Source organism: Plantactinospora sp. CNZ320, from assembly GCF_002846275.1.
Genome location: NZ_PJMP01000001.1, coordinates 6,494,465 through 6,609,807, shown reverse-complemented (window position 1 = coordinate 6,609,807; position 115,343 = coordinate 6,494,465). Strand labels below are relative to the sequence as shown.

Genomic DNA, 115,343 nt, shown 5'->3' with positions numbered 1-115,343 from the left:
ACGCGGCGGTGCGTTGGGTGGGGATGAGCCGCTGCGTCCACTTGTACGCCCAGGTGCTCTCGACTTCCTCGATGTGCTGCGGGTTGCTGTAGGGCAGGTCGGCGCCGGCGTCCCAGCGGGTGACTTCGCGGACGCAGCGGTGGGCGAGGTCGTCGGTGTGGGCGAGCAGGTCGAGCCAGCCGGCGCGGCGTTGGGTCGGGTCGATGTCGTCGGCGTCGGGTACCGCCAGAGGGCGGGCCGCGATGTGCAGCACCCCGTCCGGCAGGTTGGTCTTCTCGATGATCTCGATGTCCTGCTCGGCTGCGGCGGCGGCTTGGGCGTGTGCGAGACGTGCGAGGTTGACCAGCACCCGGGTCGCCGGGTGGTCTTCCGGGTAGGTGGAGGCCATCGTGAGTAGGGCGCTGGTGTCCAGCGCGGGAACGGCCATCGCGGTGACGGTGTCCGTCGACGGCTTCCAGTCCAGCAGCAACTGCTTGTCCCGCAGGGTCCGCGGCCACCACGGCACCGGTTGGCCCAGCACTGCGGCCAGGTCGAGCCAGGTCGGTTCGTAGGTGCGCTCCGGTAGGCCGGGCAGCAGGGCCTTGAGTTCGGGGCCGTGTCGCAGGGAGAACCCGCCCGACACCACGACTACCGCACCGTCACCGCGCGGGGCGAGTCGCTCGGCCCACTCCCGGTGTGGTGCCCGCCGGCCGGTGGTCAGCGGCCACACCAGGTGGACCGGCCCCTGCCGGGTGCGCCAGCGCAACGCGACCGCCCCGGGCAGCTCCACCGCAGTGTCGAAGACGGTGTTGTACGGCATCGGTGACCAGGCCCCGACCGGCACCCGCCCGGACCACCGGCCACCCCGCTGGTTGAACGCCCACTCGTAGACGTCAGCCTCGGACCACCACATCTGGCCGTCGTCGACGCCGGTCGCGGTCAGCTTTCCGGTCTTGACCCACCACCACACGGTCAGCCGGGGTACGGCCAGCAGCTGCCCCACCGCGCCCATCCCGAGTCGCCGTTGGCGGCCTTCCGGTTTTCCCACGCCCATGATCCTCCGTCACGAAGAGATTGCCCTGTGTCACTGTCGTGTCAGAGTGCCAGAGCGGTGCCACACCGGCCACCCCCCGGACACGAAGAGCTCACCCCCGGCCGCCCACCCCCGGGACCACGACACGTCCGCACGATCGCGGGCGACGGCGGCTGGCCCGAGGTCGCACAGCCCGGTGCCGGACCGCTACACGCGGGGCCACATAGGACCGTTCAGGGGAGCACCCCCCTCTGAAGGGAGAGTGCCGCATCCTCACCCGGACCGCTACCGTCAGTGGGGTGGCGGCTGCGGTGTGCAAGCGATGCTCCAGACGCATGCCGCTGCTCAAGCGAAGGGACGCTCAGTTCTGTTCGCCGGCATGCCGCAAGGCCGCAGCACGAGAAGCCAAACGGGCGGCCCAGCCGCCGGCGGTACAAGAACCATGGATGATCTCGTGCCCGATATGCGGCAAAACCTGGAACTACGACGAGTGCCATCCGAGCAAGAAGTACTGCTCAGGCCGATGCCGGCAGAAGGCATGGCAGCGCCGAGCTCTCAACAAACTGGCACTGATGCGTCCTAGGCGACCCTCTGATCCGAAGCGGTAACGGTCGGATGAGACGGATCGACGACAGCTCAGCTGGAAAAATGGATGACCGCAGATGTTTGCCTCGGGAATACCCGAGGTGGGTCCATAGTCTGGATTACCGGCCCCAACGTGGAGGTACCGCGCGTGAGGCAGACCAGACGTTGGGGCTCGATCACGTCGCAGTTATCGACCCTAACCGCTAGCGGCAAGTGGCGCGACCGTTTCAGGTTGTGAAGTTCCCGTCAGCGGCGACCCATGACGTCGGGTCTGCATCACGGTCAGGCCAGAGGAGAACACCAGGTTGACCAACCCGACGTCCAGTTTCGACCTCAGCATGACCCGGTTCGTCAAGTACATCGTCAGCCAGGGGACCGAGCGCTTCACGCTCGTCCGTAGCTTCGACGACCCGTACTCCCCTGCGAAGGACGTGTACCGCTCGGCACGGCGGGCAGTCCAGGTCGGGCGCCGCACCGGTCAGGACGAGGCGGCGATGAACAGCGCCATCCAGAACTGCCGGGCGCAGATGCGCGACCACTACATTGAGATCGCCCGCGGGTGGCTGTCCTTCATCAAGCCGCGCGCGGACACCGTGCTCGTCTCCCCCGGCACCGCCCGCTGGCACACCACCGACTTGACCATCCGCGTAACGCCGGATCTTGTGCTCGTGCACCCGGACGGGACCACCGACGCCCTGAAGCTGCACTTCTACAGTGATCAGATCACCACGCAGGCCGCCGAGGTCACGCTGTGGTTGATGCGTCAGACCCTTGACCAGACCCACCCCGCCGCGCGGCCGATGGTGCTGGACGTACGACGCGAGCAGGAGTACACCCGGGTGAAGCCCAGGCCGGGGTACGCAAGCTGGCTTGAGTCCGAGGCCGCCAGCCTCGCGTTCCTGTACCGACGCCACCGGGCGGCCTGACCGCGCAATCACCCGGAGGTCCCGGCCTCGACCAGGGCCGGGACCTCCGCCCTTGTCCCTCCGGCAGGCGGACAGGTTGAAGCCGTGGACCCGGTCCGAGGAACTCGCCGACCTGCGTGCCGACGCGCTCGGCGAGCGGGCTGGACCCGCACGTCAGGCAGCGCCCTACCAGCCGCGCCGAATCTGGTAGGGCGGCATCTGGTCCCGCAGCACCCCCGCGAACTCCGTCCGCAGGGCCGCCAAGTCGACAGGCCGTCCGCCCATCCGCTGGCCCAACCCGGCGAGGGGCCACGCGGCGAGGTAGCCGAATCGCGCCGCGTAGACCCCGACGGTGTGCAGACCGTACCGGTCCGAGTAGTCCATCAACGCGAACTCCAGCGCCGGCTCGGACACCAGCACCCCCTCTTCCCCGCCCGCAAGCACAGGCGGGAAAGAGCGCTGGCGGCCGCGCGCATATCCGGGGGCGATTCCGGGCTTTACGTCGGCGCTGCTGGCACCGTCGGGGAGTCGTCCGCGGAGCGGGAGGGCTGGTGGACCGCGAGGCCGCTGCCGACCGCCGGGGCCGGTACGGGAGGTCCGCTGGCGACGACGGCCTGGAATCCGCTTCGGGTCGCGGGCGGACCGCTACCCGATCCCGATCCAGTCCCGAAGTATCGCAACGGCGACCTGGACGAGGACCGTCTGGAGGACGGCGTCCACGGCCAGTTCGTTTCGTCTGTTGCAGCCGCAGAGGTGCTGGTACTTTGCGGCTTGGTGCTTTCTGCCCATTACGCCCCTTTCATCGGATCCATTCCGCTTTCTGGCGGTGGGAGGCGGATCCGCCTCTGGAACCAGTTCAGCAACAAGGGGAGAGGTTCCTGTAATGCTGGGTGTCACAAGATCAGGTACGGTCACTCATCGTCGAGCCAGGCGAGAGGGGCACCGGCGCGTACGCCGGGCTGGAAGAAGCCGTCCTTCCACGCCTCGTTCATCAGCCCGCCCAGAATTCGGCGGCGGGCCCGGAAGGCGTGTTGGGCGAGCACCGTCACGGTTCCAGGCGGCATAGCCGCCGTGGCCCTGCCGGCGAGGGGCCTGCCGGGCCACGTCCAGACCGGCCGTGCGGTCTGGGGTGGATCGATCCCATAGCGACGGCATGCCCGGGCGAACATCCGGGCGTTGTCCAGCACCGCGTCCAAGGCAGCCCGGGCGCCCTGCTCATCGGCGGTGAGCTGGCCGATCACTGCCATCCTCTGCTGCTGGGAGATGGCGTACGCCTCCGCGGCCAGCTCGCGATACTGCACCACGTCGATCAGCCCGAGCTCGTACGCCGCTGCGGCGGGCAGCCGCAGGGCCATCGGGACCGAGGAGTCGTCGAAGGCCTCCGCGCCGTGTTCCCAGTCCAGCAGCACGGCCTCGATGAAGCCGCTGATGTGCCGGTCGGCGATCCCGCGAGCGCCGGCGATCAGCGGCGCGATCTCCGGCACCGGCGCGGTGCCGTCGACGAGCGGCCACACCACCCGCCGGCTGCCGACCGGGAAGGCCAGCAGCTGCCCGGCGTCGAGCCACTCCCGATACGGCTCGGGGACCGGGCACTCCCAGCGTCCGGCGTGCACAGCCCGCCAGCCCGCGGGCATCCGGACCCGCCAGCCGGGGGAGCGGACATCGTGCCGGGTGGAGCGCTGGTCGGCCACCAGCCAATCCTCGAAATCCTGCATCGCCACCGCGCGCCGGGCTCGCCACACCGCGGCCGCGCCCCGGCCCGCCCAGGTGTAGGAGCTGGACCTTCCTAGGTAGTGCGCCCGCACGAACTCGTCGGCGTGCCGCAGGTCCTGCAGCCGCTCGTGCCAGCCGTCCGCGCTCTGCGCGTGCAGCATCCGCTCATTGTCATCGGCGGCCGGGCCCGTCAGCAGTTCCCGCGCCAGCGTGGCGGCCGCGTCGAACCGGGCCGGGGAGTGCCACGGCCGGTCTTCCAGAATTTCGTCGACCAGCAGCGCCTCCCGGTGCCGCGCGTAGTCCTCGGCCTCGCGGGCGCGGTCGGCCTGCGCGTGGACCGCCAACTCCGGTGTAGTGGTGGTCGCGGCCGCCGCCAGCCGCCACAGCCCGACCGCCGCATCATGCCGCAGCAGCGGCCGCAAACCGCGTAGGAACTCGTCCTCGAACGGCTCCACAACCGCAATCGCGGTCATCACCGCGTCGGTGAGCCGCCGGGCCTGATAGTCCCGGTGCGCCCGCGGGGACTGGCCGGGCAACTGCAACGACACCGCCCGCAGTCGGTCCAGCGTGCCCGCCGGCACCCGCAGCCGCAGCCTCTTCGGTCTCGGCCACTCCCGCCGCGCGTCGCCGTTCCACCGGGCCACGCCCGGATATCGCAGCACCGTCGAGATGTGCGTCAGCCGCTCCGCGACCGGCAGGTCTTCCTGCCGCACGACGTGCGCCAGCAGCATCCGCCGTACCGTCTCGTCCCGAGACCGCCCCTCACGCGCAGCAACCGTCATCAGCGCGGCCAGCGCGCACGGGGGCACCAGCACATTACTTTCCTCGCGATCCGGCACCTCCCCAGCAGAGCACGCCGGGATCGACCGGTTGTCTCTGGGCGGGTGATGTCCTGGCCACCGAGGGCGTGGGTGATCTGTCAGCAGCGCACCGCGTCTGTCAGGGGTGCTCGGGGAACCTCTTCGCATTGTGTGGGCGTCGGGCGCGGCGAGAGGGGGACCCTTCCCTGTGGGGAGGGTCCCCCTGGCGTACGGGCTACGCCGAGGCGGCCGCGATCGCGGCCGCTGTGGCAAGCAGCATCGTGACCGCCAGGACCACGAGCAGGATGGCGACTTGTCGGCGGGTGGGGTGCACCGCCGCCAGCCTGCGCCGGATGGAGCGGACGTACAGGGACCAGGCGGAGGGGCCGGGTTCTCCTGTGGATTGCCATTCCCCGTCGATCAGGACGCAGTCGCGGATCTCGTGGACCGGCGTGTAGGGCAGGGTTTGCACGGGCGGTGGTGCGTCGGGGGCGGGCTCGGGTCGGCGGGCGAGAGCCTGTTGGGCTCCGGTCCCCCATCGCCGCCAGGTGGGAGTGCGCCGTACCGGGTGCCCGTTGCTCAGGTCGTCCCAGACGTCCAGCCACATGGTCTGTTCCGCTTCGGTGAGGCCGACCGCCCGTACGAAGCTGACCACCAGGTCCTGTGCGGGGAGGGTGCCGCGCTGGAACGCGTTGCACAACGTGGACGCTGGAGTTCGTCGGGGATAGTCCTTGGTCAGCTCCTCGATCTTGCGGAATGTGTGCCCTGACCACTCGCGCAGCCTTTTGAGCGCGTCGTTGTACTCGGCCGGGGTGGTGGCCTCGGTCGGGTCGGGGGCCGGCAGGCCCAGCTCCCGGGGGGTGAATTTCTTGGTGCCCTTGTTGTTGGCCCAGAACTCCTGCGCGATCGCGGCACGGCGCTCCACCCATGTTCGGGGTTCTTCGCCGCACGCCCGCACGAACGCGCTGAGCAGTCCTTCGCTGGGTAGCTGGTGGCCCTGGTCGACCCCGTGCACCGCGCTCTTGGAGTAGAACGTGGTTCCGGCGATGGCGGCGTAGGTCTTTCCAGCCTTCTGACGTAGCTCGCGCAGTTGGTAACCGAACTGCGCGACCGGACCGGTGAACGGGTCCGAGGCTTCCTGATCTGCTTCGGCATCGGTCTCCACCCTCCACGGGTGTGCTGCTCGGCGTTGAGCAGCACACCCGCGAGGACCTCAGATCCCGCGGATCCGAGGGCTGAGCCGAGCCGCGACGGTGCCGGCCGTGCCCGCCAGTGCGGCGGCCAGCAGCGGGTCGACTCCGACAGCGACCAGGATGGTGATGAAGACCAAGACCACGATCAGCACCGCGATCGTGACCGGGTAACGCCCCGACCTAGCCGGGACGACGATGGACGCGCCACCGGCCGGCACAGGTGTCGGGGCGATCGGGAGAGGGGTAGTCCCGGGCAGCATGAACCCCGGTGACGATGACAGCACGGACTTTCCTTTCGACAGTGGATCTACCAGAAGGGGTGGATGAGCAGAGCCCTGCCACGCCCCGGCGCACCGTCAGGGGATGGTCCGTCCCCCGAGCGGCTGACGTGGCATGGGCCCGACATCAGAAGTACCAAGCCAAGAGCACGAAGCCTAGAAATTCTCGTTTAGGAAATTTGTACCACCATCGATTTTCCTGTTTGTCCTGTTAGGGCGGTTGATACCGGAACAGGTAACCGCAAACATGGGCAAACACGTCATCTGAACGCGGCTTGATTCAGTTCTGCCGGTTCGAACATGCGCTCCGAACGCCTGCCCCACTTCCGTGGTGATGGGGAAGCGCTCACAATGTCGGGTACCGCGATCAACCCAACGATCGAACCGTCAGCCGGACGGAATCAATCGACAAGGGCCTATCAGCGGGAGTTGGATGAGCACCACAGGCCAGGCTGCTTGGTCCCAGCCTGCCCCTCCTGGGACCGGAACGGCAGTACCGGGGGACAGCCGTTCGGAACGCTCTGACGTCCCACCCGTCACCCCCTCCCCCGCACCGCCGCGCACGTGCCTGCACCCAGCAGCGCGGCGCGGCGGTGCCGGGCAGAGCACCAGTCCTTATCCAGGTGGATTCCGCCGAACCCGAGGGCCCACCAGGTGTGGCTCTCGTCGACACTCAGGCGAACAGCCCGCGTGACGAGTGTGCAGTCAGCCGAGCCGCCTCCCGGACGACGGGGGGCTGCAGCAGTGCCGATGCACCTGCGATCCGGGGCTCTCAATAGCCGGACGGCCCCCCGACCTAGCCGTCGGAGGGCCGTCCACACAGATGCCCCAAGCACCCACTACACGATCTCGACGATGCGTTCCTTGCCCGTCTTTGGGTCTCGAAACACCAGCTCATTGCCGTTGCGGGTGTTTTCCTCAACCATCGCGTAGACGGAGATTGCCCGGTTCACCACGTCGGTGCGGTTGAACCGCGTCCATGTGATCAACTTTTGCAAGTCGCCCCATACCTTCGGGACGATCCCGACCGTGATCCTGTTGATCACGTACTCCTCGGCTTCGTCCTGCCCCTCACCACGCGGCCCGTTCGCGCCCGCCCGATGCTGAAGCTGCGTCCGGCTGCCCATGTTCGCCTCCTTTCGCCGTCAGCCGTAGCGGGAACGCCGGCCCCCCAAAGATCTTCCTCGGCGCCCCGTACATCTACTCTGCCACACCTTGCTGACTGAAGCTATCTAATCTGATGCACCTCCGCATCGTTTTCGCGACTACAACGGGTAGAGTGGTCGTAACCCCCCACACGAGGGGCTCCGCTCCACAACAGGAGGAACGCATGTTCGAACGGACACCCCGGGCGCCCAGACCGGCACAACCCGGGGGTGGCAGGACACCCGGTGATCTACTCGCGGTCTTCGCGAGCCTCATGGGTGAGGTCCGAAGCATCATCGCCTCGGCAACCACCCCGAGCCTCGCAAGGTCGGAGCGGTACCACCGAGCACCTGCTATCCGCCTTGGCGGATCGGCCAATGGCGTTCTGAGGCGGACACGCCGCAGTCGCCACACGGCGGACGTGTGCCTTCTTGTCCTCGCACGGCAGCTAGCTGCCTGCGAGGGCTGACTCCTTCGGTGTCCAAGGGACACAAGGGTGACCCGCATCGAAGGGGAGGAGCGAGAGGTGACTTAACAAGTGGAAGCAACGCGTGTGGAGGGTACGAACGCCCTGTACGTGACGCAGCGCACGACGGGACGGGACGACTACATTCCGCCTACGGAGAACGCTCAGGTCCAGTTCATCTGGAGGACTCGGCACCCGGAGCAGGATCTGGGTGACGCGGAGCCGACGAGTGGAGCCGGCGTGGGGATCTCATACCGCGACATCGACCGGGAGATCGAGGGCAGCGTCAGGATGCCGAGCAACCTCACCAACAAGCTACTCGACACCCTGACCATGACCATCGGCGTCGTCGGCACGGTAATCGCACCGGTCACGATCTTGCACTTCGCGGGCAACTCGCTCTCCGACGAACTCCTGTTCGCGCTCTGCCTCGCCGCGGTCGCCGCCGTCGGCGGCCTGGCTCGGACGATCACCAAGCGACGGCGGTAGGAGGGGCACCGGCTAGCACGGGGGGCGCGTGTGCGCCCCCCGGCTCGAAACGACCACCAACGACCCGGTTCAGAGAATGTGCAGTCTCTACAAACTCGGCGCCGTGACTTCAGAGAACGCGGCGATCACGCGTAGCCGAACCGGCCAGAACAGTTTCAGAGGATACGGAACACGTCGGCGAGGCCGGCCTGCGCCGGTCCTACCAGCGGCGCCGACGCCCCGTCACGTCACGTTCGAGGCCCGTCGAAGAGCCGAGGTCGCTGACGCTCGGCGGGCACTCAGCTCAGTCTTCCTCGTCGTCACCTCGGCGGCGGAGCGCTCGCTCGGCGATCCGGCTGGATAGCTTGCCTGTCGCCGGTTTGGGCCGGTCGAGGGTCTCGTGGCCGAGGCGCCTGGCAGCGCCGATTACGAGCGCTGCAACCGATTCACACCCTCGGTGAAACGGGTCCGCCGGAAGTACCCGACCGAAGCCACGGTCAGCCCCAGCCCCCAGAGCAGGTACGCCGGCATCGAGACCCAGAAGAACCAGAGCGGGTACGTCCCGTCGCCCGGATCCCAGTCCCCGGCGACCGTCTCCACCGCCAACTGCCCGGTGCCGACGCCGAAGTAGACGACCATCAGCAGGCCCAGCCCGAAGCCCGGGCCGAGCAGCAGCCAGCGGGGCACCCGCCGCCCCGCCCACAGTGGCACCCACCGCGGGAACATCCGCCCCCAGGAGTGCACCAGTGCCAGCGGCAGCAGTACTCCGGCGAGCAGGAAGCCGACCTCGAAGGCGAGTACGGCCGGCCCGTCGGCGAACGGGATCTCCGCCGTCCCGACCGCGTACTGCACGCCGAGCCGGGCCAGGCAACCGGCCACCGCCAGATAGGCCGCGATGAACGCCCACCGGGGCGTACCGCCGAGGTGGCCGCCGAGGAGTGGGCGATGACCCCGGACCCGGCGCCGGTACCCCTGCGTAGTGACCGCCAGCAGCACCCCGCCGGCCAGGCAGCCGAGCCGGCCGGCGATCCCGGCCGGGTCGACGGTGAGCCCCAGCCCGGGGATGAGCACGGCGACGAGGTCCAGCAACAGCAGCGGGCAGAGCATCACGAGTGCCGCGCTCACCGCCCAGCCCGCACCGGCCAACGGCCACCGCCAGCGGTTCGCCCGATCGAGCGCGACCGCCAGCGGTGCCGCCGTGCCGACCAGGGCGACCGCGCCCCAGCCGGCGACCGGGACGAGATCGGTACCCAGTGGCGGAAACTCCGGGGCGTTCCCCGACGCCCAGTGCACCCGCAACCCCCCGTACCCGATCGTCCAGAGCAGCACGGCGCGCATTGCCCAGACCGACGCGGTCCGGCCCGGCCACCCCTGCGGTGGCCCGGTCGGTACGTCGATGTCGTGCCGCCTCCCGGTCATGTCCCCAGCCTCGCCGCCGCCGGCCGAGGCCGGATCCCCCGCGCGACGGGCCGGCCTCCCCCGCCGGAGGGACACCGGGGGACACCACTGCAACTCGACACCCACCGCCCCCGGACGGCCGATTGGCGTCCACTACGACCAGGGCGACGCCACGCCAGCCGGCCAGCGCGAAGAGATCGGTATCCAGGGGCGAAACTCCGGGGCGTTCCCGACGCCCAGGTTTCCCGGAGGCCGCATGACTGGCATGATCGTGTATATGATCGAAAGAATCGAGTCCCTTGTCCGCCGGTGAGTGAGACCCCCGGGCCCCGACCGCCCAAACTCATGATGAGCCTCTTCGGTCACGCGCAGCGGCTGCACCACCGATATCCGGACGAGCCCCTGCCGCGGTACGGCGAACCCCTTCCGGATGAGGCCCGCCACCCGCCCCAGCGCTGGATCCAGGATCCCGAAGACCGGCGGCTCATCGGTGCCGACGTGGCCACCGTCCTCGATGCGTATTTCGCGGATCCGGTGTCGACGCCCGACGAACTCGTTGACGCGTTCCACGACCTCTACCCGCCATCCGGCCGCAACGAGCACATCGCCGCCGCCGCGCTGCGGGCCGACCGGCAACGCGTCCAAAAGACCGGCCGATGGCTGGTGGAACACAGCACGGACCGGTGCTCAGTCACCATCGGGCTGCAACTGCTCGCTACCGACTGGGCAAAGGAGGACATCCCACTGATCCAGACCATCGGGCTGCTGTCGAGAGAGTTCGGGTCGCTGGCCGCATACGCCCTGCGACGGCGGCTGGCGGCGGACGCCCTGCGCTGGTTGGCGCAGCGCAGCATGGACTGGGGCAGGGTTCACGCGGTGGAGGAACTGCTCGACATGGACGCGACCGGCACCCGCCCGTGGCTGCTGCGCCACGCATGCGGGGGCAGCCCGCTCGACGGCTACTTCGCTGGCAAGGTCGCCACCCGCGCACACCTGCACGAGGCGATCATCAGCCCAGAGGTCGACGACGACCTGGTCGACCACACCGGACAGTTACTGCGGGTCATGACCCACTGCCGCGGAATGGGCACAACGATCGACCGCTACCCGCCGGCCCGAGCCGTACTCGCGGCCCACGCCGGACACCTCAGCCGCCAGGCGCCGAACCTGGACCGGTACCTCGACGCCGCCGTCATCGCCGATTACCTCACCGAACTGCCACCCGACGCCAGGGAGTGGATCGGCACCGACCGGGAACCGATCCTGGCCCGATACCTCGCGGTACTCCAAAGCGACGACTGGTCGATGACGCTACGTTCCATGCTGGATCCCGCCGATGAGTTCCACGCCTGGTTCGCCGGAACCGTTGCCGCGCGGCTGCGACTGCGGGCATTCGAGGGGTTCAAGGCATCTGCAGACGCCGAGCCCGACCGGTGAGGACGTGCCGGTCGCGGCGGCGATCGACCACCACCTGACCATCCGGCAGCATCCGCTTCTCGCATGATCGGTTTCACCCTGGCGCCGGTTGGGTCCGATGGTGCGCGGCAAGCAGCGACGCCCATGCCAGGGCGAGGGCGATCGCGAGGGCGAAGGCGAAGGCGACGTTGGCCGGGCGTGATCCCTGCAGCGCGAAGATCAAGCTCCAGCTGGCGAGGAAGTCGCGCCGGTCACGCCGCTGAAGGCCGCCCAGGCGCGACGGCCGGTCGCGCCGAACCGCCGGGCGAAAACGAAGCACGCGGCGACGAGCGCGAGAAAGGCGATTCCGGCAACCAGGAAGTGCACCGCTGCGGGCCAGCTCATCGTGGTGGGAGGGCCGGTCGGCGTGCCCGGTGGGAAGCCGTCGGCGGGGTCGGCGGAGAAGATGGCCGCGCTGCCGGGCATCACGGCCAGGGCCGTGTGCGGAAACCAGTGGTACGCCTGGGACACCAGCGACCCAATGAGACGCCCGAGAACGGGCATTCCGGACCGCAGCCGTTACCACGATCTCTAGCCTGGAGGTGCGGATTCGTCACGAAAGGGGACCGAGCCGAGAACCATCGGTGACCGAGATGCCTCATCGAGCAAGAAGAACGTCGCACGGTATCCAGCGGTCCGAGCAGTGGGAGCAGCCAACGCCCCGGCGGATCGGCAGAGAATCCCGGGCCGCGCCGGCCGCGCTGCCGATGCCCCGGCCCGGGCGGGCCCTCGGTTGGCAGCTTCTCAGCACCGCAGCCCTGCTCGCCGCGCTGGTCTGGTTCGGCCGGTCGGGACTGCGGGCCGGCCGCCCCGACACCTGGCTGCTCAGCCCGCTCGACGGTCTCGCGATCACCCTCGGCGGCGACGGGTCACACCCGATGCGGCACCGGCTCGGGCTGCTCGTGCTGGCCGTGGTCTGCTTCGCCGCCTGGCGGCACCGGCGCCGGGTCCGGCTCGCGTACCGGCCCGGGCCGGTCGACGTGCACGAGTTCACCGACGCCACCCCGGACCGCAGCGCCCCGGTCGACGACCTGAAGAGCCAGTTCTGCCAGCGGCTCTCGGAGACGCACATCTATCCGCCGTACGCCGGACCCGCCGACCCGCCGCCGGAGACCTTCCTCGACGTGGCCAGCGGGGTCGACCCGCGCAGCGGCAACCCGCTGGCCATGCTGCTCCAGATGCTGCCCCGGCTCTGGCCGAAGATCGGCTACCGGGTGACCGGGGTGTTGCAGGTACGCGCCCAGGAGCCCTGCTACGGGGTCTCCGCCACCGTCACCTCGTTCCTCGGCGGCGGCCGCAGCGCGATGACCACCCAGTGGGGCAGCACCTGGGAGGAGGCGACCCGGCGGACGGCGTACTGGGTGCTGGCCACGATCCTGCCGGTGACCCGGCTCGCCCGGGCCGCCCCGTGGCGCAACTGGTGCGGCCGGGAACTGCCGGCGGCACTCTTCGCCGCCTACAACAAGGGCAAGGAGTCGCAGGACCGGCGGCAGTTCGACGAGGCGCTCCGCTACTACGGCGTGGCGCTCGGGCTCGACCCGTTCAACGCCGACCTTCGGGTGATGGTGGCCAGCGTGCAGGAGGAGATGGGACTCTTCCTGGACGCGCTTGACACGTACCAGTCGGCGTTGGTGCTGCGCGAGCAGGGCGGCTGGTACGACGACCACATCTGGACCACCCGTACCGACCGGCTCCGCCACGTGCCCCGGCACCTGCTCGGTACGCTGCGCCACCTGCGCCGCCGACCCGACTCGATCAAACTGCGCTACCAGTACGCCTGCACGCTGGCCTACACCGAGCGGACCGTGCACCAGTGGTTCAAACAGGACGGTGTCGGCGACCGGGAGAAGGTACGCCGGCAGATGCGGCAACGGCTGGAGAAGGCGTTCGTCGACAGGTACTGGCCGGTGGTGGTGACCTTCGCCGACGCGCCCGGTGAGCCGGCCGCCAAGGAGTGGCTGCGCCGGGTGCTGCGGGAGTGTCCGGAGGCGACCCGGGTGGTGTTCCAGATCGCCGCCGCCCAGGAGTTGTACCGGCTGCGCGAGGACACCGTACTCGCCTGGTTCGTCCGGGCCAGCCGCTCCGAGGTGACCCACTCGGCGCTGCTGCTGCTCCGGGACGTCTGGGCACCGCTGCGGCTGGCCCGGGCATGGCACGACTGGGCCGCCGCCGGCTGGCAACCACTGCATCCGCCCACCACGCCCGGCATCGGCGGGCCACCGTATCCGCCCACCACGCCCGGGGGCGACGGGTGGGTGCGCCAGCCCGGTAGGCCCGGTACACCCGGCATGACCGGCGGCGCCGGGCTGTCCGCCGACGGCGGGGCGCCCGCCGAACCGGTCGGCCCCTTCGACGACGGCGGCTGTCTCGCCGGCTGGTGGCGGCGCGGCCCGCGTGCCCGGGCCCGGGCGCTGAGCCGGGAGTGGCCGTGCGGCGGGGTGCTGCTGGACCGGGCGATCCGGCGGGCCCAACGCCGACGGTGGCCGAGGCGCCCGCTGCGGTCGTTCGACTTCTACAACGCGGCCTGCACCTACGCCTTCGCCCTCAAGGGGTACTTCCCGGAGTTGGAGCGGTCCACTCCGGCGCACCTCTCGGCCACCGGGCGGGCGCTGTGGCGGGGCCGGCGGTTGATCACCGACGCGCTGCCGCTGGCGTATCCGCCCCGCTGGCACCGGCGACCGGCCCCGCCACCGTTCACCTTGGATGGTCAGGTGGCCCGGGAGCCGACCCCGCACCCGTTGCCGCCGCCGGTGGCGCCGCTGGTGGCGAAGGCGGTGGAGCGGCTCCGGGCCGCGCTGGCCTGCACCGAGAGCGGGGTCGCCGCCGACCGGCTGCGGCGCTGGATCCTGAGCAGCGAGCCCGATCTCGCGCCGCTGCGCCGGTTGCAGGACTTCGGGTACTTCGAGGAGGAGGTCTACCCGAGCCTCAAGGTGGTACTGCCGCGCCCGGACAAGGTGATCAACTCGCGGATGTCGGCGTACGCCAAGGAGCTGCTCCGGCAGGGCGCCGTACTCCTCGAACAGACCTGGCACGACCGGGCCCTGCCGCCGCAGACCGCCGACCCGCACCAGTTGATCCGCTGGCTCGACCTGGACGCGGAGACCTGGGACACGCTCTGCCGGATCGCCCTGGACCATGCCCGCTACTGGCGCGACCGGGCCGAGTTCATCCGGCTGCTGCGCGAGGCGGTGGACCCGATCCGGATCGCCGAGGCCCGGTTCCCGCCGTCGATCCCCCGCTACGACGACCTCTGCCTGGCCGGTTCCGACCGGCTGGTCGGGGACGGCAGCCGGACCGAGGAGAACATCGAGCGGCTGGCCCGGCACAACATCGCGCTGGTGGACCGCCGGCTCAACGCCATCTACCAGAGCATCGCCGAGCAGGCCGGAGACGGCAGCCTGCGCGCCCGGCGCCGGCTGGCCGAGCTGGACTACCGGGGCGAGCCGCTGCGCGGCGACGAGGCGCTGAGCATCTGCACCCGGCAGGCGGGGCGGTGGCACCAGGTCGCCGAGCGGATGCGTGAGACCGGTCCGGTGGTCGACACCAGCGGCCTGGAGCCGCTGCGCTCCCGGGACCGCTGACCGGGCGTACTCGCAGGTCAGACTCGCGGGTCAGACCAGTTCGGCGTCGTGCACCAGCAGCGCCACCTGGACCCGGTTGGTCACCTCCAGTTTGGTGAGCAGCCGTGAGACGTACGCCTTCACGGTCGCCACGCTCATGAAGAGCGCCGCCGAGATCTCGGCGTTGGACCAGCCCCGGCCGATCGCCACCGCGACCTCCCGCTCCCGGGCACTCAGCCCGTCGAGCAGGCGTAGTGCCCGGTCCCGCCGCAGGTCGGCGTCCCGCCGGGCGGAGGTACCCACTCCGGTCACGTGTGCGATCAGTTTGCGGGTGACCGTCGGGGAGAGTGTCGCCTCACCGGCCGCGACCCGGCCGATCGCCGCGACGATCTCGGCCGGCGGGGTGTCCTTGAGCAGGAAACCGCTGGCCCCGGCCCGTAACGCCCGCAGCACGTACTCGTCGACGTCGAAGGTGGTCAGCACCAGCACCTCCGGCGGGTGCGGCAGCCGGCGCAGCGCCTCGGTGGCGGCCAGCCCGTCCATCCTGGGCATCCGGATGTCCATCAGCACCACGTCCGGGTGGTGTTCGGCCACCGCCGCCAGCACCTCGCTGCCGTCGGCCACCTCGCCGACCACCCGCAGCCGGGGCACCCCGCCGAAGATCATCGACAGCCCGGCCCGGACCAGCGCGTCGTCGTCGACGATCAGCACCCGTACCGGGTCAGGAGGCATCCGTACCGGGTCGTTGGCGGCTCCGTTCACGTCGGCCACGGTAGCCAGGCCGCCAGTCGGAAGTCACCCGAGTCGGTACGCCCGTGTTCCAGCCACCCGCCGAGCAGGGCGGTACGTTCACCGAGCCCGACCAGCCCGGTGCCGGTACCCGGGACCAGGGGCCCGTCGGAGTGGCCGACCGGCCACCGGTTGCGTACCTCGACGCTGAGCCCCAGTCCCGGTCGCCCTCGCGCGGTCACCAGTACGCTCGTCCCGGGCGCGTGCTTGCGGGCGTTAGTCAGCCCCTCCTGCACGATCCGGTACGCCCCCCGCCCGACCCCGGCCGGCACGGTCTCCGTCGAGGTCAACTCGGTACGCAGGTCCACCCGCATGCCCGCCTCCCGGGACTCGGCGACCAGCGCCGGCAGGTCGTCCAGGGTCGGCTGCGGCCGCTCGGGTGCCCGGGGCGACGGAACCGGCGTGGCCGGCCCACCGTTGCCCGTCACGGGCACCGCCGGGTACGGCGGATCCGGCGGATACGCCTTCGGCCCCGAACCCCAGCCGCCGGAGACCGGCTCCGGCTCGACCGGCTGCTCCGGCTCCGCCCCGCCCTCCGGCGGGTCCTCCCGGAGCACGCCGATCACCTCGCGTAGGTCCTGCAACGCCTGGTGCGCGCTGCTCCGGATCACCCCGGCCGCCCGGGCGATCTCCTCCGGCGGTGCGTCGGGGCGGAACTCCAGTGCCCCGGCGTGCAGGCTGAGCAGCGAGATCCGGTGCGCGAGGACGTCGTGCATCTCACCGGCGATCCGGGTACGTTCCAGCCGCCGGGCCGCCTCGACCCGCAACCGCTGCTCCGCCTCGGCCCGGTACGCCCGGTCCCGCCAGGAAAGCACGAGCTGCCGCCGGGCCCGGATGAACATCCCCCAGGCCAACACCGCGGTGATCAGTACCACGCTGAGCGTCATCCCGGGCCACGACCCGTCGTTCGGGTCGGGATTGCGGTACTCGTAGAAGACACCGGCGCCCAGGTGCGCCGCGAGCAACGGGCCGGCCACCGAGATCGGCCGGTGCACCACCAGGGTCAACAGGATGATCAGGATGGCGATCCCGGACGGGGTGGAGAAGAACGACAGTGGCAGGGCGACGACGGCCAGCGTGACCGGCCAACGGCGGCGTATCCAGAGCGCCAGGCAGAGTGCGGTGGTCAACACCGCGTCGATCACGACCGCGAGTTCCGAGTCGGCCCGGTCCCCCACCATGGCCGGCTGCGGGCGCAGCACGTCCCAGAAAGCGATCGACGCGTAGCCGGAGGCGATCAGGAAACAGAGCGTGTCGACGATCCAGTCCCGGGTCGACCGGCGCGGCCGGCGCCGCCCCCCGGTGGACGGGTCGGCGGTCAGGGCGGCCGGCAGCAGCCAGGGGTGCTCGGGGCGGGCCGGCACACCAGTCATCGGTCAACTGTACGAACCTGTGCCGGGAGCGGGACACCAACCAAAGTCGACGTCTGGAAATAGCCGAAGGTCGCCGGGGATGTACTCCGGGCCGCAGCGCCCGGCCGGTCGGCACCGGCAGGCTCGACCACATGATCAGTGTCGAACACCTGACCAAACGGTACGGCCGGCACACCGCGGTCGAGGACGTCTCGTTCCGCTGCGAACCGGGCACGGTGACCGGGTTCCTCGGCCCGAACGGTGCCGGCAAGTCCACCACCATGCGGATGATCTGCGGCCTCACCCCGCCGACCGCCGGTACCGCCACCGTCGACTCCGTCAACTACCGCCGGCTGCCGAACCCGGGCCGGTGGGTCGGGCTGCTGCTCGACGCCTCCGCCCAGCACCCGGGCCGGACCGGGCGGGAGACCCTGATCCTCTCGGCCCACACCATCGGGGTCTCCCGGCGTCGGGTCGACGAGTGCCTCGACCAGGTCGGCCTGAACAGGGTGGCGGCCCGGCGGCGTGTCCGGGCGTACTCGTTGGGAATGCGCCAGCGGCTCGGCCTGGCGCAGGCGCTGCTCGGCGACCCCCGGGTGCTGATCCTGGACGAGCCGGCGAACGGCCTCGACCCGGAGGGGATCTTCTGGATGCGCGGCCTGCTGCGCGACTTCGCCGACCGGGGTGGGACGGTGCTGCTCTCCTCGCACCTGCTCCGCGAGGTCGAGGCGGTGGCCGACCGGCTGGTGGTGATCGGCGGCGGCCGGGTGGTGGCGCAGGGCAGCAAGGACGAGTTGCTGGCCGACGCGGGCGCGCTGGTCCGGGCCCGGGACCCGGAGGCGCTGCGCGGCGCCCTGGACCGGGCCGGGTTGCGGGTGCGGTCCGGCACCGACGGCGGGCTGCTGGTCGACGCCGCCCCGGGCTCCGTCGGGCAGGCCGCCGCCGACTCCGGGGTGGCGCTGCTGGAACTCCGGCCGGCGGAGAGCGCCGGACTGGAACAGATCTTCCTGACCCTGACCGCTGGCGACTCCGTCCGGGAGGCCGTGAAGTGACCACCGACACCACTGGGCGGATCGACGCCAGGTCCGCCGGCCCGGCGGACCGACCCGGCGGGTACGACACCTTCGCCCAGCCGACGCTGCTCCGGTTGACCCTCGTCGAGCTGCGCAAACTCGCCGACACCCGGGCCGGCCTGTGGCTGTTGGTCACCATCGGCCTGATCTCGGCGGTCATCGTGGCGGTGCTGCTCTTCACCGCGCCCGACCCGGATCTGCGGTTCGAGAACTTCTTCGCGCTGGCCCAGGTGCCGGTCGGAGTCCTGCTGCCGATCCTCGGCATCCTGTTGGTCACCAGCGAGTTCTCCCAGCGCACCGCGCTTACCACCTTCGCACTGGTACCCCGGCGGCACCGGGTGGTCGCCGCCAAGCTCGGTGCCGGGGTGGTCGCGGCACTGATCTCCGTGGTGGCCAGCGGGGCGACGGCAGCCCTCGGTACCGCGCTCGCCGGGCTGGCCGGCGACGGCGGCTCCTGGTCCACCGACCTGTCGGCAATCGTCGGCGCGGCGGTCTTCCAGGTGGTCAACGTGTCGCTGGGCATCGCGTTCGGCCTGCTGTTCCAGAGCACCCCACTGGCCATCGTGCTCTCCCTGGTGCTGCCGATCGCCTGGTCGATGCTCGGCGGGATGATCGAGCGGTTGCGCTCCGCCGCCGAGTGGCTGGACACCGGGCTCACCACCGCCGCCCTGTTCGAGCCGCCGAACCCCGGACACCTCGACGGTGGGCAGTGGGCCCGGCTCGGCGTCTCGGTCGCGGTCTGGGTGCTGGTGCCGCTGGTCGCCGGGCTGATCCGGACGGTACGCCGGGAGGTGTCCTGAGGTGCCCACCGACGCGTTTCCGCCGGACCGGGCCCGTCCCCACGGGGAATCGACGCCGGACCGGGCCCGTCCCCACGGGGAATCGACGCCGGAGCGGGCCGGGACACCCGGGGAGCCGACGGTGGTGGCCGAGCCGGTCAGCCTGGTCGCCCTGGTCTGGGTCCTCTTCCCGCTGCTCGGCGCCGCCCTGCTCTGGGCGGCGCAGGCCGCGGCGGGCTGGATCACGTCACTTCGCTGGGTTCCCTGGCGCGGCCTGTTCACAATGATCGACGGCATCGACGAGCCGTGGGCCACCGGCGGCGCCCTGCTGATCGGCGCCCTGGGTGGGCTGCTGATCGCCGCCATCGCCGCCGCCGAACGGTTGAGCGTCACCGTCGCCCCGGACGGGGTGACCCTGGTGCGGGGCGACGCCACCCGACGGATCGACCGGGCCGCGATCGCCGGGGTGTTCCGGGACGGCAAACGGCTCGTCCTGCTCGGGCCCGCCACCGAAGAACTGGTCAGGGAGGCGTCGGACCTGTCGGCCGACCGGCTCCGGGCCGCCTTCGAGGCGCACGGCTACCGCTGGTACGCCGACGGTGACCCGTACCGGGCGGAGTTCCGGCGCTGGACCGACGGCGGCCCGGAGCTGCCCGTCGGGGCGAACTCGCTGCTCAAGGCCCGGCAGCGGGCGCTCGACAAGGGTGACGAGACAGACCTGGCCGAACTGCGGACCGAGCTGACCCGGATCGGCGTGGTCGTCCGGGAGGAAGCCAAGCGGCAGTACTGGCGCCGGACGTTGCCGCCCGGACGAACCGGGACGGATCTGCCGGCGGATCCGCGCTGACCCGGTGACCGGATGACCGGGGATGCCGACCGGCGGCGGGTGGTCGTTGCCGCCCTTTCCGGCCCGGCAGTATGGTTCGGCGAATGAGCCTCAAGCGCAGCGTCGACCCTGACCAGGTCGGCTTCGACCCGGCGAGGCTGGCCCGCGTCGACGAGCACTTCGCCCGGTACGTCGACGCGGGGCAGTTGGCCGGTTGGCAGATCGTGGTGACCCGGCGGGGCGAGGTCGCGCACTCCTCGACGTACGGGATGCGGGACCGCGAGGCGGGGCTGCCTGTCGAGTCCGACACCCTCTGGCGGATCTACTCGATGACCAAGCCGGTCACCTCGGTCGCCGCGATGATGCTGTGGGAGGAGGGCCGACTCCAGCTCACCGACGAGATCAGCCGCTGGCTGCCGGAGTTCGCCGACGTCCGCGTCTACGACCGGGGGTCGGCGCTCAAGCCGTACACGGTGCCGGCGGTCGAGCCGATCCGGGTCTGGCACCTGCTCACCCACACCGCCGGGCTGACCTACGGCTTCCTGCAGACCTCGGTGGTCGACGGGCTCTACCGGGCCGCCGGATTCGACCTCTACGCCCCGGCCGGGTTCGACCTGGCCAGCGCCACCGAGGGTCTGGCCCGGCTGCCGCTGCTCTTCCAGCCCGGCACCGCCTGGGGCTACTCGGTCGCCACCGACGTGCTCGGCCGGCTGGTCGAGGTGGTCTCCGGCCAGTCGCTGGACGCCTTCTTCACCGATCGCATCCTCGGCCCGCTCGGGATGACCGACACCGGCTGGTGGGCCGAGGGCGCCGACACGGACCGGCTGGCCGCCTGTTACGCCGCGCACCCCGGCACCGGCCAGGCGATCCGGTACGACCAGGTCGGCGCGCTGGCCCTGCAGAGGCCGTCACTGCTCTCCGGCGGTGGCGGCCTGCTCTCCACCGCGGCCGACTACCACCGGTTCACCCAGTTCCTGCTGCGCGGCGGCGAGTTGGACGGGGTACGCCTGCTCGCTCCGCGTACGGTCCGGTTCATGACCCGCAACCACCTGCCGGAGGGGCAGGATCTGGGGCGGCTCTCCACCGGCGGCTTCGCCGAGACAACGTTCGACGGGATCGGCTTCGGACTCGGCTTCGCGGTGGTACTCGACCCGGTGCCGAGCCGCACCCCGAGCAACCCCGGCGAGTTCTACTGGGGCGGCATGGCGAGTACGGCGTTCTGGGTCGACCCGGTGGACGAGGTCACCGCGCTGCTCTTCACCCAGCTCGTCCCCTCCAGCACCTATCCGCTCCGGGCCGAGCTGCGCCAGCTCGTCTACGCCGCCCTGATCGACTGACCCGGGCCGTTCGTCGGTTCGCGCGGTAGGCGCCGCCGGGCGGCGGGGTTGGCGCGGCAGGGGTAGCGTGTTGATCGCATCCGGGGGAGGTTCGCCATGGCGATGAGGGCGAAGCGGGTGAGTCTGCTCGACATCGGGCTCGACTCGTCGTTCGACGCGGCGATGACATTCGTCCAGTCCACGCTGCAGAACATCAACGCCGAGCATCAACAGCCGATCGTCGACATCGACTTCGTCCGTTCCCGCGACCCGGACACGGTGCTTACCGCCTTCACCGCCTCCTGCGACGTACTGCACGTGATGGCGCACGGCGACCACAGCAGTACCCCCACCTTCGCCAGCAGCGACGGCCGGACGAAGATCTCCCTGGAGGCGCTGGGCGAGGAGGCGGCCGCCCGGGGGCGCGGGATCTCGGCGCACGCGATCCTCGCCGACGGCTGCCGCACCGGCACCGGTGCCTGGCAGAAGGCGGTCCGGGACTGCCTCCAGGACGAGGTCACCTACATCGGCACCTCGGCGCAGATCGGCTGGCACGAGAGCGGTGTCTTCTGCTCCGCCTTCTACGGCGCGCTGTTCCGCAACCGGGGCCGGGGCATGACCCCGGCCGAGCAGGCCCAGGACGCGGCCGAGCGGGCGATCGAGGCGTACACGCTGCTCACCGACCGGCACTGTCCGTTCCGGGTACTGACGCTGAGCCCGAGCCGCTGGGCCCGGATGGCGCTCGCCTGATCCCGGCTCCCCGCCCTACCCGCACTCCCCCGCCAGCCGGGGGCGGCGGCAAGCGGGGGTCACTCCGGTCAGGCCGGCGAGCGGGGGCCAGGCCGGTCAGGCGGCCGTGCGGGGGTCAGGCCGGTCAGGCCGCCGAGCGGGGGGTCGTCGCCCGGGAGAACCGGCTCGACCCGCCGGCCCGGCGCCCGGCCGTCGCGGGCAGCCGGGAGGCGCTCGGCGGTGCGATCGCCTGCTGCCAGTGCTGCAACATCGGCAGCAGGTCCCAGCCCACCTCGCGGCGGCGGGACGCGGCGGCGACGCAACGGGCCCGCCAGCTCCACTCGTTGAGCTGCCCGGACGGTCCGGTCAGTTCGGCGCGCAGGTCGAGCAGCACGTCGACGGAGTGCCGGAAGGCGGTACGGCTGCGCTCGCCCTCCGGCCGGTCCAGCAGCCAGCCCAGGCCCCGGCCGGCACATGTCGCACAGTCGCAGTGCCACATCCCGTTGTCCGGGTGGCGGCGCATGGTGGCCTCGATCTCCGGCAGCGGCGCGTACGACAGGCACTGCCGGACCACCGCCGACGGCCGGGGTACCCCGGTCAGCGGGCCGGATCCGGCGGGCCGACGCGGATCGAGCCGGCGCAGCGCGGGTTCGGTGCCGATCGCCACCGCGGTCGCGCCGGAGCAGAGCGCCCCGAGCACTGGCAGGTCGGCCCGGAGCACCAGCACCGGTACGCCGCAGCCGAGCAGCTGGAGCAGCCCGCGCACCGTACTGGCCGGGCTGAACGGGTTCGCCGACTCCTCCACGACCACCGCCACCGGTACACCGACCGCCGTCACGTAGCGGAGCAGGGTCTGCCGGGCGATCCGGTCGGCGAGCCAGTACGGGTGCATCGGCAGCAGTGCGATGGCGTCACCGAGCCGGGCTGCCCGTTCGAGGATGCCGGCCAGACCGGCGCTGTCGTCCCGGTCCAGATAGCCGGAGTCGGTGAGTACCGGCAGGCCGAGGTCCCGCTGGCAGTCGATCCAGCGCGGGTCGAACGGCGCGGCGGCGGGCAGCCGGCCGTCACCGGCGTACCGGGCCGCGTCGAGCAGCACCGGACGACGGTAGTGGTCGACCTCCCTCAGGTGCCGTGCCCGGCTCAGGCAACCGCGCAGGTTGCCCCGGTCGGCGGTGACGACCAGGCCGCCGCCACTCCGGTCGGCGACCTCGGCCGCCAGGGTGACCTGGCTGGTCCGGCAGTGCAGCAGCAGACTGCGGTCGAGACCCCCGATCCGCCGCCCTGTTCCGCCCGATCGCCCGTCAAGGTCCCGCGCCACGAACCCTCACCCCGCTGATCGTCGTCAAGACATTGATCACCATGAGTGCTTAAATGGTAACTCGACGCAACCGAGTGGGGTAACGGGGTGCGATTCCTTTGGCAGATCGCGGAAAGTGCCTTGGCCATCGCGACCGGTTCGGGTAACGGAGCCTCACGCCGTCCGGTTGGACGCGCGACTCCGCGCCGCCGGGTGACTCTCACCCGTCGGCGCGGCCCGCCCCTCAAATCTGGGAAAGATTGTCGAGCTGGGAGACAGCTCTGCGCGACCAGCCGGACGGCGGTCGACTCAGAGCACCATCTCTCGCCAGCCCGGGCGCCCACCTAGCCAGGCGTCCGCGAGAATGCGCGCGGATGCCTCACCGGGGCACTGCTGCACCTTCGAGCGCCCTTGGGCGCCCCCGACCTGGGCCTCGACTTCCCATAGCTGCCCATCCGTACGAATGTAGACGTCGCGCCGTGCGCGCGGACCCCGATCGCCGTTCCACCAGTGCCGCTCGACTCTCACCCAGCCACGGTATAGCACTGACGGACCCGGTGGATATCCTCAATAACCAAACCTTGACCTCCCGGTTATCGTCCGCGCTCCGGGAACGTCCGGCAGGCCGGTCCGATCCGGTGCCGAAACCGTCGAACCGGGTGCTCGACATCGACCGGATCGGGGATGCCCCTTCGACAGGCATGGCATCCGAAACGCCACCGGCCAGGCGGACACCGAGCGCGGATCTCGACCGGAGATCCGGATCCGCCCGGGTGCCGCGATCGGCGTACCCGGCAGAGAAGTCGCAGGTGGCGAAGGGTTCGGCACCGGGGCGGGCTGGCCGGCCGTCAGCTACGGGGGAAGGTGACGACCGGGCTGCGGGCACCCGCCCCGGCGCCTGTCCGGGTCCGGCCGCCGACGACGTCCCGCCGGTAGCCGACCCTCCACCGGTCCGCCGCCACGTCGGCGGAGGGCGGCCCGCCGACGTCGGGTCGCGCGGCGAACCGACCAGCGAAGCATGTCGTCGTCAGGCGCCCCGATGTCGGACAATCCGTCCGCTCAGCCGGAAACCGCCGACGGACCGGGCCCCGCGCCGGGCGCGGGCGCCTCCGGGAGCCGGTCCCGCACCCGGGCGGCCCGGCCGTGCAGCACCTCCCGGGCGTCGAGGCCCAGGCTCTCGATGGCGACGAGCGCGGAGAGCGCGACATCGGCCAGCTCGCCGGCCACGTCGTCGAGGCTGTGCGTCACGCCCTTGCGCGGATTCTGCCCGGTCATCCCGATCCACGCCCCGGCCGCCTCACCGGCCTCCTCGGTGACCTTGAGGATCCGGCAGGTCAGCTCGGCCCGGTCGGTGCCGTTCGCCCGGTCCAGCCAGGCGCGTGCGGCGCGGACCGCCGCCCAGGTGGGGTCACTCACCGCCCCACGGTAGCCGTGCCGCCCGCCCCGAACCGGGCACCGCCACCCGCCCCGCCGGCCCGAACCACCTCGACCCGCCTCAGGGCTGGACCGACTCAGGACGGGACCGCCTCGACCCAATCAGGACTGGACCATTGCCCCAGGACCGGACAGTCGGGGGACGGGACGGTCACGCGTCGGCCGCGCGCAGGATCTGGGTACGCCCCACCGGCGCCGGCCAGACCTGCAACAGGTAGTCCTCCGTCCGGTCGGCGACGGGCCGGCCCAGGCAGGGGTGGCGTCCCCGGGCGTGCACCCGGACCCGATAGCTGCCCGCCCCGCGGAAGCTGATCCGGGGGAAGTCGGTACCACCGCCACGCGCCGACCGGACGTGCGACTGGCCGACCGCCGTCCGGTACGAGATCTCGACCGCGTCGTCCCAGCCGGCAGTCCTCGCCGCCGGCCGTTCCACGTGCAACTCGACTGTGAGGTTGGCCCAACCGCCGCCGCAGCCGGTACGCACCAGCAGCGCTCCCTCGGTCACTCCGACCAGGCCGTTGTCCCTGGTGTTGGCCTGCCAGTGCCAGCGTGGCGGCGGGTCGGGATCGGTCAGACAGAAGCAGGACCTGGCGACGCGGACGACCCCGGCGCAGACCCACATCGCGTCGGTCACCCGGTATTCGAGCAGCGCTCCCGCCCCGAGCGGCATCAACGTCGCTCACCCGATCCACGTCGGGCGGTGATGGGCAACACCGCGCCTCTCCCCGTGTCAGCGCATCAGACAGTTGCGTTCCGCATCAGACAGTTGTGTTCATGAATGTCTTCCCTTGCACTCTGACACAGCGCGTCGATGTCGTCCACTCGCATCAGCCGATGACCTGGGAAGCGCACGTGCATCTGCGGTTTGCAGACGCCACGTGCAGTCACGCTCAGTTTTGGTTACTGTGCGCAGTGGCGCGGTGCGTAGAACGACCGCCCATGCCGCGCAACATCGGTCGTATCGCCCTGTTCCATCGCGGACGGGTCAACAGTAAGTTAGCTGCACAGACAAATACCTGTCTCGCGAGATGCAACTTGCACCAAGGCATGCCACTCTCCCGGAGGAGCAACTCGCGCGTCAGACCGGCCGCCGCCCACTTCGCCGCTCAGCGGTGACGGCACTACGGGCAGTGACGTTCACACCAAGAATGGAGGCGCTGTCAGTGGCGAACCACCAACCGATCCGGCCGCTGAGCTCTCGCGCGGGCAAGGAAACCTTCCGTCCTGCTGCTCCGGCCTGCCCCCAGGTTGACCTCGCATCCGCAGCGTGCCACACGCCCGAGGTCGAGGAGCGGTGATGACCGTGACGCAGTTCCAGGACGCCCGAGGGGACCTGTTCGACAGTCCGCTGCCCCGGCGTTCTCCAGGGGCTCAACTGGACAGTGGCGGCGAGGATCACCTCCCGGAGGATGCCTTCGCCCAGCCGGGTCCCGGCACCGCCGGTCGGCACCGCACCGGGCAGTCGGCCCTGCACGCCGAGTTGGGCGCGCTCCGGGACCGGGTGCCGGGGGTGCGCGGGGCCGTCCTCGCGGGCATCGACGGGCGACTGCTCGGGCACGACCTCACCGCCGGCCCCGAGCCGCTCGACCTCGCCGCCCTCGCGGCCACCACCTTCGGGCTCGGCCGGCAGTGCGGCATGACACTCCAACAGGGTCCGCTGCGCGAACTCACGGTCCACAGCCACCAGGGCTACTTCACGGTGTACGGGGTGAGCGACCACGTACTGCTCGCCGTCCTCGGCGACGACCGGTTGAACGTGTCGTGGCTGCACCTGGAGGCGGGACCGGTCGCCGAACGGATCGCTGACCTGCTGCACGTCGGCGGCACCACGTAGCAGCATGGGCTGGGGCCGGCGTCGGGTTCACCCGGCGCCGGCTACCCGCCCCATCCGCCAACCCGCCCTATCCACCATCCCCAACGCACCGTCCGATCCTCATCCACTCCGGATCGGACACCGGACGGGTCACCGGATCGGAGGCCGGACGGTCAGCCGATCATCAGGTACCGGGTCACCACCCCGGCCGCTGCGGTGACCGCCTGGCGCAGCGTCGCGGCGGCGTCGACGATGCCGGCGTCCAGCGCGGTGACGTACGCGCCGGCGACCACGTCGAAGGTGACACCCGGGCCCCGACGGCACAGATCGGCCGGCCCGGCACCCGGGTTACGCCCAGCGTTGCGCATCAACTCCTCGTAGGGCGCGACAAGCGCATCGGCCACCACCGCATAGCCGAGCGCCTCGTCACCGCCGCACGGCACCCGGGAACCGATCCGCTCGGCGACGGTCAGCAGCGCCGCCCCGCCACCGGGTACGAGTCCCCACTCGACAGCGGCCTTCGCGTTGCGTACCGCGTCGTCGATCTGCCGTTTGCGCTTCTTGAGCTGCCCCTCGGTGGACTCGCCGACCCGGATCACCGCCACCCCGCCGCCCAGCCGGGCCAGCCGCTCCCGCAGCAGCTCCCGGTCGTGCCCGTCCGGGTGCCGGGCCAGCTCCGCCCGCAGCCCCCGCACCCGGCGCCGGGCCAGTTCCGGGTCACCGGCCCCGTCGACCAGGGTGGTGTCCCGGCGGGAGGTGATCACCTTGCGGGCGCCGCCCAGCACCTCGGCGGTGGCAGCGGCGAGCCCGCCCTCGGCGTCGCGGACCACCTGTGCCCCGGTGAGCAGCGCCAGATCCGCCATCATGGTGCACCGTTCCTCGTCCGGCCAGGGCAGCCGCACCGCCACCGCGTCCAGGGTGTGCCGCATCTTCCCGACGATCAGCGCGGTGAGGGCGGCGTCCCGGATGTCCCGGGCGAAGACCGCCAGCGGCCGACCGGACCGGCCGACCTCGTCCAGCAGCGGCCGCAACTCGGGTACGCCGGAGAGCCGCTGGTCGACGATCAGGATCGACGGGTCGTCGAGTACGGCCTCCGCCTCCTCCGGATCGGTCACGAAGTACGGCGAGACGTGCCCGGCCGGTACCCGGATGCCCCGGGTGAGTTCGAGTTCGAGGCCGAAGAGGTTGCTCTCCTCGACGATCACCACACCGTCCTTGCCGACCCGCTCCATCGCGGTGGCCAGCAGGTCGCCGACCACCTCGTCGCCGGAGGCGATGGTGGAGACCATCCGGAGCTGTTCCTTCGTCTCCACCGGCACCGCCAGGTCGCCGAGCTCGGCGAGGACCGCCAGGGCGGCCGACTCGATCCCCCGGCACAGCGCCACCGGGTTGGCCCCGGCCCGCAGCGCGACCGAGGCACCGTCCAGCATGGCCTGGGCCAGTACCACTGTGGTGGTGGCACCGTCGCCGACCCGGTGCCGTACCCCCTCCACCAGTTCCCGGACGTAGCTGGCGCCGATCGCGTCCCGGCTGTCGTACGCGGTGAAGAGCCGGACCACACTCGCCGCGTCGGCCAGCTCGTGGTACGCCCCGGAGGCGTCCTCGACAAGTACCCGCCGGCCGAGCGGCCCGAAGGTACGCCGTACCAGGTCGGCGCCGGCCCGGAAGCCACGGGCGACGATCGCCTGGTGCCGGTTGTAGTTGCTCGGTCGGGGCACCGTCGCCGCGCTCGCCCTGGCCACCCCGCCCGTCCCATCCTCGCCCGGCCCCGACCGGTCGGCGGTCGGCGCAACGGTGGCGAGATAGATGTGCGGCTCGGCGTTGTAGGCACTCCACTTCGGCTTCTGGTCCGGCCGGCGACGGACCACCCCGTCGTGGACGTACCGGAACAGCTCGTCGACACCGACCCGCCCGTCGCCGTCCAGGTCGGCTCCGCCGGTGGCCAGCCCCTCCAGCAGTACGTCGGTGAAGATCGAGCCGCGGGGTGCCGACTCGACCAGACCGTCGGACTCGAAGGCGTACTCGTAGCTGTCGCAGGCGCTGATCACCACGTACCCCCGGCCGACCTGGCCGTCCAGCGCACCCTGCGGCGCCGCCTTGAAGCCCTCGGCGAACGCACCGGCGAAACAGCAGTCCAGCACCAGGACCTTGGCGGCGGCCCGGCACGCCTCCAGTTGCTCGTTGACGAAGGAGCGGGAGATGGCGGTGCTGGCCGGTCGGGTCCGCACGGTGTTGGCGGCGGCGAAGTAGAGCCGGTGGAACGGGTCGACGATGCCGTGGCAGGAGAAGTAGAGCAGTACGAGGTCGTCGTTGACCCGGTCGGTGAGCAGATCCTCGATCTCCCGGCGTACCTCCTGGTCGGAGGCGTCCTGGAGGGTACGGACGGTGAAGTTGCCCACCGACGGGTCCTCCAGTACCGCCGCCAGCCGTTCCACGTCCTGCTCGGGGGCGCGGAGCTGGTCCAGTGACGGGTCGTCGTACTCGCCGACCGCCACCAGCAGCGCGTACCGGCCGGTCGGCGGGTTAATCGGCACCGGAGCCGGCGCCGCTCTGTGTCGGCGGCACGCCGAGCCACTCGACCACCATCTGTTCGGTGTCCTCGCCGGGCGCGCTGATCGTCAGGGTGCGCCGGCCGTCCCGCAGGACGATCCGGCGGGCGGCACCGCGCTCCAGGAAGGCGACGGCGACCTGGGCCAGCGCCGCGACGGTGGTGGCCGAGAAGAGACCGGTGACCACGAGTTCGGCAAGCGAACCGGCGGTGCCGCCCTTGCGGACGAACGGGCCGGTGCTGCCATACCTCCCTGCGGCCAGGTCGGCGAGATCGGGCAGCGAGTCCGGGCCGGACAGCGGGTCCCGGTCGGACAGCGGGTCCCGGTCGGGCAGCGAGGCTGGGCCGGGCGGCACCGGGGCGGCGGATCGGAGCGGCGGATCGTCGACCCCGGACCGGACGACGTGCAGGATCGTCCGGGTGTGCAGCTCCCGAGCCAGCGCGGAGGCGGATTCGGCGTCGCCGCGCCTGCTACCGGGGACCGGCCCGGAAACCACCAGAGTGAGCACACCAGCATTCATAGAGTAATGATGTCGTAACAATGAGTAATCGCCTGTCGGGTTGCCGACACCAGCCCGTCAGCCTGCCGACATCACCGCCCAGGTCACCGGGCCGAGGCGATGGCGGGTGTGGCGGGCGCGTCCGGCCCGGCGCCTTCGGCTGGGCCGCTGCCGGACCCGAATACGCCGGAGCGGCGCCGACGCAGCAACATCGAGAAGATCGCGGCGGCGGCACAGAGCGCCCCGGCGACGTACCAGGCCAGGTTGTAGCTACCGAGCTGGTCCCGGATCAGCCCCGCGCCGGTGGCCGCGACCGCCGCGCCGACCTGGTGGGCGGCGAAGACCCAGCCGAAGACCACGGCACCGCTGTCCCCGAAGTACTCCCGGCACAGCGCGACCGTCGGCGGCACGGTGGCCACCCAGTCCAGCCCGTAGAAGATCACGAAGACCAGCATGCTCGGCCTGGCCGAGTCGCCGAACAGGCTCGGCAACACCAGCAGGGACAGCCCGCGCAGCGCGTAGTAGGCGGCGAGCAGGACCCGGCTGTCGAACCGGTCGGTGAGCCAACCCGACGCGATGGTGCCGGCGATGTCGAAGAGCCCGACCAGGGCGAGCAGGCTGGCGGCGGCGGTCTCGGTCATTCCGTGGTCGTGCGCGGCCGGGATGAAGTGCGTGCCGACCAGGCCGTTCGTCGAGGCGCCACAGATCGCGAAACCGCCGGCGAGCAGCCAGAACGCCGGAGTCCTGGCGGCGGTGCGCAGCGCACCGAGTGCCCGGGCGGCCGCCCCGCCGGTCCGGGCCGGCGCGGGCACGACCTCGGTCGCGCCGTAGGGAGGCAGGCCGAGATCCGCCGGGTGGTCGCGCAGCAGCCACCCCACCAGGGGTACGACGGCCAGCGCCGACCCGGCCACCACAAGCGCGGCGCTCCGCCAGCCGTACGCCTCGACCAGGTTCGCCAGCAGCGGCAGGAAGACGAGTTGCCCGGCGGCACCCCCGGCGGTGAGCACCCCGGTGACCAGTCCCCGACGCCGGACGAACCACCGCCCGGTCACGGTGGCCACGAAGGCGAGCGCCATCGACCCGGTACCCAGCCCGACGAGTACGCCCCAGCAGAGGATCAACTCGGCGCTGGTCCGCATGAACACGGTCAGCCCGCTGCCGGCGGCGACCAGGGTCAGCGCGGCAGCCACCACCCGCCGGATGCCGAACCTGTCCATCAGGGCGGCGGCGAACGGCGCGGTCAGCCCGAAGAGCAGCAGGTTTACCGAGACCGCGGCCGAGATGGTCGCCAATGGCCAGCCGAACTCCTCGTGCAGCGGGTGCAACAGCACGGACGGGGTGGCCCGGAACCCGGCGGCACCGACAAGCGCGACGAAGGCGACGGCGGCGACCACCCAGGCCGGGTGCAGGCGACGGGAACTCACCGGACGAGTCTGCCGGCGGGCGGGGCCAGGCCACGAGTGGCCGGACAGCCATGATGCGCAAGAATTGGGCCAACCCACCGGAAGAGCGGACCCGACCGGAAGAGCGGACCCGACCGGAAGAGCGGACCCGACCTGGAGAGCGAACCCGACCGAAAGAGCGGAGCAGCGATGGCCACCAGCAGTCCCACCCCGCGACACCGGGTCGTGGTGCTCGCCCTGGACGGGGTGGTCGGGCTCGACCTCGGCACCCCGGCCCAGGTCTTCGGCACCGCCCGCAACGCCGACGGCGAGCCGCTCTACGCCGTCACCACCTGCACCCCCGGCGGCCTGCCGGTGCGTAGCAGCGCGGAGTTCCGGGTGCTGCCCGACCACGGACTGGAGATCCTGGCCGACGCCGAGACCATCGTGGTGCCCGGCATCCACGGCGGCCCGCCGCTGGTCGACGGGACCGTGGACCCGCAGGTCCGTACGGCGCTGCGCGAGGCGCACGACCGGGGAGTACGGATCATGTCGATCTGCACGGGCGCGTTCGTACTCGCCGCCGCCGGACTGCTGGACGATCGGCCGGCCACCACCCACTGGGCGTACGCCGACCGGTTCCGCCGGCTCCACCCGAGGGTACGGCTCGATCCCGAGGTGCTCTTCGTCGACGACGGTGACCTGCTCAGCTCGGCCGGGGTGGCGGCCGGCCTCGACCTCTGCCTGCACGTCATCCGGACCGACCACGGCAGCCGGGTCGCCAACCGGTCGGCCCGACGCTGTGTGGTGCCGTCGTGGCGGGACGGCGGGCAGGCGCAGTACATCGAACGACCGCTGCCCGAGGCGACCGCGGCCGGCACCGGGCGGACCAGGGACTGGATCCAGCACCGGTTGCACGAGCCGCTGACCCTGCCGCAGATGGCCGCGCACGCCAGCATGAGCGTGCGGACCTTCACCCGGCGGTTCCGCGACGAGACCGGCCTCAGCCCGGCGCAGTGGCTGCTGCGGCAGCGCACCGAGCATGCCCGGCTGCTGCTGGAGACCACCGACCTCGGCGTCGACCAGGTGGCCCGGCGCTCCGGCTTCGGCACCGCCGCCGCGCTGCGGCAACAACTGCATCAGCGGATCGGGCTACCCCCGACCGCCTACCGCCGCACCTTCCGCCCGCCCAGCATGTAAGGAAGGGCCCCCGCATATCGTTTTCTGTTGTAGCGGGGGCCCTTCCTTACACCTCAGGTGCAGGTGTTGCCGTTGAGGGTGAAGACGGTGGGCGCCGGGTTCGGTCCGGTGTTCGAGGCGAGGAAGCTGAACTGGACCGTGCCGCCCGGCGGGATGTTCGGGTTCCAGCTGGCGTTCTGCGCGGTCACCACCGCACCGGACTGGCTGCCCCGGGCGTTGTAGAAGGAGCCGGCGCGCTGCGCGGCCGGGAAGGTCCAGCCCACCGTCCAGCCGCTGACCGGCGCGGTGCCGGTGTTGGTGACGGTCACTGTGGCGTTGAAGCCGGTACCCCACTGCTGGTCGACCCGGTAGACGATCCGGCAGGCGGCCGGCGGGGCGGTGGTGCCGAACTCGATCCTGTGCAGCTGGCCCGGCAGGTCGTTGACCAGATACAGCTCGCCGTTGGCGTCCTGACCGAGGCTGGTCGGCTGGATGGTCAGCTCGGTCAGTGCCCGGGTGGCGTACGCCCCGCCGGGGGTGGCCGGGGGCCGGACCACGAACGCCGTACCGGAGCAGTAGTCGGTGGCCAGGTAGGTGCCGGCGGCGATGTCGGCGTACTCCTCGCCCCGGTAGACGTACCCGCCGATCACGGCGCAGCCGTCGGTCGAGGTGCGGTACGAGTAGATCGGTTCGACGTACTCGGCACCGGCCTGGCAGCGGTCGGGGTTGAAGATCTGCGGCCCCTCCCGGCAGGACCAGCCGAGGTTGGCGCCGGCCTGGTCCGCCCGCAGGTGGTCGATCTCCTCGAAGGTGCCCTGACCGACGTCGGCGATCCAGAGCGAGCCGTCCCCGCCGAGATCGTGCGAGAACTTCCACGGGTTGCGCAGCCCGTACGCCCAGATCTCCGGCCTCGCGTTCGCGGTGCCCACGAACGGGTTGTCCGCCGGTACGCAGTACGGCCGCCCGTCGCAGGAGCGGCTCACGTCCAGCCGGAGGATCTTGCCGAGCAGGGTGTTCAGGTTCTGCCCCGAGTTGAGTACGTCGTCGGAGCCGCCGCCGTCGCCGATGCTCCAGTAGAGGTGGCCGTCCGGGCCGAAGGTGATGTGCCCGCCGTTGTGGTTGGAGAACTCGGCGTGTGGCTGGGTCAGGATCACCTGCTCGCCGGCCGGCGGGATCGGGGTCTGGCCGGCGGTGGCGAGGGTGAACCGGGAGAGCGTGACAGCGCCCTCCGGCAGTGCGGTGTAGCTGACGTAGAGGGTCCGGGTCTGGTCGAAGTCCGGCGTGGTGACCAGGCCGAGCAGCCCGCGTTCGTTGCCGGAGGTGTCGACCCGGTCCCTGATGTCGAGCAACGGGTCGGCGGCGAGTCCGGTGTCCGGGTGGTAGACCCGGATCGTGCCCTGCTTCTCGGCGATCAGCAGCCGGCCGCTGCCGTCATCGGGGGCGAAGATGGCGGTCGGCCGCTGGAGTCCGAAGGCGACCTGGGTGGTACTGACGGTGAGCTGGTCCAGCGGAGGCAGCGCGGCTGCCGCCACGCGTTCCGGGGCGGGCTGGCCGGCTGCGGGTGGCGTGCCAAAGGCGACGAGCGGGGCGATCAGGGCGGTCACGCCGACCAGGCAGAGCCGCCCGACGGATTGACGTCGCAGCATATTCACTCCCATCGGTTAACAGGAAGGTAATGCTGCGAACGACCCCTAGATCACGACGTCCCGGATTGTGGGAACGCTCCCAGGCGCAACTACCTGCCGCCCGTACGCATGGCGCGCAACTGTTCGAGATGTGCCGGCAGGTGGATCCGGCCGTGGATGTCGAGCATCCGTCCCCAGGGGAGGGACTCCTCGATGTGCAGCTCGAAGCCCTCCCGCAGATGTGAGTCGACAGGGGTCTCCGCCTCCGGCCCCAGCCGGTCCACAAGCGCGCAGAGCCGCTCGCTCGTGGCCCGCAGTCGCTCGGCCAGCTCCGGCAGCCCGGCGTCGGGCGGCAGCATCGCGTCCACCTGCGGACGCAGCGTCGACTGCCCGTCGTAGTACGCCCACGGCGAGCCGGCCAGCACCGCCTCGGTCGCCTCGGCCAGCAACTCGTCGTTGGCGGCGAGGTGCACCAGCACCTCCTCGACGGTCAACTCCCCTGGCGGCGGTGGCCCGAACGTGCCCCCGTCGACCTCGGCGAGCAGGTCAGCGTACGCCCGGCGCAGCTCGGCCGTCTCCATCCGCCCGAGTCTAGGCGGCGGACCACCGGACCGGAGCCGCTATCGACGAAAGGCCGCGCTGTCCGACCGTGCTCAGCTCCCCCGTACATCGGCGAAAGGCCCCGCCGCCCGCCTTGCTCAGCTCGCCCGCACGCAGAACTCGTTGCCGTCGGGATCGGCCAGCTCGACGGTGCCGTCCGCACCGACCTCCAGGCGGGTGGCCCCGAGCGAGACCAGCCGCTCGACCTCCGCCTGCTGGTCTCCGTCGACCGGGGTGACGTCGAAGCGCTGCCGGTTCCGCCCGATCTTCGGCTCCACCGGCGGGCCTCCCCAGGCGACCTTGGTGCCGCCGCCCGGCAACTGGATCGCGGTCTCCTGCTCGTGTTCCCACACCAGCGGCCAGCCCAGCGCCTCGCTCCAGAAGAGGCCGACCTGCCGGGTGCCGTCGCAGGCGATCTCCCCGAGCAGGCCGGTCCCGGCGAGATAGTTGTTTCCGGGCTCGATCACGCAGAACGCGTTGCCCTCCGGGTCGGCCAGCACGATGTGCCCTTCCTCGGGACGCTGGCCGACGTCGAGGTGGCTGGCGCCGAGCTCCAGCGCCGTCGCCACCTTCTGCTGCTGGTCACAGAGGCTGGCGCTGGTCAGGTGCAGGTGCAGGCGGTCGAGCCCCGGCTCTTCCGTGCGGCTCGGCACGAACCGGAGGCTGAGCTGGGTGTCCTCGCCCGGCAGGAACACACCACCGGCGTCCTCGACGACGACCTCCCGGCCGAGCATGCCGGACCAGAACCGTGCCACCCGGGCCGGGTCCTGCGCATCGAAGGTCACCGTCAGCAGTCGGGAGCGCATCACCGCACAGTAGACACGGGCCGATCGGCCGACAACCGGATATCAGCGGCCGACCGCGCCGCGTCCGCAGGTAGCCGGATATCAGCGGCCGCGCCGACCCCGCCGCGCCCGCAGGTAGTCGGAGACGACGTATTCGCCGAGGTCGTCCAGGTCCGGGGTGAAGACCCGGCCGCCGCAACGCCGGGCCACCGCGTCGACGAACCGGCGCAGCCCCGGATCCTCACCCAGCATGAAGAGGTTCATCGTGGCGCCGTACCGGGTCAGCTTGTCCACCTCGGCGACCGTCAACTGGATCGTCTCCGGCAGCGACGGCCAGTTGAACACCCCGCCGCCGGCCTCCGGATCGAGGTGTGCGGTCGGCTCGCCGTCGGTGACCACCAGCACCACCGGCTCCGAGCCGGAGTGCCGGCGCAGGTGCCGGCCGGCCAGCATCAGCGCGTGTTGCAGATTGGTGCCCTGCACCATCTCCGGCTCCACCCCGGCCAGCTCCTGCTGGGTCAGCGGCATCGCCTCCCGGCCGAAGCCGATGATCTGCAACTCGTCCTGCGGGAACCGGGTGGCGACCAGGTGCGACAGTGCCAGCGCGGTCTGCTTCATCGGCCCCCAGCGCCCCTCGGAGACCATCGAGAAGGAGAGGTCGACGCAGAGCGCCACTGCCGCCGAGGCACGCCGCTCGGTCTCCACCACCTCGAAGTCCTCGACCGCCAACGCCACCGGTACCCCGGCACCGCCGCGCCGTACCGCCCGGCCGAGGGTACGCACCACGTCGAGCGGCTGCTCGTCGCCGTACTCCCATAGGCGGGAGGCACCGGTCACCTCACCGGCGGCACCTGCCGAGCGCAGGTCGTGCTGCCCCCGCCGGCCGGTGGAGAGTTCGGCGAAGATCCGGCGCAGTGCCGTACCGCCGAGCCGGCGCAGCGCCTTCGGGCTCAGGGTCAGCCCGTCGGCGCCCCGGGTCAGCCAGCCCTGTCGACGCAGTTCCCGTTCCAGCTCACGCAGCCGGCGTACGTCGTCGGCGGCGTCCCGGCCCAGGTTGCGTTGCACCGACTCCACGTCGATGTCGTCCAGGGTCGCCCCCGGGTGCTCCTGGCCGAGCTGGTCCAGCAGGTCGTCGAGGTCGGCGATCTCACCGAGCGCCCCGGCCGCCTCGCCGTAGCCGAGCGGCTGGTCGCCCCGGACCCGCTCCCGGCGGTCCCAGGCCAGGTCGGGGCGGAGCGAGCGCAGGTTCGCGTCCAGCGCCGCGAGCTGCCCGGCCAGCTCCGGGCCGAGCGAGGACTCCATCAGCCGGGACAGCTCCTCGCGCTGGGCCGGCGAGAGCGAACGCATCAGCCGTTCCCCGGCAGCGGCCCGCCGGGCCAGCGCGTCGACCAGCTCCTCGACCGTCTCCGGGTTCTCCGGGAAGAACTCGCCGTGCCGCCGCATGAACTCGGCGAACGCGTCGGTGGTCTCCTCGCCCCGGTCGTGCCGGGCCAGCAGATCGTTGAGGTCGCGCAGCATCTCGGCGAGCTGCCGCTGTGCCGCCGGGTTCGCGGCACCGCGCATCGCGTCCCGCAGACCGCTGAACCGCTGCTCCAGCACGTCCCGGCGCAGCCCGTCCAGAATCTGCTGGTAGGCGGCCCGCGCCTCGTCGCTGGCCCACTCGTAGCCGGCCAGTTCCTCCACCGCCCGCGCCGTCGACGAGGGCAGGTTGTCGAGTACCGCCTCGGCGAACCGGGCGCTGTCGTCGTCCCGGCCACGCAGCTCGTCCCGTTCGGCGGCGAGCGCCTGGTCGAGCAGGGCGCGGGCCCGGGTCACCGCGCCGTCCAGGTCACCCCGGCGCAGCGCGTCACGCCGCATCCGCCGGGCCCGGGCGACCAGGTCGTCCAGGCCACCCCGGCCCTGCGGGCCGCGCCGCAGCAGGTTGCGCAGCGCCTCACGCAGGCTGCCGCCGGCCAGCACCTCGGCGCCGACCGAGTCGACCGCCGCCCGCACGTCGTAGGGCGGGGCCAGCGGGTCGGGGCCGCCGCGCCAGGAGCCGTACCGGAAGCGGTTTCCGCCGGTCACGCTCAGGCCCAGTCGTCGTCGCGGGCCGAGCGCTCGCCGGGGCTGCGGCCACCGTCGGGGCTGCGCCCGCCATATCGGGTACGTCCCTCGTCGGTCACGTCCTTGGCGAGCCGCCGGGTCAGGTGCAGCCCTTCGAGTACGAACTCGATCCCGGCCGCCGCCTCGGCCGGGGTGGGCGCGTCACCCAGCCCGAGCCGGTCCAGCGCCTTGGCCAGCCCTGGCACGGTGCCGACCTGCCGGAGCAGCTCGGTCGGCCCGACCAGCTCGCCGGTCTCGATGATCGCGCCGTCGGCGACAAGTGCGGTGAAGCCGGAGACGTCCAGCCCGGCGAGCCGGGCCCGGAAGGTCTCGGCGGTGGCGGTCCGGAGCAGGTGACCGAGGATCTCGATCTCCCGTCCCTCCTCGCCGCTCTCGAACTCGACCTTGCCGCGCAGGGTGCTGGTCACCGAGACCGCGTCACCGACCCGGGCCACCGGTTCGGTGTCGGTCGGGGCGGCCGGCTGCCCGTCCGGGCCACCGGCGCCGAGCAGGCCGGCCCGGCGCAGCGCGGCGGCCGAGACGGTCTCGGCGGCGGCGATGGCGAACCGGGCCGAGACACCGGAGCGCGGGTCGACGGCCGGGGACTCCCGTACCGCGCGGGCGAACCGGGCCAGCACCTCCAGTACGTGCTCCGGCACGGCCGCGACCAGCGCCGCCTCCTGCCGGATCAGCTCCAGCTCCAGTTCCAGGTCGAGCGGGTAGTGGGTGCGGATCTCGGCGCCGAACCGGTCCTTGAGCGGGGTTATGATCCGCCCCCGGTTGGTGTAGTCCTCGGGGTTGGCGCTCGCCACCAGCAGCAGGTCCAGCGGCAGCCGGAGCTGGTAGCCGCGTACCTGGATGTCCCGTTCCTCAAGCACGTTGAGCAGGGCGACCTGGATCCGCTCGGCCAGGTCGGGCAGCTCGTTGACGGCGAAGATGCCCCGGTTTGTCCGGGGTACCAACCCGAAGTGGATCGTCTCCGGATCGCCGAGGGTACGCCCCTGGGCCACCCGGATCGGGTCCACGTCGCCGATCAGGTCACCGACGCTGGTGTCCGGGGTGGCGAGCTTCTCGCCGTACCGCATCGAGCGGTGCAGCCAGCCGATCGGCAGCTCGTCACCGGCCTCCGCCACGGCCCGGCGGGACGCCGGGGTCAGCGGGTGCAGCGGGTGCTCGTTCAGCTCGGAGCCACGGATCACCGGGGTCCACTCGTCGAGGAGCTGCCCCAGGGCGCGGATCAGCCGGGTCTTGCCCTGGCCGCGCTCGCCGAGCAGCACCATGTCGTGCCCGGCCAGCAGGGCCCGCTCGACCTCGGGAAGCACGGTCTCGTCGTAGCCGACGATGCCGGGGAAGCGGGGTTCGCCGGAGCGGAGCCGCGCCAGCAGGTTGTCCCGGAGTTCCTGCTTGACGGTCCGGTACCGGTGCCCGGCGGCGCGCAGCTCGCCGAGGGTGCCGGGCAGCTCGGCCGGCGGGGTCGGTGGGACCTGGGAAAGTTCCGTCACGCACCTACGCTAGCTCTCGATCGTGCCGATCGCGGGGTGCGAACGGGCCGGATCAAGATCCAGTGTGATCGTCGGCACGTTGCGCTGCCGGCGCCCGAGGGATCGACCGCGTCAGCAGTGGGCGCAGGCGCCCCGGCGGCGCAGATGGTAGGCGAGAGTGGCGGCGCCGAGCGCGACGCCCCAGACCGGCCAGAGCAGCATCGGGACGACCGTCAGGGCGCCGTCGCGCAACTCGTCGAGCAGTTCCGGCTGCCCGTAGAGGGCCAGGCCGGCGGCGGTGATCGCCACCGCGACTCCGGTGGCGGGGACGACGGCGAGCGTGATCGGCACCCGCCTGCCGGCCAACCCGATCATCCAGCGCGGGAACCGCTCGCCCCACCGCTGCACCAGGCCGAGGGTGAGCACCGCGCCGACCAGCCCGAACGCGGCCAGCCCGGCACCGGCCCAGACCAGCCCGGTCCGGTGCATCTCCCGAAGGAACTCGTCGGTGATGCCGAGCGGGATGCCGACCAGCCAGGCGAGCCGGACGACCGCGTACAGCACCGGGATCACCGCGGCCACCCCGACCGCCCGGCGCCCCCACCGGGCCGCCGACTCCGCCGAGGTCCAGCCCTCGACCCCCGGCCGGCGCCCGCACCGGGCACAGGCTTCGGCGGTACGGAACTGCCAGCCGAGTACGGTCCGGGCCAGCAGCAGCCCGGTGGCGACCGAGAACACCTTGTAGCCGAACGCGAGGGTGAACAGTTCGGAGTAGTCGACCGGTGGCCAGCCGAACGGCAGCCCGCCGATCAGCATTGGCGCGTACCCGAGATAGGTGAGCACCTGCACGTCCGGGACGACCAGCAGCAGCCCGGCCACCACCAGCCAGCCGTAGCCGAGCAGTGCGAACCGGGGTGCGCCGCGCAGGCGTACCGCGTGCGGGCCGGTCATGGCCAGCGCGGTGACCGCCGCGCCGAGCAGCAGCACCGCGAAGACCGGCGCCCCGACCTCGGCCGGCACCCGCCAGAGCAGGCTGCCGGAGCCGTCCGGGTCGGCGGTGCCGAACGGGTAGCCGCGATCGGTGACGGCCCAGGCCAGCGCGAGCAGGCCGAACAACGCGGTCGCACCGGCGGCCAACCAGCCGATCCGGTGCTGCGGCTGGTGTGGATGCGGTTGGTGCTGCGGCTGCGTCTGGTGCTGGTGCTGCTCGGTCCGGGGTGCCGGCCGATCGATCGGTTCGGTGTGGGACATCGTCGGTTCCTCCTCGACGCGTCGGGCCGGCGATCCGTGCCGCGCCCGCTGTCCACACCATCCGCGCCTGCGGCCCGGCAGACCTCACGTGCCGGGGTGACCCGCTTCCCCTGACCGAGGGAGATTCAGCGCGGGCCGGAACGTGCGACCCGGAAACCCACGTCGTCGACCCGGAATGTCGGGTGGCTGCGGCGCCGGACCGACGCCCGGCAGCTCCAGTGCTCGTCGAACCACCCGCCGCCGCGCAACACCCGGTAGCTGCCGTAGACCTCCGCGTCGTAGACGTCCCAGCACCAGTCCCACACGTTGCCGAGCATGTCGTGGAAACCCCAGGCGTTGGGCCGTTTACCGCCCACCTCGTGGATCCGCTCCTGGGAGTTGCCGCGATACCAGGCGACCTCGTCGAGCGGCCCGTAACGCGGGCCGGTCGTGCCGGCGCGACAGGCGTACTCCCACTCCGCCTCGGTCGGCAGCCGGTACCCGTCGGCGGCGACGATCCACTCGACACCCTCACCGTCGGAATCGAGCTGGTACGCGGGCGTCAGCCCCTCACGTCGCGACAGCGCGTTGCAGAACCGGACCGCGTCCCACCACGAGACACTCTCGACGGGCAACCGATCCCCACGAACCGCGCTCGGCCACTCGCCGACGACCAGGGCGTACCGGGCCTGGGTGACGGGAAACGCCCCGAGTTGGTACGGCTCCAGCTCGACCGACCATCGACGCTGCGTCCGCCGGTCCGACAGGGTCACCTGTCCAGGCGGGACAGCGATCATCGAACTCTCCGCTCCCGCCTCCACAAGGAGTTGACTTTACCTGGAGCCGCCCGGCCACATCCCAGGCCACAGCGCGTGATCCGGCCCGGCGCCGGAAGCCTTCACGGGCCGGAGGAAGCCGGTTCCGAGCGTCAGAGACAGGAGGTTGACCTCAAGAAAAGTTGAGGTATCAAAATGGCGCTGGCCGGATGGTGATCCGGCGGAGAGGAGTTGTCACGATGAGCACGAGTTGGGCGTACATCTACGGCCAGCCCGACGCCGACCCGGTCGCCGACCGGGTGGTGATCGACAGGGGCGGCCAGCGGACCTCGCTGGTGCCGGTACCGGACGAGTCGCTGGCCGCGTCGATCGCGGTGGAACTGGTCGAGGAGGGCGTCGGACTGATCGAGCTGTGCGGTGGGTTCTCGGTGCCGGCAGCCGCCCGGGTCATCGAGGCGGTGGGTGACCGGGTACCGGTCGGGCACGTCACCTTCGGCGCGGAGTCACTTGCTGGAGCCGCAGCCTACAGCGCCCAGTTCGAAGCGACCGTATCCGACTGAACCGGCTGGCTCCTGCCCGCGGACGAGGAAACTACTGCTCGTCGAACACGTCATCGAGCACCAGCCTCGCCCGGCCCGGAACCTCTTCCTCCGGAAAAATCTCCTCGCACAGGCTCAGTACCTGCTCGGCGCTGGTAAGCCCGAGGCGCTCGATCAGGAATCGAATGTCGTCGGCGTCCCGGCGCCGAGCCGCGAGCACTTTCATCGCCAGAAGATGCTCGGGGGATGCCGCCGCAACCCGCAGACCAGGGTGATCGAAGACACGAGGAGCCGTCGCATCGCCGCCAGGTGCTACATAAGCACTCGCCTGCTCGTTGAGCCACCAGTGCGGCAGGCCCAATTCGTCGGCGACCCCTCGGGCCTCGTCGAGCACTATGCCATGCGGCTGGAACACGGCGTCGATGTCACGGGTCGCCCGACGGGCATCGTAGGCCAAGGCCATGGCCGCGCCACCGAAAACGTAAAGATCTGCGATCACCCCGCGCCTGGCCAGCCGATCTCCCAGCCGGCGAAAGGCATCCTCGATCGCGGCGCGGTCCAACAGCGGATCGGCGGCGTTCACGCGACGTTCAACTCCTGTACGGCAACGTAAACACCGCGACGTCGGAACGCGGCTGGTGCGTGGACCATCGCGTCAACCCGAGCCGCGCGAGTATTGAAAGGGAACCAGAACCGCCGCAAGGATCGGGACTCAACCCACTCCGGCGCACCGCGTCCGTCTTTCGCCGACAGATGCTCCGCCAGGGCCGCGAGAAACACGTCCCAGTGCTCGTCGCCGGTGTCATCCGGTTCCGCAGTCAACAGATTTGTCCGTGACTCAACTGCTTCCCATCGGTACTCCTCGAGAAACTCCGCGACGAGTCGCCACCGTCGGGCCTCGTCGGCCCCCACAAGCAGTGCCCCGAGTCGCTGCAGCGTCAGGGGCTCGTACGGCGAAACAGGATCTGTCACAGCTCTGACGCTAATACAAGGACGGCGAGAATCGCGCCCAGCTCCGGCGGCCAGTCGGAGCCTGGTCCGATCCTGCTCCCGGCCACCGAGTCAGTCGGCCCGCTCCGCCGTCGACGCCGGCTTGGTGGCCTCGAAGAGGGCGACGCAGCCGCGTACGGCGAGCTGGATGTCGGTGAACCGCTTGTCGAGTTGCCAGCGCAGCCCGGCCAGGTCGTCGTCGGTGTTGTGGAAGATCCCCCGCGCGTTGTAGAGCGTCATCAGCCGCCGTGCGGGCGGGGTGACCGGCACCCCCGAGGCGAGGATCGTGCTGCCGAAGATCCGGCCGCCGGGGCGGAGCGCCGCAACCGCGTTGTCGAAGACGGCGGCCTTCTCCGGCCAGGAACCGGGCAGGCAGTGCAGCAGGAAGTTCGCCCCGACCGAGTCGTGATATCCGGTGCGGAGCCTGCCGTCGTCGAAGGGAAGCGGTTGGAGCACGTCGGCCCGCACCGGCGTCGGGCGGTAGCGGGCCACCCGGGCCGCGCTGACCCGCAGCACCGTCGGGTTCAGGTCGACCAGGGTCAGTTCGGGAGTCGCGGTCGGGAAGCGGCACCGGTCCAGGAAATATGCGGTACCGGCGCCGAACTCCACGTGTCGAGCGCCGATGTTGCGCTGGTAGTTGTCCAGCATGTGCCGCTTGGCGCATCGCCAGACCAGTCGGCAGGAGAAGCCCAGCACGAACATGTCGTAGCCGGCGAGGACCAGCCGGTTGTAGACGGCCTGGCCGGCGACGACCTCATCGGGCGGCGGTGACACGGCGGCGTTCCTCCCACGTATCGCCTGGTTACGGCCTCGCATCCCCAGCTAACCGGCTCGTCGAGACCGCGACCAGCCCGAAGTCACGGATTGTGCACCTACCGTCGAACCAGGAGCCCTGGCCTGGTCATGGTGTAGCTTCGTGCCCCGAGATGGTTGATTTGTCGTCCGCCGTCGTCGTGCTGACCGGGGCCATGGCCGCCGGCAAGTCCACGGTGGCACAGCGCCTCGCCGAACGGCTGCCCCGGGCCGCACACGTCCGGGGCGACCTGTTCCGCCGCATGATCGTTTCGGGACGCCGGGAGTTCACCCCCGCTGACGCGGACGAGGCGGCAGCACAGCTCCGGCTGCGGTACCAGCTCGCGGCGGCCACCGCCGACGGCTACGCCCGGGCCGGCTTCACCGCCGTACTCCAGGATGTCGTCCTCGGGCCTGTCTGGGCCGACTACCTGGACCTGGTCGCCACCCGCCCGCGCTACGCGGTGGTGCTCGTGCCGCGCCCGGAGGTGATCCATCGTCGCGAGCGGGGCCGGGCCAAGCAGGGCTACGGCGAGTGGACGGTCGAGTCGCTCGACTCGGCGGTACGCGACGACACTCCCCGGCTCGGCCTCTGGCTGGACAACTCCGACCAGACGCCGGACGAGACCGTCGACGAGATCCTGGCGAAGCTCTCCCTCGCCCGCCTCCCCGACTGAGCCCGACGGCCCGACCGAGCTTGACGGGCTGGGACCCGTCGCTCCTCAACGGCGGCGGAGCGGGAGAAACCTTGCCAGCAGATAGACCGTGATGACCGCGACCGCCACCGCGATGCCGGTGCCGAGCTGGTCGCGGACCGCCGAGACCACCAGGATGGCGGCGACCAGCAGCCCCACCAGGACTGCGGGGAGCAGCCCGCCCGCTCGCGAAGCATCGCTGCCCCCGGTTGTACGTCGCACCGTCATGAGCCCCCGCATCAATGAGTCACTGCATCGTCGGTCGTTCATGTTCCCGATTGCCGCTACGCCCTAACCCGCATCCAGTCCTCGATGGACATTTGCGGGTCGGGACGGCCCGCCAGCTCCGGCGGCACGACAGGCGTCGGCTCAACCACGTCGAACCCGCGCCGGCTCGATCACCGTCGGACGCGTGCCGGCAGGTTCAGGTCACGCAGGTAGCCGCCACGGTTCGCCGGGCGGACCCGGCCCCGCACCGACGGTCTCGGCGAGGGCGACACCGGCATCGGCGGCGCGGCCGGCGGCACGATTGGCGGAAGGGTGCCGAGACAACCCCACGGGTGCCCGCACCGGCAGTACCGCCAGAGCCGTCGCCAGTCCCGGCGGTGGATTCTCGGCGTACGTCGAAACCAGCTCACGAATACCTCCTCGGGTTGGATGCGGGGGCCGCCTCGGGTGGGGAAGGGAAACCGACGGCCCCCGCGCGGTTCCGCCCGTCCTTTCCGAGGCCATGGCTCCGAGCGGTTCCGCTAGTGACACTCTGCTGTGGATGGCACTACGCTGAGGAGCTTCTCGATCGGTACGACCCGTACGTATCCACGTTTATCCCGCTGGTACACCCTTCGTCATGGAGAAGTCATATGGAACGGTCTCCGATGCTCGAACACTTCGCCGAGGAGCTACGGCTGGCCCGCTCTGCCGCCAGCATGTCCCAGACGGCGCTGGCCGAGGCGATCAACTACTCCCAACCGATGGTTGCCAAGGTGGAGAGCTGCGAACGTCGGCCCAGCCTCGACTTCGCCCGGCGCTGTGACACGGTCTTCAACACCGACGGCCGCTTCGTACGCATCCAGAAGCGGATCAGCCGGGAGATCGTGGTGCAGTACTTCCGGGAATGGGCCGGCGTCGAGCAGGAAGCAAAGGCCCTGCGATCATTCCAGCCGGCCTACGTCCCGGGCTTGTTGCAGACGGAGGCGTATGCCCGGGCGGTTCTCTCCGGGCCGGGGCTGCTCTCCAGCGAAGAGGTCGAGGAGCAGGTGACCGCCCGACTGGACCGGCAGGAGATCCTGTCCCGAGCCAAGCCGCCGCTGCTCACCTTCGTGCTCGACGAGTATGTGCTCCGCCGTCCGATCGGTGACCGGACGGTGATGCGTGAGCAGTTGCTGCACCTGGTCAAGACAGGCACGAACGTGCCCCAGGTGAAGATCCACGTGGTGCCAGCCTCGGCCGGCTCCTATGCCGGGCTGGACGGCCCGTTCGTGCTGGCAACTCCCCCGCTGGGCGAACCGGTCGTCTATTTCGACGGGCACCGGCACGGCCAGATGGACGACCGGTCGGAGTACGTGAACTATATGATCGATGTCTGGGAGACAATCCGGAGCGTGGCACTGCCGCACCAGCAGTCGCTCGACCTGATCGCGGAGGTGGCGGAGACATGGAGCTGACCGGAGCCCGGTGGCGTAAGAGCAGCCGGAGCAACAGCACCGGTGGCGACTGTGTGGAGGTCGCCGACAACCTGAGCGCCATCGTCGCGGTACGGGACAGCAAGGACCCGGATGGACCGGCGCTTACCTTCGGGCCGGACGCCTGGCGGTCCTTCGTCAGCGAACTGTCCCGCCGCCAGTCGTAGGGACCAGCACGGTTGTTGTCGACGCGGCGTACGGATTGCCGAGTTAAGGACGCTCTTTTCGGCCGGCTGGCTCGGAGTTGCGGTCAGGAGGTTGGCTACCAGCCGGACCAGTGCCATTGCCGGATGTCGGGCCATCGGGCGGTAAGGGCGGTGGCCAGCAGCCCACCGAACGCCACGGTTCCCTCGTGTGAGGCGTAGGCGATCCAGGCAAGGCTGTCGTCGCTCCACACGCCCTCGGCGCCGGTGTATCGAGGCGCGAACAGATCGAGGCCGATCAGGTAGTCGGCGCCGTACTCTCGCAGTTCAGCGACCCGTCGCCTGCCCGCCTCCTGTAGCACCTGGCGAACCCGGGCGGCACCCTGCTCTTCCCACGCGTACGCCTCCTGCAGCACCAGAACCCCGTCTGGCACCTGAGCTGCCAGCATCGGGTGCCAGAACAGACCCTCCAGCCCCCATCGCTCCCGCAGGCGTTGCCGCCAGTCCGACGACTCCTCGGCCCCCCGGATCTTGTCCTGATCAGGGGCTCGGGTCCGGAGTACGACGTCGCGACGATGCTGCGGATCAGCCGAGACGACCAACCTCAGTTGGGTGCGCAATGCCGAGTCGTGCTTCCTGACGGCATGGAGACCCTCGGATTGCGGTACGCAGCCCGAGGCGAGGAGTTGCACGCCTTCATCCGATCCACCTGGTACCACACCGATCTTGACAGTTTGAGCACCGCAGCGGCCGGCACCGGTGTGTGAAGGGCGAGCCCATCCGATCCAGCGCCCACTCATGCCGCCGAGCGAGCGCGTGGTCTGCTGGCTGATGCCGCGACGCTGCGTGGTCGGTCTTTGGCCTGGAGGGTTTCCCGATCCGCCGAACTGAGTGCGGTCAGTGTGTTCGGGTTGTCCAGGCCGGCTGCTGGGGCTCGTCGTTGTGCACGATGATGTCGGCGTGATCGGTCGGGCGGACCGCAGCGAAGTAGAACTGTTGGGAGGGGATGTACCGCTCGCGCCAGCGGCGTTCTACTTGAGCCCGAGATGACACCCAGCGCTCTCGAATCACGGCACGATCCACTGTTGCATCGAGGGCAGTCGACACGAAGATGCGTAGGTCCCACCGGTCGATCAGTTCCGGGCGCATGAGGAAGACGCCGTCGAAGACCAGCACGGCGTCGGCGGGGGCAGTCATGACCGGTGGGGACAGGACGGCATCCGAAGTGTGGTCGTACACGGTGGGTTGGAAGCGTCGGTCTCCGCCCGGGCCGAGCGGATCGAGCAGGACCCGGTTCAGTGCGTCGTGGTCGTGGGTGTCGTAGTAGCAGCCTTCGGCCGAGTACTCGCCGTGTGGATAGCGCTGCGCCCGGGGGAAGAGGAAATCGTCGATTGTCGCGCGGATGACGTCTCGGCCCTGTGTGCGCAGGACGACGGCGAGCTCGTCGGCGAGAGTGGTCTTGCCGGCGGCGGGCGGTCCGTCGATGGCAACCCGTGTCGGGTGCGCGACTCGCACAGACGCGACTACCTCAGCCAGGTGGCCGAGCATCTCGTCGCGGCTGCCCCGGTCCATGTCCCACCCCTTTGGCTTCTCCGCCGACACCCGCATCATCCTCTGCACCGCGGGACTCGCCATGTCAGGCTGACTGCCCTTGATCCGATATCCGCACATGCCGCAGTAGGCGAACTGGTGTTCATCGCCGGCAGTGGCGCACGGTGATGTATGGCTACCACCTGCGGTGGCCCGAGCCATCGACCGGGCCGTTGACGCCCGCCACGCCGACTCGGGAACCACCGTGCGGCCTCCTGAACATGATCGCTCTGCCGGAAGTGCGTTGTTGGTGCGGCGGCCTTCGGGCTGGCCTTCACCGGCATCCTTACCGCGACCGGACCTGGCCGTTGACGTTCTCGCCGACGGCCGGACCGCTATGGGACCCGGCCGGCGGCCGTACCGCGTCCGGCACCTGCACCCACCACTCAACGTGCACGGCGGCGACCCCGAACACGTCCATCCGCCCGGGGTCGCCGCAAAGGACGCCTACAAGACCAGCAGCTGCCCGGCCAGGTCTACGCGGGCGCTGTGACCGATTGCTGGCACGAGCAGGTACCGATAACGCGCACCCATGCCGAAGATGGTGTGTCATGCCACGGTCGGCGGTCCGGCCGCATGTCCGTGCTTGAACCTCCGTCGTCTGGGCCGTACGGTCGCCGGCATGTTGGGTGTGCACTTCGCCATTACCAAAGAGCAGGAGCAGTCGCTACTCGCGGCAGGCGGTGATAACGAGACGGTGGGAGAACTCATCGAGGAGATCGAGGAGTCGTGGAGCGAGGATCGGTTGAAGGTTGATACCGATAAGGCTTGGGACGCCATCCATCGCTGCTTGACCGACGGAACGCTGGATCCGGACGCCGGTGAGTTTCCGCTGTCCCATGTGGTGCTCGGCGGGCGGCATCTCCACGACGAGTACTACGCCGTATACGTCAGTGCACCCGAGGTGCGAGACGTGGCTGATGCCCTGAAGGGGGTGGACCGGACATGGTTTCGCAGCCGGTTCGATGCGATCGACGACCCAGAATACCGCGGCAGGCATGATGATGTGGATTTCGACTACACCTGGGACAACCTGATCGATGTCCAAGCGTTCTATGCCCGAGCCGCTGCCGCAGGACGCGCAGTCTTCTTCACCGCGACCTGAACGGGAGCCCGGTGCACCCATCTGCCGGAGCCGCGCGTTGCTGAGGATGTCACAGGTCACGGCAGCCACCGTCCAGCAGCACCGCCGGTCAGCGGTAGGGCTCGGGCCGTGATCGCCGGCATGACGCGGCCGCTGATCGGTGCCGGTCTCAATGATGTTGGCGTTGCAGGTGAGTCGGTCGACGATCGCGGAGCAGAACCGCGGGTCGGTGAAGGTACGTTTCCACTCGGAGAACGGGGCGTTGGAGGCGACCGCGACGGCGCGACGCTCCTCACGGTCGGTGAGGATCTGGAGAGCAGTTCGGCAGCGGCCTTGTCCAAGTCGAGGTAGCCGAACTCGTCCGGGCAGAGCAGGTCGACCCGGCCGTAGCGGGTGAGGGCCTTGGTCAGCTGCCGGTTGTCGGCGGCCTCGGCAAGTTTGCCGAGCAGCGTGCTGTTGCCGGGGCTTTGCAGACTGGTGGGACGTCCACCACGTTCATAGGATCGCCTTTCATGAAAATGATCCGAACTGTGGTCGTGTTCGACGCCGCTGACCTGGCCGCCGAGAGTGCGTTCTGGTCCGGGATGCTGGGTGGGCACGTCTTCGAGGACGAGACGTTCCATAGCGTCATCGACGCGGCCGGCGAATGGCGGATCGGCGTCCAGTTCGCGCCGGAGCATGTTCCTCCCGACTGGCCAGACGGTGTGCCTCAGCAGGTACACCTGGACCTCCACGTCGAGGACCCCAAGCCGGCGCACGAACAGGCGATCAAGCTCGGTGCGCGCTTGCTTCAAAGCGGTGATCTGGAGAGCGACGAAGGGCACCAGGTGTACGCCGATCCAGCTGGCCACCCGTTCTGCATCGGCTGGGGGCATCCGTCCCGAGAGGAGCTGGCAAGGTTCGTCCGCGAAAGGTTGGGATAGGCCGAACCCCGACCGGCTTCTGAGTTCACGGGCGTACGCTCATGCCGCAAAGCAGGCGCCGCGACGGGCTGCGCGGTGGTGGACAGAACGTGACGGCGCACGGCTGGCGCCCAGGTCCGATCATGCCGATGACAGTGCAGTTATAACCAGGACGCATCGGACACCAAGTTGAGGGAGTCAAGCATCCGTTAGTGACTCTGGGCCCGGGTGTAAGTCCGGCAACTTCAATAGCATCCGGCGCTCGGGGCCGCAGTCGACGGAACCCCCTGCAGCCCGGCTGCCCGGCGTTTCGTCATGGTGTCAGCCGCAGGGGGTGCCGTTGGGGGTTGGTCACCCGATAGCCTGCGCCGTGCTCGGCGGCGGAGTCGACGGCTCCGGTCCGGGGGTGCTGGCACTCGGCTGCGGACCCAAGACCTCGCTCACGGTGATGGCGGCACTGCCGCTGCTCTGGTATGCCTCGAGGGCCAGAATCTGGTAATGGTGCGTGCCCAGTTGCAGACCGGACTGCCCCCACGCGTCGAAGTGGTTGCCGACGGTGATCGTGCCGCCGACGCGCTTCTGCCGCCGGACGCTCCAGTACTGGTAGAAGGTCGCGATGCCGTCGATCGACGGCTGGTTCACCCGCAGGGTGCGATAGATATCGTAGGTGCCGCCGTCGCTCTGGATCGTCCCGAGCCGACTGGCGCCGGCGCTGGGAATCAGAGTTCCGAACGTCTCGACCACGTAGTACTCGATCAGCGGGTTGCGGGTCCAGCCGTACAGCGCCAGCCAGCTGTTGCCGTTGCTGTGCCAGGTGCCGGAGTAGGTGACCACGCGGCGGGCGCCGGGGTTCCAGCCCTTGCCCACGATCGTGTTGTTGGTGCCGTTGGCCCACTGGACCCGGTAGCTGCCGGCGGCGCCCAGCGTCATCGTGACGTTGCCGCTGTCCTTCCAGTACGAGAAGAAGTACCCGTTGTGCGTGCCCTCCTCGTTGGCGGTGACGGTTCGGTCGGCTTCGGCGTGGGCGGTTCCGGCCACCGTCACCGCGGTCACGGCCAGCACGACGGCGCAGGCGCCACCGAGCAGCAGCCGCACTCGGCCACCCCGCTGGCGCACCGGCCTGACGGGAATCTCGGTCATCTGTACTCCTGCCTCGGCCGGCCGACCAATGTGGAAGTCCGAGAGCCGATCCAGTGATGAAGCTCAATGTTCGGGGATGAGTCACAGTATTCGGCTGAGTCCGCGATAGTGTCAACAACTTCCGGAAATCCCCCGGAAATTTCGGTCGGGTGTCATCGCAGGTTCCCGGCGCGGAACCAGGCGATGTAGTCGGCCCCGCCGGCGTATGACTACCTCTCCTGCTCCCGCTTTCCCTGTCGTGCTGGCCGATCAACTCGTTGTGCGCGCCGCGGCGTCGGCCTTCCTGGGCCGTTACCGCGGCCAGACTCGCGTACGCACCGGGTCCGACCTCCGAGGGTTCCTGCGCTGGTGCGCCGACCACGATCTGGACCCGCTGGTGGCGGTGCGGGTGGACATCGAGCGGTACGTGCGATGGCTGCAAGACGTACGCCGATACCAGCCCTCGACCGTTTCCCGCCGGCTGTCCGTCGTGGTCGGCTTCTACCGGGTCTGTGTCATCGACGCGATCCTGGAGAACTCGCCGGCTGACTACGTCCGCTGACCCACCGTGCCGGCCGAGTCACCTACCCTGGGACTGGGGCACCTACAGTTCGAAGCCCTGATCACCACCGCCCGCAAGTCCTCGAACCCGAACGACTTCGCCCTGGTCGCCCTCCTGGGCCTGCTCGGGCTGAGGATCTTCGAAGCCTGCGGGTCGAACATCACCGACCTGGGCGAGGAGCACGGCCACCGGGTCCTGCGCGTACGCGGCAAAGGCGGCAAGGTCGTCCTCGTCCCACTGCCGCCTGCGGTGGCCCGAGCCATCGACCGGGCCGTCGACGAGCGCACCGCGGCCGATCCTGCGCAACGTCCATGGCGGGCGGATGGACCGGCACGCCGCCACCCGCCGACTCGAACACCTCGCCACTGCCGCAGGGATCCGGATGCCGAGGATGCACCCACACATGCTGCGACACACGTTCGTGACGACCATGCTCGACGCCGGTGTCAGCCTGCGCGACGTGCAGATCGCCGCCCGCCACGCCGACCCGTGAACCACCATGCGCTACGACCGAGTCCGCAAGAACCTCGACCGCCACCCCAACTACATTCTCGCCGCCTACATGGCCTCCGGAACATGATCAGCCACTCACGGCTTTGTCGAGAGGCGTGCGTGCTGGTCGGTCAGTAGCCGTCACGTTCGTTGCGTGCTGGTCCTAAACATCGGTGCGGCATGACAGGCGCAGCCGCTTGCTGAAGCACGCGCAGGGTGGGACGATCGCAACCATGATCGAAAGAATCGAGTCCTCCGTCCGCCGGTGAGCGTGACGCCCGAGCCTGAACTGCTCGGACCCCAGATCGCTCTGTTCGAACACGCTCTGCGTCTCCATCAGCAACACCCCGACGGTGCGCTGCCTCGCGACGGTAAGCCGTATCCGGACGAAGACCGTCACCGCTCGCGGCCGTCATACCGGCGGGTAAGGGATTGGCGCCTCTATGGGGTCGATGTCGCGGTCGTCCTCGACAAACACTTCAGCCAGCCCGACACGCCGGCGAGCGAACTGGTCGACGCCTTTCGCGAGGTCTACGTCCCGATCCAACGCAACGACCACATCGTTGCTGCGGCGCTGCGCGCGGATCGGCAGCGCATGCGGCAGACCGGTCGGTGGTTGGTGCGGCACAGCATCGATCGCAATGCCGCCACGGTCGGGCTCGCGCTGCTGGCCGCCGATTGGGCCGAGGAAGACATCCCGCTGATCCAAACCATCGGTCTGCTGTCGGGCCATTTCGGGCCGTTGGCCGCCGAGGCGTTGCAGCGCCGCCGTGGAGGTGCAGAAGCGCTGATGTGGCTCGCCGAACGCGTCGCCGGCTGGGGCCGGGTCCACGTCGTCGAGGCGATATGCCGACGAGGCGCCACCAGTGCCCGGGCATGGCTTCTGCGCCATGCCTGCGACGGCGACTACCTCAACGGCTACTTCGCCGGCCGGGTTGCCACCACAGCGCACCTGCACGAGGCGGTCACCGGCACCGATGTCGACGATGACCTGGTCGATCACACCGGCCGGCTACTGAGGATCATGGCTGACTGCGGTGGCATGGGCATGACTCTCGAGCACTACCCGCCGGCACCTGCCGTGTTGGCTGCGCATGCTGCTCTCCTCGCCAAGCAGCCGCCGACAGCGAACCGATACGTCGATGCCGCGATCATCGCCGACCATCTGACGGCCAAGCCCCCGAAACGGTGCGGCTGCACTACTGAGCAGCGGGACCGCATCGTGCAGCAGTACCTCGCAATACTCGACCGCCAGGATTGGCGTGCCGCGGTCCGTGAGGGTCGTGGCATGAACAGCGACTTCTTCGCCTGGTTCACCGGCCACGTAGCGGGGCGGCTGCGTCTCGGCGCGGTTCCTGACGTCGCCTAAAGGATGTCTCGTAACTCGATGAAGGCGTTGCCTGGCAAGGGTGCTGGTGTCACCCGGTCAGGATGATGTTGTGGAGGTGGGCGATGCCGGAAGCGGTGTGGGTCAATGTGTGGGCGGCGCGGCGGTAGTCGCGGAGGATCTTGAAGCACTTCATGCGGGCCAGGGCGTGTTCTACCTGGGCTCGGACACTGCGGTGCTGCTTGTTCAGAGCGAGCTTCCAGTCGGGTAGTTCGCTGCCGTCGGCGGGTTTGCGGTACGGGATGATGACCTCGGGGTTGCCGCGGTAGGCGCCGTCGGCCATGACGGGCCGTCCGGCCAGTTTCTGGTCGATGCCGGAGGTGCGGTAGACGATGGTGTCGTTGCGGTTGCCGGGCTGTGGGTCGCCGAGAGCGACGACGAGGCGGGTGTGGGCGTCGATGGCGACCTGTAAGTTCGTGGAGTAGCGGTAGTTCTTGCTCTGCGCGGCCAGGCGATGGTCCCGGGTCGGGATCAGGGTGCCGTCGACGATCGTGATCTGGTCGACCCGGCGTCGGCGTACCGGTGCCAGGGCGAGGAGCGGGCCGACGGTGTCGATGACCCGGTGGGCGGCGGAGTGTGACACCCCGAACAGCGGACCGATCTGCCGCATGGTCAGGTTCGTGCGCCAGTACGCGGCGACCAGCAGCACCCGGTCCGGGAGGTCGAGTGACCACTGCCGGCCGGGCCGGCCGTCGGCGATCGCGTCGCCGCCACGCTCAGCGACCAGCCTGACCAGACGGCGGAACTGCACGGGCTGCAGCCCGGTGAACGGGAAGATCCACTCCGGGCGGGCTGCCGAGATCACCTGCACCCCGACATGATCCACCATGGACCGCCAACCAATTACGAGACATCCCTTAGAATGGCGAACGATGAACTACGCCGCCGACAGCGCCCGGTCGAGGCGGCGCAAACCGATGCCGGGCGACCGTCGCACGTGCTTCGGCTGACGGGGTTGTCGGCGTAGCCTTAACGAACTGGCTCTGGCAAGATTTTCGTAGCCGCAGATCGCCAGGGCGTCCTGAGCCGGTGACGGGCTCAGGTTTCCCTATTGCCGACCCAGCGGCAGAACGGGTCCGTGGTGTCCTCGTCGCCCATCTCGGCGGGCTGCGACACGATCTCCAGCCCGGTCGCCGGGGCGGTGACACCGAAGGTGCGGCGCAGCCAGTCCCGGTAGGGCGCATTGACGATCTCGTGGTCGGCGTCCCACGGCTCGGGCGGCGCGCCGAACTCCTCGTTCCAGCAGATCTCCCGGTAACCGATCGCCAGCAGCCGCAAAAAGTCGACCGCATCGTCGGTGAGCACACACGTCATCATCGAACCGCTGCCCGAACCGAGATGAACGATCTTGACCCGTCCCTCACCGTCGCGCCACAGCGCGGCCATCGAGCCCTCGCCACCGGTCTGTGCGAACGGCCACAACCGTGCGGCCGCATCCGGGACCGACTCGTCGAACCAGGACCGTGCGTACGACAGGGTCTGCTCGGCGGTGTAGCCACGCAACTCGATCGAGGTGCCCACCCCGCCGTCGTCGCTCAACGAGCCGTACAGATCCCCGTCGTGCCCTTTCACCACGAAACCCTGCTCGTCGACCCAGCCGAAGAGCAGGCGCAGCGGCTCCGGCAGGTCGAATCCGTCCGGCACCCGGGCCAGCGTCGTCTTGAGGAAGTCACGCACGCCCGGCAGCGTACGAGATCACCTCGCCCTGCCACAGTCCCGGCCGCACCGCCCGGTCGCCGACGTGCAGGGTGCCGCCGACCCGCCGGCCGGCCTCGTCGCGCTCCGGGTCCCAACCGCTCAGCACTCCCGCGATCATCGAGACGAACGGCTCCTCGCCAGAGGCGTCCCACCCGGCCCAGCGGCCACCGTCGTAGTCGTAGGCCGACCACCAGCTCTCGTCACCGGAGCCGTCGGCATGAAACCGCCGTCCTGTGAGCCGCACGGGCAGTGATCATTGCCGCCGCATCATAGAGATTGCTGTTCACACAGCTCTACGAGCCCACAGCCAATCCGCCATCGGTCCGCGATCCGCTCGATTCGTCGATCGCCACGACCGCTGGCGCGTCTCAGCACGAGTCAGCGCACTGATCTGCCGCCGAGCGTGCGTCGCCGCCTGTCTGGGGACAACGCAGCGTGATGACCCAACAAGCGTGTGGTGCGCGCTCATGCCGATGACGGGGGTCAGTAACCTACCGAGCCGTCGCCTTCCGGAGTTCGTTGAGCCACTCGATGCCGAGGCTGTGGCCGTCGGGGAACTGGTCGTCGCGATCCCAGCGCCACGTAGTGATCATCGCCAGCACGAGGGTCCGGCAGTCTCGGAGCAGGTGATGATCGACGCCCGGGTAGAAGTCTCCGACCTCGTCGGGCGCGTGGGCCAGGTCAAACTCGATCGGACCCCGGCAGCACGTCTCGAAGTCGATGAAGAGCAGGCCGATCGGGGTCGAGAGCAGGTTGCCCGGGTGAGGTTCGCCGTGCAGGAGTTGTTCGGGCCGGCCACTGTCGCTGACCGCTCGGCGCAGGCGGTCCAGCGTGCCGGCAAGAAAGTTCCGGTCCGCGTCGGCCAGCTTCGGCGTCCGGTCGTTGTCCGCCACGAGCGTTTGGGCCTCGGAAACCCGGTCCGTGAAGTGCGGGGTGGGCAGGTCGACCCGGCGCATTCCGGCGTGCAGACGTTCGAGTGCTCTGGCGTAGTCCGCGGGTGGGATCGCCGCAGTAGCCACCGGTTCGTAGTAGGTCCACAGAGTGACCACGTAATCGTCCCAGACGAAGACCTCGGGCACTTCCAGCGCGACCACCGGGCTCCCGACCTCGAACAGTCGCGTAGCGGTATCCACTTCAAACTGGGCGCACTGGTGCGCCGCCGGTGCCACCTGTGCCAGGACGTCGCATGGCTGCAGACGCAGGGTGAGCCTGTTCGAGTTGTGCAGTACGGCGGCGTCGTAGGCGGTCAGGCCGAGCGATGAGGCGACCGACATGGCTGCCTGGGTTGCCCGCTGGGCTGCATTCGCCTGCATCGGAGCACCGTAACTCAGCGCTTTATCCGGCGACACGTCCGCGCCGCTCTCCACCTCACCCCACTTCGAATACCGGTACCTGCAAGCGTCTCGTTGAGATCACCTCAGTGGGAGTTATAGCCTGGACCTCGTGGTTGTAGTGCGGGCGTTCGAAACTGACGACTACCGTCCGCACTACGGAATTATGATTCTCGCGGACACGAACCAGACGTGGGACCCGGACGAGGACCCACAGGTGCCGCATCACCGCGATCGCGGAGACATGCCGACCGGCGCACTCGCCGGGTCTGGCGCCGGCTGGATCGCCGCTCAGGCCCCCGGCCTGTCCGATCACACAGTGCGTGTCGAGCTGCACGACGCGCCGCCTCCGGCCGAGCACGCCAACTTCGACGATGTTCTGGAAACACCGTTCCGATCAAGCTCAGGCGAATTGACCCTGACCGACCTGACCGGCGGCTACGGTGAGGCGGATCTTCACCTTGGCGACACCGAGTGGTTCCGGGTACGAGTCGCACGCCGGCCGACTGACGACGGCGGGTACTGCTGGCTGATCCAGTTCTGGCCGAGCACAGTCAGGGACCTGCCCGCCTGGTTTGCCCGCGGCTCGCAGACGGAAAGCCGGCCCTCGGAAGTGGCCGGGGACATCGAAGCGCTGCTGAGGTGGACTCCTCGGCTGCCGCTGGAAACCAGCATCGGCGATTTGGCCAAGCGGCTTCTCGTCAGCGACACAGCCGTCCGCGAAGCGCTGGCAGTCGCTGAGCAGGAGGGCTTACTGCATGTCGACGGTGACAACCCACTGCGGCTGTCGCTGAACCAGCGAACCCAATCTTGACCGGGGCGAACCAACAAGACCAGGCGCAACGCATCCATAATCGCGTGCATTCAACCGCCGCCACCCGTGAGCGCCACCAGCCGGAGCCGTCACGCCCGGTGGCCTGGCCCGCCCGTGTCGGCCATCCGGAACTGATGCGGATGAGAGTGCGTCCGGCGGAGCGTGGGGGTGCCGGCATCGATGCGACTCAGGCGTTCAGAAGACGTAGAAGGAGTAGTTGTAGGGGCGGCCTCGGTCGTAGATGGCACGTAATCGAGGCTGCCTGACCTCGGGCAGCCTGGCCAGGACGCTGAGGAAGATCTGTCTGTCCGGCTCGAACCGGTACCCCGGGAGCAGTGCCGGCGGGGCCTCGGGCGGGATCGGGACCGATCGCCCGACCGGTTTCGGGGTTCGGTGGAAGGCGAGGTGCCGCCAGGCGTCCCAGGCCAGCGGAACAGGCTTCAACGGTGGAGCTACCGGCCACGGTTCACCGGTTTGCGGATGTTCGGGTACGAGGGCGAAGTGGCCGTCGGCCTCCGGCAGGCCGGGCCCGGCCAGGACCAGGGTGCGCCCCGTGCCCGTGCCGACCGGGCCGACGAGACGGTCGAGAACGGGCTGGAAGACTTCGGCGACCTGGCACTCCGGGATCACCATCGGGTCGCCGCCCGAGGCGGCCAGCAGGTGCGCCAGCGCTGAGGCGACGGCGGCTGTCCACATCGGGTTCCAGCCGCCGCCTGGTTCGTGCGGCGGGACACCGGGCCGTTGGTCGATCAGATCTGCCCAGTCGAGCATCGGGTGCGGCCCGGGAGCGTCGTCTATCACGCATGTGGTGAGTGGATCCAGCCAGGTCGCCTGCCGCAGACCACAGTCGTCGATCCGGATGGCCACCGGCGTGCCGCAGGTGACGCAGACCATGTTGGGCTCGCCGCCGCGGAGGCCGAGGCCGCAGCATGCGGAGTCGCCGACCAGTGCCGGAGCGATGATGGCACCGCGTATGTCCCCGGGGGTGAGTAACACCCGACCGACCGGCCCGGTGGAGACGCTTAACCTCGGCGCGTACCAGCCGAGCGCCTCGGCCTCACCGGCATCGAGGTCGGCCCACCGGCGCCACGGCGGCCCGGACGGCAGCGGATCCACCGCGAAGGTACCGGGCTCCAGGGCCGGGGGTAGTGAACCCGGCCCGTTCCCGTACTTCTGGTCCGCATGGACGGGCATGGCCACCCTCGACACCGGAACCGTCAGAGTGGTTCCGCAGCCCCGGCAGCCGAAAACCGTCATGCATCCCCCGCGTCGACTGAGACCGATCCAACTCGCCAGCGCAGGCCGCCGGTCGAACTGCGCGGCGCTCGCGCGGCATTTCCGTACCGGCCCGGCGCGCCTTGTTACCCACAGCCGGTGTCCGCCGAGTACGCCCCTGGCCGAGTACCGTCACCTACTCATCCCGGGCAAGGTAGCAAGGCCGTCAACGGCCCGCATTCGACTTCCTGTACCAGCGGGCGGCATCCTCGTTTGCCGCCGACCGAGTGTGGCCGCCGCCGGGCGGCGCGTCGGTCAATTCACCCGGGTCAGTCGAGATAGCCGACGTCCGTGGAGCCCGACGCAACCCTGACGTGGTACCCCCAGCGCCGTAAAGCCTGGGCGACCTTCGCGGCGCCGGCCGGGTTGGCGGAGTGGACGTTGATGACGCCGACATCGAAGGGGCGGTTGTCGAACGCCGCCCGTTCCAGGACCTCCACGACCGGCCAGATCGTGTCGTCCCCGCCGAGGTCGTGGTCCAGCCACAACTCGTCCAGGCGCCGGTCCCGGTACCGATCGAGGAGTTCAACCCCGACAGCGCTGGTACGGGCCACCTCGGCACAACGGCCATCCACGAACGAACGAAGGTCATCGACCAAGACGATCGATCGGCGGGCATCCACACGATGATGCTGCCCGGTACCGTCATGATCCGACAATCGGAAATGCCGACGGCAGCGCGTGCTGTGACACTACCTGGCATGAGTGCTGTGTCTGTGGATGAGCATGTCCTGCGCAGGGTGGTCCGGGAGTTCGGTGCCCGATGGACGACTGAGGCCGTGGACATCGGGAGCTACCTGGAAGCTCAGGTCGAGGACACCGCTCACCGTGAGGTGGTCGGCCCGCTGCTTGCCGCTGGTGGAGCCAGTGGTGTCGTACGGGTCGAGGGTCGGGAGGCCGCCGTGTGGGGCGACCCGGATGTCCCGGAGATGGCGTTCAGCGTCACCAAGTCGGTCGTGTCCGTGGTGGCCGGGGTGGCTTTCGATGACGGCCTACTGGTGCCGGACCAACCCGTTCATCAGGTGGTGGACGTTGCGGAGTTCCGCGGTGCGCACAACGAGCTCATCACGTGGCGGCATCTGCTGCAGCAGTCCAGCCAGTGGGAGGGCGAGCTGTGGGGCAAGCCCAGCAGTGTCGATGCGCAGAGCTTCCGCGAGGGGACCGAGGTGCATGGCACCCCGCCTGGTGAGGGCTGGGCCTACAACGACGTGCGGATGAACCTGCTCGCCTACGCGCTCACGCTGCTGTTGCGCAGGTCGCTGCCCGAGGTGCTGCGCGAGCGGGTGATGGCCCCGATCGGCGCCTCGGAGAGCTGGTCCTGGCACGGCTACCAGACGAGCGTCGTCGAGATCGACGGCCGCGCCACCGAGGTTGTCTCCGGCGGCGCGCACTGGGGTGGAGGGCTGTTCATCTCGGCGAGAGACCTGGCCTTGATCGGGCAGCTCTTCCTCAACCGGGGAAGTTGGGCGGGGAAGCGGCTGCTGAGCACGACGTGGGTTGACCAGTCGTGGACCCCGTGCCCGGTCAAGCACGAGTACGGCTACCTCTGGTGGCTCAACGACGAGCAGATCCCGTGGCCGGGAGCCCCGACCACCGGTCGCAGCGCCCGGGGCAACGGGGGACGGCACCTGCTGTGGGTGGATCCGGCCCGCAAACTGGTCCTCGCCTCCCATTGGACCGAGGATCCAGCCGGCCTCATCCGTCGGGTGTCGGAGACCGTCACGGTTCCCGGGTGTAGCTGACGGTCGGAGCTTGCGTCTTCTCGCGTACGCCGAGGACCTCGTTGACGAAGTCGTCCTTGTCGCGCGCGTAGGCCATCAGGTCAGCGCCGCGAGCGTGCGCGAGATCGCGCTTGAGGCGCTCGTACCGGGACCGGTAATCCGCCCGGTACCGCAGCGCATCGCGGAACACGATTCGGCGCCGCCACAGCAGGGAGGTTGGCTCGGTCAGATGAAGCTGGTAGGTGCGCTCCCACCAGTTGTCGGTCTCCGGCTTGAAGAAGTAGTGCGCTTCCGCTGGACGGTGCACGCCGTTGCGGTAACCGAGAGCGGTCACCAACCCGATGGCGGCTACCGCGTCCGACAGACTGCGCACCGGCGCCATCATGTCGATGATCGGCTTTGCTGCGAGGCCGGGAACCGATGTGGAGCCGATGTGCTCGACTGGTCCGACCAGCCACTGGGCCAAGGCGGTTTCGAGGGTGACCCGCTCCTGCTCGAACAGCACAGCCCATTGCGGGTCGTATGGGCTGAGGGTCACCGGTCTGCCCTCCACGAGCCCTGCCTTTCGGTACGCGGTACGGGTCGGGCGATGCCTCTCCGGATGCCGAGGTGAGAGGCGCAACCGCGATCAGTTTCGTTATGGTGTCCAGTCTGTATCCCCGTGCACCGATCTCCGGACTCTCGGGAGAGTGTCATGACCACTACGTACAGGAGGCAAGCGTGAGGCTTCTTCTCACCTCCGCGGGCGTCCAGAACCCGAGCATCCGCGATGCGCTGGTCGACCTGCTGGGCAAGCCGATTGCCGACTCCAACGCCCTCTGCATCCCTACGGCGTGCCACCCCATGGGCGGACCGCCCTCGGCCTGGCGCTTCATCACGGGTCAGACGCCGCTGCCCATGTGCAACCTGGGCTGGAAGTCGCTGGGCGTCCTGGAACTGACGGCACTGCCCAGCATCGGCGAGGAGCGGTGGGTCCCCTGGGTCCGGGAGGCTGACGTCCTGCTCGTGGCCGGCGGCGATACGACGTACCTGTGCCACTGGATGCGGCAGTCCGGATTGGCGGATCTCCTGCCGTCGCTGCAAGACACCGTCTGGGTGGGGTTGAGTGCGGGGAGCATGGTGCTGACTCCCCGGATCGGTGCGGAGTTCGTCGAGTGGCAGTCCGCGCCCGACGACCGCACGCTGGGGGTCCTCGACTTCTCGATCTTCCCGCACCTGGGTCTCGAACCGGACAACACCATGGCTGCTGCCGAGAAATGGGCGGCCGAGATCGCGGGTCCGGCGTACGCAATCGACGACCAGACGGCCATCAAGGTGACCGACGGCACCGTCGAGGTCGTCTCCGAGGGGCACTGGAGGCGGTTCCCCTCGTAGTCGCGGCCAACACCGCCGGTCACGGCTGGCGATCCGGCCAGGTTCCCTGACGGACGAGTCGATCAAGGTGATCGAGCAGTTTCACCTCGCTCCGAACCAGCCGCGCACGCTCGGGCGCTGGTAGCTCGGCGAGCAGGTCTGGGACACGTTCGTCCCGCGGTACAAGCACCATCGTCCCGGAATACTGACGGCAGTCCGAGCACCACGCCAAGCCGACACAGCGTTCGTAGAGCCTGTCTGAGGGCGCGTGGGTGCGGTACCTGTAGGAGTAGATCTCACCGGCACACCCGTCGGCGCTCCCGTCACGAGCCCCGTGAATCGTGCTGACCTTCGACCATGCCCACCCGGCAGCTCTGTGCCCCATGACCTTGATCCTCCCGGGCCACCAACTCCGCCGCCATCCGCTTCCGGCCGGGCCACGGTCGCCTGTCGACGAAACAGGTAGCCGCGAACCGTTCGTCACCGTGGATGAGGTCGGGACCAGCTCAGATGCGGTGGCGTACCCAGACGTTGGGTTCGACATAGACGGCGTGGTCGTGGGCGAGGGTGCAGCGTACCGGTACCAGCCCGCCGGGGATCTCGACGTCACCGTCCCGGTCGAAGGGCAGGCCGGTCCACTCCCGCCACTGGGCCAGTGACCCCGCCACCGTCATCGACGCCGGGGCGACCTTCTCGATCGTGCCGCCGGCCCGGACGTGTACCCGCAGCCACGGATCGGCCGGCAGGCCGTCGTCACGCCGCTGCCGGATGTACTCGCTCATCGGCAGCCGCGGTTGCAGGTGCTTGGCGGTCGGGCGGACCGGGGCGAGCAGTACCTCGTGGCCCTGCTCGCCGGCCGCTCGGCGCAACGCGGCGACCATGCGGTGGGAGAGGCCACGGCCGAGATAGTCGACGTCGATCGTGATCTCCAACGCGCTGACGACTGTCGGCACGTTGCCCCGGCGCAGATCGTTGAACGCCCACACCAGCACCACGTCCCAGCCCTGCGCCGGCATCTCCTCCCGGCCCTTCAGGACGGCGTTGAACGGGACGGCGAACCCGCGCGCGACGACCCGATCGCCGTCGGTGGCCACCACGCAGTACTCCGGGAACTCCCCCGGCACCCGCAGGTGCAGTGCGCTGGCGAGCAGGTCCTCCCCGCTGAAGATCGGCCAGGTGTCGGTGATCTCGTAGATCCGCGCCGCCAGCTCGGGCCGCTGCGCGAGCGTGGTGATCTGGATGCCGTCGGGTGCTGTCACGACGGGGCATGATGCCATCACCAGGAGGTTCGAGCCAGGCATTAGACATGCTGCCCGGCACCCGGCCCGACCCCGGCCCCCTCGTGCCCGCCGACCCGGGAATCCATCGAGCCCACTGGGTAGGCTGACCCGGTGAGCCAGCCCCCTGCCGAACCCCCGGCCCCCGACCCGGCACAGCCGGGACCGTATCCGCCTGGCCCGTACCCGCCCGGGATGTACCCGCCCGCGCCCCCGCCAGCCGGTGCGCTGCCGCCACCGGGTGCGCTGCCGCCAGCCGGCACACCGCCGCCCGGGGCGCTGCCACCGCCCGGGGCGATGCCGCCAGCCGGGGCGATGCCGCCGGGTGCCGTCCCGCCCGGTGCGCCGTACCCGACGCAGGCGCAACCGGCGCGTGGCCGGCGGCCGCTGGTGATCGGCCTGGTCGCCGCCGCCGTCGTGACCGTGCTCTGCCTCGGCGTGGGCTGCGTCGGCCTGGCGGTCTACTACGTGCAGAACGGCAGCAGCAGCGACAGCGGCCCGGAGGCGAGCGGCGAGGGCACTGGCACCGCACCGAGCCCGGGGAGCCGCACCGCGTCGGCACAGTGCGCGGGCACCGTCACCCCGGCGAACGCCCAGACCAGGGCGGTCGGGCTGCCCGACTTCGACGCGGCGCCGCAGACCGGCACCGCCACGATGCGGCTGAGCACCAACCTCGGCGAGATCGCGATCAGCATGGACCGGGCTCGCACCCCGTGCACGGTGGCGAGCTTCCAGCACCTCGCCGGGAAGAAGTTCTTCGACGGGAGCCGGTGCCACCGCCTCGTCACCGAAGGGATCTTCGTGCTCCAGTGCGGCGACCCGAGCGGTACCGGGATGGGCGGGCCGGACTACAGGTTCGCCGACGAGAACCTGACCGGTGCGCAGTACGGCCGGGGTGTGGTGGCGATGGCCAACATCGGGGAACCCGGCAGCAACGGCAGCCAGTTCTTCATCATCTTCCAGGACAGTTCGAGCTCGCTCCAGCCCCTCTACACCCCGTTCGGCACCGTCACCACCGGCCTCGACGTGGTGGACCGGGTGGCCGCAGGTGGCCACGACAACTCCATACCCGCAGGTGGCGGGGTGCCGAAGGTCGGGATCACCATCCAGACCCTCTCCGTGGACTGACACCGCACGACGTTCGGACAACACCACACACCCCGCCCTCGCCGCCGAAGCAGCGGGGACGGGGTGTGGTGTGCGGGATGTGGTACCGCGCGGTGCGGGGTGCCGGGTGTGGTCAGCGCCGGTTCAGCGGTACCCAGTTCCAGCCGTCGGTCGAGCCGTAGCTCACGTCGCCGTCACCCCGGGCAAAGAGCCAGCCGTCGGAGGCCCGCACCACCGGGCTGAACATCCGGGGCATTCCAGGCAGTTCGACCTGCTGATAGCTCTCCCCACCCGACCGGGCGGCCCAGAACTGGTACCTGCTGGTCGTCTCGCCCCCACCCTCGGCCGCCTGGTAGACGACGTGGCTGCCGTCCGGGGCGACGAACGATCCGGGATCGACGCGCTGGTAGGGGATCTGGTCGGCGCCGGCTCGCCGCTGCCAGCCCTCGGCCGAGGTGTGCCGGTAGACGGCCCGGCGCTGCGCGTCGGTGACGACGGCGTAGTCGACCCCGTCCGGGCCGGCCGACAGCTGCACCAGCGGACAGTTCTCGGCCCCGCAGGCCGGCATCTCCGCGAAGGTGTGGCTGGACCAGCTCCGCCCGCCGTCGGTACTCGTCGCGACCGCCGGCCTGGCCGACTGCCGGTCGAAGCCCGGCGCCCAGAGCCGACCGTTCGACTCCACGATCATCTTCCGGTCGACAAGGGTCTGCGCAGGTTGCACCGTCAACGGCGAGACCCGGTTGGCTACCGGATCGAAGGCGTGGATCCGGCACGGCATCAGGCCGGGAATCGACGTACCGCCGGGCTCGGCATCCGGTTCGGGGCGACAGACGGCGAAGCTACCCGGCGGCACCGCCGGCACCGCCGGGCCGGTCCCGGTGGCCTGCCAGCTCCGGCCGCCGTCCCGACTCGCCTCCAGCGTCCACGGTCCGGTCCCCGGCGGCGCCGGCGACCGTTCGACGAGCAGCAGTTCCGGGCCGAGCACCAGCGGGTCGGGGAACTGGGCCGGGGTGCCGCGTTCGGTCCAGGTCCGCCCGCCGTCGTCCGAGCCGACGAGTTGCCAGACGGTCTTGCACGGCCCACGCGAGCAGGTCGAGAGCGCCAGGTACAGGTGCTGCGAATCGGCGGCCCCCATCCACTGGATCGACCCCGGATGTGGCAACACCCCCGGGGTACCGGTCACTGCCGCGCCCGCCAGCCGGTCGTCGACAGGCGCCGGGCCGGTACCGCTGCCGGGCAGCGCCACCACCGCCGCGGTGACGATCGCGCAGGCGGTCACCGCGAACGCGGTACCGGCCATCGCGGTACGACGGCGCCACAGTCGACGCCGGCCGGCCGCGTACACCTCGTCACCGAGCAACCGGGTCGGCGGCGGCGCCTGTGCCACGTCCTCGAAGAGTTCGCGCAGGTCGCTCATCTCGTCGTCTCCTCTCCTCAGCTCGGTCACGTCTTCGACTCCGTCACCGAGACCAGCCTCTGCGCGGGTATGGCGTCGCCGAGCACCCGGCGCAGCGTGGCCAGGCCCCGGGCGGTCTGGCTCTTCACCGTCCCCTCCGAGCAACCCAGCACCGCCGCCGTCTCGGCGACGTCGAGCTGGTGGTAATAGCGGCAGATCAGCGTCACCCGCTGTCGGGGCGGCACCTCCCGGAGTGCCCGGGCGAAGGCCACCCGCCGGGTGACGCTCTCGGCGTCGTCGTCCGGCCCGGCCGATTCGGGCAGATCGCCGACCGCCCGTTCCCGCCGCCGCCAAACCCGCCGGGTCTCCGCCAGGTACGACCGGACCAGGCAGGTACGCACGAACGCGTCCAACGCCTGCTGGTCGCGTACCCGGTGCCACGCCGACGCGAGCCGGATGAACGCGGCCTGGGCCAGGTCGTCGGCCCAGTGCCAGTCACCGCACATCAGGTACGCCGACCGCCGAACCACGTCCCGCCGTGCCGCGAAGTACTCGCTGAACTGGCGCCGATCCTCGTCGCGTCGATCCTCGCCGCGTCGATCGTCGTCGCGCCGATCCTTGTCGTCGCTTCGCATCCCGCTCCTCTCGCCGGATAGGTGCGCACCGGAGCCGGGGCAGGTTGCACGGAGACGGAGAATTTCGCGTCGGCAGGTCGATTGCCGCGTCGGCCGGAAGTTCCGCGTCGGCGGGGAGTTTTCAGCCGTTCGACGACGGCACCACGAAACCCGCCTCGTACGCGGCGATCACCGCCTGGGTGCGGTCCCGGGCACCGAGCTTGGCCAGTACGTTGCCGACGTGCGTCTTGACGGTCTCGACGCCGAGTACCAGTTCGGTGGCGATCTCCGAGTTGGACAGTCCGGTCGCCATCAGCCGCAGCACCTCACCCTCCCGCTCGGTCAGCCGGGCCCGGTCGAGCCGGTCGCCGGCCGGGCCGGGGCCGTATGCCGCGACGAGTCGGCGAAGTGCCGCCGGGAAGAGCAGGGACTCGCCCTTGGCCACCACCCGGATCGCGTCCACCACCTCGGCCGGGCGGGCCCGCTTGAGCAGGAAGCCGTGCGCGCCGGCCCGGAGCGCCTGGTAGACGTACTCGTCGTTCTCGAACGTGGTGACCACCAGGATCCGGGGCGGTTCGGCCGAGGTGGCGAGCAGGTGCCGGGTGGCCTGGATGCCGTCGATGGCCGGCATCCGGACGTCCATCAGCACCACGTCGGGCCGCAGCCTGCCGACCAGCGGCGGCACCTCGGCACCGTCGGCGGCCTCGCCGACCACTGTCAGGTCCGGCTGCGCGTCGACGATGGCCCGCAGGCCGACCCGAATCAGCTCCTCGTCGTCCACGATCAGCACCCTGATGGTCATGTCCGCTCCACTCCCCTGGTCGTGGTCGGCAGCCAGACCGCGACCCGCCAGTCGCCGCCCTCCGGACCGGCGCTGGCCCGGCCACCGAGCAGGACCACCCGTTCCCGGATGCCGGCCAGCCCACGCCCCCGCCGCTGACCGGGTGGGCGTACCGGGCCGGGCCGTCCCCGGGCCGCCGCGCCGGACGGCTCGCCGAGCGCGTTGACCAGCTCGATCTCCAGGGCGTCGTCGCGGGCCGTGACCCGCAGGGTCACCGGTCGCCGGCCGGCGTGCCGGGCGGCGTTCGTCAGTCCCTCCTGGAGGATCCGGTAACCCTCCCGGGCCACCGCCGCCGGCACCGCGCCGAGGTCGCCGGCCAGCTCGACGGTGACCGGGAGCCCGGTCGCCCGGGTGTCGGCGACCAGCCGGTCCAGGTCGTCGAGGGTACGCTGCGGCGCCCGCACCGTCGTACCGTCGTCCTCGGGCAGTGTGCCGCCGCCGGCACGTTCGGCCTCGCCCCGCCGGAGCAGTCCGAGTACGTGGTCCAGATCGGTCATCGCCGCCCGGCCGGTCTCCTCGATCGCCCGCAGTGCGCGCCTGACGAACTCGCGGTCGGTCTCCAGCACCTCCCCGGCGGCCGCCGCCTGGAGGGTCGCGACGGTGAGCGCGTGCCCGACCGAGTCGTGCAGTTCCCGGGCCAGCCGGTTGCGTTCGGCGAGCCGGCTGGCCTGCCGCTCCAGCGCGGCGATCCGCTCGGTCTGGGACGGGCCGAGCAGCACCGGGGCCATCAGCCTGGCCAGCGCGCCCAGCCCGGCGACGGCATAGCCGAGCAGCACCAGCAGGCCCACCCCGAGCAGGCTGAGCCAGCCCCGGTGCCACTGCCCGACCGGGCCGAGCCGCAGGTCGGCGACGGCCTCGGCGCCGATGCCGAACTGGACGAAGAGGAAGACCAACGCCATCGGCAGGGCCGCGATCAGCGCGAACCCGACCAGACCGCCGGAGACCAGGTGGACGCCGATCCAGAGGGCGCAGCGCAGTCGGGTCTCCCGGTCGACCCCGCTGTCGGCGGCCGGCTCGGGAAGCGCGATGTCGAGCAGGGTACGCGCGGCGGCGATCTCCAGCGCCCGGGTGCCGCGCAGGAACAGCGGTACGGCGGCGATCACCGTGGCTGCCGCTATCAGCAGCAGTACGGCCGGCCGGGGCACCTGGCTGGTGCGCCACATCTCGACGAAGATCGTGCCGAGCAGCAGGTACGGCAGCAGCAGTACCCCGCCGAGCAGCAGGAAGACTCCTCGGCGGTAGGTGGCGCCACTGGTCAGCGGTGCCAGGGCGGCCCGGATCCTCACCCGGCCATTGAACCCTTTTCAACCTCCACTTGCGGTCCGGCGGACCGCAGGGTCAGACGCGGTGTGTGAGCGCCACGCTGTCCAGGTTGAAAAAGGTTCATTCTGCCCGTCGACGCTCGGCGGGGTCGATCCGGTCAAGTCCGATAAGCACGGAAACTCCGATTTTGCGGGCTACTAGCAAAAGTATCGTCATAAAGGACACAATTCCCCACATGGCTGTTGGAGAGTTCCAGACGCAGGTCGTCCGGCGTGCCCGGGGGATCAGCGCCGCCCTCAGCACACCGCCGTACGTGAAACCCGGGCACTTCTACTCGCCGGCCACCTCGCTGGCCGACCGGGCCACCGCGATCGGCTGGCGCGAACTGACCCCGGTCGGCGTCGACCTGTGCGAGCGGAAACAGCTCGAACTGGCCGCCGAACTCGGTCCGCTGATGCGGGAACTCCCCAGCGACCGCTGGCACGACCACAACGGGATGTACGGTCGCGCCGACGCCGCCGTACTGCACGCGATGCTCCGGCACCACCGACCGGCCCGGCTGATCGAGGTCGGCTCCGGATACTCCACAGCGGTCGCCCTCGACGTCGCCGAGCGGTACCTGCCGGACCTGCGGATCACCTGCGTCGAGCCGCATCCGGAGCGGCTGCGCTCCCGGCTGCGTCCCGGTGACCGGGTCGAGCTGATCCAGCGCCGGGTCCAGGACGTCGACAGGTACACCTTCGCCAGGCTCGACGCCGGCGACATCCTCCTGATCGACTCGACCCACGTCGCCAAGGCCGGCTCGGACGTCGTCTGGCTGCTGCTGCACGTACTGCCGACGCTGCGTCCCGGGGTGATCGTGCACGTACACGACATCCACTGGCCGTTCGAGTATCCGGAGCGGTGGCTCCGGGAGGGTCGGGACTGGACCGAGGTCTATCTGCTCCGGGCCTTCCTCACCGACAACGTGGCGTGGCGGATGCTCCTCTTCACCTCGTGGCTCTGGTCGTGCCACCCGGACGCGGTACCCGCCGAGTTCCGGCGGCTGCCCACCGGCGCGTTCTGGATGCGCCGCGTCGAGCGCCCCACCGGCTGACGACTCGTCACCGCACGATCGTCACCAGACGCTCGTCACCAGACGCTCGTCACCCGACGGCTGGTCACCACGCGCTCGTCACCAGACGAGGTCGGCGTCCCGTGCCGCCGAGCCGGCCGGCAGGATCGGCCGGGGGCCGCGCGGTGGCCTCGACCGGCCCTGCCACTCCCGGGGATAGCCGAGCGACACCTCGTCGAAGCGGACCCCGTCGAACCAGTTCACCCTCGGGATGTGCAGGTGCCCGTAGACCACCGAGGCGGCCCGGTAGCGCCGGTGCCAGTCGGCGGTCCGCACCGTGCCGCACCACTGCGCGAACACCGGATAGCGCAGTACGTCGGTGACCTCCCGGACCAGCGGGAAGTGGTTGACCAGCACCGTCCGGGTCTCCGGTGCCAGCTCGGCCAGCCGGCGTTCGGTGAGGGCGAGCCGGGCGGCACACCACTCCTCCCGGCTCGGGTACGGGTCGGGGTGCAGGAAGTACTCGTCGGTGCAGACCACCCCGGCCTCGTGCGCCAGCGCCAGGCCCTCCTCCTTGGTCCGGGCACCCGCCGGCCGGAAGGTGTAGTCGTAGAGCAGGAAGAGCGGCACCACGGTCACCGGCCCGTCCGGACCCTCCCACACCGGGTACGGATCCTCCGGGGTGATCACCCCGATCCGCCGGCACATCTCGACCAGCAGCTCGTAGCGGGCGACGCCGCGCAACCGCACCGGGTCCCGCCGGGGCGTCCACAGCTCGTGGTTGCCGGGCACCCAGACGACGGTGGAGAAGCGCTCCTTGAGCAGCCGCAGCGCCCAGTAGATCTCGTCGACCCGGTCGGCGACGTCACCGGCGACCAGCAGCCAGTCGTCGTCCGAGCCCGGCACGAAACCCTCGACGAGTTTGCGGTTCTCGGGATAACCGATGTGCAGGTCGCTGACGGCCAGCAGGGCGCCGCTGCCCGAGGTGCCCACCGCGCGATCCTGTCGGTCCGGGGCGCCTGACCGGTCGGCCGCGCTCAGGACTCGACCCAGCCGTGCGCCCGGGCCAGCCCGACCACCTGCTGCCGGATCGCGCCGATCTGCGCCCCGGTCAGCGACGGTACCTTCTCGATCAACAGCTCGGTGATCTCGCCGCTGAACTCGGCTCCGGAGAGTACGTCGCACAACTCGTCGTCGCCGGCCGTCCGGCTCGGACGCGGCTTGACCACCGGCCGGTCGGTGATCCGGATGGCGGACGCCTTGAGCCCCCGCTCGCCCTGCTCGACCTCGTATTCCAGCCGCATCCCCGGCTGGATCAGGTGCTTCTCCTCGCCGAAGTCGTTGGCGTGCACGAAGACGTCCTCACCCCCGCTGTCCGGGGCGATGAAGCCGTAACCGCGTACCTCGTCGAACCTGAGCAGCTTTCCGGACGCCACGAAACCACCGCCACCCTCGCCTGACCGACCACGACACACGGGGGAAGCCCCGGCTCGGCACCACCTGCCGGCCCGGCTGATCGTCCCCTGGCGCCACACTAGCGAGCGGGCTTCCGGCGAGCAGCCCCGCACATGAACCGCCCGTCACGACGCGATCGGCCGCGCCGTCAAGCCCGCGATCGGCCGCCCCGTCACGACGCGATCGGCCGCGCCGTCACGACGCGATCGGCCGCGCCGTCACGACGCGATCGCGCGGGCCCACGGTACGACGAGCCGCTCGACCGCCACGACCAGATAGAACAGCAGCGCACCCATCAACGCCAGCAGGGTCAGCGCGGCGAACGCGAGCGGGGTGTCGGCGGAGTTCCCGGAGCTGACGATCACCGCGCCGAGCCCACGGTCGGGGTTGACCACCTCGCCGATGATCGCGCCGATGATCGCCAACGAGATCGCCACCTTCAACCCGACGAAGATCTGCGGCAGCGCCCAGGAGAGCCGTACCTTGACGAAGGTCTGCCACCACGAGGCGGAGAGCGAGTGCACCAGTTCCCGCAGGTCGCTCGGGGTCGAGGTCAGCCCGGACATCGTGGCGACCACGATCGGGAAGAAGCAGACCAGGACCACCATGACGATCTTCGGTTCCGGCCCGAAGCCCATCCAGACCAGCAGCAGCGGCGCGAGCGCCACCTTCGGTACGGCGTTGACCGCCGCCATCAGCGGCATGGTCATCCGCTCCACCACCCGGGACGCCGCGAGCAGCAGGGCGACCAGCAGCCCGGCGCTGGCGGCGATGCCGAACCCGATCACCGTCTCCAGCAGGGTCACCCAGGTCTCCGCCAGCAGATAGCCGGGGAACCGGAGGAACGCGTCGACCACGTCCGGCGGCGTCGGCAGGAAGAACGTCGAGATGTCGAGGACCTCGGCGGTCAGCCACCAGAGGCCGATCGCCAGCGCACCACCCAGCACGGGCAGTCCGGCGTCGGTCCAGAGTCGGGTCAGACGGGTGGTCGTCGGTGAACTGCTCATCACGGCCTCCGGGTGGGGTGACGCGGCGGCGTCAGGGGTGGCCGGCGGCGCCCGGTCACGGCGCGCACGGCCCGGCGTGGGTACGCCGATGCCGGAACGGCGGTCGATGCGACCACCGTCCCGGCCCGGCTCCGCTCCCCGGCTGTCCACTCAGGATGGCAGCGCGGGATCCGCGATCGTCAGGCCTTCGGCACGAAACCGAAGTCGACGACCTTGTCCGGGGTCAGCCCGCCGGGGATCAGACCGGCGCCCTGCATCACGGCGATGGTCCGCATCACCCGCTGCTCGTCCATGAAGCCGACCGGCGCACCGCCGACCGGTGCCACGTAGGGCGTCATCGCCTTGATCTCGCCGACCCCGGACGGCACCGCGTAGCTCGGCTCCGCCTTGTTGAGGATCTGCGCCGCCTCCTCCGGGTGGTCGATCGAGTACTGCAGGCCCTTGAGCAGCGCACCCGTGAACCGGCGGACCAGATCCGGGTTCTTCTCGATCAGGGCGGGGGTGGTGATGATGGCGTTGCCGAACAGGTCCCGCAGGTAGTCGCTGTACGGCAGTACCACCACGTCCTTCTTGGCGGCGTTGCCGAGGGCGGTGCGGCTGAGCAGGAAGGTACCGAGCGCGTCGACCTGCCGGGACGCCATCAGGCCGTTCAGTGCGGTGGCCTGCGCCGGCTGGATCTTCACCTTCGCCGCGTCGATGCCGGCCAGCCGGGCGTACGCCGGGAAGAGCAGTTCGGTGACCGAGCCCTTGCCGGTCGCCATGGTCCTGCCTTCCAGGTCCTTCGGGGTGCTGATGTTGGTGTCCTTGGTGGTCATCACCGCGACCAGCGTCTGCTGGTGTACGGCGGCGACGGCCCGCCAGTCGGTGAACTCGCCCTTGCCGGCCTGGATCACCGCACCGGTGAAGTCGAGCGCGGCGAACTGCACCTTGCCGGACTTCATCGCGGTCAGGTTCGGGACGTTGCCAGCGCCCTTCTGGATCTCCACCTCGATACCGGCCTCGGCGAAGTAGCCCTTCTCCTTGGCCACCCAGGCGAACGCGTCCCGGCCGACCGCCCCGAAGGCGGTGATGTACGCGACCTTGTCCGGGTCCTTCTTGGACGCTTCGGCCCCCGACCCGGAGTCGCCGCTGCACCCGCTCGTTGCCGCCAGCGCCGCCGCCAGTAACGCCGCCGTGAGCAGGCGAGAACGTCTGAACATGTGTGCCTCCCGCTTGTGGAATGGACCCGAGGGCGGGCGCTCGACGCCTCCCGCGCGAACAACACGCCGCGACCCCTCGGCGCGTATCCGGCCCGCCGGCCCTCGTTCGGTCGAGAATCGTAAATGAGCTGTGTCCGAAATGTCATCGACAGGATCCGGTCAAGATTGAGGCAAGACGCCGCATGCTCGTTCCTGGTGTCACCAATATCAGCAGGTCACAGCGATTGACATCCGGTACCCCCACCAGCGAATCTGTGTGCAATATTGTTGATAATTCTGGAGACAATGTTGCGGTCAGCCGGACTGAGCTGGGAGTTGGCGGGGTGCCCTCACCCGAGGAGCCGGTGCGACTCCGGCCGCGCCGGGCCGGCGTACCGCCCGGTGGGCGGGCACACTCCGGCTAAGGTCCGACGCGTGCATATCCCCGTCGACACGGTGGACGCCGCGGACCCGACGTACCAGTCTCACCGGCCCGATCGAATCCGTCCCGACCGCCGCCGAAATCGCCCGAATGTTGACCGACGATGGGCGATGGACAGAGTTCCGCCCGGATCGACCCGGCCCGGATCGTTCCGGTGACCAGATCATGACCGAATCCGTGCAGCGGCCGCCCACGGCGGGCGGGCGGCGGGCGCCGGCCCGATCCGCCGAGGAGGCGTACGACCAGCTCCGGCAGGAGATCTACCGGGGCGAGCTGATGCCCAACGAGCGGCTGATCGAGATCGAGCTGGCGACCCGGCTACAGGTCAGTCGTGCGGTGGTCCGGACCGTACTGGTCCGGCTCGGTCAGGACGGACTTGTCGTGCTCACCCCGAACCGGGGCGCACACGTCCGGCTGGTCAGCGAGGAGGAGGCGGTGGAGATCCTCCAGGTGCGTGCCGTACTCGAGGCACTCACCGCCCGGCAGGCGGCGCAGCACGCCACCGCCCGGGAGATCGCCACGATCCGCCGGCTGCTCGACCGGATGGCCCGGAAACTCGACGCCGACGACCTGCTCGGCTACTCGGAGGGAAACGCCAAGCTGCACGCCGCGATAATCGCGGCGGCCCGGCACGAGACCGCCGCCCGGCTCATCACCGGACTGCGGGCCCAGCTCGTCCGGTTCCAGTACCGCACCATCCTGGTGCCCGGCCGGCCGGCCCGGTCATTCGAGGAGCACACCGCGATCGTCGACGCGATCGCCGCCCGGGACCCGGACGCCGCCGAGGCGGCGATGCGCCAGCATCTCGGGTACGTCGAGTCCACCCTGGCCAGGACCGCGACGGCGATCCGCCGCCGGGGCGGCCGGCCCGATCCCACCCGTCCGGGCTGACCGGCCTGCGATCCGTCCACCCCCCAAGGAGCGTCATGTCCGAGCACCCCGTCCCGTCCGCCCGCGCCCGTGCCCTGGTCGCCGGGGCGTACGACACGCACGTGCACGTCGGCCCCGACGTGATGCAACGGCGGATCGACGACCTCGACCTGGCCGACCGGTTCGCCGAGGTCGGGCTCGCCGGCTTCGTACTCAAGTCGCACTACGTGCCGACCGCCGAGCGGGCGATGGTGGTCCGCAAGGTACGCCCGAAGGTCGACGTGCTCGGCGCGGTGACCCTGAACGGTTCGATGGGCGGGATGAACCCGGCGGCTGTCGAGATCGCCGGGCGGCAGGGTGCCCGGGTGGTCTGGATGCCCACTGTGGACTCCGGAAACCAGCGCCGCAGCAGCGCCACCGACCTGCCCGGGGCCAAGCCGGCGATGTGGGGTGCGCTCCAAGCCGACCTGCACGCCCAGGGCATCGTGCCGGACGTCGTCGAGGTGGTCGACGCCGACGGGCAGGTGTTGGAGCCGGTCCGCCAGGTGCTCCGGGTGATCGCCCGCTACGACATGGTGCTCGCCACCGGGCACCTCTCCGGCCCGGAGATCCTGGCCGTGGTCCGGGCGGCCGGCGCGGAGGGGGTACGCCGGATCGTCGTCACCCATCCCGAGTTCACCTCGCAGCGGCTGCCCGTCACCCAGCAGCGGGAACTCGCCGAGGCGGGTGCCCTGCTGGAGCGCTGCTTCACCACGCCGTACACCGGAAAGGTCTCCTGGCCGGACCTGTTCGGCAACATCCGGGCGGTCGGGGTCGCGCACTCGGTGCTCTCCAGCGATCTCGGACAGCCGTTCAACCCGCCGGTCGAGGACGGGCTCGCGCTCTTCGCCGACCGGCTGCTGGAGGCCGGCTTCACCGAGCGGGAGGTCCGGACGATGGCGGTGGAGAACTCGCGCCGGCTCGCCGTGACCTCCGGCGACCGGGTCCCGGCCTGACCTGCGGCGGCGGGCTCAGGCGCCGGCCGCGACCTCGACGACGGGTTCGTGGCGTACCGGGAAGTTGACCGAGCTGGCGATGAAGCAGAGCTTGTGCGCCTGCTCGTGCAGCTCGGTCGCCCGCGCCACCATCTCCGGGGCGGCCACCGTAACCCGGGGCCGGAGCACGACCTCGGTGAAGGCGCCGCCACCGTCCCCGCTCTCGACCATCGTCCCGACGGCGTCGTCGACGTAACCGGTGACCACCACCCGGCCCCGGGCGCAGAGGCTGAGGTAGGCCAGCATGTGGCACTGGGCCAACGCGGCGACCAGCAGTTGTTCCGGGTTCCACCGGTCCGGGTCGCCCCGGAAGGTGGGGTCGGCGGAGCCGAGCAGCGGTGCCGGGCCGTCGGCGGTGATCCGGTGGTCCCGGCCGTAGTCGCGGTAGTTGACGGTGCCGGCCTCGCCAGCGCCGGTCCAGGTGACGGTCAACCGGTAGTCGTGGGTCCTCGGCACTGGTTTCCTCCTCGGCTCGCTGCCGGAAGTATCGACCAGCCGGGCCGCGATCCGTCACCGGCCGGGCCGGGTGGTAACGGATCACACAGTCGCCCCAGGCTAGCTGCTGGGCCGGCTCTCCGGGTCCATCGGGTCGAACTCCTCGTCCTCCTCGATCGCCCGGACGATGTCGTCCCGGTGTTCCGCGACCATCCGGTCGAGATGCCCGCGTAGCAACCCGGCGTTGGGCGACTCGCCGGAATAGATCCGGTCCCAGTCGTCCTCGCCGGCCTCCACCAGCCGGGCCAGGGTACGCATGTCGTCACCGAGATCACCGCGCAGCGCGGCCTCCTGGAGGGCCCGGCGTTCCTCCTCGGTCGGCCGGTTCCTCCGCTGGAACCGGAGCATCTCCTGCAACGCGGACTCCATCGCCTCGTTCAGCGCGGCGGTGGCGGCCCGCATCCGCTGTTCGATGTGGGCGAAGTCGGGCGAGGTCATACCGCGGCTGGCACCGAGGCCGGGCCGGTCACCGGGGCGGGCGGCAGCTTCGCGACGCTGAAGTAGTCGACGCAGACTTCGATGGTGCTGATCAGCATGGCCAGCGCGTTCAGGAAGACCTGGACGACCTTGATGGCCTTCCAGACCATCGTGATCCCCTCCTTGACCGTCTGGATCAGCTTCCACTGCCCGTAGGCGGGGATCGCGGCGTTGGACAGTGCCGCGCTGACGAGGCTGACCAGGGTACGGATGATGTCGACCACCACCTGGGCCATCTTCACCGCGTGGTCGATCATGTCCCAGAGATGGTCACCCATCTTCCGCATCGCACCCGCCTGCTCGGTCAGGCTGGAACTCCACCGGTCGACGTGGGCGGTCGCGGCGTTGGCCGCGTCCCCGCTCCAGGTCTTGGTGATCGCCTGCCGCCCGGAGGCCAGGTTCGCCTGCGCGAGATCGAGACACTGGGCCACCGCCCGCCATGCCTCGACGTGCCGGGCCGCCTTGTCGATGTCACCGGCGAGCCAGCGGGTGACCTTTTCCCGCGGATCCGGGCCGCCGACCCAGACCACGAGGTCGCAGACCTTGTCGAAGAGGAAACCGAAGGAGACCTCCGGCAGCTCCGGCATGCCGGCGCCACCGCCTCCCGGGCTGCGAAGAGCACCGGCCGGCGAACCGGGATCGGTGAATCCGCTGGCCTCGCCGTCGTCTGTGACGAGGCCGGTCTGCCCGCCGGCCAGGCTGGTCAGCCGGCCGCTCGACCGTTCGTCGGCCTCCCGGTACGCCGTGGCGGACGAGTTCAGCCCGTCCCGGGTCTTGCCGAGCCGAAGGGAGTCCTCGGACAGCACGTTGTGAAACGTCGGAATCATGCCGGCGTACGGGCCGGTGATGAGTTCCAGGATCCGGCCGAAGTCCGCGTCGGCGATCTGCCCTGCGGCATAGTCCCGGGCCGAGCCCAGGTCAGTGGAGACCCGCCCCACCTGCTCGGCCCAGCCCCGCAGGTCGGCAAGTTCGACTGAGACAACCGTCATGACAGCCCTCCCCCGATTCTTCTCGACCGGGTGTCACCCGCCCTGCGACCGGCCGTCGTGGGATTGTGCCATCGGGTCCGGCGCGCTACAACCCATCGCAGGACGCCGCGCCGGCAGGCGTCAGTGTGTTCGCCAGAACGTCACGAGCAGGACGAGCTGGACGGCGACGACACCCAGCAGGACAACCCACTGGCGGCCGAACGACCAGCGCCGGGCGATCGACCAGAACACCAGCGCGACACCGGCGATCCCGGACCCGATCATCGGCACCATCCAGGCGACATCCCCGCCGGTCGCCCCGAACACGGCGGCCAGGAGGGAGAAGAGGACCGCCCCCCAGACGAAGCTCTCCCGGAGGAATCCCTCGGCCACCGCGACCGCGGCCGCCCGGAGGAAACCGCCCCAACCCCGGCGGCGCCCGGCGGAGTCCGGGGCGTCGTCGATCTCACCCGCCCGCTCGTACGCCGCCCGGAACAGCGGACCGTCCGCCTCGGTCGGCTCGCGTCTCTGCTCGGACATGTCGACACAGTAGTTGACGCGGGCGGCAGCGTCAGAAGTCGTCAGGGGTGCGGATCCGGTCCCGGATCCAGAGCCCCGCCTCCTTCAGCCGGGCGGTACCGCCGAAGGCGCCGGCCGCGCAGGTGCCGGTGGTGAAGACCGCACCGGATCGGAAGTCGTCGGAGAAGTTCCAGTTCACCCAACTGATCTTCCGGCTGGCGAAGAGGTCCAGATAGCGCTGCGCCATCGTGAAGTCGTTCGGACCGTCGCCCGAGTAGTCCTGGGTGCCGAACTCGGTGACGAAGAGCGGCAGCAGGTCCGCCGCCCGGGAGACCGTGTCCAGGTAGTAGTCGTCGTGCGAGGCGGCGTAGAAGTGGAAGACGTACATCACGTTGCCGGCGCTGACCGGGTTGGCGGCGATGACGTCCGCGCCGCCGCCGCTGCCGGAGGCACCCAGCGACGACCAGTCGGGGGTGCCGACCAGCACCACCGCGTCGGCGTCCCGGGTACGGATCACCGGGATGATCTGGTCGGCGTAGCTCTTGATGGTGCTCCAGGTGACCCCGTCCCCGTTCGGCTCGTTCGCGATCTCGTAGATCACGTTGTTCTTCGCCCGGTGCCGGTCGGCGATCTCGGCGAAGAAGGTGCGGGCCCGCTCCAGGTTGTGGTTGGGGTCGCCGGGGGTGAGCATGTGCCAGTCCACGATGGCGTACATGCCGCGGGCGGTGGCCAGTTCGATGTAGTCGTGCACCATGTCGGTGAAGCGCCGCGGGTCGGTCTCGTAGCCACCCTCCTGGATGTACATCGAGATCCGCAGCACGTCGGCCTGCCACTCCCGGGCGAGTACGTCGAGCGAGGCCGGGGTGGCGCAGTTGGCGTACCACTGGATGCCGTGCGTGCTCATCCCGCGCAACTGGATCGCCTTGCCGGCCGCGTTGCAGAGCTGCCGTCCACAGACCCGGAGCTGCCCGTTCGCCGCCACCGGAGTGCTTGCCGGCGGAACCGTCGGGGTCGCGGTCGGGCTGGCCGTCGGTGTCGGGTCGGGTCCGCTGCCGCCGCCGCAGGGCTGGCCGTTGAGCTGGCAGCCGGTCGGGGCGCCGGGGCCCGCCCCGATGAAGCCGAAGGTGACCGAGGCGCCGGGGGCGACCCGGCCGTTCCAGGAGACGTTGCCGAAGGTGTACCGCTGGCCGCTGCTGGTCAGCGTGGCGTTCCAGTGCGAGCCGACGGTCGTCCCGGCCGGCAGGTCGAACTGCACCCGCCAGGAGGTGAGTGCGGTGCTGCCGCCGTTGGTGATCGTGTAGCGGCCCTCCCAGCCGGAGCCCCAGTCGGAGACCTTGGCGAACGAGGCGGTCGGGGTCGCGGCGGCCGAGTTGGTCGCCGCCTGGGCGACCATCGTCGCGGGTACGGCCGCGACCGCCGCGACGAGCCCGGCCAGCAGCAGCAGTCTGCGGGTACGCCTCACGATTCCTCCGGCACTCGACGGCGGCGGCAGCCCGACCGCCACGGGTCGAGCCATCAACTCTCGTCGAACTATAAGGAGAACTAACTGTGCCCGCAACAGCACGGCACCGGTGCCCGCCACACCGGTGCCGTGCCTCCGGTCGCGTCAGCCCGCCGGCTGCCCGGCCCCGTCCGGAACCTCTGCGGCCGGTTCCGGCGTACCGCCCCGGTGTGGTCGACCCGGCCACCAGAACCGCTCACCGAGCAGCGTCGCGATCGACGGAACGAGCAGGGTACGCACCAGCAGCGTGTCCAGCAGTACGCCGATCCCGACGATGACGCCGATCTCGGTGAGGGTGACCAGCGGCAGCACGCCGAGCACCGCGAAGACCGCGGCGAGCAGGATCCCGGCGCTGGTGATCACGCCACCGGTGGCCGCGAGCGCGGTCAACACACCCCGCCGGGTCCCCTGTTCCACCGCCTCCTCCCGGGCTCGGGTGGAGAGGAAGATGTTGTAGTCCACCCCGAGGGCGACCAGGAAGAGGAACGACAGCAACGGGACCTCGGTGTCCAGCGCCGCGTAGTCGAGCACGTGCACGAAGAGCAGATTGCCGATGCCCAGCGCCGCGAAGTACGTCGCCACGACCGTACCGACCAGCACGAGCGGCGCGACGAGTGCCCGCAACAGCAGTACCAGGATCACCGACACCACCCCGATGACGAGCGGTACGACGGTCCGCAGTCCTTCGATCGACGCGGTACGGGTGTCCAGGTTGGCCGCGACCGCCCCACCAACCAGCGCGTCGGCGTCGGGTACGGCGTGCACCGCCGTACGCAGCGCCTCGATCGTGTCGTAGCTCGCCCGGCTGTCCGGCTCGGCCTCGAGTACGACGTCGATGGTGGCCAGGCCGTCCCCCTGCTCGGACGGGCGGGCCTGGGCCACGCCCGGGGTACCGGTGACGGCGGCCAGCACCTCCGCCTGGCGGTCGGCCCTGCTGACCACCACCGTCGGGTCGGCGGCCCCGGCCGGGAAGTGCCGGCTCAGGGTCTCCAGCGCCTCGATCGACTCCGCCTGGACCCGGAACTGCTCGGTGCGGCTCAGGCCGAGGCGCGCGTCCGCGATCCCGGCGGCGAGGACGGCGAGGAAGACCAGCGAGAGGGCGGTGATCATCCTGGGCCGGCGGGACACCAGGGAACCGGCACGCGCCCAGATCCCCTGGTACTTGACCGGCTGCCCGGCACGCGGCACGAACGGCCAGAAGAGCCCTCGCCCGCAGACGACCAGGGCGGCGGGGAGCACGAGGAGGCCGAACAGGGCGGCGATGGTGATGCCTATCGCACCGGCGAGCCCGAGGCTCTGGTTGTTGGAGAGCGGGGCGGCGAGCAGGCAGAGCAGGCTCAGCACCACTGTCATCGCGCTGGCGGCGATCGCCGGGCCGGCCGAGCGCAGGCTGCGCCGCATCGCCTCGCGCCGGTCCTCGTGCCGGCGCAACTCCTCCCGGTACCGGGCGATGAGCAGCAGCGCGTAGTTGGTGCCGGCGCCGAAGACGAGTACGTCGACGATGCCGATCGTGGACGGGTCGAGCCGCAGTCCGGCCTCGCGGCTGAGCAGCGAGAGTGTGGAGTTCGTCACCAGGTCGGCCAGGCCGACGACGGTGAGCGGGACGAGCCAGAGCCACGGGCTGCGGTAGGTGACCAGCAGCAGTGCCGCCACCACCACCACGGTGATCACCAGCAGTGTGACGTTCGCCCCGGAGAAGGAGGAGGCGATGTCGGCCTGGAACCCGGCTCCCCCGGTGACCTGTGCGGTGAGCCCGGCCGGCAGCCCGTCGGCGGCGACGGCGCGTATCTCGGTGACCTGGTCGATGGTCTTGTCCACCGACTGGTCCGCGACCAGCGGTACGGCGACCAGCGTGGCCCGCCCGTCCGGGGCCGTCACCGGCGGTCCGAGCCGGCCGCCCTCGGCCAGCGCCGCGAGCCGGTTCGACTGGGTCGCGATCACCTGCCGGTCCGCCTCGGTCAGCGCGGCGTCCTCCCGGGCGTAGACGACGAGGGCGGGGTTGAGCTGCCCGCTGGGCAGGCGGTCCCGCAGTGCCTCGACCCGCGCGGACTCGGCGTCGGCGGGTAGCCCGCCGGCCGGATCGTCGTCGGTGGTGGCGCTGCCGCCGATGCTGATCAGCAGGGCCGAGGCGATCACCACCAACGGCAGGATCAGCCAGGCGCCCACCCTGCCGGTGATCGCTTTCAGGATGGTGCTGGTCAACCGCTCTCCGCTGCCCACGAGGCCTCCCGGTCCGATAGTCTCGTCAAGGAAGCATCTTGGCACACAACTATCTCGGCTGCCGAGATAGTTGAGACCCGAGCAGCTTGACCGGCGGGTATAGTGTCGGCGGCCGGAGAGGGGGCAGTGTTGGCAGACAGCGTCTTCCAGCGGCCCGACGAACCCCGCGCCCGGTTGATCAGCTCGATCATGAGCCACCTGCGCCTCTACGTCGCCCACGCCCAGCACATCGGCGAATCCTTCGCCGCCCACAATGCCCTGGGCCACGCCGACCTACACGCGCTGCTGGTGATCATGGAGGCCGAACTCGCCGGCCGACCACTCACCCCCAGCGACCTGCGCGCCGAACTCAACCTCTCCTCCGGCTCGGTGACCGGGGTCGTCGACCGCCTGGAGGCGGCCGGCCACGTCCACCGGGACCGCGACACCGCCGACCGCCGCAAGATCTTCCTCCGGTACGCCGAACCGGGCGCCGCCGTCGCCCGGGACTTCTTCGCCCCGCTCGCCCGGCGTACCGGGCAGGTGATGCGGGACTTCGACGACAGGGAACTCGAGGTCGTGCAGCGGTTCCTGACGGCCATGGTGGAATCCGCCCGGGAGCACCGGGACGAGTTGCGGGCCGAGGCACCGGCGACACAGCGAATCCGGGCCCGTCGCCCGCGGAAGACCACGGAGCGCGGCTCCGAGACCACACCGCAGGACGCGTGACGGGCCGCCCGGTCCCGCCCCGGGTCGGGGGTTTCCCGACGGTGCCCGGGGGAAGGGATTTCCGAGCGTGACCGAGGAGAGGGACCTTCCCGCCGGTGACCGAGGACACGGTGCATCCGGCCGCCCGGAGAGGTGGAATCAGATGCGTGAGCAGAGCCCGCCCCGGTGAGTGACGTTGTGAGGTGCACGACGCCGACCCGCGAGCCGGGTCTCGTCGCCGACGAGCCCGGCCCGTTGTCAGATGCCTCGGCGCAGGCCGCGGCGGCGACCTACCGGCAGCGTTGGGCGGTCCGGACGATGGCTGTCGCCCCGCACGATCGCCTGCTGGAGATCGGCTGTGGTCGCGGAGTGGCCGTCTCGCTGGTCGCCAGCCGACTCGACACCGGCCGACTCGACACCGGCCGGATCGTCGCCATCGACCGCGCGGCGACGATGGCCCGGCTCGCCACCGAACGCAACGCCCGGCACATCGACGCGGGTACGGCCGAGATCCGGTGCGCCGAGTTCGAGTCGGTCGACCTGCCGGCCCGCTACTTCACCAAGATCTTCGCGGTGAACGTCAACCTGTTCTGGCTGGGAGCCGCGGCTCGGCAGATCGATCGGATGCGCAGCCTGCTGGCTCCGGAGGGACGGCTCTACGTGTTCGGCGAACGGCCCAGGTCCGCCCACCCCTCCGCGAACCTCACCGCCACCGAGCGGCTGCTCCGGTCCCACGGCTTCGCCACCACCAGGTCGGTCGAGGCGCGCGGGCAGGTTCGGGTACTCACCTGCGTCACCGCCCGACCGACCCGGTGAGCCCGGGTCGGCGGCCACCTGGCCCGTGGCGGCGGTCCGCTCCGGCGCCACCACCGGCGGCTGCCCTGAGAAGCCCGGTGGACGGGTCATCGCCCACCCTCGGTCCGCGTGGTGCCGGCGGCTGAGGCGATTCCGCTGGCAGGCGCGCTGGCACTGCCCGCCGGGGTACCGGTGGCGAGGCGCAGCAGCGCGGTGAACGCCAGCGCGGAACTCACCGCTCCACCGGCGAGGCGCACCCGGTGACCGGCGACGAACTCGTTAGCGACCTGACGCAGATATTCGGCCGAGTGCGTGCCGGGCGGGTCCACGAACATGATCTCGTTGCGGGGCCAGAAGAAGAGCACGGAGAAGAGGAACTCGCAGGCGACGAAGACGGCGGCGGCGCCGATGACGAACCAGCGGAGCCGGCGGTCACGCCAGGTGAGCAGGGTCGCGGCGAGGCTGCTCAGCACCACCGTCGCGCCCAGCGGCGGGAAGTAGTCGCTCGGGCCGCCGTCGCTCAGAAACTCGCGGGCCCGGTCCAGCGACGCCGGCGGGTCGCCGAAGATGTTCGGATAGAGCATGACGGTCTCGGCGGCGACGCCACCGAAGGACATCATCGACGTCCACACGAGAACGATCAGGGCGATCCAGGTCAGTCTTCTACGGGACACGGTGGCGTTTCTCCTTCGGTCCGTCCCGGTGGGGACAGTGCGTTGTGAGGTCGCCGCCGACGCTAGGTCGCCGTACCGCCGGCGGTCTGCCGTCCAGCCGCGCGACCGGGCATCGCCTTTCGGCGTACACGTCGGGGTGAACCCTGACGCCTGCGGACGACAGCGCCCACGGCCGGCCCGGATCTAGGCTTCCCCTGTGCAGGTCATGTCACTTCCCCGGACCGAGGTGCTCCTGGCGGCGGCCACCGTCGGCCTCGTCGCCGCGGCCGTGGCGACCCGGAACACGGCACCGGCCGACATCGCCCTCGCCGGCTGCTTCGCGGTCGGGCTCGGCGCGCTGCTGCTCTGCGCCAGGCGCTGGCCGGTGCCCGCGCTCCTGGCCAACGCCGTCGCCATCCTCGGCTACTACGCGCTGGATCTGCCGCCGATCGGGTTGGCCGCCCCGGCCGCCGCCATGCTCTACGCGGCCGCGCGGTGGGGCCGGGTGCTGCCGGCGGCCATCGTCGGCGGAAGCCTGCTGGCCCTCTCGGTCGGCGTCCGGCTGGCCGAGGGCGACGACATCGCCGTCGTCATCGGTGCCGAACTCGGCTCCGATGCGGCGCTGATGTTGGCCGTCATCACCCTCGGCGACGCCGTACGCAGCAGGCGTTCCCTGCGGGCCGCGCTCGTGCAGCAGGCCGCCGCCGCCGCCGAGGACCACCGCCGGGAGGCGGCCCGTCAGGTCGAGGCGGAGCGGCTGCGCATCGCCCGGGAGGTGCACGACACCCTCGGACACACCATCTCGGTGATCACGTTGCAGTCGGCCGTGGCGCAGGAGGCCCTCGCCCACCACGAGCCGGCGCAGGCCGAGACGGCGCTGTCCGCGATCGGGTCGGCCAGCGGCAGCGCCATGGCCGAACTTCGGGCCACCCTGGGCACGCTGCGCCGCACCCCCGGGCCACCCGAACCGGCCCCCGGGCTCGACCAACTGCGCACGCTCGTCGACGGCGTCTGCCAGGGTGGGCTCCCGGTCACGCTGCGCGTCGACGGCGCCGTCGACGCGCTACCGGCGGTGGTCGGCACCACCGCGTACCGGGTGGTCCAGGAGGCGTTGACGAACGTACTGCGCCACGCCCGAGCCAGCCGGGTCACCGTCACGATCCAGGTGACGCCGGCCCGGCTGACCCTGGATGTCGTCGACGACGGTCGCGGCACGCCGCCGGGCCCCGCCGGGCAGGGGCTGCGGGGGATGTCGGAGCGGGTCACGCTGCTCGGTGGCACTGTCGAGGCCGGCACCGTCGAGCAGGGCGGTTTCCGGGTGTACGTCAGGCTGCCGCTGAACAGGGTCGCCGCGTGACCCCCGTCCGCGTCGTACTCGTCGACGACCAACACCTGGTCCGCACCGGCCTGCGCGCGCTGCTGGAACGCGCCCCCGACATCACGGTGGTCGACGAGGCCGGTGACGGCAGGAGCGCGGTGGCCGTCGTCCGGGCACAGCGGCCCGACATCGTCCTGATGGACGTCCGGATGCCCGGCGGTGACGGGATCGAGGCGACCCGGCAGATCCGCGCCGATCCGGAGTTGACAGACGTGCGGGTGGTCATGTTGACGACCTTCGACGACGACGAATACCTCTTCGAGGCGATCCGCGCCGGTGCGGTCGGCTTCCTGCTCAAGGACACCCTGCCGGACGCGCTCCGGGACGCCGTACGGGTGGTGGCGGGTGGGGACGCGCTGCTGTCCCCCGCCGTCACCCGGCGGGTACTCGCGGCGGCAGCCCGCTCGCCGGTGGCGGACCCGGACCGGCTCACCGGGCTCACCGCTCGGGAACGGGACGTGCTCGCACAGGTCGGCGCCGGGCGGTCGAACGCGGAGATCGGCGCGGCGCTGTTCCTCAGTCCGGACACCGCGCGCACCTACGTGAGCCGGCTGCTACAGAAGCTGAACGCCCGGGACCGGGCCCAACTCGTGGTGATCGCCTACGAGAGCGGCCTCGTCCGCCCCGGCGAGGACTGACGGTCGAACGTGCCAGAGGTCGTCCCGTCGATCGACGCCCTTCCCGGGTGGCCGACCGAAACGTCCTGGGCTCGATGCCCTCGATCCGGGCACCCACCCCGCGTCGTGTGTTGGCAGGACATCCGCGCCGCGCACCGCGCGCGCCAGGGGCGAGCAGGACGCCGAAGCCGGCGCGTCACTATCCGGCGCGCTGAGCGCGTCTGATCACCTCCTCGCCGGTGAGCGGGCTACGCGGGTGGTGGCTCAGACACAGCGGTGTTTGGATCTTCTCTGGTGCGGCGCCCTCGACCGCCGCATAGAACTGGCCGGAGCGCAGCCGGGCGATGTCCGGCACGTCCCCGCCCTTGGCCCGAGCCATCTCCCGCGCGGCGGCGATCTGGATCGGACTGTTGAGCAGGCCGAAGAACTGGGTGGCCGCGTTGCCAGGGATCCGGTTGTGCAGACCTTTCGGCGCCTGGGTGGCGAAGACCAGGCCGAGGCCGTACTTGCGGGCCTGGGAGGCGAGCGCCAGCGTGCTCTGGGTGCAGGCGGTCAGCGCACCGGACGGGGCGAGCGTCTGTGCCTCGTCCATCACGAACAGGCCACCCAGCGGCCGGTCACCGGCCGGATGCCGCTTGATCCAGGCGAAGAGCGCCATCTGCAACTGGTTGACGAAGCTCTGCCGTTGCTCATCGGAGGGAAGGCCGACGAAGCTGATCACCGACACGCGGGCTCGTTTCCCCTGTGGTGGGGTGAGCAGCAGGCCCGGATCGAGGGGTACGCCGTCGCCGCCGAAGAGCGGATCGTTGACCGTTGCCGCCGTCAGGGTCTGGGCCAACTCAGCCCCGATCTTGTCCGCGTTGTCGAGTCCGCTCACCCGGTCCGGCAGGGCGGAGAGCAACTCGATGAAGCCGGGCAGGCCCAACCCACCGTGCCGGGCGAAGTAACGCAGGCCCTCGCGCAGCACCGCCTGACCGAGCCGGGCCTTGTTGGTGCTGGCGACCACGTTCGCCCGGGGCGCCAGCGCGGCCACCGCCGCGTCGATCGCCTCACCGAACTCGTCCGGGTCGTCGAGCACGCTGCGGAAGTCGGGCAGCGGCTGAAAGGTCAGTGGCCGGCCGGCCGCCTTGCGCGGGGTCCAGACCACCACATCGGTACCGGCCAGATAGGTGGCCGAGCGTTCCGCGTCGTCCGGACCCCAGTGCGGCGGCGGCTCCGGCCACGCGTCACCGAGCCGAGCCAGGTCGTTGTTCGGGTCCAGCACGATCGCTGACACGCCCTGCAACGCGCACTCCTCGACCAGCCGGCGAATCAACACGGTCTTGCCCGACCCGGATCCAGCGAAGATCGCGGTGTGCTTGCGCAGCGCCTCCAGATCGAGCTGAACTGGCTGCCGGTTCTCGATCGACACGCCGAGCGGGATCACCGGTACCGCCGGCAGGCCGGATGTGACGGCGGCTGCGGACGGCTCGACCGCCACGGCCGCACCGGCAGCCGACTCGACCGCCACGGCAGGTTCGGCAGCCGCAGCAGGCTGGACGGCCACGGCAGGTTCGGCAGCCACGGCCGGATCGGCGGTGACGGCAGGATCGGCGTACGCGTCGGCGAGCGCGGTGCGGAACAGCTCGACGGCGCTGGCCGGCTGCCGGGCGAGCAGCCACGCCTGGAGGTTGGCCGGATTCTCGGACAACAGGGTGCGGAGTGCGGTCAGGATCCGCAGGTCGGTGTCGCTCACGTCGACGGTACGGCCACCGGCCTCGGTCAGCGCGGCGATGGTCTTCTGCGTCTTCGCCCCGGTCGACCAGGGATCCCGCCGGATCAGGAACAGTCGCCGCTTCGGCACCTTCTCGGTCAGTCCGGCGACCGTCGCGGCGCTGCATATCCGGTTCAGCGCCGCCACCGCATGCCGGGCCGCGATCGCGCGGAAGCCCCAGTGCGCCTCGTCCTCGGTCTGCTCATCGAGGGTACGGCGGAGTCGGGCGTGCAGCGCCGGTTTGGCGCTCGGCGGTGGGTCCAGGGTGAATCCGGCCCCGCTACCGCCCCGCTCGACGATCCATGCGGTCAGCCCGGCGGTGAGCAGCCCCGGCATCGTCGCGTCCTCGGTGCCGGGGTCCAGCGCCGGGCCGGGATCGGCCCGCTGACACAGTTGCGCGAACCGCGCGTCCAGCCCGGCCAGGTCCGTCGGCGCGGCGACCGGCACCAGCGCCTCGGCCGGGACGGTGGCGGTGCCGGGGGTGTGCGACATCAGGTCGACCAGCTCGCTGCGCTGGCCGGTACGCAGGCAGCCCTGCACGTGCCGGTCGATGATCCGCAACAGCTCGCGCGGGGTGAACTGGTGGCCGCGGTCGAACGCCGACGGCGCCACCGGCCAGGTCGGGTACGGCGGGGTGAAGCCGATCTCCTGATAGCGGAGGGTGAACCGGCGTTCGAGCAGAGCCCGGCCCACCTCGGGTGTCGGGATCACGCCGAGGTCGACCGCCTCCCGAAACCGGTCCTGGACGGTGTCGACGGCGACGTTCTGGATCAACGTCCAGGACGCGGGCAGGCAGGCGACCACGGTCAGTGTGCGACGGGTGTAGTCGCGCAGCGACATCAGGCCACCGGCGATCCGCTCCAGCATCAGCGCCTCGGCCTGGTTGACCGCGGAGACGTCGTCGGTGGACCGGATCGACTGGGCGATCAGTGTGTCGATCTGGTCCACCGCGATCACCGTCGGTCCGGTGAGCGCGAGCATCCGGGACACGTCCCGGACGATGAGCTGCGGGTGCCGTTCGGCTCGCCGCATGCCCCACTCGGCCCGCTCCCCGGCCTCGGCCTCCCCCTCGGCGGCCAGGTAGGTGTTGGCGATGTCCCGGGCGGCGTAGTTGTCCGAGGCGCGCAACGCCAGCGCCCGTGCCGTGTCCTGCCAGTCCCGGCCGAGCTGCCCGTCATACCGGCGCAGCGCGTCGATGAAGGTGTCCAGGGCGGCGCGGGTGATCGGCACCTCGCCGGCCATCGCCCGCCGGACGTTGCGGGGCACGCCGACCAGCGACGACAGCCGGCGCAGCAGGGAGGCCAGTTGACTTTCCGGGCCGTCGCCCTCGCGTTCCAGGCTGTCCAGCAGCAACTGGACGGTGCTCGGCCAGAAGGTGCCGGCGTCCAGCAGGCTGATCAGCAGGAAGTATCCGCCGTCGGCCTGGACCTGTTCGCGTACCCAGCCGAGCAGGTGGGTCTTGCCGGATCCGCGCTGCCCCTGCACCACCACGCCGATCGGATTGGAGTCGACGCTCTCCCTGGCCTCGGCGAAGCCGTCGAGGATCATCTGCCCGGCGTCCGGGTGCAGGCCGTCCACGTGGTAGCGGGACGGGCGCCACAGGTCGTCCGGGGTGGGCGCCCAGTTGAACCGCAGTGCGGCGAGTGCGCGACGTTCCTCCTCGGTCATCACACGCCGATCGCCAGCAGATGCTTGTCCTGGCCGCCGATGCGTACCGCCGCCGCCCGGTCGGCCGCGGTCAGTGTCTTCTGGTTCGACTCGGGCACGACTGTCACCCCGGGCTGGCCGACCAGCCGCAGCAGGGCGGCGTCCACCTGGGCCCGGTCCAGGTCGGCCAGCTTCTCCCGGAGCGGGGCCAACCTCACCCAACCCTTTGGGCGCGGGGTGAGTTCCTGGTAGGCGTCCCGGATCCGGGCCTCCACGCCGGCCTCGTCAAGCATCGACCGTCCGGCGGCGGCGGTCTGGTCGGGCGCGGCGGCCCGGTCGGGCAGGGCTGGCGGAACGGGTACCGCTGGCGCGGCGAAGCTGACCGCCGGATCGGATTCCGAGGTGGCGCCGAAGACCTCGGCGAGGCTCAGCTCGACCCGATCCATCAGGCGTCCGAGGCCAGCCAGGACGGCATAGAGCGCGATGCCGACGGAGCCCGAGCGGGACGGTGGCCCATCGGCGGCGAGCTGCCGGGTGCACCAGGCCCAGCCGGCGTCGGTGAGCACGTGCCGGTACGACCGGCCGTCCTTCCAGCTTTCCACCAGTTTGCGGTCGTTGAGCCGGCGGCGGGCCGCGCCGTCCAGGGTCAGCCCGTACCGTTCCTTCAACTCGGGGTTGGAGATCTCCCGGGCCTCGGCCATCAACACCAGCAGGATCGCGGTATCGGGCAGCGACAGGCGCTGGTCGGACATGTCATGTTCCTTCCCGGCGGAGACCCAGCCGGCGGTCGGTGAGGATCCGTTCCAGCTGGGCGACCACCGTGTCGAGGTCGGTGTCGATCTGAGCATTGGTGAAGCGGAGCACGGCGTATCCGTCTAGCTGTAGCCGCACGTCCCGTTGCCGATCGGCGGCATACCGCAGCGGATGGCGGTGTTCCGGACCGTCCACCTCGACGACACACCGTTCGGCGGGCCAGAGCAGATCGAGCCGGATCGGGTTGGTCAGTGGTGCGGACTGGTAGGTCTGGTTCCAGGCCCGACCGGCGGCCCAGGGACGGCCGGCGAGGGCGGCTTCCAGGGCCTGTTCGGCTGCGCTGGCCGGATGTGGCCGGCCGGCCGGGGCCGGATAGCGCAGCCGGGGCGTCGTGGGGGCGATCAGCGTCGGCGCGGCTCGGGCCGACGCGGCGGCGACGGTCAGGGCCGCCAGCGGGGCCGGCAGGGTGACAGTCCAGGCGCCGACCTGGTCCATCGCCTCCAGTGGCTGACCACCGGTGAGCCAGACGCCGAAGGGACCCCGGTGGGCCAGCCATTCGCCGGCGCCGACCAGGGCGTGCCGGTCGGCTTCGGAGAAATCGTCGGGTACCCGGATCAGCAGGCCAGCGTGGCGGCGCTCGAAGCTCTGCGCGACCAGGCGGGCCAGCCCGGCAGCGCGTACCTCCGGGCGGTGGCGGCCGGGCACCGGCGCGGCGCGACGCAGGGCCCGTTCGGCCAGGTCGGCCAGGAACGGCCCGGAGTGGGTGCTGTCCGCGCCAAGCCGCCGGGCCAGGACGCGCACCGCGACCAGGTTCGCCCCGCCGGCGCCGTCGATGCCGGTCGCGGCCGGCAACCAGGCCGGGAAGAGTTCGAGTACGGCGGTTTCCAGCCGGTCCAGAATCGCCCGCACCACCTCGGCCTGGCTGGCCGTACGGTGGGCCAGGTAGTGCACGATCGCGGGCGCGTCGGCGGGTAGCGGGGTGGCCGCGAGCGCGATCGCCTCGGGATCAGCGCCGACGAGGCGAATCACCGCGCCTATCGGCAGGTCCGTCCACAACTCGTCCACCACGCTCCCCGGGCAGCCAGACCCATCGATACTGGCCAGAAGCGGCAGGAGGCGCAATGCCCACTCGGGCAACGTGCTCGACCGCTCATTCCGATCCGGTCGGAAATCGCCGCAGCGCGGCGACCGGACGTACCTACCGAATCCGGCGAAGGTCGACCCGGCAGGCCGGCACGCCGAGTGGCCGGCGTGTGCCAGCGACACGATCGGCCGCGCATCGGTGACAATCGGTGAATGACCGATAATCCGTTCGCGATCGACTGGGTCAAGCAGGCCGCGAACTCCCTGGAGTGGGAATTCACGATCTTCAAACGTGAGCGGCCGTGGCCGGTGGAGGAGGGGATGACGCAGACCCTCGCCCACGAGAGCGCCGAGGGATTCTCGCCGCGCCTCGCCGTCGTGGCCGAGCATCACGCGAAGGTGATCCACGAGTTGGGCAGCCGGAACTCGGCCGCCGCGGTGGCGGCGCTGCGCGCCTTCGAGGCGATGAGCCCGATCGACACCCAACGCGAGATGGCCCGGGCCAACGCAAACCGGATCGTCCGGCAGGGACAGCCGGAACCGCCCTGGCTGGAGAGCATCGGTCGGGTACGGGTGGACGACTGCTGGTGGTCGCATGACGAGTTCGGCGAGTCCGCCCTCATCGTCTGCGCGTTCTCCTACGACGGCGAGGACGCACACGCGATCGTGATGATGGTCGACCTGACCCTCGGCGGCGGGATGGTCCGGGAGTTGACGCTCACCATGGACCCGGCTGTGCCGCTGGCACTGGTCCGCGAGGCCCACGGCGGCGAGGAATGCCTGGTCAGCGAGGCACTCGACCCGGCCCTGGGGCGGCGGCTGTTCGAGGACGCCATCGCCACCTCCGACGAGTTGAGCGAGAACGAGGAGTACCGCCTGCGGCCGGTGCCGCAGGCGTACCGGAAGATGCGGGCCCTGGTGCTGGCCCGCGCCCGGGCCCTGGCCGACGTTGCCGCCCCGGCGGAGACCCTGCCCGGCAGTGTCGAGGTCGAGCTGTTGAAGCGGTCGTTCCTCGCCTCCCCGGCCGCCGCCGCACTCCCGGCCGGCGACGCCACCGGCCGGGCGCTCGACCTGCTCATCACCCAGTTCCTCGACCAGGCCGCCTGCCATCCGCTGGCCCTCGGGCCGCGCCGGGCCCAGGCCATCCTCGGCCTGCCGAGGCTCGCCGCCGAGGTGCGCTCCGATTCGGAGCTGAACCAGGTCTTCGCCGACGTCGCCCGCACCTGGATCGGTTGGAGCGCCACCGAACGCGGCCTCTCCCAGGCCGCCACCGACCGGCTGACCGAGGTCGCCCGGGTCGCCGCCGCTCCCCTGGATCCCCTCCCCAGCCAACGCTCCGAGACACCCTGACGGCTGCCGGGGATCGTCGGCGGCGTCGCGGGCCGGGTGCTGGTCGGGAGGCGCCCGGTGGACCGGCTCGCAGGTCGATTCCAGCCGGCACACCGGATCGCCTCATCGTGCGGGTGAGCGACCCCGTTCGATAGGGTCAGGCATGCCGTCTGACGAAGTGGGCTCCTTCGCCGAACGGGTCGCCACGATGCACCGGATCGAACGCGGCGAACAGCGGTACGCCGACGGCAGCCCGGCGCTCCAGGCCACCGCGTACTATCTCGACCACCTGCTCGCCGACGCGGTCGACCGGGCCCGGGCCGCCAGCGACCTGCCCCGACGCCAGGTCGACGTGCTGATCAGCCTCTGCGGTTTCGCGGCCGCCCCGACGGTGCTCACCTACGAGCTGCTCCGGCCGAGCCGGCTCGTCGTGATCACCTCCCGGGACGCACCGGACAGTGTGGACCTGATCGGGCAGCGGCTGGTCGGCCCGGACCGGCTGCGCTTCCAGGACTTCCGGCACGTCCTGGTCGACGCCAGCGACCCGCTCGACATGTACCAGCAGATCGCCCGGGAGCTGGCCGGACGGGACGGACGGCACGCGGTCATCGACATCACAGGTGGCCGGAAGGTGATGAGCGCCGCCGCCGCACTGGCCGCCTGGCAGCTCAACCTCGGGTTGACGTACGTGGAGAACCAGTTCGACCCGGTGACCCGGCAGCTGCGGCACGGCGAGGTACGGCTCATCTCGCTGGACAACCCGACCACCCTCTTCGGCGAGCAGGAACTCGCCCGCGCCCTGGAGATGTTCCGGTCCGGGGCGTTCGAGGCGGCCCGCCGCCGTTACGACGAGATCGCCGAACGGATCGCGGTACCCGGTCGGGCCCGGCTGATGCGTGCCCTCGCCGAGCTGTACCGGACCTGGTGCGATCTGGACCTGGCCGCGCTGCCGGCGGCGGTCGCCGGGGTGGAGCAGAGCCTGCGGCGGGGCCACCGGGACCTCCGGCCGGACACCTCGGCGACGATCGACCGGCAGCTCGCCTTCGCCCGCCGGCTGGCGGCCGGCGACGCCACCGCGTTCGTGGTCTGCTTCTACGTACTCGGCCTGCACTACCAGCGGCTCGGCCGGCACGACTTCGCGGCACTGCTGTTCTACCGCACCGTCGAGGCCTGCCTGACCACCCGGCTGCGGCACCGCTACCCGGGCTTCGACCCGGACGACTGCGACTGGTCCCGCCTCGGTGACCCCGCCGCCGTCCGGGCCGGCTACGCCGAGGTGTCCCGCTCGATCAGCCCGCCGTCCGCCGCCGGGCCGCCGAACAAACTGACCCTGTTCGCCGCCGCCATCCTGCTCGCCTCGCTCGACGACGAACTGGCCCGGCGTACCGGGCTGGTCGATCCGGAGCGGCTGCGGGAGCTGCGGGACCGGACCTGGGCCCGGAACAAGTCGGTGCTGGCGCACGGCACCGAGTCGATCCCGGCCGAGCACACCGAGTCGCTCCGGACGGAGGCGTTCGGGCTGCTCACGGCGTACTGGGCGCTGCACGGGGACGGGAACGACGTCGACGAACTCTGCGTCGAGCTCCGCTTCCTCCGCGACGATCGGTGAGAGGTGTCCGGAGTGGAGCGACTGCGGGTGCCCCGGTCCTGGGCCGACGAGTACTGCCAGGCGACCGATCCCGAGCTGTTCGCGCCGAGCGAGGCGGAGCGGACCGAGGTGTGCCTGTCGTACCCGCAGCGGGCCCGCTGGCTCGCCGATCACGACCTCGACGAGATCCGGGCCGACCTCGGCAGCGGCCTGCTGGTCGAGGAACTGACCGGGCGGGACGGCCCGTACTACCGGCTGACCGGTACCCGGTTCGAGGTCTACGCCCAGGCGCGCGGGGCGCGGGACAGCGGAGTGCCGCAGGCGTACGTCACGTCGGTGAAGCCGGCGCGCGGGCTGGGTCGCACCGAGACGGTCCAGCCCCGACAGGTCCGGCTGGTGCCGGTCTGGGACGAGGAGTACTGCCACCTCCCGGAGCTGGTGCGGACCTTCGCCGACGGGCTGCGGATCGTCCAGCGGCGACGGTCGCTGCGTGAGCGGGCCAACCGCGAACTGCACCGTGGCGCCACCCCGCCCCGGCCAAGGGGCGACCTGCACGCCCGGATCCGGCGCCGGTACCAGCCGTTGCTCCAGGTGCTGGAGTTGCTGGAGCAGCGCAGCATCCACGAGGGCACGGTACGCGCGACCGGGACCGTGCTCGGTGAGGGTCGGCTGGCGGACCAGCAGGTGCTCTGGCTCCGGCTCGACCAGCCGGCCACCTTCGCCGAGGGGCGTACGGTGACGGTGCAGACCCCGGAGACGAAGGTCGAGCTGCGGCTGCTCTCGGTCGAACTCGACGGTGCCGCCCCGGCGGGGTCGGAGACGGTGCTCGCCCTCTCCGCGCCCCGGGCACCGATCGCAGCGCAGACCCCGGTGCGGCTGGAGCAGCAGGGCCGGTTCGCGCTCGGCAAGCACAGCGCGGCACTGGGCCGCTTCCTCGACGAGCAGGTCGAGGGCGACTGGGAACACCTGGCACTGCTGCTCTCCGCCCCGAAGCGGCTGCCCGCGGTGCGGCTGCCGCCACTGTCGACGTACTTCGACGAACGGCTCAACCCGGAGCAGCGGGCGGCGGTGAGCGGCGCCGTACAGACCCCGCACGCCTATCACGTGCAGGGGCCGCCCGGCACCGGCAAGACCACTGTGATCACCGAGCTGGTGCGCCAACTCGTCGACCGGGGCGAACGGGTGCTGCTGCTCGCCCCGATGCACGTGGCCGTCGACGAGGTGCTGCGCCGGCTCGCCGACCAGCCGGGCATCCTGGCGCTGCGGATCTCCTGGGACGAGTCCCGGGTGGCCGAGGAACTGCGCCGGTACCTGCCGAAGGAGGTCAGCCGGACGTACCTGCGACAGGCCCGCCGCCCGGCGACCTCGCAGGCCGGGCGCTGGCGGGCCGAGGCGGACCGGCTGCGGGACCGGCGCGACGCGCTGGACGCTTATCTGGCCGCCGACGCCCGGCGCCGGACCAGCGCAGAGGCGCTGCGGTCGGCGGAGCGTGACAGGCGTACCTGGCGGGAACGGCTCGCCGCCGACCTGGCCGGCAGCCGGGCCGGCGAGGCCGAGGCGGCCGGCGCGCTGGACCGGCTGGCGGCGACGCTGCCGGCGGTGGTGGCCCGGACCGAGGCGCTCGGCGCGCAGCTCGCGGCGGTGCCGCGCGGCCGGCGGTTCTGGTCCCGGGTCAGGGCCTTCTTCGAGTCTCCGGACGAGGTGTCCCGGCTGGCTGACGCCCACCGGGCGAGCGAGGCGGAGCGCCGCCGGCTCGACCATGACCAACGGGCCTGGGCCGGGCGCCGGGAGGCGGCTCGGGCCCGGATCGCCGCGCTGGAGGCGGAACGGGTCACCGCGGAGCAGTGGCACGGCGCGGAGGTGCACCGCTGGCAGGCCGAGACCGAGGCCGCCCGGTCCGCCGCCGGGCAGGCCGGAGATCGGGTACGGTCGCTGACCGGCCAGGACCCGGTCGGCCGGCCCGAGCCGGAGGTACGGCGGTGGCGGGACCGGTTCGACGCCGAGCTGACCCGACGCGAGCAGCGGATCGGGCTGGAACAGCGCTGGTTCGAGCTCTCCGGGCTGGCCGGCGGCTCGCCGGAGTCGCTGGCCGAGGAGGTCGACGCCGACCTGCGCCGGTCGGCGAACCTGATCTGCTGCACGACCACCGGCGTGGGCCGGGATCTCGGCGACGCCGACTTCGACACGTTGATCGTGGACGAGACCAGCCGGGTGGTGGACAGCGAGTTCCTGATCGGGGCGGTCCGGGCCCGCCGCTGGGTACTGGTCGGCGACGAGCACCAGCTCCCGCCGTACGTGGAGCCGACCGACGAGCACCACCTGCACGCGCTCGCCGCCCTGCACATGGTCGGCCGGGGTGCCGCCGCCGACCTGCCGGCCGCGGTCGGCCAGCTGGCCGCGATCTGGACCGAGGACGAGGAGCTGCACCAGTTCCGCACCGACACAGTGCTGGCCACCGCCGAACGGCTGCGCGGGTCGGGCAACTGGCGGAAGCTGTACCGGCAGACCTTCGAGGCGGCCTGGCGCCGGCTGGGCTCCGACGGCGCGGACGCCGAACGTACCCTGCTGAAGGCGATGCGCGACCACCTGGTGCGCAGCCTCTTCGAGGTCTCGGTCACCGGGGTGCCGCCGCAGTTGCGGCAACGGCTGCGGGTGCAGCGCCGGATGATCGAGCCGATCGCGTCGCTGGTCTCCGCCCCGGTGTACGACGGCGACTACCTGACCCCGGACCGGCCGGACGTGACTCCGCTGCGGTACGGCGGCACCAACACTCCGGTGGTACTCGTCGACACCTCGGTCTACGGCGGCCGGGCGCGGGAGCGCACCGTCGGCAGTGGTTTCGTCAACGACCTGGAGGCGGACCTCGTCGCCCGGATGTGCCGCTCGTGGGAGGCCCGGTTGCGCCGATCGGGCGGTGAGCCGGTGACGGTCAGCGTGCTGACCTTCTATCGGCGGCAGGCCGCCGCGATCAGGGCCCGGCTCGGCGGGCCGGCCTTCGACGACTTCCGGGCCCTCGACTTCCAGGTGGTCGACGCGATCGACAAGATCCAGGGGCAGGAGAGCGATCTCGTCTTCCTCTCGTTCTGCCGGGCGTTCGTCGGCCGGGGCACCCCGTCGGCCCGGTACGGCAGATGGTTGCAGGACATCCGTCGACTCAACGTCGCCTGTACCCGGGCCCGCCGTGGACTGGTACTGGTCGGACACGCGCCGACGCTGCGCAAACTGAACGGCGTACCGGAAGCGGAGGAGTTCTACCGCAACCTGTTCGAGCTGTTGGAGAAGCGACCCGACATGGAGATCGCGAAGGGCGTCGGATGACCGGGCGGTGTGCGTGGCGTGAGCGTGCGGGCCGCCGGACGGCCACGGCAGGTGCCGTGTGATCGAGTTCGTTCCGGCCGACCCGCCGGCCGCACCGCCGCCCGGGACGGTCGCCGTACTGCCCGAGGTGCTGGTGCCGATCCGCTGGTGGCGCGGGGTCCCGTTCGAACGGGCCACACCGGTCCGGATGACTCCACTGGAGCGGTTCGTCCTGGAGCTGGCGATGACCACCGGCCGGGCCGAACCGGCCGAGTTCTTCGAGATCACCAACCTGCCCGGGGAGACACTGCTGCCGGTGGCGGCGCGCCGGCTGGTCGCCGCCGGGGCACTCGCCCGGGACGCCGACGGGTACCGGCCACTGTCGCCCGGTGCCGAGCAGGCCGCCCGGACCCGTACGGTCTACCGCCGGCGCCAGGTCAGTCTGGACGTCGTACTGTTGCCGCGCACCGGCGACCTGCTCGTGCTCGACCCGCGCTCGTCCGGGCTGCGCGAGGTCGAGCGGCTCCGACCCCGGTCGGTCGGGAACGCCCCGCTGCCGCCCCGGCTGGTCGGCAGCACGCTCGCCGACGAACTGCGGGCCAGGCTGGCCGCCGGCACGCTCGCCGGGGCCGGCGAGGAGAGCGTCGAGGTGGCCGAGTCCGCCGCCGAGTCGCCGCTGGGCCGGGACGGTTGGTGTCCGGTCTACCGCTGCCGGGGCGAGTTGCGGATCGACGGCGACGGCTACCGCCCGGTCCTCACCCTGCCCGGGGACGACAGGCACGATCCGGTGAGCCTGGAGTTGCCCGGTGCCGCCGGGCTCGCCAACCACTGGCTGGGGCTGCTCGACGCGCTGCACGACCCGGCCACCCGGGCCCAGGCCTGGGACGGGCTGCTCGGCTCGGCGCAGCGGACGGCGCCACGGGCGGAACGGATCGCCCCCGGCCGGTGGCGCTGCTGGGTCTCCGGGTCGCTCGCCAGGCGCCTCGCCGACCGGGGCCGCAATCTCGCGCTGCCGCTCGGATTAACCGGCCAAGGTGAGGACGCCGTGATCGAGACGACGATCGACCTCGTCGGTGCCGACCGGACCGCCGAGACGCTCATCGAGGTGGACCGGCGGATCACCGCCGCCGCCGCGCCGGGCGCCGACGTCACTGCCCTGCCCGGCAGCCCGGAGTTGCGCGACCGCGCCTGGCGGCTGGGCTTCCCCGGTCTGGTGTACGCGCTGCGCGAGGCGGAGGACTTCGGTTATGCCTGACCGCGATGCACCGCCGGAGACTGACGCGCTGCCGGACGAACTGGACCTGGGTGCGCTCACCACACCGGAGGGGTACTTCCTGCTCTGCGACGTACCCGGGCAGCCGTTCCCCGACGCGCCGGACAGCGACGGGGACTACCGGCACCGGTTCACCTACCGGGGTTCGGTCACCTCGATCCGGCACAGCGCCATCGAGCTGATCAACGGAGCCCGGCACAAGATCTTCCTGGCGAGCTTCCGGATCGGCGACCGGGAACTGCTGGACGCGCTCTTCGCCGCCGTGGAACGGCTCCGTGGCGGGGTCTACGTCGTCACCTCCTGGACCGAGCAGTCGCTGCGCCGCGATCTGTCCAGTTTGGAGGATGTGGACGAGGTCGACGTGCAGGCCCAGAAGAAGCAGTTCGACGAGCTGACCCGGCGCGGGATCGCGCTGCGCGGGCACGAGGGCTGCCACGCCAAGTTCCTGGTCGTCGACGACAGCGTGGCACTGGTCAGCAGTGCCAACCTGGAGACCAGCGCCCTGGTCGACACCGAACGGAAGCGGGCGACCGGGGAGAACGGGGTGCTGGTCGCCGACCCGGCCGAGGTCGACCGGCTGGCCCGGTTCTTCACCCGGCTCTGGTTCGCCGGCTGCACCTGGGCGGCACTGCCCGGCGCCGAGTACGCGCTGCATCGGCGTACCCCGGAGCCGAGCCCGGTGACCGTGCCACCGTCGGCCGGCGGGCCGGGCGTGATCTGGACGTACGACGGCGACGACGGGGACGGGGCGCACCGGGAGCGGGGCATCCTCGCCGCCCTGCACGAGGTGATCGGTCGGGCCCGGCACGAACTGCTGCTCGCCACCTTCAGCCTGGTCGGCATCCGGGACCGGCCCGAGCTGCTGCTCGACCCGCTGCGCCGGGCGATGGCCGCGCACGATCTTGACGTACGGCTGCTGGTCCGGGCCCGCAACAACGTACCCGAGCACCGGGCCGACACCGCGGCCCTGGCTGAACTGGGCGTGAGGATCCACGGCGACTCGGACACCCACGCCAAGGGCGTGATCGCCGACGGCCGGTACGGGGCGCTCTTCTCGGCGAACTTCGACGCCGTACACGGGATGTTCTCCGGGGTGGAGGTCGGCACCCGGCTCGACGGCCGGCCGGCGCTGGCCGAGGCCCGGCGGTACTTCCGGCACGCCATGGAGCACGCCGACCTCTCCTTCGCGGCGGCGCCGACCCAACGCGAACTCGACCGGGGGCTCGGTGCGCGGTGGCGGCGCCGCTGGCCACACGGTGACCGGCTGCCGGTGTCGGCCACCGACGCCGACTGGCGGCGGCTGGTCGAGGCGGCCGTCACCGGCCCGGTGCTCTGGGAGGAGGACAGCGAACTCCGGCTGTACGTCGGAAACGTCGTCGCCACGCTCCGGCCAGGCCGGTCGGGCCGGTTCCAGCTCAACGTGGCCCAGAGCCGACCCGACGCCGCCACCCGGATGCGCGACTGGTACGCCGAACGCCCGGGCTCCGGCACGCGCCGACCGAAGCGCGGTTGCTGCCCGGCGCTGCTGACCCGGCGCACCGAGCTACCGTCGCCGCCGGAACAGTGACGAGCGGCCGGGTCACCGAGGAGGCGACGCGGGGTCCATGAGGAGCGGCCGCGGTCACAGCAGATCGCTACGGGTGATCCGTCGAGATCCGCTCCGCGTCCTGCACGAAAATCTCCTCCCGGCGCGCACCGAACCGATCCAACTCGTCCAGTACGCCGTCCACGGCCTCGCCGCCGACCAGCACGCTGACGTGCAGCCGGGCCAGCAGGGACTGCTCCTGCCAGTAGCCGCGCGGCATCACCTGGTGCACGGGTACGTCGGTGGCGGTCGCGGAGTCCGAGACCATTATCGAGATCGCTCCGGCCCGCAGCATGGCGTCCCGCAGTTCGGCGCTGTTCGTCACCTCGGCCGGTTCGAGCAGCGCGCTGACCAGCCTGACCCGCGCCCCCGACGGCGCCGGGGCCGGCACGCCGGACCCGCTCTGCCTGCCCACGGGACGCCGCTGCGGCGCGCCCGGCGCCGACAGGTCCGTCACGGTGCCCAGGTGGTACGCGTCGGTGCCCTGCTGCGCCTGGTCGAGCCGCTCCTGGAGGTCGGCCGGCGCACGCAACCCGACCAGCGCCTGGATGCCGGCGGCGATCAACCAGGTCAGCACGAAGGAGAAGCCGACCACGCAGACCACCCCGACGAACTGGTGCCACAGCAGGCTTCCGCCGCCGCCGAAGAAGAGGCCGTCGGCGCCGAGCGGGTTGATGCTCCGGTTGCCGAAGAAGCCGAGCAGCAGGGAGCCGAGCATGCCGCCGACGAAGTGCACGGCGAGTACGTCCAGTGCGTCGTCGAGGCGCAGCAGATACTTCACCCGCAGCGCGAGATGGCAGACCAGCCCGGCGAGCGCCCCGATCGCGATGGCGGAGAGCGCGTTGACGTACCCGGCGGTCGGGGTGACCGTCGCCAGGCCCGCGACGGCCCCGGAGACGCCGCCGACCACGGTGCTGTGGCCGTCCTTGACCCGCTCCAGCGCCAGCCAGACCAGCATGCCGGCCGCCGCGGCCAGGTGGGTGTTGAGTACGGCCTGCGCGGCCACCCCGTTGGCCTGCAGACCGTCGCCGCCGTTGAACCCGAACCAGCCGAACCACAGGATGCCGGCCCCGAGGATGGTCAGCGGGATCGAGTTGGGCGGGGCCGCGGTGTTCGGCCAGTCCCGACGGCGGCCGACGACCAGCAGCAGGGCCAGCACCGCCGCCCCGGCGCTGGCGTGCACCACCATGCCGCCGGCCCAGTCCTGGGTACCGAGCTTCGCCAGCCAGCCCCCGGGGTGCCAGAGCCAGTGCGCGATCGGGGAGTAGACCACGATGGACCAGATCGCCAGGAAGAGCACCCAGCCGGCGAAGCGCAGCCGCCCGGCGGTGGCGCCGGTGACCAGCGCGGGGGTGATCACCGCGAACATCATCTGGTACGCCAGGAAGGCGAGCGTCGGGATGGTGACGCGATTGTCCACCACGTGCAGGTTGGGCGCGGGCGGCACCTTCAGGTCGGTCAGCCCGAGCAGTTCCAGGTTGCCGAAGAGCCCGGTGCCGGCGTCGTCGCCGAAGGCGATCGTGTAGCCGACGAGTACCCAGGTCAGGCTCACCACTCCGAGCGCGACCATGTTCTGTTGCAGCATCACGAGGACGTTGCGGGCCCGGACCATGCCGGCGTAGAAGACGGCGAGACCGGGGGTCATGAACAGGACGAGTCCGGTGCAGACCAGTACCCAGGCGGTGTCACCCGCGTTGACCGCGGTTTCTGCGGCCACGGACCGCTCCTTCCTACCCCGGCGTCAGACAGAACGCCGCACGTCGGAGACGACAGTTTCCTTGGCCCGTTCGTGGTTCGGCACCGGCCCGAAGTGCCGCTTGGGCAGCAGCAGCAGCCAGGTGGCGATGTTGAACGGTCCGGTGAGCACCGGGATGCCCAGCGGGGTGAGCATGGTCGCCAGCGCCATCTGGACGAAGAGCGTCAGGGCGATCCCGAAGAGCGTGTACGCGGTCACCGCGACGCCCGGCCGGTGCAGCACCGCGCCCACGGCGATCGCCGTCAGTACCGCGTTGAAGCCGAAGAGCCCCTTCTCCAGCGAGGCACCGTCGGCGCCGAACCAGAGCGCGAGCAGCGTCGCTCCGACGCTGCCGACGACGGCGAACAGGGCCGACCAGCGGGAGTTGATCAGCAGCGCGAGCACGATGATCAGGCCGCTGATCCAACTGTCGGTCAGGAAGACCTGGGACACCCCGCGCAGGAAGCTCGGCACGAGAGCCCAGTCAAAGGAGGCTCCGGGGTGCCGGCCCTCACCGGGGAACGCCGGCTGCAACTGGGTGAGCACGGTGAACCGGTCGAACTGGTACGCGGCCATCAGCAGGAACCAGGTGGTCAGCACGAACGGGAAGGTGAAGGCGGTGAGTCCCCAGTGCTTGAAGATGGCGTTCAGCGCGAGCGTGACCACTGTGGTCGCCGCCGCGCCGAGCACCAGATAGAGCCACATCAGCGGCCGGTGGTCGAGGAAGGTCGGGATCGCGATGCCGGTCAGCACCGGGCTGAAGCCGTACAGGCCCGCGCGGTAGGAGTCGTGCTCCACCCGCAGGATCAGCGCGGTCGCGGTACCGACGACCAGTCCGACGACGGCGCCGCCGAGGACCCTCGGGTGCCCGTTCTCGAACGCCCCCCAGCCGATCGCGATCAGGATGAGCAGACCGGTCAGCGGGTTGTTCTGGAGTACGACCTGCGCCACCCCGCGCAGGCAGGCGTCGACGAACCCGACGAGCGGGTTGCGGTCACCGATGTTGTTCCAGCGGCGGACGATGTCGGCCACGTCAGAATCCCGTCACGTCAGCGCCAGCTGAAGGCCGGCGGGAAGGTGCATCCGGTGACCTCCTCGCGGGCGGCCACGCAGAAGGCGCGTACCGCCGCTCGGACCGGTTCGGTCTCCTGGCCGAGGACCTTGAAGACGAGGCCGGCGTCGTTCGGCAGCCGGTTGACGGCGCTGGCCAGCGGGGTCTCCTCGTCCCAGACCGGGGTGGCGGTCCGCTCGTAGACCCGGGCCGCCCGTTCGGGGCTGGTCAGCAGCACGACGTTGCCGAAGACGTGGAAGCGGTCCATCATCCCGAGCCGGGTGACCGGGAACCGGCCGGGGGTGATCACGAACTTCTCCACGAGGAGGAGCCGGCCGTCGGGCCGCTCCGCCCGCAGCGCGGCGGAGAAGAGGTCGTAGGCGAAGAGTTCGCCGTCGCGGTAGTACTTCCGGCCGGGCTGGAGGACCTCGGCGTATAGCAGGGTCGCGCTCTCCGGCAGGCGTACCCGGGTGTCGGAGACGAACCGGCTGCGCCGGAACGGGATCACGGGTTCGGGGAGGAACTCCAGGTAGGCGTTCTCGGCGAGGGTGAAGCGCTGGATCTGGGTGCCGTAGTTGGCATCCATCTCCTGGATCTTGGTGGCGGCCTGGGTGACCACGTGCGCCTGGGCGTCCTGGCCCAGGTCGATGTCGACGCGCAGCCGGTCGCCCTGGAGCACGCCACCGGAGGTGGTGAGGATCATGACGCACGGCAGGCCGGGCATCTCCTCGTCCCAGTACAGCGCCCGCTGCACGAGCAGCGGCGACTGCCGGTAGAGGTCGCGCAGGACGGTCCGGTCGCCGCGCCGGGTGAAGCCGAGCCGCAGTATGCCGACCTTGCCGTTCGCCCCGGCCGGCAACTGGGCCGGCTGGTCCTGGTACGGCACCAGCTCGCGGACGGAGTCCAGGGAGGTCATGCCGGCACTTCGGCGTCGAAGAGCGCGTTGCGGCGGACCAGGGCGACCAGGTCGTCGATCCCCTCGCCGGTCTTGCAGTTGGTGAAGACGAACGGCTTGCCGCCGCGCATCAGCTCGGCGTCCCGGGCCATCACGTCGAGATCCGCGTCGACGTACGGGGCCAGGTCGGTTTTGTTGATCACGAGGATGTCGGACTTGGAGATGCCGGGACCGTTCTTGCGCGGGATCTTGTCGCCGGCCGCGACGTCGATCACGTAGACGAAGTAGTCGACGAGGGCGGGACTGAAGGTCAGCGTGAGGTTGTCGCCACCGCTCTCGATGAGCACCACGTCGCTGTCGGGAAACCGGGCCTCCATGTCCTCGACCGCCGCCAGGTTCATGCTCGGGTCCTCCCGCACCGCCGTGTGCGGGCAGGCACCGGTCTCCACCCCGACGACTCGCTCCTCGACCAGTACCCCGGTCAACGCGCGCCGGACGTGCTTCGCGTCCTCGGTGGTGACCACGTCGTTCGTGATCACGAGTACCCGGAGGCCCTGCTCCACCAGGCGGGGTACGACGGCCTCGATGATGGCGGTCTTGCCGCTGCCCACCGGGCCACCCACACCGATACGACTCGCTGACTTCATGGTGATCGATTCCTGTTCCTCGGAGCCGCCGATCGCGGCTCAGCTCATGAACATCCGTACGTGTGCGTGCTGGTGCGCGCCCGCCAGAATGTCGAGATGCGGGGTGAAGCCCTGCATGTCGTCGAGGGTCGCGGTCCGCGACTCGTGGTAGTCCTCGGCCACCTTCTCGTTGACCGCGAAGAGGATCGACTGGGCGTCGAGATGGTCCACCCGCATCAGCCGGACCGCCGCACCGAGCACCGTCGACGCCACGCCGTACTGGTGGGCCGCGAATGCCTCCTCCTCGCCGACCCCGAGTTCGGCGAAGAGCACACCGAGCGCCACCGGATAGGTCACCGGAACCCCGGTGCCGGACTCCCCGATCCGCTTCTTCAGCAACGACTCGCCGACGATCCGGTTGGCGGCCTCGGCCAGCTTGCGCCCCATCCGGACCGTCATGGTCCGCATCTCTTCGTTGATCTTGCGTACGTGGACGGCCTCGTCCGCCTGCCGGATCCGGTCGAGGTCACCGGCGGCGGCGCCGCGATGCCCGGCGAGCATCCCCACACCGTCCCCGGTGGCGGCCGCCCGGGTGAGGGTACGGACGAACTCCTGGAGCGTGCTCCGGTCGTGTACGACCTCGTGCTGGACGGCCATCTCCAACCCGTTGGAGAACGAGAAGGCGCCGACCGGGAAGACCGAGTCGCCGAACTGCAACAGCTTCAGCGCCTCGGCCGTGCTGGGCATGCCGGCCGTCCTCAGTTCAGGCCGGCGGGCAGGTGCGAGTGCGGGGTGGAGTCCGCCCCGCCGAACAACCGCCGCGACTCGTGCGGGGCCAGATAGGCGATGACCTCGGTCCCGGGAACGAACTCGTGGGTGAGGCCGGTGAACGCGTGGGTCCGCATCACCGAGTCCATCACCTTGCGGTCGACGGTGAGCGGGACGTACATCTTGCTGCCCTTCACCACCGCCGGCCAGTGCTGGTTGCCGATCGCGTGCCCGAGCTCGACCGCCGACCGGATCACCATCTCGGGCGACTCGCCGTGCAACGTGTCGAGGTGCACCACCATCACCTCACCGAGGGCGATCCGGGCCACCACCGCGGTCGCGGTGGCGTCGTCCCAGGCCAGGACGTCACCGTCACGCAGCCGTACGCCGCGGGCCAGCGACAGCGCCAGTTCGGTACCGGAGCTTGTCGTCCGGCGCAGCCGACTCTTCTGGGCGTCCCACTGGTCGAGGACGAGGTCGTCGACCTTGGCCTGGCGCAGCCGCTCGGTCCAGTCCGGTTCGGCCACGTTGCCGAGTACCGTTTCGACGAGCATGTGTCTCTCCTTTGCCGCGATGTCCGCCGCCGGCCGGGCCGGGCTGGGCCCGGGCACGGTCAGCTGAAGAAGTAGAGCTGGCTGAGCGGAAGGTTCTTGGCCGGCGGTACGGTCGCGTGCACGCCGTCGATCTTCACGGCGAAGGTCTCCGGGTCGACCTCCAGCTTCGGCGTACGGTCGTTGCGGACCATGTCCCGCTTGGTGAGGTTGCGGCACCGGTAGACCGGCATCACCTGCCGTTGCAGGCCCAGTTTCTCGGCGATGCCGCTCTCGTGGGCCGCCTTGGACACGAAGGTCACGCAGTTCTTGGCGACCTGTGATCCGGTGGCCCCGAACATCGGTCGGTAGTAGACCGGCTGCGGGGTGGGCAGCGACGCGTTCGGATCACCCATGATCGACCAGGCGATCATGCCGCTCTTGAGCACCATCTTCGGCTTCGCGCCGAAGAAGGCAGGCTCCCAGAGCACGAGGTCGGCGAGTTTGCCCGGGGCGATCGAGCCGATGACGTGCGAGACGCCCTGGGTGATGGCCGGGTTGATGGTCATCTTGGCGACGTAGCGCAGTACCCGGAAGTTGTCGTTGCCGGCGGCGTCCTCGGGGAGCCTGCCCCGGGCGTTCTTCATCTGGCCGGCGAGCTGGACGGTGCGCAGCCAGGTCTCGCCGACCCGGCCCATCGCCTGGGAGTCGCTCTGGATCATCGAGATCACGCCCTCGTCCAGCAGGACGTCCTCGGCCGCGATGGTCTCCGTCCGGATCCGGCTCTCCACGAAGGCGACGTCGGAGGGGACCTGGGGGTTGAAGTTGTGGCAGACCATGATCATGTCGTACAGCTCGGACTGGCTGTTGATGCCGTACGGCACGGTCGGCGTGGTCGACCCGGGCAACACGTTCATCTGGCCGGCGACCTTGATGATGTCCGGCGCGTGGCCGCCACCCGCACCCTCGGTGTGGAAGGTGTGGATGGTCCGTCCCTCGAAGGCGGCGATGCTGTCCTCGATGTAGCCGCTCTCGTTCAGGGTGTCGGTGTGCACGCTGATCTGCACGTCGAACTCGTCGGCGACGGCCAGGCAGGTCCGGAGCACCGCCGGTGGGGCACCCCAGTCCTCATGGATCTTGAAGCTCGGTACCCCGGCCAGGATCTGCTCCACCAGCGGCGCGCGCCCGCTGCTGTTGCCCTTGCCCAACAGGCCGATGTTGATCGGCAGGTTCTCGAAGGCGCGCATCATGTTGTGGATGTTCCACGGACCCGGCGTGATGGTGACGCCGTTGCTGCTGTCGGAGGGGCCGGTACCGCCACCCCACAACGTCGTCACCCCGTTGCTCAGCGCCGCGTACACCTGCTGCGGCGTGACCAGGTGCACGTGCGCGTCGATGCCGCCCGCCGTCAGGATCAGGTGCTCACCGGAGATGGCGTCGGTGCCCGGACCGGTCACCAGGCTCGGCGTCACCCCGTCCATGATGTTCGGGTTGCCGGCCTTGCCGATGCCGGCGATCCTGCCGTCCTTGATCCCGACGTCCGCCTTGACCACTCCGAGCAGCGCGTCGAGCACCGTGACGTTCGTGATCACCAGGTCCACCACGCCCTCGGCACTGGTGGCCTGACTGCTGCTGCCCATGCCGTCGCGCAGGGTCTTGCCGCCGCCGTACATGACCTCGTCGCCGAGGACACGGAGGTCCTTCTCGATCTCGATGTAGAGGTCGGTGTCGCCCAGCCGGATCTGGTCGCCCGTCGTCGGGCCGTACATCCCGGAATATTCTTGTCGTGATATCTGGCTCATCGTCTTCCGTCCAGCCTGCGGCTCGCGTCTCGAAATGGTTGCTGCTACTTCTTGCCGTTGCCCTTTTCCTGCTGCTGCGCAGTGGACTTGAAGCCGCGTGTCTCCGCGTTGTGGATCGCCTCGGCGCGGTCCGGGCGATAGCCGGGAATGGGTCCGTCCCCGGTCCAGCCCTGGACCAGGCCGTTGAACCCGTACACCCGCTGGAGGCCGCCGAACGGGATCAGTTGCACGGTCTTCCGGTCGCCCGGCTCGAACCTGATGGACGTGGTGGCGGGAATGTTCAGTCGCTTGCCGAAGGCCGCCGGCCGGTCGAACTCGAGGAATCGGTTGACCTCGAAGAAGTGGAAGTGCGACCCCACCTGGATGGGCCGGTCGCCGGTGTTGTGCACGGAGATCTCGGTCACCGGCCGCCCGGCGTTGAGTTCCAGCGGCTGGTCGCTCAGCTTGTAGCCGCCGATGGGTCGAAGGTGCTTGGAATTCGGTCCTGGATGCTGTTTCGCCATCTCTCCCCCGCTCCGTCGGAGATCGACTCTCTCGTCGCCTGGTTGCGTTACTGGATGGGTGAATGGACCGTGACCAGGCGCGACCCGTCGGTGAAGACCGCCTCCACCTGGATCATCGCGATCATGTCCGCCACCCCGGGAATCACGTCGTCCGCCTTGAGCACGTTGCGGGCGTCGTTCATGACCTCCTCGACGGTCTTCCCCTCCCGGGCCCCTTCCAGGGCTGCCGCGCAGATGACCGCCACGGCCTCGGGATGGTTGAGCTTCAGCCCTTTCGCCCTACGGGCGTTGGCCACCGCCGCCATCGAGTGAATCGTCAGCTTGTCGAATTCCTTCGGCGTGAGATGCACTTCTAGAGCCCTTCGCAGGCTGTCGCTGATTCGGGTCGCGAGCAGTGCGGACAGGCCCTGCCGCAGCGCCGCAGAAGCAGGCGCCGTTACCCGGACTGGTCCGCTTATCCCGCCAACAATCGACGTGCCGTCCCTGTTGACCGGCAATGTGGAGCATAACTAGCATTTGGGGCACCGCGGAGGTTTTCTCCGTAATTGGCCTCGACAGCCGGCCATGTTCGCCGCTCCGGCACGAACGTCCATCGCCGGCCCGAACACCACGGAGGAGACATGCCACCAGCCGCTGAGGGGTGGTCGCGGTTCGGTTCGATCCGCGCCGCATCCGCAATCACGCCGATGACGGCCGTCGCGGAGGTTCCCGACAGCCCGTCCTGGCGGCCGGGTGCGGTCCGCTGAGCCGTCCGTCACAGTCAGCCGACCGGACCGACCCGGCGGATTCGTACCGGGAGTTCCGCCGCCCGTTCCTGGCTCTGGTAGTCAGCATCGCCACCGCCGGCGCCCTGGACGCGTTCGCCTTCCTCCGCTACGGCGTCTTCGTCGCCAACCAGTCCGGCAATGCCGTGTTCCTTGGAATCGGACCTGCCGGGGGACACCCGGCGTGGCCGGCCGCGGCTGTCTCGCTCATCGCGTTCGCGGCCGGTGCCGGGGTCGTCAGTTGGTTGCGCGGGCTGACACGTCGATGGCCGGCGCCGTTGACCAGCATCGTGGCCACCGAACTCGCCTTGGCACTGTGGACGGTCCTCAACGTGCTCCTCGGGTACGGCCGGGACGCCACGTCGTCTGCCGTCGCGATGACCGGAACCGGGGCATTCGCGATGGGAAGTCTGACCACACTCTTCAGCCGCACCGCCGGGATCGCGACCGCCATCACCTACCAGTCGATGACGACGGCGAGTACCGGCGAGCGCGCCGTCCGCTGGCTCCTCGACAGGGGCGCCGGTCGGACTCGCGCCAGAACCGGCACCCTGCTGGGACTTCTCGCGATCGCCAGCTACGCCGCAGGTGGCGCCATCGGCACCTTCGCCCAGCACCGGCCCCACTGGGTACCGCTCTGGGGAGGGATTGCCCTGGCCACGCTGATCCTGCTGATCCGCCGCGACGCCAACCGGTCGTAGCCACCGGGGCCTGATCACCGTCGGTCGACGCCGACGACGTTTCGGTCGCGACCGGTAGATCGCGGTGGCAAATGATCCGCCAGGTGTGTTCATCTATGGCATGTGATGGACAGTGATGACGGGGTGGAAGCGCTCCGGAGCAGGTTGCGAAAGTTGTACCTCGAGCTACGTCAGCCGAGCTACCGCACGCTGCAACGACAGGCTGATCACGCCGGCATGACCCTGCCGAGTTCGACCATCAGTAACCTGCTCAACGGTCCGGGCCATCCACGATGGCAGACGATCGAAACCTACGTCCGGCTTTGCGCCCGTTACGCTGCGGCTCGTCAGATCACCATTCCAGCCTGGCTACTGGATCTCGATCGTTGGCACACCGCATACCAAGCCATACACAGCAGGACCACCCAGCGGACTGCCCGTGTGCCGGAGAAAGCCGGCGGCATCCATGCCGAGCCCGAGTCGGGTACCGGGGTCCGCCCAGCCCAGCTACCTACGGATCTAGCCGGGTTCACCGGTCGAGAGGAGATCCTGGCCGACCTCGATCGAGTACTGGCGCCCGGCCTGCGGGCGGAACCGGGCACCCGACGCGAGGCACGATTCCCCGCAGCCCTCGTCGTCACCATCGCCGGCACGGCTGGGGTGGGCAAGTCGGTCCTGGCCATCCACTGGGCTCACCTCGCGGCCGAGCAGTTTCCAGATGGTCAGTTGTACCTGAACCTGCGGGGTTTCGACCCGGACGGGCGGGTGATGGAACCGCCCGAGGCAATGGGATACCTGCTGGACGCGCTGGGGGTGGACGCGCAGCGACGCCCGTCCAGTCTGGCAACGCAGGTCGCCCTGTACCGCAGCCTGGTTTCCGCCCGCCGAATACTTGTGGTGCTGGACAACGCGCGTGACAGTGAACACGTCCGTCCTCTGCTGCCGGCCGGGGCCGATTGCAGGGCGGTGGTCACCAGCCGGAATGTTCTCACCGGCCTTGTCGCCACCGGCGGGGCGTATCCGCTGACCTTGGGACTGTTCACCGAGTCAGAGGCTCGCCGCTTCCTGGTGCAACGGCTTGGCCTAGGGCGGGCCACCGCAGAACCCGAGTCCGTCGAACGCGTCCTCGCCGCCTGCGCGTGCCTGCCGCTGGCCTTGGCGATCGCGGCCGCGCACGCCGCGACTCGGCCACAGATCCCGTTGGCAACCCTGGCCGCCCAACTCGCCCCGGCCGACAACAGGCTGGACGCCCTGGTCGGCGACGACACCGCCACTGACGTCCGTGCCGTCCTCTCCTGGTCCTACCGAGGGCTCAGTCCGGCGGCGGCGCGGCTGTTCCGACACCTCGGTCTGCACCCCGTCGCGGACATCAGCACTTCGGCAGCGGGCTGTCTCAGCGCCGTCCCCCGGGCGCAGGTCGGCCCGCTGCTGGCGGAGTTGACCCGAACGAACCTGCTCACCGAACACGCCCCCGGCCGGTACACGTTCCACGATCTGCTGCGCGCGTACGCGACGGAGCTCGCGCTCGCCGAGGAGACCGAACGTGAACGTGTTGCGGCGATTCGCCGACTGGTCGACCATTACCTGCACACCGCGCATGCCGCCGCAGGCCTGATCGATCCGGACCGGGACCCGATTCCGGGCGTCCTCGCCCCGCCAGATCCTGGGGCCGATCCTGAACTTCCGCACGACAGTCGGCAGGCCATGACATGGCTCACTGTGGAGCGCCGGGTCTTGGTGGCGATCGTCCACCAGGCGGCAATGACTGGTATGCACAGCCACGCGTGGCAGTTGGCCCAGACTCTCAGCTATTTCCTCCATCGCCGGGGGGACTGGCATGATCTCGAAGCCGTTCACCGGACTGGGGTAGCCGCCGCCCGTCACTCCGACGAACCCGTGATACAGGCCCTGGCCCACCGCCACCTAGCCAGCGTCCAATTCCGCCTGGGGCGCCACGATGACGCACGCAAGCACCTCGACGAGGCCCTCCACCTGTACCAATCCGTCAGTGCCACCAGTGGCCAGGCCTACACACACCATCTCCTCGGCCAGGTATCGAACGCGCAGGGCCACAGCGACGACGCCCTCGAGCATTCCCAGCGCGCCGTAACCCTGTTTCGCGCCGCAGGCCATCGACGGGGGCTGGCGTTTGCCCTCAACGGCTTGGGCTGGCAGCACGCCCAGCAGGGCAACTACCGAGAGGCCCTCGACCACTGTTCGCAGGCCCTGGCCCAATCCCACGAGCTGAATGATCGTCTCGGGCAGGCCGCCACCCTGGACAGCCTCGGCTACATCCAGCGGCACCTTGCGCGATACGACCAAGCCATCGCCAGCTACCGCCGCGCCCTTCGTCTCTTCGACCAGCTCGACGACAAGTACTACAAGGCACACTCGCTGGAGGGCCTGGGGGATACGTACAAGGCTCGGGGTGACGTGAAAGCGGCCCACCAGGCGTGGAGCGACGCTCTTGAAATCCTCCGCGAGATCGGCCAATCGAGAGCCGAGGAGCTGAACGCCAAGATCTACCAGCTTGAGTTCACGCCGATTCCTCCACATCAGACTGTCAGCGCGACCGCGCTTTGATTATCCCGAGTAGGTAGTCGGCTGCGCCGGATGCGGTAGGCGTTCGCCGCAAACTCGCACCAGATGGACACCTGGAATGCCGCTCTTGGCGCAAATATCCGTTATTCGGTGTCCGATCCCGTCCGGAACCGGCCCGATCCGGCCGGTCGAACCCCAATCTTTGAACGGCGAGCGGCCGCTGGGCCCGGCCGATGCATCTGGAGGCCCACGGGGGAGAAGATCGTTCATGGAGAAGCCTGGGTCACCAAGGCCACCGGGATCGTTGGTTCATTCGGGCCGCCTGGATCCGGATCGGTGCCCACCCGCCCCAAGGCGTTTCACCTACTGCTGAAACGCCTCCTCAGGCGAAGCGGCCCGAGGGTACGGCTGACGTCGGCGTCGGGCGCCCACACCGATGGGGACGCCAGGAGACGCATGCCGTCCCCATCCGACCCGGCGACAGTTATCCGACCTTCTGCCGGCCCATTCGGCGCAGCCATGGTCTTCGGCCGGTCACTCGACCCGGCATGCACGTCTGCCGATGACCATCTCCAAACCGGCGCACACCTCAGTTTGTAGCTGCAAGTCAGTCCAGGAGGGACTCAACAGATGAAGGTAGGGAGCGTGCTCCGGCGAGCGCACCACCCCGGGTCGCGCGGAGCGACGCGCCGTACGATCGCCACGATCGGCGCGTTGATCGGAGCGCTTGTCGCGATGCTCGCCACGCCGGCCCACGCACAGGGCCCGTCCGTTCCGGTCCCCCATCAGGCGAACGCCCAGGGGGAGGAGTGCGGCGTACCGTCCACACATAACCCCGAGGTCATCAAGATTGTCTATCGGGTCGGCATGGAGCGGAACGTCTCCGACAAAGTGCTTCTTGCTGCCTTCGAGGCCGGCTGGGTCGAGTCTCACATGAACAACCTCTCCTGTGGTGATCGCGACTCAGTTGGCGTCTTTCAGCAACGACCGTCAATGGGTTGGTGCGATGTTGCCGCACAGTGCATGGATGTGACTTACGCCTCCAACCGGTTCTACGCCAAAGCACAGAGCCTGGAACCCGGGTGTGGGGCGTGCTCGGCCGGCCAGCTCGCGCAAAGGGTGCAGGTCTCCGCGTTCCCCGAGCGATACGACCAGGCCGAGGCGAAGGCTCGCGCACTGATCGCGGAGGCAAGGGCGCTAACCGGAGGGCAGGCTGGTCCGGGTGGTCTGGTTGGTCGTAGCGGGATGGTGTACAACGGCGCGTTGCACACCATGATGCGGGGCACCGACAACAACATGCTCCACCACATCTACGACCCCAGCAGCGGCTGGCTACCAGTCCGCAACGTCGGCGGAACCCTCGCCTCCAAACCACAAGTCATCGGCTACAACAACGTCATCAACATCTTCGCCCGCAGCACCGACAACACCCTCATATACCGCAACCTCAGCTCCAACGGCTGGAGCGACACCTGGCGCACCATCCCCGACGCCATCACCGGCACCCCCGCCCTCGCCGTCACCGACAACACCCTCTTCGTCCTCGCCCGCGTCGGCACCACAATCCGCTACCGCTACCTCAACGCCAACGGCTGGAACACCGACGGCGTCTGGCGCACCCTCGGCTCCCCCACCGGCACCGAAATCGTCTCCGACCCCACCACCGCCGTCTTCGACGGCCGCATGTACGTATTCGCCCGAGGCTCCGACAACCAAATCTGGACCCGCATCCTCACCCCCACCAACAACCCCGCCTGGACCGGCTGGTTCGTCCTACCCGGCACCATCGCAGGCGACCCCGTCGCAGGCGTACAGAAAAACACCCTCTTCGTCTTCGCCCGAGGCACCACCAACGACGTCCGCTACCACCACTACACCCGAGGCGCGACCAGCTGGACCACCAACCGCACCATCTACGGCACCACCCAAGGCAACCCCGCCACCATCACCACCACCGACAACACCATCCACGTCTTCACCCGCGACACCACCGGCAACATCGTCCACCGCTACCTCAGCGACAACGGCTGGAACGACGCCACCACCGACCCCACCCGCTGGCGCCAACTCGGACAACCCACCACCCCACTCGACTCCAACCCCATCATCACCAACCACAACTCCACCGTCTTCGTCTCCGCCAGAGGCACAGACACCAAACTCCACACCCGAGCACTCACCACCACCGGCTGGTCCCCCTGGACCACCCTCACCGGAAACCACGCCCCACTCCCCTAACCACACGCGCTGCCGAAGAGAAGGAAGATGATGCGCCGATTGATACGCGATTTCCGCTCGGAAGAATCGCTCGGAACTTTACGTAGAGTCGTGGCAGTCGCTTCGGCGGTGGTTGTCACCGGAATTGTCGTGCCCCCCGCCCCGGCCAGTGCGGCTGCCAATCCGAACCCGGCGAGGATCACCGCGGCTTCCTGGTGGCTGATGGAGGAACTCCTCAAGCTCCAACCGGGATCGCAGAACGGCGGCATCTACGCCAACAAGTCGGGGTACCACAACACCCGTGCGGCCAACGCCTCCACCAACTACTCCGTCCGGGACGCCGAGGACAAGGGTGGCCCCTCGGACAAGGCCGCCGCCTACGACTGGACCTTTCCCGAGGCCCAGAGCCTCGCACTGCTCTCCCTGCCTGTCGATCCGAATGCCGACCAGAGGTTGCCGGACGACGTGACATCGGCGGCCTCGAACTACAGCAACATCGCCCGGTACTCCAACCGTCTGCTGGCGTCCGCTCGTGATGCGAACGACCCACGCCTGGATGGTTGGCGGGAGTTCTTCGGCCAAGCTGACAACGACACCTCGGTCGAGGGATGGGACTTCCGTTACGGTCGCGCCGCCACGTCAGACTCCTCGCATCTGTGGCACATCCACCTGAGCGAGGACCGTGACAAGGTGGAAAGTTTCGAAAACAAGGAGGCGCTGCTCAGCGTCCTCCGCGGCGAAACCGTCGACCAATGGCGCGGTGGACCGGGTGGTCTGGTTGGTCGTAGCGGGATGGTGTACAACGGCGCGTTGCACACCATGATGCGGGGCACCGACAACAACATGCTCCACCACATCTACGACCCCAGCAGCGGCTGGCTACCAGTCCGCAACGTCGGCGGAACCCTCGCCTCCAAACCACAAGTCATCGGCTACAACAACGTCATCAACATCTTCGCCCGCAGCACCGACAACACCCTCATATACCGCAACCTCAGCTCCAACGGCTGGAGCGACACCTGGCGCACCATCCCCGACGCCATCACCGGCACCCCCGCCCTCGCCGTCACCGACAACACCCTCTTCGTCCTCGCCCGCGTCGGCACCACAATCCGCTACCGCTACCTCAACGCCAACGGCTGGAACACCGACGGCGTCTGGCGCACCCTCGGCTCCCCCACCGGCACCGAAATCGTCTCCGACCCCACCACCGCCGTCTTCGACGGCCGCATGTACGTATTCGCCCGAGGCTCCGACAACCAAATCTGGACCCGCATCCTCACCCCCACCAACAACCCCGCCTGGACCGGCTGGTTCGTCCTACCCGGCACCATCGCAGGCGACCCCGTCGCAGGCGTACAGAAAAACACCCTCTTCGTCTTCGCCCGAGGCACCACCAACGACGTCCGCTACCACCACTACACCCGAGGCGCGACCAGCTGGACCACCAACCGCACCATCTACGGCACCACCCAAGGCAACCCCGCCACCATCACCACCACCGACAACACCATCCACGTCTTCACCCGCGACACCACCGGCAACATCGTCCACCGCTACCTCAGCGACAACGGCTGGAACGACGCCACCACCGACCCCACCCGCTGGCGCCAACTCGGACAACCCACCACCCCACTCGACTCCAACCCCATCATCACCAACCACAACTCCACCGTCTTCGTCTCCGCCAGAGGCACAGACACCAAACTCCACACCCGAGCACTCACCACCACCGGCTGGTCCCCCTGGACCACCCTCACCGGAAACCACGCCCCACTGCCCTAACCACACGCCAGCGACAACTTCCGAAGCAGTAGCGCGCCAAAGCCCGGGTGCCTTCGCCAACAACGGACGAGGGCACCCGGGCCCTTTACCTCAGCATGCTGCTGCAGCAGACCAAGTAGGTCCTTCGAGCCGGTCCTGACACGAGAACGTCACCGACCACGTCGGCCACGACAGAACCGGTTGTTCGCACACCGGACGCTCGTCCTGGCTGCCGTGGCGCTGGCAATCCGTTCGACGCCCGCCATGGCGGCTGACCACAGGCGACGGCCTCAGTGGACAGCCAGCCGAGGGTGGACGATCGTCAGGCGGCCAGCCGACGGGCGACCACCGGGATCACGATCGCGGCGGCGACCAGGTGTGCGAGCACGAGCGCGCCCTCGGTGGCGAGATTGGCGCCGACCAGGAACGGCGGTACGAGCGACAACGCGGTCAGCGTCAGTGCGGTACGGAGCCAGACGCGTACCGGTCGAGTTGCCCAACGGCGGATCGCCAGGGCGATCAGGACGCCCACAACGCTGAAGGTGAACGTGAGCTGTGTGAAGCCGA

At 70.4% G+C, this 115,343-nt stretch carries 107 protein-coding genes and 2 pseudogenes (2 of these 109 running past the window's edge); 41 read left to right on the top strand and 68 right to left on the bottom strand.

The window, feature by feature from the left end; translation table 11 throughout:
- A protein-coding gene (locus CLT71_RS29645; RefSeq protein ID WP_143743665.1) for a hypothetical protein crosses the window boundary here: on the bottom strand, window positions 1-1,027 show its 5' portion. It extends 467 nt beyond the left edge of the window; the window shows 1,027 of its 1,494 coding nt (coding positions 1-1,027); the start codon lies at window positions 1,025-1,027; the stop codon falls past the left edge of the window.
- A gap of 875 nt (window positions 1,028-1,902) precedes the next feature.
- On the opposite strand from CLT71_RS29645, the gene CLT71_RS29640 reads away from it, so the two are divergent.
- A complete protein-coding gene (locus CLT71_RS29640) occupies window positions 1,903-2,523 on the top strand; it encodes a hypothetical protein (protein ID WP_143743664.1) in 621 nt (206 codons plus the stop codon).
- Window positions 2,524-2,688: 165 nt separating this feature from the next.
- On the opposite strand, the gene CLT71_RS29635 is transcribed toward CLT71_RS29640, so the two are convergent.
- The 5 genes from CLT71_RS29635 to CLT71_RS29620 form a co-directional block, all read right to left on the bottom strand.
- On the bottom strand, window positions 2,689-2,922 hold the full coding sequence (locus CLT71_RS29635) for a hypothetical protein (RefSeq protein WP_199187766.1): 234 nt from the start codon (window positions 2,920-2,922) through the stop codon (window positions 2,689-2,691).
- A 491-nt stretch (window positions 2,923-3,413) separates the two neighbouring features.
- The gene (locus CLT71_RS29630; protein WP_143743663.1) at window positions 3,414-5,030 is read right to left on the bottom strand and encodes a hypothetical protein; all 1,617 of its coding nucleotides are present in this window, start codon (window positions 5,028-5,030) and stop codon (window positions 3,414-3,416) included.
- Window positions 5,031-5,250: 220 nt separating this feature from the next.
- Window positions 5,251-6,180 (bottom strand): helix-turn-helix domain-containing protein, encoded by a 930-nt coding sequence (locus CLT71_RS29625; RefSeq protein ID WP_101369986.1) that lies wholly within the window; start codon window positions 6,178-6,180, stop codon window positions 5,251-5,253.
- A 48-nt stretch (window positions 6,181-6,228) separates the two neighbouring features.
- Window positions 6,229-6,351, bottom strand: coding sequence for a hypothetical protein (locus tag CLT71_RS38300; protein ID WP_486483528.1), 123 nt, complete (start codon window positions 6,349-6,351; stop codon window positions 6,229-6,231).
- Window positions 6,352-7,325: 974 nt separating this feature from the next.
- The gene (locus tag CLT71_RS29620; protein WP_101369985.1) at window positions 7,326-7,613 is read right to left on the bottom strand and encodes a hypothetical protein; all 288 of its coding nucleotides are present in this window, start codon (window positions 7,611-7,613) and stop codon (window positions 7,326-7,328) included.
- A 725-nt stretch (window positions 7,614-8,338) separates the two neighbouring features.
- On the opposite strand from CLT71_RS29620, the gene CLT71_RS36690 reads away from it, so the two are divergent.
- On the top strand, window positions 8,339-8,587 hold the full coding sequence (locus tag CLT71_RS36690) for a hypothetical protein (RefSeq protein WP_143743662.1): 249 nt from the start codon (window positions 8,339-8,341) through the stop codon (window positions 8,585-8,587).
- A gap of 405 nt (window positions 8,588-8,992) precedes the next feature.
- Here the strand turns inward: CLT71_RS36690 and CLT71_RS29610 are convergent, their stop codons facing one another.
- Window positions 8,993-9,985: a hypothetical protein gene (locus CLT71_RS29610; RefSeq protein ID WP_101369983.1), complete on the bottom strand. Its 993-nt coding sequence runs from the start codon at window positions 9,983-9,985 to the stop codon at window positions 8,993-8,995.
- Between the two features lie 288 nt (window positions 9,986-10,273).
- Here CLT71_RS29610 and CLT71_RS29605 point away from each other — a divergent pair, with 288 nt between their 5' ends.
- The gene (locus tag CLT71_RS29605; protein ID WP_486483527.1) at window positions 10,274-11,401 is read left to right on the top strand and encodes a hypothetical protein; all 1,128 of its coding nucleotides are present in this window, start codon (window positions 10,274-10,276) and stop codon (window positions 11,399-11,401) included.
- Between the two features lie 198 nt (window positions 11,402-11,599).
- Here the strand turns inward: CLT71_RS29605 and CLT71_RS29600 are convergent, their stop codons facing one another.
- Entirely contained in the window at window positions 11,600-11,890 is a 291-nt protein-coding gene (locus CLT71_RS29600; RefSeq protein WP_158242334.1) for a DUF998 domain-containing protein, read from the bottom strand.
- Between the two features lie 122 nt (window positions 11,891-12,012).
- Here CLT71_RS29600 and CLT71_RS29595 point away from each other — a divergent pair, with 122 nt between their 5' ends.
- Window positions 12,013-15,000 carry a hypothetical protein gene (locus CLT71_RS29595; protein ID WP_143743661.1) on the top strand — a complete coding sequence of 996 codons (2,988 nt, stop codon included), beginning with the start codon at window positions 12,013-12,015 and terminating at the stop codon, window positions 14,998-15,000.
- Window positions 15,001-15,030: 30 nt separating this feature from the next.
- Here the strand turns inward: CLT71_RS29595 and CLT71_RS29590 are convergent, their stop codons facing one another.
- Together CLT71_RS29590 and CLT71_RS38295 are read right to left on the bottom strand one after the other, a co-directional pair.
- A complete protein-coding gene (locus CLT71_RS29590; protein WP_101371910.1) occupies window positions 15,031-15,711 on the bottom strand; it encodes a response regulator transcription factor in 681 nt (226 codons plus the stop codon).
- Between the two features lie 26 nt (window positions 15,712-15,737).
- Window positions 15,738-17,141: a sensor histidine kinase gene (locus CLT71_RS38295; protein ID WP_486483526.1), complete on the bottom strand. Its 1,404-nt coding sequence runs from the start codon at window positions 17,139-17,141 to the stop codon at window positions 15,738-15,740.
- Window positions 17,142-17,272: 131 nt separating this feature from the next.
- On the opposite strand from CLT71_RS38295, the gene CLT71_RS29580 reads away from it, so the two are divergent.
- The 5 genes from CLT71_RS29580 to CLT71_RS29560 all read left to right on the top strand — a co-directional run bounded on the left by CLT71_RS29580 (window position 17,273) and on the right by CLT71_RS29560 (window position 21,864).
- Window positions 17,273-18,172 (top strand): ATP-binding cassette domain-containing protein, encoded by a 900-nt coding sequence (locus CLT71_RS29580; protein WP_101369980.1) that lies wholly within the window; start codon window positions 17,273-17,275, stop codon window positions 18,170-18,172.
- A complete protein-coding gene (locus tag CLT71_RS29575; RefSeq protein ID WP_486483525.1) occupies window positions 18,169-18,993 on the top strand; it encodes an ABC transporter permease in 825 nt (274 codons plus the stop codon). Before CLT71_RS29580 ends, CLT71_RS29575 begins: the two co-directional genes overlap by 4 nt.
- Window position 18,994: 1 nt before the next feature.
- Entirely contained in the window at window positions 18,995-19,819 is an 825-nt protein-coding gene (locus CLT71_RS29570) for a YqeB family protein (RefSeq protein ID WP_486483524.1), read from the top strand.
- Between the two features lie 83 nt (window positions 19,820-19,902).
- On the top strand, window positions 19,903-21,135 hold the full coding sequence (locus CLT71_RS29565) for a serine hydrolase domain-containing protein (protein ID WP_101369979.1): 1,233 nt from the start codon (window positions 19,903-19,905) through the stop codon (window positions 21,133-21,135).
- Between the two features lie 96 nt (window positions 21,136-21,231).
- The gene (locus CLT71_RS29560; protein ID WP_234359474.1) at window positions 21,232-21,864 is read left to right on the top strand and encodes a hypothetical protein; all 633 of its coding nucleotides are present in this window, start codon (window positions 21,232-21,234) and stop codon (window positions 21,862-21,864) included.
- A 124-nt stretch (window positions 21,865-21,988) separates the two neighbouring features.
- On the opposite strand, the gene CLT71_RS29555 is transcribed toward CLT71_RS29560, so the two are convergent.
- The 3 genes from CLT71_RS29555 to CLT71_RS29540 form a co-directional block, all read right to left on the bottom strand.
- Window positions 21,989-23,161, bottom strand: coding sequence for a hypothetical protein (locus CLT71_RS29555; RefSeq protein ID WP_101369978.1), 1,173 nt, complete (start codon window positions 23,159-23,161; stop codon window positions 21,989-21,991).
- Window positions 23,162-24,199: 1,038 nt separating this feature from the next.
- On the bottom strand, window positions 24,200-24,556 hold the full coding sequence (locus CLT71_RS29545) for a MazG-like family protein (RefSeq protein ID WP_101369976.1): 357 nt from the start codon (window positions 24,554-24,556) through the stop codon (window positions 24,200-24,202).
- 169 nt (window positions 24,557-24,725) lie between these two features.
- On the bottom strand, window positions 24,726-25,244 hold the full coding sequence (locus tag CLT71_RS29540; RefSeq protein WP_101369975.1) for a hypothetical protein: 519 nt from the start codon (window positions 25,242-25,244) through the stop codon (window positions 24,726-24,728).
- 627 nt (window positions 25,245-25,871) lie between these two features.
- Between CLT71_RS29540 and CLT71_RS29535 the strand changes: the two genes are divergently transcribed.
- On the top strand, window positions 25,872-26,408 hold the full coding sequence (locus CLT71_RS29535; RefSeq protein ID WP_101369974.1) for a roadblock/LC7 domain-containing protein: 537 nt from the start codon (window positions 25,872-25,874) through the stop codon (window positions 26,406-26,408).
- A 152-nt stretch (window positions 26,409-26,560) separates the two neighbouring features.
- On the opposite strand, the gene groEL is transcribed toward CLT71_RS29535, so the two are convergent.
- The 3 genes from groEL to CLT71_RS29520 form a co-directional block, all read right to left on the bottom strand.
- Entirely contained in the window at window positions 26,561-28,921 is a 2,361-nt protein-coding gene (gene groEL / locus CLT71_RS29530) for a chaperonin GroEL (RefSeq protein WP_101369973.1), read from the bottom strand.
- On the bottom strand, window positions 28,911-29,456 hold the full coding sequence (locus CLT71_RS29525; protein ID WP_143743660.1) for a hypothetical protein: 546 nt from the start codon (window positions 29,454-29,456) through the stop codon (window positions 28,911-28,913). The genes groEL and CLT71_RS29525 overlap by 11 nt, the downstream gene beginning before the upstream one ends.
- Window positions 29,457-29,539: 83 nt before the next feature.
- Window positions 29,540-30,859 carry an MFS transporter gene (locus tag CLT71_RS29520; RefSeq protein ID WP_101369971.1) on the bottom strand — a complete coding sequence of 440 codons (1,320 nt, stop codon included), beginning with the start codon at window positions 30,857-30,859 and terminating at the stop codon, window positions 29,540-29,542.
- A 168-nt stretch (window positions 30,860-31,027) separates the two neighbouring features.
- On the opposite strand from CLT71_RS29520, the gene CLT71_RS29515 reads away from it, so the two are divergent.
- Entirely contained in the window at window positions 31,028-32,017 is a 990-nt protein-coding gene (locus CLT71_RS29515; protein WP_101369970.1) for a helix-turn-helix domain-containing protein, read from the top strand.
- Between the two features lie 53 nt (window positions 32,018-32,070).
- Here CLT71_RS29515 and CLT71_RS29510 read toward each other — a convergent pair whose 3' ends face one another.
- The 7 genes from CLT71_RS29510 to CLT71_RS29480 form a co-directional block, all read right to left on the bottom strand.
- Window positions 32,071-33,642, bottom strand: coding sequence for a PQQ-dependent sugar dehydrogenase (locus tag CLT71_RS29510; protein WP_158242332.1), 1,572 nt, complete (start codon window positions 33,640-33,642; stop codon window positions 32,071-32,073).
- Window positions 33,643-33,731: 89 nt separating this feature from the next.
- The gene (locus CLT71_RS29505; protein WP_101369969.1) at window positions 33,732-34,202 is read right to left on the bottom strand and encodes a DinB family protein; all 471 of its coding nucleotides are present in this window, start codon (window positions 34,200-34,202) and stop codon (window positions 33,732-33,734) included.
- A gap of 117 nt (window positions 34,203-34,319) precedes the next feature.
- Complete coding sequence (locus CLT71_RS29500; protein WP_101369968.1) at window positions 34,320-35,027, bottom strand: VOC family protein; 708 nt, start codon at window positions 35,025-35,027, stop codon at window positions 34,320-34,322.
- Between the two features lie 81 nt (window positions 35,028-35,108).
- A complete protein-coding gene (locus CLT71_RS29495) occupies window positions 35,109-37,070 on the bottom strand; it encodes a vWA domain-containing protein (RefSeq protein ID WP_101369967.1) in 1,962 nt (653 codons plus the stop codon).
- Between the two features lie 2 nt (window positions 37,071-37,072).
- Complete coding sequence (locus CLT71_RS29490) at window positions 37,073-38,590, bottom strand: magnesium chelatase ATPase subunit I (protein WP_101369966.1); 1,518 nt, start codon at window positions 38,588-38,590, stop codon at window positions 37,073-37,075.
- Window positions 38,591-38,701: 111 nt separating this feature from the next.
- The gene (locus CLT71_RS29485) at window positions 38,702-39,820 is read right to left on the bottom strand and encodes a hypothetical protein (RefSeq protein ID WP_486483523.1); all 1,119 of its coding nucleotides are present in this window, start codon (window positions 39,818-39,820) and stop codon (window positions 38,702-38,704) included.
- Between the two features lie 125 nt (window positions 39,821-39,945).
- Window positions 39,946-40,596, bottom strand: coding sequence for an SUMF1/EgtB/PvdO family nonheme iron enzyme (locus tag CLT71_RS29480; protein ID WP_101371905.1), 651 nt, complete (start codon window positions 40,594-40,596; stop codon window positions 39,946-39,948).
- Window positions 40,597-40,814: 218 nt separating this feature from the next.
- Between CLT71_RS29480 and CLT71_RS29475 the strand changes: the two genes are divergently transcribed.
- Window positions 40,815-41,135, top strand: coding sequence for a DUF6506 family protein (locus CLT71_RS29475; protein ID WP_101369965.1), 321 nt, complete (start codon window positions 40,815-40,817; stop codon window positions 41,133-41,135).
- Window positions 41,136-41,166: 31 nt separating this feature from the next.
- Here the strand turns inward: CLT71_RS29475 and CLT71_RS29470 are convergent, their stop codons facing one another.
- The 3 genes from CLT71_RS29470 to CLT71_RS29465 all read right to left on the bottom strand — a co-directional run bounded on the left by CLT71_RS29470 (window position 41,167) and on the right by CLT71_RS29465 (window position 42,878).
- Window positions 41,167-41,697: a DUF6036 family nucleotidyltransferase gene (locus tag CLT71_RS29470; RefSeq protein WP_101369964.1), complete on the bottom strand. Its 531-nt coding sequence runs from the start codon at window positions 41,695-41,697 to the stop codon at window positions 41,167-41,169.
- Window positions 41,694-42,086, bottom strand: coding sequence for a hypothetical protein (locus CLT71_RS36685; RefSeq protein ID WP_143743659.1), 393 nt, complete (start codon window positions 42,084-42,086; stop codon window positions 41,694-41,696). Before CLT71_RS36685 ends, CLT71_RS29470 begins: the two co-directional genes overlap by 4 nt.
- A gap of 90 nt (window positions 42,087-42,176) precedes the next feature.
- The gene (locus CLT71_RS29465) at window positions 42,177-42,878 is read right to left on the bottom strand and encodes a class I SAM-dependent methyltransferase (protein ID WP_199187765.1); all 702 of its coding nucleotides are present in this window, start codon (window positions 42,876-42,878) and stop codon (window positions 42,177-42,179) included.
- Between the two features lie 152 nt (window positions 42,879-43,030).
- Between CLT71_RS29465 and CLT71_RS29460 the strand changes: the two genes are divergently transcribed.
- Window positions 43,031-43,573 (top strand): AAA family ATPase, encoded by a 543-nt coding sequence (locus CLT71_RS29460; RefSeq protein WP_101369962.1) that lies wholly within the window; start codon window positions 43,031-43,033, stop codon window positions 43,571-43,573.
- A 45-nt stretch (window positions 43,574-43,618) separates the two neighbouring features.
- On the opposite strand, the gene CLT71_RS36680 is transcribed toward CLT71_RS29460, so the two are convergent.
- Entirely contained in the window at window positions 43,619-43,813 is a 195-nt protein-coding gene (locus CLT71_RS36680; protein ID WP_143743658.1) for a hypothetical protein, read from the bottom strand.
- Between the two features lie 638 nt (window positions 43,814-44,451).
- On the opposite strand from CLT71_RS36680, the gene CLT71_RS29455 reads away from it, so the two are divergent.
- Window positions 44,452-45,255, top strand: a complete 804-nt coding sequence (locus CLT71_RS29455; RefSeq protein WP_486483522.1) for a helix-turn-helix domain-containing protein — start codon at window positions 44,452-44,454, stop codon at window positions 45,253-45,255.
- On the top strand, window positions 45,246-45,440 hold the full coding sequence (locus tag CLT71_RS29450) for a DUF397 domain-containing protein (protein ID WP_101369960.1): 195 nt from the start codon (window positions 45,246-45,248) through the stop codon (window positions 45,438-45,440). The genes CLT71_RS29455 and CLT71_RS29450 overlap by 10 nt, the downstream gene beginning before the upstream one ends.
- Before the next feature lie 95 nt (window positions 45,441-45,535).
- Here the strand turns inward: CLT71_RS29450 and CLT71_RS29445 are convergent, their stop codons facing one another.
- Complete coding sequence (locus CLT71_RS29445; protein WP_101369959.1) at window positions 45,536-46,108, bottom strand: hypothetical protein; 573 nt, start codon at window positions 46,106-46,108, stop codon at window positions 45,536-45,538.
- A gap of 205 nt (window positions 46,109-46,313) precedes the next feature.
- The gene (locus tag CLT71_RS29440; protein WP_101371904.1) at window positions 46,314-46,988 is read right to left on the bottom strand and encodes a cytidylate kinase family protein; all 675 of its coding nucleotides are present in this window, start codon (window positions 46,986-46,988) and stop codon (window positions 46,314-46,316) included.
- A 640-nt stretch (window positions 46,989-47,628) separates the two neighbouring features.
- On the opposite strand from CLT71_RS29440, the gene CLT71_RS29435 reads away from it, so the two are divergent.
- A complete protein-coding gene (locus CLT71_RS29435) occupies window positions 47,629-48,111 on the top strand; it encodes a DUF1877 family protein (protein WP_158242331.1) in 483 nt (160 codons plus the stop codon).
- 195 nt (window positions 48,112-48,306) lie between these two features.
- Here the strand turns inward: CLT71_RS29435 and CLT71_RS38290 are convergent.
- Window positions 48,307-48,399, bottom strand: a pseudogene (locus CLT71_RS38290) (IS21-like element helper ATPase IstB); the annotation flags it as partial.
- 203 nt (window positions 48,400-48,602) lie between these two features.
- Here CLT71_RS38290 and CLT71_RS29425 point away from each other — a divergent pair.
- Window positions 48,603-49,013 (top strand): VOC family protein, encoded by a 411-nt coding sequence (locus CLT71_RS29425; protein WP_101371903.1) that lies wholly within the window; start codon window positions 48,603-48,605, stop codon window positions 49,011-49,013.
- Between the two features lie 330 nt (window positions 49,014-49,343).
- Here CLT71_RS29425 and CLT71_RS29420 read toward each other — a convergent pair whose 3' ends face one another.
- The gene (locus tag CLT71_RS29420; RefSeq protein ID WP_101369957.1) at window positions 49,344-50,132 is read right to left on the bottom strand and encodes a glycoside hydrolase family 11 protein; all 789 of its coding nucleotides are present in this window, start codon (window positions 50,130-50,132) and stop codon (window positions 49,344-49,346) included.
- 259 nt (window positions 50,133-50,391) lie between these two features.
- Between CLT71_RS29420 and CLT71_RS37600 the strand changes: the two genes are divergently transcribed.
- Window positions 50,392-50,673 carry a site-specific integrase gene (locus CLT71_RS37600; protein WP_199187764.1) on the top strand — a complete coding sequence of 94 codons (282 nt, stop codon included), beginning with the start codon at window positions 50,392-50,394 and terminating at the stop codon, window positions 50,671-50,673.
- Window positions 50,674-50,715: 42 nt separating this feature from the next.
- On the opposite strand, the gene CLT71_RS37595 is transcribed toward CLT71_RS37600, so the two are convergent.
- Window positions 50,716-50,979, bottom strand: a complete 264-nt coding sequence (locus CLT71_RS37595) for a hypothetical protein (protein WP_199187763.1) — start codon at window positions 50,977-50,979, stop codon at window positions 50,716-50,718.
- A gap of 16 nt (window positions 50,980-50,995) precedes the next feature.
- On the opposite strand from CLT71_RS37595, the gene CLT71_RS37590 reads away from it, so the two are divergent.
- On the top strand, window positions 50,996-51,166 hold the full coding sequence (locus tag CLT71_RS37590) for a tyrosine-type recombinase/integrase (RefSeq protein WP_199187762.1): 171 nt from the start codon (window positions 50,996-50,998) through the stop codon (window positions 51,164-51,166).
- A 264-nt stretch (window positions 51,167-51,430) separates the two neighbouring features.
- Complete coding sequence (locus CLT71_RS29410; protein WP_486483521.1) at window positions 51,431-52,534, top strand: hypothetical protein; 1,104 nt, start codon at window positions 51,431-51,433, stop codon at window positions 52,532-52,534.
- A gap of 49 nt (window positions 52,535-52,583) precedes the next feature.
- On the opposite strand, the gene CLT71_RS29405 is transcribed toward CLT71_RS29410, so the two are convergent.
- The 4 genes from CLT71_RS29405 to CLT71_RS38285 all read right to left on the bottom strand — a co-directional run bounded on the left by CLT71_RS29405 (window position 52,584) and on the right by CLT71_RS38285 (window position 55,617).
- On the bottom strand, window positions 52,584-53,363 hold the full coding sequence (locus CLT71_RS29405) for a transposase family protein (RefSeq protein ID WP_101369956.1): 780 nt from the start codon (window positions 53,361-53,363) through the stop codon (window positions 52,584-52,586).
- Window positions 53,364-53,590: 227 nt separating this feature from the next.
- Window positions 53,591-54,229, bottom strand: coding sequence for a hypothetical protein (locus CLT71_RS29400; RefSeq protein WP_101369955.1), 639 nt, complete (start codon window positions 54,227-54,229; stop codon window positions 53,591-53,593).
- A complete protein-coding gene (locus CLT71_RS29395) occupies window positions 54,222-54,494 on the bottom strand; it encodes a hypothetical protein (RefSeq protein WP_101369954.1) in 273 nt (90 codons plus the stop codon). The genes CLT71_RS29400 and CLT71_RS29395 overlap by 8 nt, the downstream gene beginning before the upstream one ends.
- A 247-nt stretch (window positions 54,495-54,741) precedes the next feature.
- Window positions 54,742-55,617 carry a phosphotransferase family protein gene (locus CLT71_RS38285; protein ID WP_486483520.1) on the bottom strand — a complete coding sequence of 292 codons (876 nt, stop codon included), beginning with the start codon at window positions 55,615-55,617 and terminating at the stop codon, window positions 54,742-54,744.
- A gap of 76 nt (window positions 55,618-55,693) precedes the next feature.
- On the opposite strand from CLT71_RS38285, the gene CLT71_RS29385 reads away from it, so the two are divergent.
- Window positions 55,694-56,395: a helix-turn-helix domain-containing protein gene (locus tag CLT71_RS29385; protein ID WP_143743657.1), complete on the top strand. Its 702-nt coding sequence runs from the start codon at window positions 55,694-55,696 to the stop codon at window positions 56,393-56,395.
- A gap of 195 nt (window positions 56,396-56,590) precedes the next feature.
- Here the strand turns inward: CLT71_RS29385 and CLT71_RS29380 are convergent, their stop codons facing one another.
- Together CLT71_RS29380 and CLT71_RS29375 are read right to left on the bottom strand one after the other, a co-directional pair.
- A complete protein-coding gene (locus CLT71_RS29380; RefSeq protein ID WP_101369951.1) occupies window positions 56,591-57,652 on the bottom strand; it encodes a hypothetical protein in 1,062 nt (353 codons plus the stop codon).
- 287 nt (window positions 57,653-57,939) lie between these two features.
- Entirely contained in the window at window positions 57,940-58,293 is a 354-nt protein-coding gene (locus tag CLT71_RS29375; RefSeq protein ID WP_101369950.1) for a cyclic-phosphate processing receiver domain-containing protein, read from the bottom strand.
- A gap of 78 nt (window positions 58,294-58,371) precedes the next feature.
- On the opposite strand from CLT71_RS29375, the gene CLT71_RS29370 reads away from it, so the two are divergent.
- Window positions 58,372-59,412, top strand: coding sequence for a serine hydrolase (locus CLT71_RS29370; protein WP_199187761.1), 1,041 nt, complete (start codon window positions 58,372-58,374; stop codon window positions 59,410-59,412).
- On the opposite strand, the gene CLT71_RS29365 is transcribed toward CLT71_RS29370, so the two are convergent.
- Window positions 59,390-59,929, bottom strand: coding sequence for a GrpB family protein (locus tag CLT71_RS29365; protein ID WP_158242330.1), 540 nt, complete (start codon window positions 59,927-59,929; stop codon window positions 59,390-59,392). The two genes, CLT71_RS29370 and CLT71_RS29365, sit on opposite strands and share 23 nt — an antisense overlap.
- Before the next feature lie 182 nt (window positions 59,930-60,111).
- Here CLT71_RS29365 and CLT71_RS29360 point away from each other — a divergent pair, with 182 nt between their 5' ends.
- On the top strand, window positions 60,112-60,765 hold the full coding sequence (locus tag CLT71_RS29360; RefSeq protein WP_101369948.1) for a Type 1 glutamine amidotransferase-like domain-containing protein: 654 nt from the start codon (window positions 60,112-60,114) through the stop codon (window positions 60,763-60,765).
- Between the two features lie 485 nt (window positions 60,766-61,250).
- Here the strand turns inward: CLT71_RS29360 and CLT71_RS29355 are convergent, their stop codons facing one another.
- The gene (locus CLT71_RS29355; protein WP_486483519.1) at window positions 61,251-62,003 is read right to left on the bottom strand and encodes an N-acetyltransferase; all 753 of its coding nucleotides are present in this window, start codon (window positions 62,001-62,003) and stop codon (window positions 61,251-61,253) included.
- Between the two features lie 132 nt (window positions 62,004-62,135).
- Here CLT71_RS29355 and CLT71_RS29350 point away from each other — a divergent pair, with 132 nt between their 5' ends.
- Window positions 62,136-63,149 (top strand): peptidylprolyl isomerase, encoded by a 1,014-nt coding sequence (locus CLT71_RS29350; RefSeq protein ID WP_143743656.1) that lies wholly within the window; start codon window positions 62,136-62,138, stop codon window positions 63,147-63,149.
- A gap of 112 nt (window positions 63,150-63,261) precedes the next feature.
- On the opposite strand, the gene CLT71_RS29345 is transcribed toward CLT71_RS29350, so the two are convergent.
- From CLT71_RS29345 to CLT71_RS29330, 4 genes are all read right to left on the bottom strand, one after another.
- Window positions 63,262-64,545, bottom strand: a complete 1,284-nt coding sequence (locus CLT71_RS29345) for a sialidase family protein (protein ID WP_101369946.1) — start codon at window positions 64,543-64,545, stop codon at window positions 63,262-63,264.
- Between the two features lie 26 nt (window positions 64,546-64,571).
- Window positions 64,572-65,159, bottom strand: a complete 588-nt coding sequence (locus CLT71_RS29340) for a SigE family RNA polymerase sigma factor (RefSeq protein WP_101369945.1) — start codon at window positions 65,157-65,159, stop codon at window positions 64,572-64,574.
- Between the two features lie 121 nt (window positions 65,160-65,280).
- Window positions 65,281-65,940: a response regulator transcription factor gene (locus CLT71_RS29335; RefSeq protein WP_101369944.1), complete on the bottom strand. Its 660-nt coding sequence runs from the start codon at window positions 65,938-65,940 to the stop codon at window positions 65,281-65,283.
- Window positions 65,937-67,265, bottom strand: a complete 1,329-nt coding sequence (locus CLT71_RS29330) for a histidine kinase (RefSeq protein ID WP_101369943.1) — start codon at window positions 67,263-67,265, stop codon at window positions 65,937-65,939. Before CLT71_RS29330 ends, CLT71_RS29335 begins: the two co-directional genes overlap by 4 nt.
- Window positions 67,266-67,477: 212 nt before the next feature.
- Between CLT71_RS29330 and CLT71_RS29325 the strand changes: the two genes are divergently transcribed.
- The gene (locus tag CLT71_RS29325; RefSeq protein WP_101369942.1) at window positions 67,478-68,338 is read left to right on the top strand and encodes a class I SAM-dependent methyltransferase; all 861 of its coding nucleotides are present in this window, start codon (window positions 67,478-67,480) and stop codon (window positions 68,336-68,338) included.
- A 78-nt stretch (window positions 68,339-68,416) separates the two neighbouring features.
- Here CLT71_RS29325 and CLT71_RS29320 read toward each other — a convergent pair whose 3' ends face one another.
- The 4 genes from CLT71_RS29320 to CLT71_RS29305 form a co-directional block, all read right to left on the bottom strand.
- Window positions 68,417-69,289 carry a metallophosphoesterase family protein gene (locus CLT71_RS29320; RefSeq protein WP_101369941.1) on the bottom strand — a complete coding sequence of 291 codons (873 nt, stop codon included), beginning with the start codon at window positions 69,287-69,289 and terminating at the stop codon, window positions 68,417-68,419.
- A gap of 44 nt (window positions 69,290-69,333) precedes the next feature.
- A complete protein-coding gene (locus CLT71_RS29315; protein WP_101369940.1) occupies window positions 69,334-69,732 on the bottom strand; it encodes a cold shock domain-containing protein in 399 nt (132 codons plus the stop codon).
- A gap of 237 nt (window positions 69,733-69,969) precedes the next feature.
- Window positions 69,970-70,758, bottom strand: coding sequence for an ABC transporter permease (locus CLT71_RS29310; RefSeq protein WP_101371899.1), 789 nt, complete (start codon window positions 70,756-70,758; stop codon window positions 69,970-69,972).
- Window positions 70,759-70,937: 179 nt separating this feature from the next.
- Window positions 70,938-71,957, bottom strand: coding sequence for an ABC transporter substrate-binding protein (locus tag CLT71_RS29305; RefSeq protein WP_101369939.1), 1,020 nt, complete (start codon window positions 71,955-71,957; stop codon window positions 70,938-70,940).
- A gap of 586 nt (window positions 71,958-72,543) precedes the next feature.
- On the opposite strand from CLT71_RS29305, the gene CLT71_RS29300 reads away from it, so the two are divergent.
- The gene (locus CLT71_RS29300) at window positions 72,544-73,269 is read left to right on the top strand and encodes a GntR family transcriptional regulator (RefSeq protein WP_101369938.1); all 726 of its coding nucleotides are present in this window, start codon (window positions 72,544-72,546) and stop codon (window positions 73,267-73,269) included.
- A 35-nt stretch (window positions 73,270-73,304) separates the two neighbouring features.
- The gene (locus CLT71_RS29295; protein WP_101369937.1) at window positions 73,305-74,243 is read left to right on the top strand and encodes a DUF6282 family protein; all 939 of its coding nucleotides are present in this window, start codon (window positions 73,305-73,307) and stop codon (window positions 74,241-74,243) included.
- 15 nt (window positions 74,244-74,258) lie between these two features.
- On the opposite strand, the gene CLT71_RS29290 is transcribed toward CLT71_RS29295, so the two are convergent.
- From CLT71_RS29290 to CLT71_RS29265, 6 genes are all read right to left on the bottom strand, one after another.
- A complete protein-coding gene (locus CLT71_RS29290) occupies window positions 74,259-74,738 on the bottom strand; it encodes an OsmC family protein (protein ID WP_101369936.1) in 480 nt (159 codons plus the stop codon).
- A 99-nt stretch (window positions 74,739-74,837) separates the two neighbouring features.
- Window positions 74,838-75,215 (bottom strand): hypothetical protein, encoded by a 378-nt coding sequence (locus tag CLT71_RS29285; RefSeq protein ID WP_101369935.1) that lies wholly within the window; start codon window positions 75,213-75,215, stop codon window positions 74,838-74,840.
- Window positions 75,212-76,243: a hypothetical protein gene (locus tag CLT71_RS29280; RefSeq protein WP_101369934.1), complete on the bottom strand. Its 1,032-nt coding sequence runs from the start codon at window positions 76,241-76,243 to the stop codon at window positions 75,212-75,214. Before CLT71_RS29280 ends, CLT71_RS29285 begins: the two co-directional genes overlap by 4 nt.
- A 120-nt stretch (window positions 76,244-76,363) precedes the next feature.
- Window positions 76,364-76,762, bottom strand: a complete 399-nt coding sequence (locus tag CLT71_RS29275) for a hypothetical protein (RefSeq protein WP_101369933.1) — start codon at window positions 76,760-76,762, stop codon at window positions 76,364-76,366.
- Between the two features lie 31 nt (window positions 76,763-76,793).
- Complete coding sequence (locus CLT71_RS29270; protein WP_486483733.1) at window positions 76,794-78,134, bottom strand: cellulase family glycosylhydrolase; 1,341 nt, start codon at window positions 78,132-78,134, stop codon at window positions 76,794-76,796.
- Between the two features lie 213 nt (window positions 78,135-78,347).
- A complete protein-coding gene (locus CLT71_RS29265) occupies window positions 78,348-80,462 on the bottom strand; it encodes an MMPL family transporter (RefSeq protein ID WP_486483518.1) in 2,115 nt (704 codons plus the stop codon).
- A gap of 126 nt (window positions 80,463-80,588) precedes the next feature.
- Between CLT71_RS29265 and CLT71_RS29260 the strand changes: the two genes are divergently transcribed.
- A complete protein-coding gene (locus tag CLT71_RS29260) occupies window positions 80,589-81,170 on the top strand; it encodes a MarR family winged helix-turn-helix transcriptional regulator (protein ID WP_486483517.1) in 582 nt (193 codons plus the stop codon).
- 165 nt (window positions 81,171-81,335) lie between these two features.
- On the top strand, window positions 81,336-81,965 hold the full coding sequence (locus tag CLT71_RS29255; protein ID WP_143743655.1) for a methyltransferase domain-containing protein: 630 nt from the start codon (window positions 81,336-81,338) through the stop codon (window positions 81,963-81,965).
- 86 nt (window positions 81,966-82,051) lie between these two features.
- Here CLT71_RS29255 and CLT71_RS29250 read toward each other — a convergent pair whose 3' ends face one another.
- On the bottom strand, window positions 82,052-82,618 hold the full coding sequence (locus CLT71_RS29250; protein ID WP_486483516.1) for an anthrone oxygenase family protein: 567 nt from the start codon (window positions 82,616-82,618) through the stop codon (window positions 82,052-82,054).
- A 205-nt stretch (window positions 82,619-82,823) separates the two neighbouring features.
- On the opposite strand from CLT71_RS29250, the gene CLT71_RS29245 reads away from it, so the two are divergent.
- The gene (locus CLT71_RS29245) at window positions 82,824-83,954 is read left to right on the top strand and encodes a sensor histidine kinase (RefSeq protein ID WP_101369931.1); all 1,131 of its coding nucleotides are present in this window, start codon (window positions 82,824-82,826) and stop codon (window positions 83,952-83,954) included.
- Window positions 83,951-84,613, top strand: a complete 663-nt coding sequence (locus CLT71_RS29240; RefSeq protein ID WP_101369930.1) for a response regulator transcription factor — start codon at window positions 83,951-83,953, stop codon at window positions 84,611-84,613. The genes CLT71_RS29245 and CLT71_RS29240 overlap by 4 nt, the downstream gene beginning before the upstream one ends.
- A gap of 178 nt (window positions 84,614-84,791) precedes the next feature.
- Here CLT71_RS29240 and CLT71_RS29235 read toward each other — a convergent pair whose 3' ends face one another.
- The 3 genes from CLT71_RS29235 to CLT71_RS29225 are packed head-to-tail and all read right to left on the bottom strand — an operon-like array spanning window position 84,792 to window position 89,810.
- Window positions 84,792-88,013, bottom strand: coding sequence for a helicase HerA domain-containing protein (locus CLT71_RS29235; RefSeq protein WP_101369929.1), 3,222 nt, complete (start codon window positions 88,011-88,013; stop codon window positions 84,792-84,794).
- Window positions 88,013-88,744, bottom strand: a complete 732-nt coding sequence (locus CLT71_RS29230) for a hypothetical protein (RefSeq protein ID WP_199187760.1) — start codon at window positions 88,742-88,744, stop codon at window positions 88,013-88,015. Before CLT71_RS29230 ends, CLT71_RS29235 begins: the two co-directional genes overlap by 1 nt.
- Window position 88,745: 1 nt before the next feature.
- Window positions 88,746-89,810 carry a DUF559 domain-containing protein gene (locus CLT71_RS29225; protein WP_199187759.1) on the bottom strand — a complete coding sequence of 355 codons (1,065 nt, stop codon included), beginning with the start codon at window positions 89,808-89,810 and terminating at the stop codon, window positions 88,746-88,748.
- A gap of 231 nt (window positions 89,811-90,041) precedes the next feature.
- On the opposite strand from CLT71_RS29225, the gene CLT71_RS29220 reads away from it, so the two are divergent.
- From CLT71_RS29220 to CLT71_RS29200, 5 genes are all read left to right on the top strand, one after another.
- Entirely contained in the window at window positions 90,042-91,178 is a 1,137-nt protein-coding gene (locus CLT71_RS29220) for a hypothetical protein (RefSeq protein ID WP_101369928.1), read from the top strand.
- A gap of 142 nt (window positions 91,179-91,320) precedes the next feature.
- Complete coding sequence (locus tag CLT71_RS29215) at window positions 91,321-92,766, top strand: TIGR02710 family CRISPR-associated CARF protein (RefSeq protein ID WP_101369927.1); 1,446 nt, start codon at window positions 91,321-91,323, stop codon at window positions 92,764-92,766.
- Window positions 92,767-92,778: 12 nt separating this feature from the next.
- A complete protein-coding gene (locus tag CLT71_RS29210) occupies window positions 92,779-96,063 on the top strand; it encodes a DEAD/DEAH box helicase family protein (RefSeq protein WP_101369926.1) in 3,285 nt (1,094 codons plus the stop codon).
- A 58-nt stretch (window positions 96,064-96,121) separates the two neighbouring features.
- The gene (locus tag CLT71_RS29205) at window positions 96,122-97,297 is read left to right on the top strand and encodes a hypothetical protein (RefSeq protein WP_101369925.1); all 1,176 of its coding nucleotides are present in this window, start codon (window positions 96,122-96,124) and stop codon (window positions 97,295-97,297) included.
- The gene (locus tag CLT71_RS29200; protein ID WP_101369924.1) at window positions 97,290-98,882 is read left to right on the top strand and encodes a phospholipase D-like domain-containing protein; all 1,593 of its coding nucleotides are present in this window, start codon (window positions 97,290-97,292) and stop codon (window positions 98,880-98,882) included. The genes CLT71_RS29205 and CLT71_RS29200 overlap by 8 nt, the downstream gene beginning before the upstream one ends.
- Window positions 98,883-98,949: 67 nt before the next feature.
- On the opposite strand, the gene CLT71_RS29195 is transcribed toward CLT71_RS29200, so the two are convergent.
- From CLT71_RS29195 to CLT71_RS29155, 9 genes are read right to left on the bottom strand one after another with little or no spacing between them, the layout of a single operon-like run.
- Window positions 98,950-100,617: an ammonium transporter gene (locus CLT71_RS29195; protein WP_486483515.1), complete on the bottom strand. Its 1,668-nt coding sequence runs from the start codon at window positions 100,615-100,617 to the stop codon at window positions 98,950-98,952.
- 24 nt (window positions 100,618-100,641) lie between these two features.
- Window positions 100,642-101,667: an urea transporter gene (yut, locus tag CLT71_RS29190; protein WP_101369923.1), complete on the bottom strand. Its 1,026-nt coding sequence runs from the start codon at window positions 101,665-101,667 to the stop codon at window positions 100,642-100,644.
- A gap of 17 nt (window positions 101,668-101,684) precedes the next feature.
- Window positions 101,685-102,602 carry an urease accessory protein UreD gene (locus CLT71_RS29185; RefSeq protein ID WP_101369922.1) on the bottom strand — a complete coding sequence of 306 codons (918 nt, stop codon included), beginning with the start codon at window positions 102,600-102,602 and terminating at the stop codon, window positions 101,685-101,687.
- Complete coding sequence (gene ureG / locus CLT71_RS29180; protein ID WP_101369921.1) at window positions 102,599-103,228, bottom strand: urease accessory protein UreG; 630 nt, start codon at window positions 103,226-103,228, stop codon at window positions 102,599-102,601. Before ureG ends, CLT71_RS29185 begins: the two co-directional genes overlap by 4 nt.
- Before the next feature lie 39 nt (window positions 103,229-103,267).
- Window positions 103,268-103,954 carry an urease accessory protein UreF gene (locus CLT71_RS29175; protein ID WP_101369920.1) on the bottom strand — a complete coding sequence of 229 codons (687 nt, stop codon included), beginning with the start codon at window positions 103,952-103,954 and terminating at the stop codon, window positions 103,268-103,270.
- Between the two features lie 11 nt (window positions 103,955-103,965).
- Window positions 103,966-104,529: an urease accessory protein UreE gene (locus CLT71_RS29170; protein WP_101369919.1), complete on the bottom strand. Its 564-nt coding sequence runs from the start codon at window positions 104,527-104,529 to the stop codon at window positions 103,966-103,968.
- 59 nt (window positions 104,530-104,588) lie between these two features.
- Window positions 104,589-106,307, bottom strand: coding sequence for an urease subunit alpha (locus tag CLT71_RS29165; protein WP_101369918.1), 1,719 nt, complete (start codon window positions 106,305-106,307; stop codon window positions 104,589-104,591).
- Window positions 106,308-106,351: 44 nt separating this feature from the next.
- The gene (locus CLT71_RS29160) at window positions 106,352-106,810 is read right to left on the bottom strand and encodes an urease subunit beta (RefSeq protein WP_101369917.1); all 459 of its coding nucleotides are present in this window, start codon (window positions 106,808-106,810) and stop codon (window positions 106,352-106,354) included.
- A 47-nt stretch (window positions 106,811-106,857) separates the two neighbouring features.
- The gene (locus tag CLT71_RS29155) at window positions 106,858-107,160 is read right to left on the bottom strand and encodes an urease subunit gamma (RefSeq protein WP_101369916.1); all 303 of its coding nucleotides are present in this window, start codon (window positions 107,158-107,160) and stop codon (window positions 106,858-106,860) included.
- Between the two features lie 290 nt (window positions 107,161-107,450).
- Here CLT71_RS29155 and CLT71_RS29150 point away from each other — a divergent pair, with 290 nt between their 5' ends.
- The 5 genes and pseudogenes from CLT71_RS29150 (at window position 107,451) to CLT71_RS38280 (ending at window position 114,797) form a co-directional block, all read left to right on the top strand.
- Window positions 107,451-108,275, top strand: a complete 825-nt coding sequence (locus tag CLT71_RS29150; RefSeq protein WP_486483514.1) for a YoaK family protein — start codon at window positions 107,451-107,453, stop codon at window positions 108,273-108,275.
- 153 nt (window positions 108,276-108,428) lie between these two features.
- Window positions 108,429-110,837: a tetratricopeptide repeat protein gene (locus tag CLT71_RS29145; RefSeq protein WP_158242329.1), complete on the top strand. Its 2,409-nt coding sequence runs from the start codon at window positions 108,429-108,431 to the stop codon at window positions 110,835-110,837.
- 672 nt (window positions 110,838-111,509) lie between these two features.
- Window positions 111,510-113,033, top strand: a complete 1,524-nt coding sequence (locus CLT71_RS29140) for a DUF8189 domain-containing protein (protein WP_143743654.1) — start codon at window positions 111,510-111,512, stop codon at window positions 113,031-113,033.
- A 30-nt stretch (window positions 113,034-113,063) separates the two neighbouring features.
- A pseudogene (locus tag CLT71_RS29135) lies at window positions 113,064-113,771 on the top strand (hypothetical protein); the annotation flags it as partial.
- A 33-nt stretch (window positions 113,772-113,804) separates the two neighbouring features.
- Window positions 113,805-114,797 (top strand): DUF8189 domain-containing protein, encoded by a 993-nt coding sequence (locus CLT71_RS38280; protein ID WP_101369914.1) that lies wholly within the window; start codon window positions 113,805-113,807, stop codon window positions 114,795-114,797.
- Window positions 114,798-115,098: 301 nt separating this feature from the next.
- Here CLT71_RS38280 and CLT71_RS29130 read toward each other — a convergent pair whose 3' ends face one another.
- Window positions 115,099-115,343, bottom strand: the 3' portion of a protein-coding gene (locus tag CLT71_RS29130) for a DUF6069 family protein (RefSeq protein ID WP_101369913.1). The gene runs 181 nt beyond the window's last position; the window shows 245 of its 426 coding nt (coding positions 182-426); the start codon falls outside the window, past its right edge; its stop codon occupies window positions 115,099-115,101.

Bases quoted from the DNA above. Each gene is read 5' to 3' on its own strand.
- CLT71_RS29620 (WP_101369985.1), bottom strand. From the start codon at position 7,613: ATGGGCAGCCGGACGCAGCTTCAGCATCGGGCGGGCGCGAACGGGCCG.
- CLT71_RS29610 (WP_101369983.1), bottom strand. From the start codon at position 9,985: ATGACCGGGAGGCGGCACGACATCGACGTACCGACCGGGCCACCGCAG.
- CLT71_RS29595 (WP_143743661.1), top strand. From the start codon at position 12,013: ATGCCTCATCGAGCAAGAAGAACGTCGCACGGTATCCAGCGGTCCGAG.
- CLT71_RS29590 (WP_101371910.1), bottom strand. From the start codon at position 15,711: ATGCCTCCTGACCCGGTACGGGTGCTGATCGTCGACGACGACGCGCTG.
- CLT71_RS38295 (WP_486483526.1), bottom strand. From the start codon at position 17,141: ATGACTGGTGTGCCGGCCCGCCCCGAGCACCCCTGGCTGCTGCCGGCC.
- CLT71_RS29580 (WP_101369980.1), top strand. From the start codon at position 17,273: ATGATCAGTGTCGAACACCTGACCAAACGGTACGGCCGGCACACCGCG.
- CLT71_RS29565 (WP_101369979.1), top strand. From the start codon at position 19,903: ATGAGCCTCAAGCGCAGCGTCGACCCTGACCAGGTCGGCTTCGACCCG.
- CLT71_RS29560 (WP_234359474.1), top strand. From the start codon at position 21,232: ATGGCGATGAGGGCGAAGCGGGTGAGTCTGCTCGACATCGGGCTCGAC.
- CLT71_RS29540 (WP_101369975.1), bottom strand. From the start codon at position 25,244: ATGCCGCTCGGGGCGGGAGCGCTGCTCGAATACCGGGTGACCGACGCG.
- CLT71_RS29535 (WP_101369974.1), top strand. From the start codon at position 25,872: ATGACCGTGACGCAGTTCCAGGACGCCCGAGGGGACCTGTTCGACAGT.
- CLT71_RS29525 (WP_143743660.1), bottom strand. From the start codon at position 29,456: ATGAATGCTGGTGTGCTCACTCTGGTGGTTTCCGGGCCGGTCCCCGGT.
- CLT71_RS29515 (WP_101369970.1), top strand. From the start codon at position 31,028: ATGGCCACCAGCAGTCCCACCCCGCGACACCGGGTCGTGGTGCTCGCC.
- CLT71_RS29510 (WP_158242332.1), bottom strand. From the start codon at position 33,642: ATGCTGCGACGTCAATCCGTCGGGCGGCTCTGCCTGGTCGGCGTGACC.
- CLT71_RS29505 (WP_101369969.1), bottom strand. From the start codon at position 34,202: ATGGAGACGGCCGAGCTGCGCCGGGCGTACGCTGACCTGCTCGCCGAG.
- CLT71_RS29500 (WP_101369968.1), bottom strand. From the start codon at position 35,027: ATGCGCTCCCGACTGCTGACGGTGACCTTCGATGCGCAGGACCCGGCC.
- CLT71_RS29485 (WP_486483523.1), bottom strand. From the start codon at position 39,820: ATGTCCCACACCGAACCGATCGATCGGCCGGCACCCCGGACCGAGCAG.
- CLT71_RS29480 (WP_101371905.1), bottom strand. From the start codon at position 40,596: ATGATCGCTGTCCCGCCTGGACAGGTGACCCTGTCGGACCGGCGGACG.
- CLT71_RS29475 (WP_101369965.1), top strand. From the start codon at position 40,815: ATGAGCACGAGTTGGGCGTACATCTACGGCCAGCCCGACGCCGACCCG.
- CLT71_RS29460 (WP_101369962.1), top strand. From the start codon at position 43,031: ATGGTTGATTTGTCGTCCGCCGTCGTCGTGCTGACCGGGGCCATGGCC.
- CLT71_RS29455 (WP_486483522.1), top strand. From the start codon at position 44,452: ATGGAACGGTCTCCGATGCTCGAACACTTCGCCGAGGAGCTACGGCTG.
- CLT71_RS29450 (WP_101369960.1), top strand. From the start codon at position 45,246: ATGGAGCTGACCGGAGCCCGGTGGCGTAAGAGCAGCCGGAGCAACAGC.
- CLT71_RS29440 (WP_101371904.1), bottom strand. From the start codon at position 46,988: ATGGACCGGGGCAGCCGCGACGAGATGCTCGGCCACCTGGCTGAGGTA.
- CLT71_RS29435 (WP_158242331.1), top strand. From the start codon at position 47,629: ATGTTGGGTGTGCACTTCGCCATTACCAAAGAGCAGGAGCAGTCGCTA.
- CLT71_RS29425 (WP_101371903.1), top strand. From the start codon at position 48,603: ATGAAAATGATCCGAACTGTGGTCGTGTTCGACGCCGCTGACCTGGCC.
- CLT71_RS29420 (WP_101369957.1), bottom strand. From the start codon at position 50,132: ATGACCGAGATTCCCGTCAGGCCGGTGCGCCAGCGGGGTGGCCGAGTG.
- CLT71_RS37590 (WP_199187762.1), top strand. From the start codon at position 50,996: ATGGACCGGCACGCCGCCACCCGCCGACTCGAACACCTCGCCACTGCC.
- CLT71_RS29380 (WP_101369951.1), bottom strand. From the start codon at position 57,652: ATGACGGTTTTCGGCTGCCGGGGCTGCGGAACCACTCTGACGGTTCCG.
- CLT71_RS29370 (WP_199187761.1), top strand. From the start codon at position 58,372: ATGAGTGCTGTGTCTGTGGATGAGCATGTCCTGCGCAGGGTGGTCCGG.
- CLT71_RS29345 (WP_101369946.1), bottom strand. From the start codon at position 64,545: ATGAGCGACCTGCGCGAACTCTTCGAGGACGTGGCACAGGCGCCGCCG.
- CLT71_RS29340 (WP_101369945.1), bottom strand. From the start codon at position 65,159: ATGCGAAGCGACGACAAGGATCGGCGCGACGACGATCGACGCGGCGAG.
- CLT71_RS29335 (WP_101369944.1), bottom strand. From the start codon at position 65,940: ATGACCATCAGGGTGCTGATCGTGGACGACGAGGAGCTGATTCGGGTC.
- CLT71_RS29325 (WP_101369942.1), top strand. From the start codon at position 67,478: ATGGCTGTTGGAGAGTTCCAGACGCAGGTCGTCCGGCGTGCCCGGGGG.
- CLT71_RS29310 (WP_101371899.1), bottom strand. From the start codon at position 70,758: ATGAGCAGTTCACCGACGACCACCCGTCTGACCCGACTCTGGACCGAC.
- CLT71_RS29305 (WP_101369939.1), bottom strand. From the start codon at position 71,957: ATGTTCAGACGTTCTCGCCTGCTCACGGCGGCGTTACTGGCGGCGGCG.
- CLT71_RS29300 (WP_101369938.1), top strand. From the start codon at position 72,544: ATGACCGAATCCGTGCAGCGGCCGCCCACGGCGGGCGGGCGGCGGGCG.
- CLT71_RS29295 (WP_101369937.1), top strand. From the start codon at position 73,305: ATGTCCGAGCACCCCGTCCCGTCCGCCCGCGCCCGTGCCCTGGTCGCC.
- CLT71_RS29285 (WP_101369935.1), bottom strand. From the start codon at position 75,215: ATGACCTCGCCCGACTTCGCCCACATCGAACAGCGGATGCGGGCCGCC.
- CLT71_RS29280 (WP_101369934.1), bottom strand. From the start codon at position 76,243: ATGACGGTTGTCTCAGTCGAACTTGCCGACCTGCGGGGCTGGGCCGAG.
- CLT71_RS29275 (WP_101369933.1), bottom strand. From the start codon at position 76,762: ATGTCCGAGCAGAGACGCGAGCCGACCGAGGCGGACGGTCCGCTGTTC.
- CLT71_RS29270 (WP_486483733.1), bottom strand. From the start codon at position 78,134: ATGGTCGCCCAGGCGGCGACCAACTCGGCCGCCGCGACCCCGACCGCC.
- CLT71_RS29245 (WP_101369931.1), top strand. From the start codon at position 82,824: ATGTCACTTCCCCGGACCGAGGTGCTCCTGGCGGCGGCCACCGTCGGC.
- CLT71_RS29235 (WP_101369929.1), bottom strand. From the start codon at position 88,013: ATGACCGAGGAGGAACGTCGCGCACTCGCCGCACTGCGGTTCAACTGG.
- CLT71_RS29230 (WP_199187760.1), bottom strand. From the start codon at position 88,744: ATGTCCGACCAGCGCCTGTCGCTGCCCGATACCGCGATCCTGCTGGTG.
- CLT71_RS29220 (WP_101369928.1), top strand. From the start codon at position 90,042: ATGACCGATAATCCGTTCGCGATCGACTGGGTCAAGCAGGCCGCGAAC.
- CLT71_RS29215 (WP_101369927.1), top strand. From the start codon at position 91,321: ATGCCGTCTGACGAAGTGGGCTCCTTCGCCGAACGGGTCGCCACGATG.
- CLT71_RS29200 (WP_101369924.1), top strand. From the start codon at position 97,290: ATGCCTGACCGCGATGCACCGCCGGAGACTGACGCGCTGCCGGACGAA.
- CLT71_RS29185 (WP_101369922.1), bottom strand. From the start codon at position 102,602: ATGACCTCCCTGGACTCCGTCCGCGAGCTGGTGCCGTACCAGGACCAG.
- ureG (WP_101369921.1), bottom strand. From the start codon at position 103,228: ATGAAGTCAGCGAGTCGTATCGGTGTGGGTGGCCCGGTGGGCAGCGGC.
- CLT71_RS29175 (WP_101369920.1), bottom strand. From the start codon at position 103,954: ATGCCCAGCACGGCCGAGGCGCTGAAGCTGTTGCAGTTCGGCGACTCG.
- CLT71_RS29170 (WP_101369919.1), bottom strand. From the start codon at position 104,529: ATGCTCGTCGAAACGGTACTCGGCAACGTGGCCGAACCGGACTGGACC.
- CLT71_RS29165 (WP_101369918.1), bottom strand. From the start codon at position 106,307: ATGAGCCAGATATCACGACAAGAATATTCCGGGATGTACGGCCCGACG.
- CLT71_RS29160 (WP_101369917.1), bottom strand. From the start codon at position 106,810: ATGGCGAAACAGCATCCAGGACCGAATTCCAAGCACCTTCGACCCATC.
- CLT71_RS38280 (WP_101369914.1), top strand. From the start codon at position 113,805: ATGGTGTACAACGGCGCGTTGCACACCATGATGCGGGGCACCGACAAC.